The 85,014-nt window shown below is 40.8% G+C and carries 113 protein-coding genes, 1 tRNA gene, 2 pseudogenes and 1 riboswitch; of the genes and pseudogenes, 18 read left to right on the forward strand and 98 right to left on the reverse strand.

Annotated elements, in window-relative coordinates:
* Positions 1-129: 129 nt before the first annotated feature.
* The 14 genes from K1I43_RS11780 to tenA all read right to left on the reverse strand — a co-directional run bounded on the left by K1I43_RS11780 (position 130) and on the right by tenA (position 11,991).
* On the reverse strand, positions 130-864 hold the full coding sequence (locus K1I43_RS11780) for an amino acid ABC transporter ATP-binding protein (protein WP_009362019.1): 735 nt from the start codon (positions 862-864) through the stop codon (positions 130-132).
* Between the two features lie 19 nt (positions 865-883).
* A complete protein-coding gene (locus tag K1I43_RS11785) occupies positions 884-1,585 on the reverse strand; it encodes an amino acid ABC transporter permease (RefSeq protein ID WP_026011567.1) in 702 nt (233 codons plus the stop codon).
* On the reverse strand, positions 1,572-2,354 hold the full coding sequence (locus K1I43_RS11790) for an amino acid ABC transporter substrate-binding protein (RefSeq protein WP_026011568.1): 783 nt from the start codon (positions 2,352-2,354) through the stop codon (positions 1,572-1,574). Before K1I43_RS11790 ends, K1I43_RS11785 begins: the two co-directional genes overlap by 14 nt.
* Before the next feature lie 97 nt (positions 2,355-2,451).
* The gene (locus K1I43_RS11795; RefSeq protein ID WP_009362022.1) at positions 2,452-3,717 is read right to left on the reverse strand and encodes a hemolysin family protein; all 1,266 of its coding nucleotides are present in this window, start codon (positions 3,715-3,717) and stop codon (positions 2,452-2,454) included.
* 277 nt (positions 3,718-3,994) lie between these two features.
* Entirely contained in the window at positions 3,995-4,783 is a 789-nt protein-coding gene (gene thiD / locus K1I43_RS11800; RefSeq protein ID WP_019417071.1) for a bifunctional hydroxymethylpyrimidine kinase/phosphomethylpyrimidine kinase, read from the reverse strand.
* A gap of 4 nt (positions 4,784-4,787) precedes the next feature.
* Complete coding sequence (locus K1I43_RS11805) at positions 4,788-5,804, reverse strand: MoeB/ThiF family adenylyltransferase (protein ID WP_019417072.1); 1,017 nt, start codon at positions 5,802-5,804, stop codon at positions 4,788-4,790.
* Positions 5,804-6,571, reverse strand: a complete 768-nt coding sequence (locus K1I43_RS11810) for a thiazole synthase (protein ID WP_009362025.1) — start codon at positions 6,569-6,571, stop codon at positions 5,804-5,806. The genes K1I43_RS11805 and K1I43_RS11810 overlap by 1 nt, the downstream gene beginning before the upstream one ends.
* A 1-nt stretch (position 6,572) precedes the next feature.
* Complete coding sequence (thiS, locus tag K1I43_RS11815) at positions 6,573-6,776, reverse strand: sulfur carrier protein ThiS (RefSeq protein WP_009362026.1); 204 nt, start codon at positions 6,774-6,776, stop codon at positions 6,573-6,575.
* Complete coding sequence (gene thiO, locus K1I43_RS11820; protein ID WP_019417073.1) at positions 6,760-7,881, reverse strand: glycine oxidase ThiO; 1,122 nt, start codon at positions 7,879-7,881, stop codon at positions 6,760-6,762. The genes thiS and thiO overlap by 17 nt, the downstream gene beginning before the upstream one ends.
* On the reverse strand, positions 7,869-8,483 hold the full coding sequence (tenI, locus tag K1I43_RS11825; protein WP_019417074.1) for a thiazole tautomerase TenI: 615 nt from the start codon (positions 8,481-8,483) through the stop codon (positions 7,869-7,871). Before tenI ends, thiO begins: the two co-directional genes overlap by 13 nt.
* A 1-nt stretch (position 8,484) precedes the next feature.
* Positions 8,485-9,279 carry an energy-coupling factor transporter transmembrane component T family protein gene (locus K1I43_RS11830; protein ID WP_009362029.1) on the reverse strand — a complete coding sequence of 265 codons (795 nt, stop codon included), beginning with the start codon at positions 9,277-9,279 and terminating at the stop codon, positions 8,485-8,487.
* A complete protein-coding gene (locus tag K1I43_RS11835; protein WP_019417076.1) occupies positions 9,276-10,727 on the reverse strand; it encodes an ABC transporter ATP-binding protein in 1,452 nt (483 codons plus the stop codon). Before K1I43_RS11835 ends, K1I43_RS11830 begins: the two co-directional genes overlap by 4 nt.
* A gap of 3 nt (positions 10,728-10,730) precedes the next feature.
* Positions 10,731-11,321, reverse strand: coding sequence for an ECF transporter S component (locus tag K1I43_RS11840; protein ID WP_019417077.1), 591 nt, complete (start codon positions 11,319-11,321; stop codon positions 10,731-10,733).
* Positions 11,296-11,991, reverse strand: a complete 696-nt coding sequence (gene tenA / locus K1I43_RS11845) for a thiaminase II (protein WP_009362032.1) — start codon at positions 11,989-11,991, stop codon at positions 11,296-11,298. The genes K1I43_RS11840 and tenA overlap by 26 nt, the downstream gene beginning before the upstream one ends.
* A 91-nt stretch (positions 11,992-12,082) precedes the next feature.
* Positions 12,083-12,190, reverse strand: a riboswitch (TPP riboswitch).
* Between the two features lie 133 nt (positions 12,191-12,323).
* Between tenA and K1I43_RS11850 the strand changes: the two genes are divergently transcribed.
* A complete protein-coding gene (locus K1I43_RS11850) occupies positions 12,324-13,508 on the forward strand; it encodes a class I SAM-dependent rRNA methyltransferase (RefSeq protein ID WP_026011569.1) in 1,185 nt (394 codons plus the stop codon).
* A gap of 290 nt (positions 13,509-13,798) precedes the next feature.
* On the opposite strand, the gene K1I43_RS11855 is transcribed toward K1I43_RS11850, so the two are convergent.
* The 4 genes from K1I43_RS11855 to K1I43_RS11870 all read right to left on the reverse strand — a co-directional run bounded on the left by K1I43_RS11855 (position 13,799) and on the right by K1I43_RS11870 (position 18,355).
* On the reverse strand, positions 13,799-14,311 hold the full coding sequence (locus tag K1I43_RS11855) for a PepSY-associated TM helix domain-containing protein (RefSeq protein ID WP_019417080.1): 513 nt from the start codon (positions 14,309-14,311) through the stop codon (positions 13,799-13,801).
* 126 nt (positions 14,312-14,437) lie between these two features.
* The gene (locus K1I43_RS11860) at positions 14,438-16,102 is read right to left on the reverse strand and encodes a glycoside hydrolase family 13 protein (RefSeq protein ID WP_019417081.1); all 1,665 of its coding nucleotides are present in this window, start codon (positions 16,100-16,102) and stop codon (positions 14,438-14,440) included.
* Between the two features lie 196 nt (positions 16,103-16,298).
* Positions 16,299-17,906 (reverse strand): MDR family MFS transporter, encoded by a 1,608-nt coding sequence (locus K1I43_RS11865; RefSeq protein WP_019417082.1) that lies wholly within the window; start codon positions 17,904-17,906, stop codon positions 16,299-16,301.
* A gap of 5 nt (positions 17,907-17,911) precedes the next feature.
* Positions 17,912-18,355: a MarR family winged helix-turn-helix transcriptional regulator gene (locus K1I43_RS11870; protein ID WP_009362037.1), complete on the reverse strand. Its 444-nt coding sequence runs from the start codon at positions 18,353-18,355 to the stop codon at positions 17,912-17,914.
* Between the two features lie 134 nt (positions 18,356-18,489).
* On the opposite strand from K1I43_RS11870, the gene K1I43_RS11875 reads away from it, so the two are divergent.
* Positions 18,490-19,908: a SpoVR family protein gene (locus tag K1I43_RS11875; protein WP_019417084.1), complete on the forward strand. Its 1,419-nt coding sequence runs from the start codon at positions 18,490-18,492 to the stop codon at positions 19,906-19,908.
* Positions 19,909-20,003: 95 nt separating this feature from the next.
* Here K1I43_RS11875 and K1I43_RS15705 read toward each other — a convergent pair whose 3' ends face one another.
* Positions 20,004-20,348, reverse strand: a complete 345-nt coding sequence (locus tag K1I43_RS15705; protein ID WP_238148421.1) for a hypothetical protein — start codon at positions 20,346-20,348, stop codon at positions 20,004-20,006.
* Between the two features lie 528 nt (positions 20,349-20,876).
* Here K1I43_RS15705 and hflK point away from each other — a divergent pair.
* Both hflK and hflC read left to right on the forward strand, forming a co-directional pair.
* Positions 20,877-21,842 (forward strand): FtsH protease activity modulator HflK, encoded by a 966-nt coding sequence (gene hflK / locus K1I43_RS11885; RefSeq protein WP_019417086.1) that lies wholly within the window; start codon positions 20,877-20,879, stop codon positions 21,840-21,842.
* Complete coding sequence (gene hflC / locus K1I43_RS11890) at positions 21,839-22,771, forward strand: protease modulator HflC (protein ID WP_019417087.1); 933 nt, start codon at positions 21,839-21,841, stop codon at positions 22,769-22,771. Before hflK ends, hflC begins: the two co-directional genes overlap by 4 nt.
* 4 nt (positions 22,772-22,775) lie before the next feature.
* On the opposite strand, the gene K1I43_RS11895 is transcribed toward hflC, so the two are convergent.
* On the reverse strand, positions 22,776-23,228 hold the full coding sequence (locus K1I43_RS11895; RefSeq protein ID WP_026011570.1) for a methylated-DNA--[protein]-cysteine S-methyltransferase: 453 nt from the start codon (positions 23,226-23,228) through the stop codon (positions 22,776-22,778).
* A gap of 100 nt (positions 23,229-23,328) precedes the next feature.
* Here K1I43_RS11895 and K1I43_RS11900 point away from each other — a divergent pair, with 100 nt between their 5' ends.
* Positions 23,329-23,580, forward strand: a complete 252-nt coding sequence (locus K1I43_RS11900) for a YhdB family protein (RefSeq protein WP_004892205.1) — start codon at positions 23,329-23,331, stop codon at positions 23,578-23,580.
* 25 nt (positions 23,581-23,605) lie between these two features.
* On the opposite strand, the gene K1I43_RS11905 is transcribed toward K1I43_RS11900, so the two are convergent.
* The 3 genes from K1I43_RS11905 to K1I43_RS11915 form a co-directional block, all read right to left on the reverse strand.
* Entirely contained in the window at positions 23,606-24,313 is a 708-nt protein-coding gene (locus K1I43_RS11905; protein WP_009362042.1) for an SDR family oxidoreductase, read from the reverse strand.
* 72 nt (positions 24,314-24,385) lie between these two features.
* The gene (locus tag K1I43_RS11910) at positions 24,386-26,125 is read right to left on the reverse strand and encodes a phospho-sugar mutase (protein ID WP_026011571.1); all 1,740 of its coding nucleotides are present in this window, start codon (positions 26,123-26,125) and stop codon (positions 24,386-24,388) included.
* A 260-nt stretch (positions 26,126-26,385) separates the two neighbouring features.
* Positions 26,386-26,787, reverse strand: a complete 402-nt coding sequence (locus K1I43_RS11915; RefSeq protein ID WP_083842719.1) for a CBS domain-containing protein — start codon at positions 26,785-26,787, stop codon at positions 26,386-26,388.
* A gap of 157 nt (positions 26,788-26,944) precedes the next feature.
* On the opposite strand from K1I43_RS11915, the gene K1I43_RS11920 reads away from it, so the two are divergent.
* Entirely contained in the window at positions 26,945-27,373 is a 429-nt protein-coding gene (locus tag K1I43_RS11920; protein WP_019417091.1) for a disulfide formation protein C, read from the forward strand.
* Positions 27,370-27,834, forward strand: coding sequence for a thioredoxin family protein (locus tag K1I43_RS11925; RefSeq protein WP_019417092.1), 465 nt, complete (start codon positions 27,370-27,372; stop codon positions 27,832-27,834). The genes K1I43_RS11920 and K1I43_RS11925 overlap by 4 nt, the downstream gene beginning before the upstream one ends.
* Positions 27,835-27,857: 23 nt before the next feature.
* On the opposite strand, the gene K1I43_RS11930 is transcribed toward K1I43_RS11925, so the two are convergent.
* Positions 27,858-28,247 (reverse strand): DUF5365 family protein, encoded by a 390-nt coding sequence (locus tag K1I43_RS11930; protein ID WP_009362047.1) that lies wholly within the window; start codon positions 28,245-28,247, stop codon positions 27,858-27,860.
* A 105-nt stretch (positions 28,248-28,352) separates the two neighbouring features.
* On the opposite strand from K1I43_RS11930, the gene K1I43_RS11935 reads away from it, so the two are divergent.
* Entirely contained in the window at positions 28,353-29,264 is a 912-nt protein-coding gene (locus K1I43_RS11935; protein WP_026011573.1) for an RluA family pseudouridine synthase, read from the forward strand.
* Here the strand turns inward: K1I43_RS11935 and K1I43_RS11940 are convergent.
* The 10 genes and pseudogenes from K1I43_RS11940 to K1I43_RS11985 form a co-directional block, all read right to left on the reverse strand.
* Entirely contained in the window at positions 29,259-30,596 is a 1,338-nt protein-coding gene (locus tag K1I43_RS11940) for a hemolysin family protein (protein ID WP_033383292.1), read from the reverse strand. The two genes, K1I43_RS11935 and K1I43_RS11940, sit on opposite strands and share 6 nt — an antisense overlap.
* A gap of 46 nt (positions 30,597-30,642) precedes the next feature.
* Entirely contained in the window at positions 30,643-31,329 is a 687-nt protein-coding gene (locus tag K1I43_RS11945) for a zinc metallopeptidase (protein WP_009362050.1), read from the reverse strand.
* Positions 31,330-31,484: 155 nt separating this feature from the next.
* Entirely contained in the window at positions 31,485-32,618 is a 1,134-nt protein-coding gene (locus K1I43_RS11950; RefSeq protein ID WP_019417095.1) for an MBL fold metallo-hydrolase, read from the reverse strand.
* 52 nt (positions 32,619-32,670) lie between these two features.
* A complete protein-coding gene (locus tag K1I43_RS11955; RefSeq protein ID WP_019417096.1) occupies positions 32,671-32,904 on the reverse strand; it encodes a glutaredoxin family protein in 234 nt (77 codons plus the stop codon).
* A gap of 82 nt (positions 32,905-32,986) precedes the next feature.
* Positions 32,987-33,763 carry a sulfite exporter TauE/SafE family protein gene (locus K1I43_RS11960; RefSeq protein ID WP_019417097.1) on the reverse strand — a complete coding sequence of 259 codons (777 nt, stop codon included), beginning with the start codon at positions 33,761-33,763 and terminating at the stop codon, positions 32,987-32,989.
* Between the two features lie 48 nt (positions 33,764-33,811).
* Positions 33,812-34,039, reverse strand: coding sequence for a sulfurtransferase TusA family protein (locus tag K1I43_RS11965; RefSeq protein WP_009362054.1), 228 nt, complete (start codon positions 34,037-34,039; stop codon positions 33,812-33,814).
* A gap of 11 nt (positions 34,040-34,050) precedes the next feature.
* Positions 34,051-34,446 (reverse strand): DsrE/DsrF/DrsH-like family protein, encoded by a 396-nt coding sequence (locus K1I43_RS11970; RefSeq protein ID WP_019417098.1) that lies wholly within the window; start codon positions 34,444-34,446, stop codon positions 34,051-34,053.
* The gene (locus K1I43_RS11975) at positions 34,443-35,018 is read right to left on the reverse strand and encodes a sulfurtransferase TusA family protein (protein WP_009362056.1); all 576 of its coding nucleotides are present in this window, start codon (positions 35,016-35,018) and stop codon (positions 34,443-34,445) included. The genes K1I43_RS11970 and K1I43_RS11975 overlap by 4 nt, the downstream gene beginning before the upstream one ends.
* 11 nt (positions 35,019-35,029) lie before the next feature.
* Positions 35,030-35,329: a rhodanese-like domain-containing protein gene (locus tag K1I43_RS11980; protein WP_009362057.1), complete on the reverse strand. Its 300-nt coding sequence runs from the start codon at positions 35,327-35,329 to the stop codon at positions 35,030-35,032.
* Positions 35,330-35,472: 143 nt separating this feature from the next.
* Positions 35,473-35,628: pseudogene (locus tag K1I43_RS11985) on the reverse strand (sporulation protein YhbH); the annotation flags it as partial.
* Between the two features lie 156 nt (positions 35,629-35,784).
* Here K1I43_RS11985 and K1I43_RS11990 point away from each other — a divergent pair.
* Positions 35,785-37,683, forward strand: a complete 1,899-nt coding sequence (locus K1I43_RS11990) for a Dam family site-specific DNA-(adenine-N6)-methyltransferase (RefSeq protein ID WP_136260427.1) — start codon at positions 35,785-35,787, stop codon at positions 37,681-37,683.
* Between the two features lie 20 nt (positions 37,684-37,703).
* A complete protein-coding gene (locus K1I43_RS11995; protein ID WP_136260426.1) occupies positions 37,704-39,401 on the forward strand; it encodes an AlwI family type II restriction endonuclease in 1,698 nt (565 codons plus the stop codon).
* Between the two features lie 355 nt (positions 39,402-39,756).
* Here the strand turns inward: K1I43_RS11995 and K1I43_RS12000 are convergent, their stop codons facing one another.
* The 54 genes from K1I43_RS12000 to K1I43_RS12260 form a co-directional block, all read right to left on the reverse strand.
* The gene (locus K1I43_RS12000) at positions 39,757-40,428 is read right to left on the reverse strand and encodes an N-acetylmuramoyl-L-alanine amidase (RefSeq protein WP_075039219.1); all 672 of its coding nucleotides are present in this window, start codon (positions 40,426-40,428) and stop codon (positions 39,757-39,759) included.
* A complete protein-coding gene (locus K1I43_RS12005) occupies positions 40,425-40,838 on the reverse strand; it encodes a phage holin family protein (protein WP_220382664.1) in 414 nt (137 codons plus the stop codon). Before K1I43_RS12005 ends, K1I43_RS12000 begins: the two co-directional genes overlap by 4 nt.
* A gap of 10 nt (positions 40,839-40,848) precedes the next feature.
* The gene (locus K1I43_RS12010) at positions 40,849-42,255 is read right to left on the reverse strand and encodes a hypothetical protein (RefSeq protein WP_220382665.1); all 1,407 of its coding nucleotides are present in this window, start codon (positions 42,253-42,255) and stop codon (positions 40,849-40,851) included.
* Between the two features lie 13 nt (positions 42,256-42,268).
* A complete protein-coding gene (locus tag K1I43_RS12015) occupies positions 42,269-43,957 on the reverse strand; it encodes a phage tail protein (protein WP_220382666.1) in 1,689 nt (562 codons plus the stop codon).
* Between the two features lie 9 nt (positions 43,958-43,966).
* Complete coding sequence (locus K1I43_RS12020; protein WP_220382667.1) at positions 43,967-44,698, reverse strand: distal tail protein Dit; 732 nt, start codon at positions 44,696-44,698, stop codon at positions 43,967-43,969.
* The gene (locus K1I43_RS12025) at positions 44,698-46,470 is read right to left on the reverse strand and encodes a phage tail tape measure protein (RefSeq protein WP_220382668.1); all 1,773 of its coding nucleotides are present in this window, start codon (positions 46,468-46,470) and stop codon (positions 44,698-44,700) included. Before K1I43_RS12025 ends, K1I43_RS12020 begins: the two co-directional genes overlap by 1 nt.
* A 190-nt stretch (positions 46,471-46,660) precedes the next feature.
* On the reverse strand, positions 46,661-47,638 hold the full coding sequence (locus tag K1I43_RS12030) for a DUF2726 domain-containing protein (RefSeq protein WP_220382669.1): 978 nt from the start codon (positions 47,636-47,638) through the stop codon (positions 46,661-46,663).
* A gap of 96 nt (positions 47,639-47,734) precedes the next feature.
* Positions 47,735-49,096, reverse strand: coding sequence for a phage tail tape measure protein (locus tag K1I43_RS12035; protein ID WP_220382670.1), 1,362 nt, complete (start codon positions 49,094-49,096; stop codon positions 47,735-47,737).
* Positions 49,097-49,109: 13 nt separating this feature from the next.
* Complete coding sequence (locus K1I43_RS12040; protein ID WP_178378755.1) at positions 49,110-49,277, reverse strand: hypothetical protein; 168 nt, start codon at positions 49,275-49,277, stop codon at positions 49,110-49,112.
* A gap of 11 nt (positions 49,278-49,288) precedes the next feature.
* The gene (gene gpG, locus K1I43_RS12045) at positions 49,289-49,576 is read right to left on the reverse strand and encodes a phage tail assembly chaperone G (RefSeq protein WP_075039216.1); all 288 of its coding nucleotides are present in this window, start codon (positions 49,574-49,576) and stop codon (positions 49,289-49,291) included.
* A 54-nt stretch (positions 49,577-49,630) separates the two neighbouring features.
* Positions 49,631-50,200: a major tail protein gene (locus K1I43_RS12050; RefSeq protein ID WP_075039215.1), complete on the reverse strand. Its 570-nt coding sequence runs from the start codon at positions 50,198-50,200 to the stop codon at positions 49,631-49,633.
* A gap of 11 nt (positions 50,201-50,211) precedes the next feature.
* A complete protein-coding gene (gp17, locus tag K1I43_RS12055; RefSeq protein ID WP_075039214.1) occupies positions 50,212-50,535 on the reverse strand; it encodes a tail completion protein gp17 in 324 nt (107 codons plus the stop codon).
* The gene (locus tag K1I43_RS12060; protein WP_075039213.1) at positions 50,532-50,921 is read right to left on the reverse strand and encodes an HK97-gp10 family putative phage morphogenesis protein; all 390 of its coding nucleotides are present in this window, start codon (positions 50,919-50,921) and stop codon (positions 50,532-50,534) included. The genes gp17 and K1I43_RS12060 overlap by 4 nt, the downstream gene beginning before the upstream one ends.
* Entirely contained in the window at positions 50,921-51,250 is a 330-nt protein-coding gene (locus K1I43_RS12065; RefSeq protein WP_019417117.1) for a phage head closure protein, read from the reverse strand. Before K1I43_RS12065 ends, K1I43_RS12060 begins: the two co-directional genes overlap by 1 nt.
* The gene (locus K1I43_RS12070; RefSeq protein WP_019417118.1) at positions 51,247-51,540 is read right to left on the reverse strand and encodes a head-tail connector protein; all 294 of its coding nucleotides are present in this window, start codon (positions 51,538-51,540) and stop codon (positions 51,247-51,249) included. The genes K1I43_RS12065 and K1I43_RS12070 overlap by 4 nt, the downstream gene beginning before the upstream one ends.
* A gap of 31 nt (positions 51,541-51,571) precedes the next feature.
* Positions 51,572-51,862, reverse strand: a complete 291-nt coding sequence (locus K1I43_RS12075; RefSeq protein ID WP_009362088.1) for a hypothetical protein — start codon at positions 51,860-51,862, stop codon at positions 51,572-51,574.
* A gap of 18 nt (positions 51,863-51,880) precedes the next feature.
* The gene (locus K1I43_RS12080) at positions 51,881-53,083 is read right to left on the reverse strand and encodes a phage major capsid protein (protein WP_019417119.1); all 1,203 of its coding nucleotides are present in this window, start codon (positions 53,081-53,083) and stop codon (positions 51,881-51,883) included.
* Between the two features lie 37 nt (positions 53,084-53,120).
* Complete coding sequence (locus K1I43_RS12085; RefSeq protein WP_019417120.1) at positions 53,121-53,741, reverse strand: HK97 family phage prohead protease; 621 nt, start codon at positions 53,739-53,741, stop codon at positions 53,121-53,123.
* Complete coding sequence (locus K1I43_RS12090) at positions 53,683-54,972, reverse strand: phage portal protein (protein ID WP_019417121.1); 1,290 nt, start codon at positions 54,970-54,972, stop codon at positions 53,683-53,685. The genes K1I43_RS12085 and K1I43_RS12090 overlap by 59 nt, the downstream gene beginning before the upstream one ends.
* A 16-nt stretch (positions 54,973-54,988) precedes the next feature.
* Positions 54,989-55,174, reverse strand: coding sequence for a hypothetical protein (locus tag K1I43_RS12095; RefSeq protein WP_019417122.1), 186 nt, complete (start codon positions 55,172-55,174; stop codon positions 54,989-54,991).
* A 4-nt stretch (positions 55,175-55,178) separates the two neighbouring features.
* A complete protein-coding gene (locus K1I43_RS12100) occupies positions 55,179-56,906 on the reverse strand; it encodes a terminase large subunit (protein WP_019417123.1) in 1,728 nt (575 codons plus the stop codon).
* Entirely contained in the window at positions 56,903-57,397 is a 495-nt protein-coding gene (locus K1I43_RS12105) for a phage terminase small subunit P27 family (protein WP_009362093.1), read from the reverse strand. The genes K1I43_RS12100 and K1I43_RS12105 overlap by 4 nt, the downstream gene beginning before the upstream one ends.
* Before the next feature lie 111 nt (positions 57,398-57,508).
* On the reverse strand, positions 57,509-57,916 hold the full coding sequence (locus K1I43_RS12110; RefSeq protein WP_019417124.1) for an HNH endonuclease: 408 nt from the start codon (positions 57,914-57,916) through the stop codon (positions 57,509-57,511).
* Positions 57,917-57,957: 41 nt separating this feature from the next.
* Complete coding sequence (locus K1I43_RS12115) at positions 57,958-58,188, reverse strand: hypothetical protein (protein WP_020424521.1); 231 nt, start codon at positions 58,186-58,188, stop codon at positions 57,958-57,960.
* Between the two features lie 274 nt (positions 58,189-58,462).
* Positions 58,463-58,633, reverse strand: a complete 171-nt coding sequence (locus K1I43_RS12120; protein ID WP_019417127.1) for a hypothetical protein — start codon at positions 58,631-58,633, stop codon at positions 58,463-58,465.
* A 37-nt stretch (positions 58,634-58,670) separates the two neighbouring features.
* Complete coding sequence (locus K1I43_RS12125) at positions 58,671-58,913, reverse strand: hypothetical protein (RefSeq protein WP_019417128.1); 243 nt, start codon at positions 58,911-58,913, stop codon at positions 58,671-58,673.
* Between the two features lie 229 nt (positions 58,914-59,142).
* Positions 59,143-59,499, reverse strand: coding sequence for a hypothetical protein (locus K1I43_RS12130; RefSeq protein WP_050982322.1), 357 nt, complete (start codon positions 59,497-59,499; stop codon positions 59,143-59,145).
* A gap of 32 nt (positions 59,500-59,531) precedes the next feature.
* Positions 59,532-59,921: a hypothetical protein gene (locus tag K1I43_RS12135; protein WP_019417130.1), complete on the reverse strand. Its 390-nt coding sequence runs from the start codon at positions 59,919-59,921 to the stop codon at positions 59,532-59,534.
* A 23-nt stretch (positions 59,922-59,944) separates the two neighbouring features.
* Positions 59,945-60,904, reverse strand: a complete 960-nt coding sequence (locus tag K1I43_RS12140; RefSeq protein ID WP_019417131.1) for a hypothetical protein — start codon at positions 60,902-60,904, stop codon at positions 59,945-59,947.
* 258 nt (positions 60,905-61,162) lie between these two features.
* Positions 61,163-61,690, reverse strand: a complete 528-nt coding sequence (locus tag K1I43_RS12145; RefSeq protein ID WP_019417132.1) for a GNAT family N-acetyltransferase — start codon at positions 61,688-61,690, stop codon at positions 61,163-61,165.
* Positions 61,691-61,916: 226 nt separating this feature from the next.
* Entirely contained in the window at positions 61,917-62,459 is a 543-nt protein-coding gene (locus K1I43_RS12150) for a site-specific integrase (RefSeq protein ID WP_019417133.1), read from the reverse strand.
* Positions 62,456-62,893 (reverse strand): ArpU family phage packaging/lysis transcriptional regulator, encoded by a 438-nt coding sequence (locus K1I43_RS12155; protein ID WP_019417134.1) that lies wholly within the window; start codon positions 62,891-62,893, stop codon positions 62,456-62,458. The genes K1I43_RS12150 and K1I43_RS12155 overlap by 4 nt, the downstream gene beginning before the upstream one ends.
* A 14-nt stretch (positions 62,894-62,907) precedes the next feature.
* Positions 62,908-63,093 carry a hypothetical protein gene (locus tag K1I43_RS12160; RefSeq protein ID WP_019417135.1) on the reverse strand — a complete coding sequence of 62 codons (186 nt, stop codon included), beginning with the start codon at positions 63,091-63,093 and terminating at the stop codon, positions 62,908-62,910.
* Positions 63,094-63,220: 127 nt separating this feature from the next.
* Entirely contained in the window at positions 63,221-63,961 is a 741-nt protein-coding gene (locus tag K1I43_RS12165) for a phage antirepressor Ant (protein WP_019417136.1), read from the reverse strand.
* 15 nt (positions 63,962-63,976) lie between these two features.
* Complete coding sequence (locus K1I43_RS12170) at positions 63,977-64,240, reverse strand: hypothetical protein (RefSeq protein ID WP_019417137.1); 264 nt, start codon at positions 64,238-64,240, stop codon at positions 63,977-63,979.
* A gap of 33 nt (positions 64,241-64,273) precedes the next feature.
* The gene (locus K1I43_RS12175; protein ID WP_143249235.1) at positions 64,274-64,474 is read right to left on the reverse strand and encodes a hypothetical protein; all 201 of its coding nucleotides are present in this window, start codon (positions 64,472-64,474) and stop codon (positions 64,274-64,276) included.
* A 203-nt stretch (positions 64,475-64,677) separates the two neighbouring features.
* Positions 64,678-64,902, reverse strand: a complete 225-nt coding sequence (locus tag K1I43_RS12180) for a hypothetical protein (RefSeq protein WP_019417140.1) — start codon at positions 64,900-64,902, stop codon at positions 64,678-64,680.
* 9 nt (positions 64,903-64,911) lie between these two features.
* Positions 64,912-65,100 carry an FmdB family zinc ribbon protein gene (locus tag K1I43_RS12185; protein WP_019417141.1) on the reverse strand — a complete coding sequence of 63 codons (189 nt, stop codon included), beginning with the start codon at positions 65,098-65,100 and terminating at the stop codon, positions 64,912-64,914.
* 1 nt (position 65,101) lies between these two features.
* Entirely contained in the window at positions 65,102-65,311 is a 210-nt protein-coding gene (locus K1I43_RS12190) for an XtrA/YqaO family protein (protein WP_019417142.1), read from the reverse strand.
* Positions 65,312-65,374: 63 nt separating this feature from the next.
* Positions 65,375-65,512 (reverse strand): hypothetical protein, encoded by a 138-nt coding sequence (locus K1I43_RS12195; RefSeq protein WP_019417143.1) that lies wholly within the window; start codon positions 65,510-65,512, stop codon positions 65,375-65,377.
* Positions 65,509-65,769, reverse strand: a complete 261-nt coding sequence (locus tag K1I43_RS12200; RefSeq protein WP_075039656.1) for a hypothetical protein — start codon at positions 65,767-65,769, stop codon at positions 65,509-65,511. Before K1I43_RS12200 ends, K1I43_RS12195 begins: the two co-directional genes overlap by 4 nt.
* Before the next feature lies 1 nt (position 65,770).
* On the reverse strand, positions 65,771-66,253 hold the full coding sequence (locus K1I43_RS12205) for a dUTP diphosphatase (RefSeq protein ID WP_253263366.1): 483 nt from the start codon (positions 66,251-66,253) through the stop codon (positions 65,771-65,773).
* Entirely contained in the window at positions 66,250-66,414 is a 165-nt protein-coding gene (locus tag K1I43_RS12210; protein WP_167333728.1) for a hypothetical protein, read from the reverse strand. Before K1I43_RS12210 ends, K1I43_RS12205 begins: the two co-directional genes overlap by 4 nt.
* On the reverse strand, positions 66,411-66,533 hold the full coding sequence (locus tag K1I43_RS15710; RefSeq protein ID WP_255572213.1) for a hypothetical protein: 123 nt from the start codon (positions 66,531-66,533) through the stop codon (positions 66,411-66,413). Before K1I43_RS15710 ends, K1I43_RS12210 begins: the two co-directional genes overlap by 4 nt.
* The gene (locus K1I43_RS12215; protein ID WP_305956517.1) at positions 66,508-66,678 is read right to left on the reverse strand and encodes a Fur-regulated basic protein FbpA; all 171 of its coding nucleotides are present in this window, start codon (positions 66,676-66,678) and stop codon (positions 66,508-66,510) included. The genes K1I43_RS15710 and K1I43_RS12215 overlap by 26 nt, the downstream gene beginning before the upstream one ends.
* Positions 66,675-66,875, reverse strand: coding sequence for a hypothetical protein (locus tag K1I43_RS12220; protein WP_075039659.1), 201 nt, complete (start codon positions 66,873-66,875; stop codon positions 66,675-66,677). The genes K1I43_RS12215 and K1I43_RS12220 overlap by 4 nt, the downstream gene beginning before the upstream one ends.
* A 9-nt stretch (positions 66,876-66,884) precedes the next feature.
* On the reverse strand, positions 66,885-67,859 hold the full coding sequence (locus K1I43_RS12225; RefSeq protein WP_220382671.1) for a DnaD domain-containing protein: 975 nt from the start codon (positions 67,857-67,859) through the stop codon (positions 66,885-66,887).
* 51 nt (positions 67,860-67,910) lie between these two features.
* A complete protein-coding gene (locus tag K1I43_RS12230; protein WP_075039661.1) occupies positions 67,911-68,114 on the reverse strand; it encodes a hypothetical protein in 204 nt (67 codons plus the stop codon).
* A 10-nt stretch (positions 68,115-68,124) separates the two neighbouring features.
* Positions 68,125-68,454 carry a hypothetical protein gene (locus K1I43_RS12235; protein WP_075039662.1) on the reverse strand — a complete coding sequence of 110 codons (330 nt, stop codon included), beginning with the start codon at positions 68,452-68,454 and terminating at the stop codon, positions 68,125-68,127.
* Between the two features lie 4 nt (positions 68,455-68,458).
* Positions 68,459-68,713 (reverse strand): hypothetical protein, encoded by a 255-nt coding sequence (locus K1I43_RS12240; RefSeq protein WP_042535117.1) that lies wholly within the window; start codon positions 68,711-68,713, stop codon positions 68,459-68,461.
* 268 nt (positions 68,714-68,981) lie between these two features.
* The gene (locus K1I43_RS12245) at positions 68,982-69,152 is read right to left on the reverse strand and encodes a hypothetical protein (protein WP_178378771.1); all 171 of its coding nucleotides are present in this window, start codon (positions 69,150-69,152) and stop codon (positions 68,982-68,984) included.
* Positions 69,152-69,331, reverse strand: coding sequence for a hypothetical protein (locus K1I43_RS12250; RefSeq protein WP_143249236.1), 180 nt, complete (start codon positions 69,329-69,331; stop codon positions 69,152-69,154). The genes K1I43_RS12245 and K1I43_RS12250 overlap by 1 nt, the downstream gene beginning before the upstream one ends.
* Before the next feature lie 17 nt (positions 69,332-69,348).
* On the reverse strand, positions 69,349-69,870 hold the full coding sequence (locus K1I43_RS12255) for a helix-turn-helix domain-containing protein (RefSeq protein WP_042535113.1): 522 nt from the start codon (positions 69,868-69,870) through the stop codon (positions 69,349-69,351).
* A 54-nt stretch (positions 69,871-69,924) separates the two neighbouring features.
* The gene (locus tag K1I43_RS12260; protein ID WP_178378772.1) at positions 69,925-70,101 is read right to left on the reverse strand and encodes a hypothetical protein; all 177 of its coding nucleotides are present in this window, start codon (positions 70,099-70,101) and stop codon (positions 69,925-69,927) included.
* Positions 70,102-70,230: 129 nt separating this feature from the next.
* Between K1I43_RS12260 and K1I43_RS12265 the strand changes: the two genes are divergently transcribed.
* On the forward strand, positions 70,231-70,449 hold the full coding sequence (locus tag K1I43_RS12265; RefSeq protein ID WP_075039664.1) for a hypothetical protein: 219 nt from the start codon (positions 70,231-70,233) through the stop codon (positions 70,447-70,449).
* Positions 70,450-70,457: 8 nt separating this feature from the next.
* Here the strand turns inward: K1I43_RS12265 and K1I43_RS12270 are convergent, their stop codons facing one another.
* Both K1I43_RS12270 and K1I43_RS12275 read right to left on the reverse strand, forming a co-directional pair.
* Positions 70,458-70,736 carry a hypothetical protein gene (locus K1I43_RS12270; protein WP_075039665.1) on the reverse strand — a complete coding sequence of 93 codons (279 nt, stop codon included), beginning with the start codon at positions 70,734-70,736 and terminating at the stop codon, positions 70,458-70,460.
* A gap of 52 nt (positions 70,737-70,788) precedes the next feature.
* Positions 70,789-71,034 (reverse strand): helix-turn-helix transcriptional regulator, encoded by a 246-nt coding sequence (locus tag K1I43_RS12275; RefSeq protein ID WP_019417157.1) that lies wholly within the window; start codon positions 71,032-71,034, stop codon positions 70,789-70,791.
* A gap of 173 nt (positions 71,035-71,207) precedes the next feature.
* Between K1I43_RS12275 and K1I43_RS12280 the strand changes: the two genes are divergently transcribed.
* The 4 genes from K1I43_RS12280 (at position 71,208) to K1I43_RS12295 (ending at position 74,992) form a co-directional block, all read left to right on the forward strand.
* Positions 71,208-71,612, forward strand: a complete 405-nt coding sequence (locus K1I43_RS12280) for a helix-turn-helix domain-containing protein (protein WP_019417158.1) — start codon at positions 71,208-71,210, stop codon at positions 71,610-71,612.
* A 148-nt stretch (positions 71,613-71,760) separates the two neighbouring features.
* Positions 71,761-72,918 (forward strand): 3'-5' exonuclease, encoded by a 1,158-nt coding sequence (locus tag K1I43_RS12285; RefSeq protein ID WP_019417159.1) that lies wholly within the window; start codon positions 71,761-71,763, stop codon positions 72,916-72,918.
* Between the two features lie 85 nt (positions 72,919-73,003).
* Entirely contained in the window at positions 73,004-73,918 is a 915-nt protein-coding gene (locus K1I43_RS12290; protein ID WP_019417160.1) for a BRCT domain-containing protein, read from the forward strand.
* Positions 73,919-74,038: 120 nt separating this feature from the next.
* Positions 74,039-74,992, forward strand: a complete 954-nt coding sequence (locus tag K1I43_RS12295) for a DUF6414 family protein (protein WP_019417161.1) — start codon at positions 74,039-74,041, stop codon at positions 74,990-74,992.
* Here K1I43_RS12295 and K1I43_RS12300 read toward each other — a convergent pair.
* Complete coding sequence (locus K1I43_RS12300) at positions 74,976-75,179, reverse strand: hypothetical protein (protein WP_019417162.1); 204 nt, start codon at positions 75,177-75,179, stop codon at positions 74,976-74,978. The two genes, K1I43_RS12295 and K1I43_RS12300, sit on opposite strands and share 17 nt — an antisense overlap.
* A 192-nt stretch (positions 75,180-75,371) precedes the next feature.
* On the opposite strand from K1I43_RS12300, the gene K1I43_RS12305 reads away from it, so the two are divergent.
* Both K1I43_RS12305 and K1I43_RS12310 read left to right on the forward strand, forming a co-directional pair.
* Complete coding sequence (locus tag K1I43_RS12305) at positions 75,372-75,851, forward strand: ImmA/IrrE family metallo-endopeptidase (protein ID WP_019417163.1); 480 nt, start codon at positions 75,372-75,374, stop codon at positions 75,849-75,851.
* A gap of 61 nt (positions 75,852-75,912) precedes the next feature.
* Positions 75,913-77,466 (forward strand): recombinase family protein, encoded by a 1,554-nt coding sequence (locus K1I43_RS12310; RefSeq protein ID WP_220382672.1) that lies wholly within the window; start codon positions 75,913-75,915, stop codon positions 77,464-77,466.
* Here the strand turns inward: K1I43_RS12310 and yhbH are convergent.
* The 5 genes from yhbH to queG all read right to left on the reverse strand — a co-directional run bounded on the left by yhbH (position 77,463) and on the right by queG (position 83,566).
* On the reverse strand, positions 77,463-78,632 hold the full coding sequence (gene yhbH / locus K1I43_RS12315; RefSeq protein WP_035064553.1) for a sporulation protein YhbH: 1,170 nt from the start codon (positions 78,630-78,632) through the stop codon (positions 77,463-77,465). The genes K1I43_RS12310 and yhbH overlap by 4 nt on opposite strands.
* A gap of 220 nt (positions 78,633-78,852) precedes the next feature.
* Positions 78,853-80,748 (reverse strand): PrkA family serine protein kinase, encoded by a 1,896-nt coding sequence (locus tag K1I43_RS12320; RefSeq protein WP_009373577.1) that lies wholly within the window; start codon positions 80,746-80,748, stop codon positions 78,853-78,855.
* Positions 80,749-81,029: 281 nt separating this feature from the next.
* Positions 81,030-81,503 (reverse strand): tRNA (uridine(34)/cytosine(34)/5-carboxymethylaminomethyluridine(34)-2'-O)-methyltransferase TrmL, encoded by a 474-nt coding sequence (trmL, locus tag K1I43_RS12325; protein ID WP_009373579.1) that lies wholly within the window; start codon positions 81,501-81,503, stop codon positions 81,030-81,032.
* Between the two features lie 11 nt (positions 81,504-81,514).
* Positions 81,515-82,372, reverse strand: a complete 858-nt coding sequence (locus K1I43_RS12330; RefSeq protein WP_021095672.1) for an amidase domain-containing protein — start codon at positions 82,370-82,372, stop codon at positions 81,515-81,517.
* A 57-nt stretch (positions 82,373-82,429) separates the two neighbouring features.
* Positions 82,430-83,566 (reverse strand): tRNA epoxyqueuosine(34) reductase QueG, encoded by a 1,137-nt coding sequence (queG, locus tag K1I43_RS12335; protein WP_136260386.1) that lies wholly within the window; start codon positions 83,564-83,566, stop codon positions 82,430-82,432.
* 60 nt (positions 83,567-83,626) lie between these two features.
* On the opposite strand from queG, the gene K1I43_RS12340 reads away from it, so the two are divergent.
* Positions 83,627-84,289: a B3/B4 domain-containing protein gene (locus tag K1I43_RS12340; RefSeq protein WP_205597798.1), complete on the forward strand. Its 663-nt coding sequence runs from the start codon at positions 83,627-83,629 to the stop codon at positions 84,287-84,289.
* A gap of 80 nt (positions 84,290-84,369) precedes the next feature.
* Here K1I43_RS12340 and K1I43_RS12345 read toward each other — a convergent pair.
* Both K1I43_RS12345 and K1I43_RS12350 read right to left on the reverse strand, forming a co-directional pair.
* Positions 84,370-84,443 (reverse strand) — tRNA-Gly (locus K1I43_RS12345).
* 300 nt (positions 84,444-84,743) lie between these two features.
* A pseudogene (locus K1I43_RS12350) lies at positions 84,744-85,014 on the reverse strand (IS4 family transposase); the annotation flags it as partial.

An 85,014-nucleotide genomic window follows, 5' to 3' on the forward strand; every position in this document is an offset into this window, starting at 1 on the left:
AGGACAAACAACGATCCTTAGAGGCTTAAGAAATAGAAAAATGAGAGGTAAATCCCTCTCTTATTTTACAAAATATGAAAACCAACTCCCAAAAGTCCGCTTTTTAGCGGACTTTTGGGTCAGCCCCTTTTACTGAATACGTTGTAAAAACTGACGTGTTCGTTCATGTGTTGGATTTGTAAAAAGTTGCTCCGGATGACCACGTTCAATGATCATTCCTTCATCAAAAAAGATCACTTCATCAGCAACTTCACGCGCAAAGCGCATTTCATGAGTTACAACGACCATCGTCATTCCTTCATTCGCTAAATCTTTCATCACTTTCAACACTTCACCAACAAGTTCCGGATCTAATGCTGACGTCGGTTCATCAAATAACAATACTTTCGGCTCCATCGCAAGCGCCCGTGCGATGCCGACACGTTGTTGTTGCCCTCCGGATAATTGAAATGGGTACATATGCATATGATCTTTTAATCCGACTTTCATAAGCAATTGTTCCGCTTTTTCTTTTGCTTCATGTTTGCTTAGTCGTTTAACGGTCATCGGCCCTTCCATAACATTTTCAAGCGCTGTCATATGTGGAAATAAGTTGTATGCTTGAAACACCATTCCTGTCAATCGACGAAAATGTATGATTTCTTTTTTTGATAACTTGTTTATAAATTGAAGTTGCTCACCATCGATCGTTACTGTTCCACGATCAGGCATTTCCAATACGTTTAAACAACGCAATAACGTCGTTTTTCCTGATCCCGATGGGCCGATAATGACAACAACTTCTCCCTTTTTCACCGTTAAATGAACGTCTTTTAACACGTCATGATTTCCAAACGTTTTACGCAATCCTTCAACAACTAACATCGTAGCTCTCCTTATTCGTTTATCGAACAACATAACGACTGAATCGTTTTTCAATGATCGCTTGGACAATTGAAAGGACAAAGCAAATGATCCAATAAATCAGTGCCGCTTCGGTATAAAGCAATAAAAACTCATAATTGGTCGCCGCAATTTCTTGTGCCTTTCGAAACATTTCAGCAACAAGAATGAGCGAAGCGAGAGATGTATCTTTCACTAAGCTAATAAACGTATTCGATAACGGAGGAATACATACGCGTGCAGCTTGTGGCAAAATAATACGGCGTAACGTCTGCACATCGTCCATTCCGAGAGAATATGCCGCCTCCCATTGACCTTTTGGAATCGATAAAATGGCGGCACGAATAATTTCGGATGCGTATGCTCCGACATTGAGTGAAAAACCAATGATTGCAGCTGGAAACGGATCGATTGTTATCCCGACAGTTGGAAAACCATAAAAAATAATGAACAATTGCACAAGCAATGGTGTGCCGCGAATGGCCGACACATACGCACGCGCCACCCATTGCAACGTTTTTATGGTGGATAGCCGAGCTAAAGCAGTGAAAAGTGCAATAGCCAAGCCGATAATAAACGTTATCATCGCTAACGGAATCGTATATAACAAAGCTCCCTTCACCAAAGGGAGAAGGGAACTTTCTGCTATATTCATCAATCTTTCTAATCGTTCTGGATCAATCCACATATTACTTAGATACATCTTCACCAAACCACTTTTCTGAAATTTTTGCATACGTGCCGTCTTCCATCATCTCTTTTAGCGCTTTGTTTACAGCTTCAACAAGCGTGTCGCTCCCCTTTCGGAACATAAGTCCGCTTTGGGAAGCATCATCGTGTGTAGCCACAATTTGAATGGGAGCGTCTGGTTTTTGTTTAAGAAAATCAAGGACAGATAATTTATCGTTAATCGTTGCATCGACTCGTTTCGAATTTAACAGTTCAATCGCTTGATTAAACCCTTCTACTCCTACCACTTCAGCCCCGTATGAACGAGCTAAATCAGCATAGTTGCTCGTCATCGATTGTGCTGCTTTTTTCCCTTTTAGGTCGTCAAACGATTTCAACTGTTGGTTTTCTTTATGAACGACGAGAACAGCTGCTGACGTAATATACGGATCAGAAAAGTCGTATTTTTCTTGACGATCTGGACGAATACCGACTTGGTTCGCAATCATATCAAAACGTTTCGCATCTAAGCCAGCAAACATTGCATCCCACTGTGTTTCTACAAATACAGGTTTCACACCGAGACGTTTTGCTACTTCTTTAGCAATTTCAACGTCAAATCCTGTTAACTCTCCTGTTTCGTCATGAAACGTAAACGGCGGATATGTTCCTTCCGTTCCGATTTTTAATTCCCCTTTTTCTTTTATTTGAGCAAATAAGTCGTTTTCTTTTTCATTTTGACCGCAACCCGTCAGCAATACCCCAATTACGAACAATGCGATCATTAATAACCACTTTTTCATCATATAACCCCCATTAATCTTATCGGTTTTTACGCTTATTCATCGTAATGGAAGTTGACAAAGATGTCAACAAAAAAAGGAGCGAATCGCTCCCTTTTTACACATTTTCCATAATCGGTTCACGAATGCGAACGAGCACTTTGCGAATACGACGGTTTTCCACTTGGCGAACGGTGACGGTTAATGATTCGTATTCAAACGATTCCCCAACGGTGGGGATGCGTTCAAACATTTCAAACACCCATCCTCCAAGCGTATGAGAAGAACTTTCTAATTCATCAATTCCTAAAATGTCACAAAACTCATCAAGCGGTAATTCGGCATTAAATTCATATTCGTAATCGTTAATTTTTTGGAACGTTTTCACCGCTTCATCATGTTCATCCCATATTTCGCCGACAATTTGCTCTAAAATATCTTCTAACGTAATCAATCCCGATGTGCCGCCAAACTCATCGATAACGATCGCCATATGTACTTTACTTTTTTGCAATTCAGGCAACAATGTAGAGATGCGCATCGATTCAACAACAAATAGCGGCGTACGCAACAACTCGCGAACGTTGACTTCTTTCCCTTGTACGAGTTGACTAAAAAAGTCGCTTTCCGATAAAATGCCGATGACGTTATCAATATCTCCTTCATATACCGGCACGCGCGAATATCGTTCACGTAAAAAAATGTCGCGAATTTCTTCAACGGGCTGATTCACTTCTACTGCAACCATATCGATACGGGGTGTAAAAATTTCACCAACTAAAATATCATTAAAATCGAGCGAACGATGGACGAGCTCTTTCTCTTTATTATCAATCACTCCCTCTTCCTCACTTAAATTGACCATGACTTTAATTTCTTCTTCTGTTACAGAAGGAATATCTGCTTGATGGCCAACGAATTTCGATACAAGTTTTTTTAACATGACGAGCAATGCTGTAACGGGAGTAAATAGTTGAATAAGCATATATAGTACATCGGAAATAAGAAGTGAAAACGACTCCGCATGTTCTTTCGCCAATGACTTTGGCAATACTTCACCAAAAATTAAAATTAAAATCGTCATGCCAACGGTGCTAATGACAAGACCTGTACTGCCACCAAACAAATCTGTCGCCACTTTGGCAGAAATGGACGCTGCGGCAATGTTCACGATGTTATTCCCAACTAAAATGGTAGAGAGGGCTTCATCGAAGTTTTCTGCAATATATAGTGCTTTTTTACTGCCACGTCGCTTTTCATCGACATAGTTTTTTAAGCGAATCTTATTGACGCTCGAAAACGCTGTTTCTGAAGCTGAAAAAAAGGCGGATAATAAAATTAAAGCAATGAGTAAAAAAATTAAACTCAGAGGTAAATCTCCCAATGAACATTCACACTCCTAATAAAAAGTATTGGTTATCATAAATATATACATTAATCATACCAAATTTAACTGAAAAAGAAAACGACTGTACATATGCACAGCCGTTCTTATGACTCGATTAGCGTTGTACCGATAAAAAACGTTAAAAGCAACACGTACGTAATATTTAGCGTAATTGAAAGTTCTTCCACTCGTTCGTCCCCTCCATCAATATATTCCCCATTTTCATTTTAACAATGGTGGGAACGAATGTGTTTGTCAATGATGTGAACATTTTTTATTCATGAAATGCCCAATGGTTTGTCGGCCCATGCCCGCCGCCAATGTGCAGCGTTTGTTCAATCGCCGCTTGAATAAATCGTTTCGCCACATCTACTGCTTCGTATATTGTTTTTTCTTTTGCAAGTTGTGCTGTAATAGCGGCAGCAAACGTACATCCTGTACCGTGCGTATGTTTCGTATGAACGCGTTTACTTTTCCATTCGTAAAATTGTTCCCCATCGTATAAAAGATCGACAAGTTCATTTCCTTCCCCGTGTCCACCTTTCATAACGACATACTTTACACCCATGTCATGAAGTTTTTTCGCTGCTTCTTTTCGTTGTTCTAACGTTTCAATTCGCATATTTGTCAACACTTCCGCTTCCGGAATGTTCGGTGTTAACACGTAAGCGAGCGGCAACATATGGCGTTGCAGCGCTTCGACTGCCTCTTGTTTCAATAGCCGCGAACCACCTTTGGCGACCATAACCGGATCGACGACTACTCGCGTCCACCGATGTTGTTTTATTTTATAAGCAACACATTCAATCATATCTTCACTAAATAACATCCCTGTTTTTATTGCATCTGGCGACAAATCAACGGCAATCGAATCCATTTGCTTTTCAACCGCTTCAACAGGGAGCGGATATATCCCTTGTACACCGAGCGTATTTTGCGCAGTAACTGCAGTAATGGCTGACATGCCAAACACATGGAATTGATGAAACGTTTTTAAATCCGCTTGAATACCCGCTCCCCCGCCGCTATCTGAACCGGCAATCGTCAACGCTTTATATACCATGCTTTCACCCCAAATATTGATAATATAGCCGCTTTGCTTCTTGAACATCATTTGTGCCATGAATGAATACACGCCCATCGGAAAAAACAACGAAGCGATAGCGATGAATCGTAAACGAAAACAAGTAGTCGTTTTGTTCCACTTGAATTCCACGTTTTGTTAAAAATGAAAGAAGCGTTGTCCACTCTCGCTCTCCTCGATGTGCAGGACGAATTTGTACAGTTTCCCGCCCACACAACACCGCAAATTTCGTTTCATTTTCATATTGAAGGGCTGGATACGTTCGTTTTTCACTACACGATGGACAATCGTCTTTTTTTAACTTATGCACATCGATCATGCGATATTGTCCGTGCCATATATCAAATGAAACAAGTTTCCGATTCACTTGAGCATGCACGCATATTTTTAACGCTTCAGCCGTTTGATGCGCAACAACCATATGAGCGACAGGACTAATGATCCCAACGGTATCGCATGTCGCGTTGCCAAGCGGAACTTCTTCAAGTAAACAACGCAAACATGGCGTTTCATTCGGAACGATCACATAACTTAAACCGTAACTTCCTACGCACGCCCCATAAATCCACGGCACATCATACTTTTGCGACACATCGTTGATGATCATACGCACGTCAAAATTATCCGTACTATCGATCATAACGTGGGGACGTTCACGGGCGACAACATGTTCAAGCAAGCGAGCGTCCGCATCAGCTACAATCGGTTCAACGACCACATCGCGATTGATGGCTCGCAAATGCACAGCAGCAGCAATGGCTTTCGGCAATCGATTTGTTGCATCTTCTTCCGTATATAGCTGTTGGCGTTGCAAATTGCTCCATTCAACATAATCGCGATCAATGATTGTTATTTTCCCAATCCCTGCACGTACAAGCGTCTCTGCATTTGCCGCTCCAAGCGCTCCTGCGCCAATAAGGAGCACATGTTTTTCACGAATGGATTGCTGCCCTCTTTCTCCAATTGGCGCAAACAATTGTTGGCGTGAATAACGGTCCATTAGATGACGCTCATCCCTTCGCTCGGGCTACTCGCTGTTGCATATTTCTTTTTCGGAATACGTCCCGCTTCATACCCAAGTCTCCCCGCTTCAATCGCAAGCTTCATCGCTTTCGCCATTTTTACAGGATCTTTCGCAGAAGCAACAGCTGTATTTAACAATACTCCATCCGCACCTAATTCCATTGCCAATGCCGCATCAGCTGGACCGCCAATGCCTGCATCGATAATGACGGGAACAGTGGCTTGTTCAATAATGAATTGAATGTTTAATGGATTCATAATTCCTTGTCCTGAACCGATCGGTGATGCGCCAGGCATGATCGCATGGCAACCGAGTTGTTGCAGTCGCTTCGCTAGCACAACATCATCTGACGTGTACGGTAAAACGATAAATCCTTCTTCTAATAACATTTCTGTTGCTTTCAACGTCTCGATCGGATCAGGTAATAACGTTTGATCGCACCCAATCACTTCTACTTTCACCATATCACAAAGCCCAGAAGCTTTTGCTAAACGGGCGATGCGCACCGCTTCTTCCGCTGTTTTCGCCCCGGCTGTATTCGGTAGCAGTTTATATTTTGTTATATTTATTTTTTCTAAAAAATTCGGTTGATCGGGTGCAAAAATGTTCATTCGTCGCACCGCAAACGTTAAAATTTCTGCTCCCGACGCTTCAACCGCTTCTTTTTGAATATCGATGTTCGGAAATTTCCCTGTCCCAAGCAATAAACGAGATTGAAATGTATACGGACCGATTTGTAACATATTATCCTCCCCCTACAAAATGAACGATTTCAATGCGATCACCGTCAGCGATGGCTGTATGCTCATATTTCTCTTTCATAATAATGTTCGCATTGATTTCAACGATCGCGATCTTTTCATGAATGCGAAAATGTTGTAACAGTTGAGCGACAGTACGAATGTGAGCTGGCAAGTCAATCATCTCACCGTTAATGATGCAACGCATTCCCCTCCCCCTTTCTTGTTAGCGAAAACGGCATCATATCAAATGGCACATCTTTTCTTTCAAGCATATCGCTTACAATTGTTCCTGTGATGGCGCTTAACAAAATGCCGTTTCGATAATGCCCTGTTACAACGAATACGTTCTCATATTGTGGATGCGCTCCGATATAAGGCATGCCATCTTTTGTTTGCGGCCGAATGCCTGCCCACACTTTTTCAAATGTGGAATGAGCGATAGCCGGAACGATTTGCATCGCACGCGCTAGCAAATGTTGTACGCTACATGTTTGCACCGTTTTGGCAAACGAATGCGCGATGGCGCTAGCCCCGATGATCAAGCGATTGTTCGCTTTCGGCACAATATAACAGCCGTTTTTCGCAAATACAGTCGTTTGTAAAAGCGGTGTTTCTGTCGTAACCGAAACACATTCTCCTTTGACCGGATACATATGTAGCGATAACCGCAACTTTTCAGCTAACATTGGCGTCCATGCACCACACGCGATGACGATACGTTCAGCATATAACGTTCCGCTCGTCGTTTTCACTCCTACAACACGTTCCCGTTCGAAAATAAAATCGTACACTTCCGTATACGGTAAAACACGGGCTCCTTTCGCCATTGCTCCATGAGCAAAAGCGACTGATAGTTGTTTCGCGTTCACTTGTTGATCAATCGTGTACATCGCACCATATTCATTTCGTACATTTCGTTCCATGTCCGCCACTTCTTTCGGTGTTAACCAGCGGACGTGCTGTGGTTGTATGCGCCCCCAAAATTCATAATGTTCCGTTAATTTTTCGTACTCTTCCATCGTTGTCGCCAACTTTAACATTCCTGCTTCATTCCACTCGACTTCAATATTTGTCAATTCTCGCAATTCGGCAATAACGGCTGGAAATGCCGCTTGGCTCGCCAAAGCAAGCGGAATGAGCGGGTGGTCTGTCGAAAACTCAGAATGCGCACCGAGCATCCCAGCTGCTGCCGATGATGCTTCTTGCGCTAACTCTCCCCGTTCAATGACAACGACTGATGCTCCTCTTTTCGCTAACTCAAAAGCGATGCTACTGCCGATAATGCCTCCCCCAACAATTAAAACGTCCATGTATTCGCCCCCATTTGTTTCCTATATCGTTGAACCATATGTAGCGGATCATCCGCCTCAAACACCGTCGACATAACGGCAATTCCTTTCACTCCCGTCATGAACACATCACGAACATGGAAAGGTTTAACGCCTCCAATGGCCACGACAGGAATGCGTACGTGACTTATCAACTGACGCAACGATGAAAGCCCGCGCGGCTTTCGTCCTTCTTTACAATTCGTTTCGTATATATGTCCGAAAATGACGTAGTCCGCTCCTTCTTTTTCCGCCCGTTTCGCTTCTTCAAACGTGTGCACGGAGCAACCGACGCGCAAAAAAGGAAACTTCCCTTTTATTTGTTTGGGAGGCAAGCTATGATGGGCGAGCTGAACGCCGCCAACGCCATAAACGACAGCGACGTCCACCCGATCATTAATGACTATTTTTTGTGCTGGGACATTTGCTTCAAGCAACTGTTCCACAATTATCCCAATCTCTTTTGCCGAACGATGTTTTTCACGAATATGAATAAAGTCAGCATATGCATGTACGAACGACGAAATATGAACAAACGTTTCAATGGACTGCTTTCCCGTCGAGATGAGATGAAGCTCTTTCATCTTAACGCACATCCTTAATCGCAACGTATGGAAACGCATGAGCAGCGTAATATCCGACCGCAACAATGACGCATATGACAACGAATAAATAGACGTCATATTTTCCGAGCGTCAGTTCATAATAAAACGTTCTCGCTCGTTCATTTGTAAATCCTTTCGCTTCCATCGCTACGGCAATGCGTTGAGCGCGGCGAATGCTTTGTGATAAAAGCGGAATCGCGTATCGTTTCATCAGTTCAAGCTTCCCGCGAAACCCTTTCGCTTTGGCGGCTCGACGTACTTTTAATGCTTGGTGCACCGTTTGAAACTCTTCTACCATCATTGGCAATAAACGTATGGCTGCTAAAAAACTATACGCATATTTTGGTTTCAATTTCGCTTGTTGCATCAGTGAATAAAATAAAAACACCGGCTTTGTCGTAAGCGCAAACATTAACCCGAAAATCGCAAACAAAAGCGTACGAAATCCGAGATGAACGCCGCGATAAAAGCTTTCTTCCGTCACATGAATAAGACCGAAGCGAAACCACGTCGTCTCTCCCTTTCCAAATAAAATCATGGAAGACGACGTAGAAATGAAAATGAAGAAAAACGGAACGAAAAACAAAAGCATATGCTTTATTCGATAACCGCTAAACAACATAAATAACGCCGTAAAGCCGATCGTCCAATTGATGAGCACGTTCGGGTTATGGACAAAAACAATAACGATAAACATCGGCAAAAATAACAATAATTTTACGGTTGGGTTCGTTTGGTGCAACCATGTCTCTTTATGTTCGATGCTCCATCTCACCATATCCCACCTCGCACAACCGTCCGCGGCACGATCGTTTCATCGGCGACAAGCTTTCCTTTTTCAATGACCCATCGTCTCGTCGCAAATTGAGACACGATGCGCTCATCGTGCGTCACCATGACAATCGCCTTTCCTTGTTGCCGATACGCTTCAAGCCATTCGAGCAACGCAAACGTATTTTTTGCATCTTGCCCGAACGTCGGTTCATCAAGAAGCAATATGCGATGGCGATCCGTCACTGAAGCGGCAACACTTAACCGCCGCTTTTGTCCCATCGACAATTGGTACGGATGCAAATGCCGTTGCGCACTTAAATGAAAACGCCTAAGCAACCTCTCTACTTCCTCTTCTATTTCATATTCCAGGCGTTGTTCAAGACGTAAACAATAAGCGAGCTCATCATCTACACGATTTGTAACAAATTGAAACTCTGGGTTTTGAAATACAAAAGCGATGTGATCGTATAATACCCCATCATTTTTTACTAGCTCTCCTTGCCAATACATATCGCCTTCTGTTCGAATTAACTTCATGAAGCTTTGCAGCAACGTACTTTTTCCTGCGCCATTTTCCCCTGTAATCGCAATCCATTCACCTGCACGAATGACGACATCATCGACTGCGATTTTTTCTTCTTTTTGTCGAAAACCGCGGAGCGACTGTACATGTAAAAGCACGTCTGACTCATGATACGGCTGCTGCGCTGTTTTTGGCTTTTCATACGTCTCCCACACTTGTGGATACCAAATGCCTTGTTCGGCAATAAACGAACGATACGTCGAAAATATATGGTCCGTTGGGCCATCAGCAATGATTTCACCACATGCGTTAAACAAAATGATGCGCTCAACAAAATCGAGAATATGATCAATTTTATGCTCAACGATAACAACTGTTCGGTCGTCCGCTACTTCTTTTAACGTTTCCCATACGGCTTTTGTTCCTTCTTCATCGAGAAGCGCTGTCGGCTCATCTAAAAATAACACATGCGGGTCAAGCGCCAAGACAGAGGCAATCGCTAACCGCTGCTTCATTCCTCCCGATAACGTTTGAATCGGCACGTGAACGTGCGGAAGACGAAGGTGCATGCGTTGAAGAACACGCTCGATTTTTTCTTTCATCTCCGCACGTGGCACACCGAGATTCTCAAGAACAAACGCAATTTCTTCATCGACGTACGGCATGCAAAACTGCGCATCCGGATCTTGAAACACATAGCCGACTTGCTTTGGAATGTGAAGCGCTTTTGCTTTCATCGGCACATCGATCGAGCGCGGAATAATGCCTGCCATCACTTGTAATAACGTCGATTTTCCACACCCTGATGGACCTAAAAGCAACACTTTTTCTCCTTTTTTAATCGAAAGCGATACATCGGTAAATAACCGTTTTTCCGCCCCCGGAAACTTTAAGCGCAATTGCTCAATGTGTATCAACGATGTCACCTTCTATTGATCAAGCGAGTCGTAATCTTCTTTTGTCGTCGGGCGCAACAGTTGCGTCACACCTGTCGCTTCGAGCGCTTTGACAAGCGAATAGGCAAATACCCCAGCAATGATGATCGCTCCAACGAAACGCGCACCGATAAATAATGTTAAATTCCACCACGCTAATTGATCAATATATCCTTTGTAAAAATCAAGCACTAATGAAGCGATTGTTGAACCGACGGCAGCAAGCGACACAACCGCCACGTCGAAACGTTTATAACGGAAAGCAGCGAAAACAAGCTCAGCCAGCAATCCTTGCACAAAACCGTAAAATAACACTTCTAGTCCCCACTCAGATCCAGCTAAAAACTCCCCTGAGGCAGCAGCGACTTCCGCAAGCAACGCCACTCCTGGCTTACGAATCAACAAATATGCCACTGTCGCAGCAATAAACCACATGCCATAAATGAGTTGATCGAGATGAAGTCCAAGCGGTTTCACCGCATAGTAAAGCGGTCCCCACACTTTATACACAATCCCAAACACAATCGCTACAACAACGGTCGTTAATACGTCTGTTAATTTAAGCCCTTTCGTTTGCATAAACATCCTCCTCTTCCATTGGCCAACGTTCTAATTTGTACGCCATATCCCAAAATAAATATTCATACTGACTGCTGATCCAAAAGTGTTGCTTCATTCGCTCTAAATCTTTTTCACTTACTGTTTTCGCTATGTCATTTAAGCGCGCAATTTGTTGTTCGACAAGCTGTCTAAACCAATCGGAGCCGTACGCTTCAATCCATTTCGCATAAATCGGATGATTCGGCTTACAATGCTTTAATCTCTCGCCAATTTCGTAATATAACCAATAGCACGGTAAAATGGCCGCTAATACATCACCGAAGTGTCCTGCAAACGCTGCCCGATACATATGTGACGTGTATGCATACGCGGTTGGTGCAGGAACAAATGATGCCTTTTCTTCTTCTGTAATGCCGAGCTCTTTCATAAACGTTTCATGTAAACGAAGCTCAGCTTCATACGTATTTTGCGCATGATTCGCCATGCTTGCAGTCGTTTGTAAATCGTCAGCCATCGCCCCGCCAAGCGCTTGCACTTTCGCGAAGTGTGTCAAATAATATGAATCTTGTAATACATAATACCGAAAACAACGTAAATCTAGCGTCCCTTCTCCTAGTTGTTTGACAAACGGATGATGAAAACTCGCTTCCCAAATCGGATCGACAGCTTTGCGCAACTGTTCTGAAAACAACATCTCCTCTCCCCCTTATGAAAAAATAAAAAACCACTTTCTTTGCGCAAAGAAAGTGGTTTTGTAAACGATGGAAATTGGCATATAGACACACTTCGCACCGTCTCCACTTCCCTACGCTGGTATGATCCAGATCAGGTTCTAAGGGTCTCAAAGGCACACTTTGATCTCAGCCTATCTAAAGGCCCCCCTAGTGGAATGCATTTGCATCATTCACTTTGTCACTAATATTAGCATATTTCATTGTTTTGTCAAATATTTTTCTCCATTATTTGCGCACATCGTGTTCTTCCTGTATGCTAAAGTAGCGAATATATAGTTCAGGAGTGGAATGTATGGCGAATGTATTTTTAAAACGAAAAAGAAAAAAGCGGCTTGAGCTTGGACATCCGTGGGTGTTTCAAAGCGAAGTTGACTATATTGAGGGAGACGTTGAGCCAGGTGATTTCGTCAACGTATATAACCATCAACGTCATTTTTTAGCGAAAGGGTACATTAACCCGAAATCACAAATGATCGTGCGCGTGTTAACGCAAAATCCAAATGATGAATTAAATGCTCAATTTTTTATGAATCGCATTCGGCAAGCGTGGGCGCATCGTGAGCGCATGATTCCGGGCGTTCGTTCATGTCGCGCCATTTATGGAGAAGCGGATTTTTTACCTGGGCTCATTGTCGATAAATACGAAGATGTGCTCGTTGTGCAAATTTTATCGCTCGGCATGGAGAAAAGAAAAGAATGGATTTTACAAGCGCTTCTCGACGTCTTTCAACCGAAAGCCATTTATTTGCGCAACGACGTCCACGTGCGTGAATTAGAAGGGCTGAAACAAGAAAAAGGATTTTGGTACGGCACGTGCGATACGAACGTACAAATTGAAGAAAATGGCGTCAAATATATTGTCGACATTGAAAACGGGCAAAAAACAGGGTTTTTCTTCGATCAGCGCCAAAATCGCGCCGCGATCAAGCCGCTCATTACAAGCGAATCGACTGTGCTCGATTGTTTTACGCATACAGGCTCATTTATGTTAAACGCCTGCTTATACGGAGCAAAACATGTGACCGCTGTCGACATTTCTGAACATGCGATTGAAACGGCAAAAAGAAACGCTGAGCTAAACGGATTTACAAACGTGGATTTCGTCGTTGCGAACGCGTTTGATTATTTAAGAGAATGTGTACAAAAGGGGGAAAAATGGGATGTCGTCATTATTGATCCTCCAGCGTTTGCTAAGTCCGCTCATGCGGTACCAAAAGCGCTTGCCGGCTATAAGGATATTAATTTAAACGGCTTAAAACTCGTCAAAGACGGCGGCTTTTTCGTAACAGCGAGTTGTTCGTATCATGTGCATCCTGATATGTTCCAAGCGATGGTCGCAGAAGCAGCGTTTGATGCAAAGAAAATTTTACGTCAAATTCATTGGAGTGGCGCAGGATATGATCATCCGAAACTGCTTGCCGCCGATGAAGGGGATTATTTGAAGTTTGCGATTTACGAAGTACATTCACGCAAATAAAACAGGTTGGCGCACGCCAACCTGTTTAAAAATGGACAAAATTGTTGTGCACACATGGCATAAAAACGGGGTATACTATAATTGAAAACGCTTACTTTTGTGAGGTGATCGATATGGCATTAAAAACGATTTGTCCAAAGTGCTTTGGAAAAAAGAAAATGAAAATTTGTTTGTCGCTTTATAAAACATGTTCGTTTTGCAACGGAACAGGGAAAATTCAACAAACACCTACGAAACGAATTAGTTAAAAAGCGCTTCGCACCAACGGTTGTTGCGAAGTGCTTTTTCGTTTATGCAGCTATGTTTCTTCGTTTCGCCTTCGTTTGCGCCCGCAAAATTTTCACAGATAAATAAATCCCTGTGACCGTTAAAATGATAATCGCAATCGCAGCCACATCGATCATGAGACGGTTCCAAATCCCAAGTTTCCCAACATGAATGGCACGTACAAACGATGCGAATGTATTCACTTCTTTTTTTACAACTGTACCATCTGGTGCAATCGTCACTAACGTTCCATCTTTATCGTTTAACCTTACCATATACATCCCATGATTCATCACAACACCAACTTCGTCCATTGAAAACGCTCCAGACTCGCTTGCTTTTTTCACCGCATCAATCATGTTTAACTTCGCATGTCCATGGCCATCTCCATGCGCATGTTCATGATTATCATGCGAATGACCGCTCATTCCCATTAACCAGCGCTCTGTTAACAACAACCCTGTGACCGCTTCTAAAAGTAAAAATACAGAACAAATGAGCCCGATCCATAAATGTAAATGGCGCGTTTTTTTCACAAAAATCCCTCCGTTTAAAAAGATGTGCTTGCCATGAATGTACAAAAAAGAGATGTGAAAAGTATGAAATGATTACGAAAAAAATGTGAAATCCCCTCTTCCATATCGGAAAAGGGGATTTCATCATCATTTCATGACATATACGCGCGCTTCGTATGGGCGCAATGTAAAACGTGTCACATGTTTATGTTGTTTGACATCATAGTTTGTTAACACAAGTTGTTCACTATTCAATTTTAACGAGTCATAGCGATACATCGTTTTTCGGTCTGTTAAGTTCACGATGACGACTGCTTTTTCATCACCTAATGTGCGCGTATACGCATAAATTGCTTTATGGTTTTCTAATATTAAATCATATGTTCCATAAACGAATACGTCATGTTGTTTACGAAGTTGAATCATACGTTTATAAAAGTTTAAAACAGAATTTGGATCATTTAGCTGCTTTTGAACGTTAATTTGCTTATAGTTTTCATTCACACCAATCCAAGGCGTTCCTGTCGTAAAGCCGGCATTTTTTTCATCGGACCATTGCATCGGTGTGCGCGAATTGTCGCGGCCATTTTTCCAAATCCAGCGCATCACTTCTTCATGAGAACGGCCTTTGGCGCGCTCAATGCGATAATAATTTTTAATAGCGACATCGTCATATTCATCAATTGTTTCAAACTGTACGTTCGTCATACCAATTTCTTGTCCTTGATAAATAAACGGCGTCCCTTGCATAAGGAAATATAGTGCTCCTAACGCTTTTGCACTTTCAACAAGATATTGCTCATCATTTCCCCACGTCGACACCGAACGCGGTTGGTCATGGTTTTCAAGAAATAGCGCATTCCATCCAATGCCTTCTAACCCTTTTTGCCATTTCGTTAATACACGTTTTAATTTCCGAACATCGACACCGCCATCTGTTCCTTTTTGCCAAAGTCCGAGATGCTCGAACTGAAAAATCATATTAAAAATACCGTTTTCTTCACCGACCCAATCTTCCGCTTCCTCTACAGTCACTCCGTTTGCTTCGCCAACCGTCATAATGTCGTAACGCGCAAACGTTTGCGCTTTGAGTTCACGAAGATACTCCATAATTCCTTCTTGATTCATATGTCCATCAAACGAAGGAACGTAATCAAGACCTTTTGGATTCGGTAAATCAGGAAGACCTTCTTTTTTCTTAATGTGTGAAATCGCATCGACACGGAAGCCATCAATTCCTTTGTCAAGCCACCAGTTGATCATATCATATAGCGCGCGACGAACATCTTCATTTTCCCAGTTTAAATCGGGCTGCTTCGTCGCAAACACGTGCAAATAATATTGGTCCGTCGTCTCGTCATATTCCCAAGCAGAACCGCCAAAAATACTTTCCCAGTTGTTTGGCTCTTTGCCGTTTTTTCCATCGCGCCAAATGTACCAATCGCGTTTCGGATTGTCCCGTGATGAGCGCGATTCAATAAACCACGGATGCTCATCGCTCGTATGGTTAATGACGAGATCTAAAATGACTTTCATGTCGCGCTTATGAATTTCTTCAAGCAATTGATCGAAATCTTCCATCGTGCCAAACTGCTCCATAATGTCTTGATAGTCACTAATGTCATAGCCGTTATCTGCGTTTGGCGATTTATAAATCGGGCAAATCCATATGACATCGATTCCAAGGTCTTTTAAATAGTCAAGCTTTTGGATAATCCCTTGTAAATCACCGATGCCGTCTCCATTTGAATCCATAAAGCTTCTTGGATATATTTGATATGCAACCGCTTCTTTCCACCAAGCTTTTTTCACGTCAAATCCTCCTCGATTCATTCAACATAAATCGCTTTCAATATTGTTTACTCTTTCATGTTAATATACAAACCGCTTTGTTGAAAGAGGAAGTTGCACTTTTTCATAAAAAATTTCGTTTTTGTTGTGCAAACGGTTTAAATACGAACAAAATTAGACAACGATTCCTTATCGTTGTCTATTTTATACTTATAATTTATTCCATTTCATTCATTTTATTCGTTCGATTTGAAATGGTAATGCGACCGATAAACATCGCAAAAATAAAGCCGATGCCAACAAAAATCAATCCGTACAAAAACACATCGCTTAACGCATCCACAAGGGTTTGTTTTAATACAGGCACAAACATTTGTTGCATTTGTTCAGGGATTTTTTTCAACGTCTCTGGATTTAAAATGACCGAATATACGCTTTGCGGATTCGATTCAACGAGTTGTTTAAACGAGTCCATCATCGCATGCGCTTGTTCCGGTAATTGTTGTAATAACGGAAGAAACTTCGCTTCCAATAAATCTTTCGAACGATGGTTCATAATTGCCCCTAACAATGTTGCCCCAAACGTCCCACCGATTTGACGGAAAAACTGGCTCGATGATGTCACGATGCCAAGCTGCGATTTTGGAAATACTTCTTGCAACGCAAGCGTAATGACTGGATTGACGAATCCTAGCCCAAAACCGAGCGTCGCCATAAATGACATCGCCGTCCATTTATTTGTATGGACATCCATCGTTGACAATAAGAAAAAGCCAAGCGCTACAAGCACCATTCCACCAATGACTTGCGGACGTACGCCAATTTTTTGCACAAGCCGTCCACCGATCATGCTTGCGATAATAAGGGCAAACATCATTGGAAACATCATCGTTCCCGATTCTGACGGACTCATCCCGATAATGCCTTGCATAAAGAGCGGCACGAACATAATCGCTCCAAACATACCAACAGACATAAAAAAGCCGACACTATTGAGCACAACAAACGTCTTATTTTTTAATAAATGAATCGGCATAATTGGCTCCTCGGCTTTCCGTTCAACAAACACAAATAAACTGAAGAACACGACCGAGCTAGCTAGTAAAGAAATGATTTGCCATGACAGCCAATCGTATTTGTCGCCACCAAACGTTAACGCTAACAACAACGAAACAACGGCCACAACCATTGTAAACATGCCGGCCAAATCAAGCTTTACACGCTCAGCCATACGATGATTATGCAAACCGAGGGAAATGAGAACAATAGCTAATATGCCGACGGGAAGGTTAATATAAAACACCCAACGCCAATTTAACGAATCAACAATCCATCCACCGACTTGTGGACCAAGAATAGACGCTAATCCGAATACGCCACCAAATACACCTTGCCATTTCGCACGCTCTGCCCCCGTAAATAAATCACCAATGACAATCATCGCCATCGGCATCATAATGCCGCCGCCAATTCCTTGAATGGCTCGGAAAATAATAAGCTGCGTCATCGTATCTGCAATGCCACATAGCGCTGAACCAATAATAAAAATCGCTAATCCTGTAACATAAATCGACTTTCTTCCAAACAAATCAGCAAGCTTCCCGGCAATCGGAACAATCGTTGTTGATGTAAGCATGTACGCTGTTGTAAGCCATGCCATCATACTTAGTCCACCAAGTTCTCCAACGATGCGCGGCAACGCTGTGCCAACAATCGTTCCATCGAGCGCCCCAAACAACATCGCAACAAGTAATCCAGTAATTAAAATGCCTCGCTTTTGTTGTATATCGGCCATGCTCGCTTGTATTGCTGCCTGTTCTTTCATGTGTATCACTTCTCCTCTTTTTCATTTGTCTCAACAATTTTTTCGATGATACGGACAAACTGTTCAAGCTCATCGGGTTGCAATTGTTTTAAATAACGTTCAATAATTTTTCTTCGCTCCGCCCGCGCATGTTCAAGCATTTCTTTCCCCTTTTCAGACAACTGTACATACACAACGCGACGATCTTCCTCATCCCGTTCGCGCAATACAAATCCGCTTTTATATAAGCGATCGATCATCGTTGTAATCGCGCTCGGTTTGACAAACATTTCATCCGCCAATTCGCTCACGGTACATTTTTCACGTTTTGACAACAAATTTAAAATAAAAAACTGCGGTTTCGTTAAGCCAATCTCTTCTTTCGCTAAATCAGCTGCCAATTTGCGAACGGCTAACGAAAACGCATGCTCTAATCGCTCAACAAGCGTAGAAAACGACGTTTCTCCCATATACATCCCACCTTTTTTAACGACATAAATATTTAACATAGTTAAATATATACGAAAGAAAATATAAAGTCAATCCATATCGTGACGTATCAAATGATGCGCTCGTTCATACATTGTCATAAGGAGGGAGCGCGATGAAACGAGATGAACAAAAAGCATTAGAAAAAGCGATTGCCGAAATTACAGAAATTGCTGAAGGGTTTGGACTCGATTTTTATGAAATGCGTTATGAAATTTGTCCAGCTGATATTATTTACACGTTTGGGGCATACGGTATGCCGACACGTTTTTCCCATTGGAGCTTCGGAAAACAATTTCATAAAATGAAACTTCATTACGATCTCGGATTAAGTAAAATTTACGAACTTGTCATTAACTCTGATCCGTGCTACGCATTTTTATTAAATACAAATACGCTCATTCAAAATAAATTAATTGTCGCACACGTACTTGCCCATAGCGACTTTTTTAAAAATAACGTTCGCTTTAGCAACACAAAACGAGATATGGTCGAAAGCATGGCGGCAACGGCTGAACGCATTAAACATTACGAACACGAATACGGGAAGCAAGAAGTCGAAAAGTTTTTAGACGCTGTATTAGCCATTCAAGAACATATTGATCCTTCCCTTCTGCGCCCAAAACTTTCATGGACGATTGCGGATACGGAAGTATACGAAGACAATCATGAAACACCAAAACCTTCTCCATATGACGACTTATGGTCTCTTGATGAAAAGAAAAAAACAACGCCTGCTCGAAAAAAACGAAGAAAATTTCCTCCCCATCCTGAGAAAGATTTATTGCTGTTTATTGAGGAATATAGTCGTGAACTCGACGAGTGGCAGCGCGACATTTTAACGATGATGCGAGAAGAAATGCTTTATTTTTGGCCTCAGCTCGAAACGAAAATTATGAACGAAGGATGGGCGACGTACTGGCATCAACGTATTTTACGCGAAATGGATTTAACGAGCGATGAAGCGATTGAATTTGCGAAATTAAATGCAAGTGTTGTGCAACCTTCACGTACAGGCATTAATCCGTACTATTTAGGACTGAAAATTTTTGAAGATATTGAAAAACGGTGGGACAATCCGACAGAAGAAATGAAAAAGCTCGGAGTTAAACCTGGTTCAGGACGCGCAAAAATATTTGAAGTACGCGAATTAGAATCCGACATTTCTTTTTTGCGCAACTATTTAACGAAAGAACTCGTCATGCGTGAAGATATGTACTTATTCCAAAAACAAGGAAAAGACTACAAAATTGTTGATAAACATTGGGAACATGTACGCGATCAACTTGTAAACATTCGCGTAAACGGCGGCTTCCCATACATTACAGTCAACGATGGCGACTACATGCGCAACGGAGAACTATATTTAAAACATTGGTATGAAGGCATTGAACTAGACGTGAAATATTTAGAAAAAGTGCTTCCTTACATTTATCAACTTTGGGGCCGTGCGGTTCATATCGAAACAATGATCGAAAACAAACCGACACTATTCACATACGACGGAAGAAACGTTCAACGAAAATATATGTAAGCTACTGAATGCGCAACTAACAAAAAGTTTACATTTCATGTAAACTTTTTTCTTTTTCTCTGCTCAGTAATTACATAAAACTTGTGTCACATCACTTATTTAATTAAAATTTTACCTGTGTTCTTAAACCGTTCTATAATAACAAATAGTCGAGAATAGCAGTCTTGGATAGTTTTCTCATTCCTAATGTTATTGTAAAGTCCTATACCAAAGTACGTATCTTTATAAAATCCTACTACATAGTCCCCTGATTTTATGATGTGAGCGTCTTCATAACTTAATTGATCATCAAGAAACGCCAAATAGACCTTTTCAGAATCAATAAAAACAAACGGAATAGGGGATTCCCAATAAATTTTAGCATACTGTGGCTCAGCTGCCTCTTTTAAGTGCTTTTTAGTAATAAATACACTATCCACGTTTGCAAATTTTTTTTGCAAAACGTCTTCCATCGACATTTGAATGAAAGAAACATTTTTTCCCTAATCTTAGGAATATCCCCAACAATCCCGATTTTTAGTTCATTTCCTGAATAAACTGGAGAATGAAAATTTGCTCCCTCATTTGTTTTGTGGGTCAAGTACGCAATAAAGAATACTAATATCATCATTATGAATAGTTTCCTCATAATTCCCTCCTAATGAATGATAATTAAAACAACTACACTATACCAAAAACCATAATTATAAAAAATAGTTTTTTTTGTATTTTGTTTGTTAGTATTATATAAGTTGCAATTTTGTTTTAGATGGTATTATTTGCTCTGCTTGTCATCGTGCCAGTTTGTCTGGTGATAAGAACGAGGCATAGAGATCAAAAATCTTTATATTATAACCTATACAACAAAGTATCTCTCTCATATATATTTTTGAAACTGTCTGAATTCACTGAACCAATCAGCATTTTTATTGAAACTTTTTTCTGTTTTTTCCGTACATACATATAAATAACAAGAAAGGTGGGTTTATATGAAAAATCGTTCCTTTACCGGCATCATCATCGGTACTATTTTGGGCATTTTTCTTCTCGTCGTTGCCTTAACGTCATGGTACACCGTTGATGAATCGGAACAAGCCATTATTTTAACATTTGGGAAAATTGATGAGGAAGTGACAACACCAGGACTACATTTTAAGCTTCCTTGGCCGATTCAAACGGTCGAAACGTTATCGCGAGAAACGTTTAGTTTACAATTCGGATACAAAGAAGAAAACGGAAAAGTTGTCGCCTCAAATCAAGGGGATACAAAAATGATTACGGGCGATGAAAATATTGTGCTCGCCGATATGGTCGTCCAATGGAAAATTACCGATCCTGCGAAATTTCTTTATCGTTCATACGAACCAGAACAAATTTTATACAATGCGACATCTGCCTCCTTGCGCAGCGTCATCGGTAGTTCAAAAATCGACGATGCCTTAACGTCAGGAAAAGCAAAAATCGAAGCGGATGTGCGCGAATCGCTCACCGCATTAATGAAAAAATACGATATCGGCATTTCTATTTTAGCTGTGAAGTTACAAGATGTGGATTTGCCAAATGACGAAGTGCGCAAAGCATTTACAAACGTCACAGATGCACGCGAAACGATGAACACGAAAATTAACGAAGCGAATAAATACCGAAATAAACGAACGAAAGAAGCCGAAGGGGAAAAAGACGCATTAATTTCTCAAGCGGAAGCGGATAAAGTAGCACGCATTGAAAAAGCATATGGAGATGTCGCAAAATTTAACGCCTTGTATGAAGAATATAAAAACGCAAAAGACATTACAAAGCAACGACTAATGATCGAAACGCTTGAACAAGTGTTGCCATACACGCGCATTTACATTATGAATGACGATGGGAATACACTAAAATATTTACCAATTCAACCGATCGAAAAACAAACGACAGAGAAAAAGACAGAGAAAGGAAGTGGTAACGAATGACAAACTTCCAAGACGATCAAAATATCCTTTCATTTAAAGATAAGCTTCCAACGAAATGGTTTCGTTTTATCATTAGTGGCGGCATCGGACTTGTTTTACTTATTATTGCTTTAACAAACATATATATCGTTCATGAAAATGAGTATAAAGTTGTCCGCCAATTTGGTGAAATTGTTCGCATCGATCAAACGCCGGGATTACGTTTTAAAATTCCGTTTATTCAAACTGTCACATCGTTGCCAAAAGCACAAATTTTTTACGACGTAGCCGAAGCGGAAATTAATACAAAAGATAAAAAGCGGATTCTCGTCAACCATTACGCCATTTGGGAAATTACCAATCCGAAAGAAATGATTCAAAATGCTCGCACACTAGAAAATGCAGAATCAAAAATGGATGAATTTATTTTCTCCATTGTCCGCACCGAGCTTGGACGGTTAAACTATGATGAAATTATTAACGATGAAAAGTCATCGCGCGGCAGTTTAAACGATGAAGTAACAGCGAAAGTAAACGAGTTGTTACAACAAGACCGTTACGGCATTCGTGTCGTTGATGTGCGCATGAAGCGCATTGACTTACCGAAAGAAAACGAACAGTCTGTTTACAAACGAATGATTTCCGAACGCGAATCAAAAGCACAAGAATATTTGTCGATGGGAGATGCCCAAAAGCAGCGCATTATCGCACAAACAGACCGCGAAGTGAAAGAAATGCTCGCCAAAGCACAAGCAGATGCGGAACGCATTCGTGCCGCAGGTGAACAAGAAGCTGCGCGCATTTATAACGAAACATTCGCAAAAGATCCTGAATTTTATTCGTTTTATCGTACGCTCGAGTCGTATAAAACGACCATTGGCGAAGATACGGTCGTCATTTTACCAGCCGATTCACCGTATGCCAAATGGCTGCTCGGCCAAACGCGCTGATCATTCAGCGCGTTTCATGCTCAAGCAACCACTTTTTTCTTTCTATCCCCCACGCATAACCGCCAATTCCACCGTCTGTACGCACGACGCGATGACAAGGGATAACGATCGTGAATGGGTTGCTACCGACAGCATTTCCAACTGCTCGCACTGCCTTCGGACGTCCAATTTGTTTTGCAATATGGGCATACGAAACCGTTTGTCCGTAAGGAATCGTTTGCAACGCTTCCCATACGCGAACTTGAAACGGTGTACCTATGAGCTTTAGTGGAATCGAAAACGATGTCCGTTTCTTTTGAAAGTATTGTTCAAGCTCCTCCATCCATGGCATAAAGCTAGTTGGAATATTCCGCCCTCCATGTTGCTCCACAACATCTATGCGCTCTATACTTTCATCTGTGCCAATGATTTGTAACCAACCAATTGGCGATTCATAATACGCAATATGCTTCTCCATGCCCAACTCTCCTCTGCCAAATCGCACAACATTTACAGCGAAAAAAACGGCCGCTTTTTCATAAACTATATATAGCTCCTCACGATAAGGAGGGTTTGCGTTGCATACAGCTGATTACGATAAAGCGCTTTATTATACGTACCGGTCGGAATGGGATCATTTACTCATTCTTATGGTGCGCACAAAAGACGATTTACTTTCAAAAAAAATTGAACAGTTTCTTCATGCATATAACTTCGAAAAAGATTACACAGTCGTTCAAAAGCGGCTAAATGCATTGTTACGTTACATCGATCATGCGTTAGATGTGTATGAACAAGAGCCAACATTGACGATGCAATATGATTATTAAAGCGGAAGGAATTCCTTTCGCTTTTTTATACGACCGGATACGTTTGAATGAGTGGATGCAACACAATTTCATCCACTAACATATGTTTTGGTGCACTCGCCATATAAACGACAGCTTCTGCGACGTCTTCTGCTTTTAACCATGCCGCTTTTTCAGGCGATCCTTGCGTAGAGTTAGCGAAATATGTATCAACCATCCCCGGATTAATTGTACCGACACGAATACCGTATGAACGCACTTCTTGAGCTACACTTCCTGAAAATCCTTGAACAGCATATTTTGTTGCTGTATATGCAGAACCGTTTGCAATCGTGTATCGGCCAACATCAGATGAAATGGTAATAATCGTACCGGAACGTTGCTTTTTCATTTGTGGAAGGACGGCTTTTGTCCCAATAAACACTCCCTGTACATTCACTTCAAATAGTCGTTTCCACTCCTCAACTGTCGTTTCTTCAACGGACTTGAATACCCCAATACCTGCGTTGTTTACGAGTAAATCAATACGACCAAACGTATCAATTGTTGTTTCAACCACTTCATTCATTTGTTGTTCATTGGATACATCCGCTTGAAACGTTTTCACATCTTTTAATTGTTCACCGACACGATGAATGTCTGAAGAACTTCCGATTAACACAAGCTTCATTCCTTGTTGCGACAATTTATGTGCAATCGCTAAACCGATGCCACGAGATGCCCCCGTCACAATCGCTACTTGTCCTTGTAACATGCTGATCTCATCCTTTCTACATAGTCGCCTTTATATTACTTGTTCTGTATTCAAAAAACAACTGATAAGGCATTACGCCTTATCAGTTGTTAACATATATACTCGCTCCATGACCGCTGTTTCTAATTGCTCTAGTTGTTGTTTTGCTTCCGTCAACGTTCGCCCTTTCACTCCAAAATAAAATTTCATTTTCGGCTCTGTGCCAGATGGACGCGCGCAAAACCAAGATCCATCTTCAAGTACATATTTTAATACGTTCGACTTCGGCAAATGAATCGTTTCTTTTTTCTCTGTATCCACATATACTCGTTCGCTCGCTTTATAGTCTTCGCGAATAACGACACGTTGCTTTCCGACAACTGTTGGCGGCTCATGACGAAACGTCGCTAATAACGCTTCGATCCGCTCCGCCCCTTCTTTTCCTTTTAATGTAAGTGAACGTAATCCTTCTTGATAATATCCATATTGCTCAAACAATTGCATAAGCGCTTCATATAAAGATACGCCTTGTTTTTTATAAAACGCGCACACTTCAACAGCTAAAACGGCTGCTTGAATCGCATCTTTATCACGCGCAAAATCACCGATTAAATAGCCGTAACTTTCTTCGTAGCCGAACTGGAATACGTACTCCCCTGTTTGTTCATATTGTTTAATTTTTTCACCGATAAACTTAAATCCTGTTAACGTATCCATCGTTTTTATATTGAACGACTCAGCAATGGCACGACCAAATTCAGACGTTACGATCGTTTTAAATACAATCCCGTTTGGCAGCAATATCCCTTTTTCTTTCTTTTGTGAAAGAATGTAATGAAGCAATAATCCACCTGTTTGATTGCCCGTTAAAACGACGTATTCCCCTTTTTCATTTTTTACCGCAATCCCTAAACGATCGGCATCAGGATCTGTTGCAATTAACACGTCCGCATCCACTTGTTTTCCAAGCTGAATCGCTAATTCAAACGCGGCATGTTCTTCTGGGTTCGGTGATTTTACCGTTGAAAAGTTCGGATCAGGTTGCTCTTGTTCTTTTACTACAAACACATGTTTATAACCAAATTCCTTCAATCCTCGTTGAACGAGCTTATTTGCTGTGCCGTGAAGCGGTGTAAATACAACTTTTACATCGACTTCATGAGCCAGTTGTGGGGAAAGAGAAATCGTCTTTAATTTTTGTATGTATGCCTCATCAATATCCGCTCCGATGATTTGAATGAGCCCTTTTTCTTTTAATACGTCTTCTTGCTCAATCTCAAGCTCCCATTCATTTTCAATCGCATCGACGTGCTCAATGACTACATCGGCGATATGTGGCGGCAACTGTGCCCCATCTTCCCCGTATACTTTATACCCGTTATACTCCGGTGGATTGTGGCTTGCGGTAATAACAATACCCGAAAAGGCACGTAAATGTCGTACAGCAAATGAAAGTTCTGGCGTCGGGCGAAGCTCATCAAACACGTACGTTTGAATCCCGTAGGTCGCAAGCGTCTTGGCGGCTTCCATCGCAAACTGTTGCGATTTGTGGCGCGAGTCGTATGCGATAACCACCCCGCGCTTTTTTGCTTCCTCACCGAACGACGCAATGTATCGGGCGAGTCCTGCGGATGCTTTCCGTACAGTATATATGTTCATTCGATTCGTCCCCGGTCCAATTTCCCCTCGCATTCCTCCTGTACCGAACTCTAACGTCTTATAAAAGCAGTCTTCTAACAGCTTTTCATCTTGCTCTAGTTGCTCCAAATGCGCACGAAGTTCTTCATCTAATTGCGCTTCTTTCCAACGTTCATATATTATTTTCCAAGTCACGTTTATCCCTCCATATCCGTTGCTCATTGTAACTTATTCTCGTTTTTTTATACAAATTCCTTTTTTAATACGAAAAGCGCAAAGCGCCCGCCTATCGGCGAAGAGCGCACAAGCCTCACCGAGGAGGCTGTCGCCGCCGCAGTGTGGGGCGGAGCGACTCGAGCCGATGGCGCTTGGAGCTAGACAGCTCCCTAAATCCGAAATTTTATACTTTAATTAATTATAAAAAGGAGCTTCTTGTAAAGAAGCCCCTTTCTTGTTTAATGATATGAAGGTTCAGAAATCTCGGATAACGCTTGTTCTGCCGCTTCATCATATGCTTGGTTTGTGGCGATATCGCCGAGAGCAACAATGCCACAAAGCTCGTTATTTTGTACGATTGGCAAGCGGCGGATTTGGTTTTTTGCCATTACTTTCGCTGCTTCATCAACGCTCATGTTTGGCGTCCCTGTGACGACATCACTTGTCATCACTTGTGAAACAGGTGTCGAAGGGGTTAACCCTTGCGCCGTCGTACGAAGAGCAATGTCACGGTCGGTAATCATCCCTTTTACTTTTCCATTTTCAACAACAGGAATGGCACCAACATTATGTTCATTCATTAATTGTGCTACCTCTTGAACAGATTGATCTGGTGTGACCGTTGCTACTTGGCGCGTCATAATCGATTCAACTGTATGATTCAATATGATCCTCCCCTTTCGCTTTTTATTGTGCACGTTCACTTGTTCATTATGTAAGTAAAATATCGTCGCAATTTACATCATTTCTTTCGATGTACTATAATGAACAAAGAGTAAAAAATAAGAAGGTGGAATTATGGCTCAGAGAGAAAATCATTTGTTAGCCGCTTGGATCGTTGCACTCATCGCTACGCTTGGCAGCCTTTATTTTTCTGAGGTATTGAAGTTTATCCCATGTGAACTTTGTTGGTATCAGCGCATTTTCATGTATCCGCAAGTATTTTTGCTCGGCATGGCTTTTGTGCGCAAAGAATTTAACATCGCTCGTTATACGTTTATGTTATCCGTCATCGGTGGGACGATTTCTGCTTATCATTATCTCATTCAAAAAGTGACATTTTTCCGAAATACTGCTCCATCATGTGGCGTTGTCCCATGTACAGGACAGTATATTAACTGGCTCGGGTTTATTACGATTCCCTTTTTAGCACTTATTGCTTTTATTTTCATTAGCGTCATAAGCTATCGTCTTATAAAAATGGGGAAAGAAGGGAAAGGCGAATGAAAAAATTACTTATTTTCGGCGGTATCATTATCGTTTTATTCGGAGCACTGGCTTGGATTACATCATATACGCAAAAACAAAAAGCGGAAGGAAATCCGTTCGGGAAGGAAGAACTACACCCAGCTACGATCGACCTTCTTGATGATCCGAATTATCAAAACATTATTTTACCTGACGAATTAAGAGAAGCATTAAACAATAAAGAAACGATGACCGTTTATTTTTACAGCTCAACGTGTGAATTTTGCAAAAAAACAACGCCAATCGTTGTGCCGTTAGCGAAAGAAATGGGCATCGACTTAAAGCAATTTAACCTTCTTGAATTTGAAGAAGGATGGGATGAATATCACATTGAAGCGACACCAACCATTGTCCGCTTTAAAAATGGAAAAGAAGTCGCACGCATTGAAGGATATTATGAAGAAGACGTATTTCGAAAATGGTTTGAACAAACAAAATAAAAGCCTTCGTTGTGAAGGCTTTTTTACATCACCCAAGAATGAGTAGGTTTCATATATACGCTCACATAATGATCTTTTTCATGTAAAAAATGTTCAGGTGTAAGCGGGAAACTTATTCCATGTCGCGCTAATTGCTCTACATTGCGTTGAAACAAATGATTGTAGTAAGAAACGCGATGGAACGAAGCAAATTCAATAATCGCTTGCAACGATTGTAATGCAGAAATAATCTCAAACGCCTCTTTTAACGTTCCATCGTATGTGGAAGATTGAAACTGTAATATACCAAGCGATTCAAATGTTTCAATTTCATGATCTGTGAAATATTTTGGAAAAATACATGTATAAAATTGCTCAATAAGCGATTGAATATATTGCTTTTGCTCTTCCGTAGCAACATAGACGGTTTTCAATTGACCTCACCTTTTTCCATTTCATTTCCTAATCTATAACGAAATTGTAACATACCAACTCACTTTATGGTGTTGGTAATTTATTGTATAGAAAGAGTGAGACGAATGAATGTACAGAAAAAAGGAAATTGGCTCATGTTTGAAGCGCCATCATCATGGGTTGGCCTATCGCTTGAACAAGCATTCCAAACAAAATGGTTCGTTCCTAAAAAAATGTTGCATGAATGGCGAATGACAAAAGGAGTCACAGTAAATAAGAAAACTGTTCCTTTACACACAATCATTTCACTAAACGATCATATTGGAGTACATATAAAAGACGAAACGATTGAACCGATTCCAACATACTTTCCGCTTCATATTGTATTTGAAGACGATCATGTGCTTGTTATTAACAAACCTGCACATATGGACGTCCATCCGAAGCAGCCAACCCAAACAAATACGTTAGCAAATGCGGTCGCATTTCACTTTCAATGTGAAGGAATTTATAGCAAAGTTCGGCATATTCATCGCCTTGATTGCGATACGAGCGGCGTCATTTTATTTGCTAAACATGCGCTTGCTGGCGCTGTGCTCGATAAATATTTAGCGGAACGAACGATTCATCGCACATACGTTGCGCTTGTTCATGGATATGTGAAACAAAAAAAAGGAACGATTAAAGCTCCAATCGGTCGCGATCGTCATCATCCAACGAGACGGCGCGTATCGAAAACAGGAGATACGGCGATCACGCACTATGAACGTCTCCAATATGACAATCAAAAAAATGTGTCGCTCGTTCGCTTGACGCTTGATACAGGAAAAACGCATCAAATTCGCGTCCATATGAGCTATATCGGACATCCATTAGTTGGAGATACGTTATATGGGGGAAAACCGTGGATCGATCGCCAAGCGTTACACGCGATCTCGCTTTCGTTCCCACATCCGTTGACAAACGAGTGGATCACCTGTTCTGCCCTACCTGATGAAACGATTTTCGGCAATATAAAAAGAGGCGCGTTACTATAACGCAGCCTCTTCGTTCATGTCCGTCACTACATCTACTGCTGGAGGGCGACGTGTCACTTCAATTTTTTTCACATGATGACCGTCTAATTGGATGACTGTAAATATATAGTCACCAAACTCAATTTGCTCTCCTGGACGAATGTTGTAACGTTCGGTTAACATCCATCCCCCGATTGTATCAACGTCTGTATCATCAATTTCTAAGCCGAATAAATCATTAATTTCACTAATGAGCACTTTTCCATCTACGATCGTTCGGTTTTCATCAATGACTTGAATAAGCGGAGTTTCATCTGTATCAAACTCATCTCGAATTTCTCCAACAATTTCTTCTAAAATATCTTCAACTGTGACTAAACCTGACGTGCCACCGTACTCATCAACTAAAATCGCCATATGAATGCGCTCTTTTTGCATTTTCACAAGTAAATCTTGAATAGGAATCGTTTCAATCACTTGAATAATCGGGCGTATATATTCACGCAGTTCTCTTCGCTGTTGACAGTTTACAACAAGGTCCGTAAACAACTCTTTTACATTTATTAATCCAAGAATATGATCTTTATCGCCATCAATGACTGGATAACGTGTATATTTTTCTTCACGGATTGTTTGCAATACATGTTCCATCGAATCATTGACATCTAACGCCACAATTTCTTTGCGCGGAACCATAATTTCTTTTGCGACACGATCGTCAAAACGGAAAATGTTATTCACATACTTATATTCCGTATGATTAATTTCTCCGTTTTTATAACTGGCCGATAACAGAAGACGCAACTCTTCCTCAGAATGAGCCAATTCTTGTTCGTTAGATAACTGAAAACCAAATAAACGAACGACGAAACGCGCAGACCCATTTAACAACCAAATAAACGGATACATGACGCGATAAAACAACATGAGCGGGCGCGCCGTCCATAACGTAATCGTTTCGGCTTTTTGAATCGCAATCGTCTTCGGTGCTAATTCACCAACAACGACATGAATAAACGTAATCATCGCAAATGCGACAATAAAAGAAGCACCATGGGCAAATGATGGCGAGACATGAAACTCGTCAAAAAGCGGACGAAGCGCTCGTTCTACCGTCGGTTCTCCGAGCCAACCAAGACCGAGCGAGGTCATCGTAATTCCAAGTTGATTTGCAGATAAATACTCATCTAAATGCGTAATAACATGCTTTGCTGCTGCCGCTTTTTTGTTCCCTTCCTCAATCAGTTGATCAATGCGCGATGGGCGCACTTTTACAATCGCAAATTCTGAAGCGACAAAAAAACCGGTAAGCGCAATAAGAAAAACAATCATCCATAAACTAAATATGTCCAACGAACGTCCGCACGCATACATGCGTGCGGATGCCACCTCCTATTTATTAATCTTCATTATTTCCTTGCACAAAAATAAGTACATACTTGATTAATTCTAACACCGAAATAAGCGCTGCAGCAACATACGTTAATGCCGCGGCATTTAATACTTTATTTACTCCACGTTCTTCTTCGTTGCGAATAATGCCTTCTGCAATCATAAAATCTTTTGCACGTGAACTTGCGTTAAACTCAACAGGTAGCGTAATGACTTGAAACGCGACGGCAAATGAGAATAAAATAATCCCTAAACCAATTAACGAAAACTGTTGCAATAAAAACCCGCCAAGAAGAAGAAATGGAGCTATTCCAGATGTAAAATTAACGATTGGAAACATACGATGGCGCAAAACGAGCGCACCATATGCTTGTTGATGTTGCACCGCATGACCCACTTCATGGGCAGCTACCGATACCGCTGCAATCGAGCGGCCATAGTAAACCGGCTCTGATAAACGAACGGCTCGAGCAATTGGATCGTAATGGTCTGTCAACGTACCTGGGACAAGTTCTACCGGCACATCGTATAGCCCATTGCGATCTAAAATGAGACGTGCCACTTCTGCTCCCGTTAACCCAGAGGAAGCAGGTACATCTGACCACTTACTAAAGTTTCCTTTGACTTTAAATTGTGCCCAAATCGACACAGCAAAAGCAATTAAAATGAGAAAATCCATTGGATGAAAAAACATCACATCATCCCTCCGTTATTTTATATTTTAATGAAAAATGACCGAAAATGAAAGAGAGTATCTCTACATACGTTATATACGACTATTGTGTCCAAAAAGTTTCACAAAATCGAAAAAAAAACCTCGCACATAGCGAGGTTGAATAAAATTCCTTTTTAATGTGTATGATGAACAGCACAACGGTTCGGACCGATTTCGAGTTCTTGTTGTTGTTCTGGCGTTGCATCTTTCACACCACGATTGATGGCAATAATGTCTTCAAAGTTCGGTGGTGTTTCAGAAGAAGCGGATTGCGCCACATGTTCAACGAACTCCTCTTCCGTTTTGCCTTGCATGATTTCATTCATTTGACGAATGTTTCCTAACGTATTCCCGATATATCCTTGCTCATTTACTTCTTGATCAAAGTTTGCATAGTGTGCAGGAAGGACAATCACATCATCTGCAATTTGTGCTACTTTGTTATACACTGTGTCGTATAAATCTTTTGCCCACTCACGCGCTTTTCCGCCAAGATCTGGTCGGCCAAGACCACTGACGAAAATCGTATCCCCAGAGAACAACAATTTATTGTTTACGAAAAATGATACACTACCTGGAGTATGACCTGGCGTTTTAATCGCTAATACTTCTAAGCTTACTTTTTCAAATTCGATGCGATCATGATTTTCTAGCGGTTCAAATTCAAATACCGCTCCTTCACTCTTCATTAAATAATATTTCGCTCCTGTTTGTTTTGCTAATTCGTATCCACCAGAAATGTGATCGGCATGTAGATGAGAATCAACAATATGTGTAATTGTTACGTTTTCTTTTTGCACTACTTCTTTATATACATCAATAAATCGGGATGGGTCAACGATGAGCGCTTCTTTGCCTGATACGACCATGTAAGAAAGGCACCCTTTACCGACACGAATAAATTGATATACTTTCATATTTTCATCTTCGTACACAACAACTGGATACAAATATTCACTCCATGCTTTCATGCCGCCTTTTAAATAAAATACTTCTAACCCTTTTTCAGCAAGCATGTCAGCGACCATCATCGAAGACCCTTCTTTTGCACAAACAACGACGATTTTTTTATCTTTCGGTAAACGTTCTAACACAGGCTCAACGCCATCGATTAATTCAAAATAAGGGATGTTTAAATATTCAATGTGCTCTCCTTCAATTTTCCAATCTGCAAAATCTGATTCATTACGAACATCGAATAAGAAAAACGGTTCTTTACGAACAATCATCTCATTGATTTGTTGTGCTGTTAACGCATATACTGCCATGTAATATCCACCTCTCCTTATACCTTATAGGGTATTTATATAAGTAAAAAAATTATTGTTGTAACAATTGCATAATTCGTTGCGGATCAAATCCAACGACCCACTGTCCGTTAATTTCTGTTTGTGGCACGCCCATTTGTCCAGTCGAGCGAACAACGTAATCAACAGCTTCAGGATGTTGATGCAAGTTCACTTCTCTAAAAGGAATGCCACGTTCAGCTAAAAAGTTTTTTAGCAATGTACAATATGGACATGTCGTTGTCGTATATACCGTTACTTGTTTCATGTTACCATTCCTCCTTTATGTTCCACTATTTTATATACCCCTAATGGTATTATAACATAAAGGATGAATTTTTCAACATCTTTTACAAAATGTCCAACCAAATTTTAATAGCTGTTGCTACAATGAGGACCGCTAAAATAAACTGCAATATTTTTGTATTGACTTTTTTACCAACGTTTGCTCCAATCGGGGAAGCAATTAAACTTGCAACAACCATAATCAACGCCGTCCAAAACTCGAACTGTCCTGTTGTAATTTTTCCTACTGTTGCCCCAATTGATGAAATAAACGTAATCGCTAATGATGTAGCAATCGTCATACGTGTTGGAATTTTTAATACAACGAGCATAATTGGTACAAGAATAAATGCACCAGCGGCTCCGACAATTCCCGCACTCACTCCGACAATAAATGCTAATGCAGCAGCGAGCCACTTATTAAATGTCACTTGATCGAACGGAATATTGTCAATTTCTTTTTTCGGAACAAACATCAAAACGGCCGCAATCGTTGCCAACACCGCATAAACGATATTAATGCCGCCTTCACTCATTAATTTTGAACCATAACCACCGATGAAACTACCGAGCAAAATGCTCGTTCCCATGTAAATAATTAACGTTTTATTTAAATATCCACCTTTCCGGTACGCCCAAACGCCGCCAATTGTTGCGAAAAATACTTGAATGGCGCTAATGCCGGATACTTCATGAGCACTAAATGCAGCGTAGCCAAGCAACGGTGGAATGTAGAGCAGCATCGGATACTTAATAATCGATCCGCCAATCCCAACCATTCCTGAAATAAACGAACCGATAAACCCAATGAGAAAAATCGTCACAATAAAGCCAATATCCATGCTAGTTCACTCCTTGTATGAAGCATCGGGACATACGCCCGATGCTTCTCACGCTTTACGAATCCAAAATTTTAGTACGTCGCCTTCTTCGGCCATGTCAATCATTTCATGCCCCGCTGATTTTGCCCATGCGGACAAATCGTTTTTAGCTCCTTTATCTGTCACATGAATTTCTAACACTTGACCTGACTGTAGTGTATCCATTCCTTTTTTTGTACGAACGATTGGCATTGGACACGCCAACCCTTTTGCATCAACGACAAGATCTGCTTTCATGCTTTTCCTCCTTAGAACGTTAACGTAATGTCAGCATCTTTCGCAAAATCGAGGAATGTAACAGCGCCACCAACATCAATACCATCTACAAAATGTTCTTTTGTTAATCTCATCACATCCATTGTCATTTGGCAAGCAATAAATTTCACACCCATTTCTTGAGCCATGCTTACAAGTTCAGGGATCGATGGAACGTTCGCTTGAGCAAATCCTTGTTGAATTTGTTCTTTTCCTTCTGGAAGTGGCAATTGCTTATACGCTTCTTTATGAATTAAATTTAATCCTTCGAATGTAAAGAAAATCGCTACTTCTGCTTCTGTTGCTGCCGCTGCTGTCGCAATGTTAAATACTTTGTACGCATCGAATAATCCACCATTTGCTGCAATAATTGCTACACGTTTGTTCATTGTTCATTTCCTCCTTTAATGATTGTTCCTTTCCATTCTGTCATGCCTGGAATGACGTTAAATACATGTGTGAATCCTTTTTCAGCTAATTGTTGCGCAGCGAGATCGCTACGATTGCCTGTTCGGCAAATGACGTAAATCGTCTCATCTTTATTTAATTCATTCATTCGCTCGGACAACTGTCCAAGCGGAATATGATACGCTCCTGGAATATGCCCAAACACATACTCCGCTTCTTCGCGCACGTCTAAAATAAATACTTGTTCATTGTTTTCTACTTTCTTTTGCAATTCGTCTAATGCGACAACATGAGGATATTTCGTTTCCTCTTTGCTTTCTGTAGGATTCGCTTTGCGAAGGTAATGTTTAAGTACATCTCCTTCTTCAATCGTGCCGATATATTGATGCCCTGTGTTTTTTGCCCAACCTTGAATATCGGCAAGCGATCCTTTGTCTGTTGCTTGCACTTCCAGCACTTGGCCAGGTTGCAGCTGTTCCATTGCTTTTTTCGTGCGAACAATCGGCATTGGACAAGATAGCCCACGCGCATCAACGACAAGATCTACATTCATTCGATTCCCCCCTATCGTTCAATCTCACCTGTCCACTCAAGCATACCGCCTGTCATATTCACGACGTCATATCCGTAACTTTCTAACAACTGACAAGCCATACCGCTTCGGTTTCCTGAGCGACAAACGAGAATATGCTCTTCATTTTTATTAATTTCATTCATTCGCTCAAGCAACTGACCGAGCGGAATGTGACGTGCACCTGGAATTTTCCCTTGTGCTACTTCTTCATATTCGCGCACATCAATAATGCTCAGTGCACGCCCCTCTTTTAATTGTTGTTCGACTTCTTGCGGGGATATATGCTTCATTTTCCTCACCTCTCTATACTCATAAGGGTATATTTGATTGTAAAAAATAAGTAATTACCATTACCTCTATGAGTATATTACAAAACCCCCCCGTTTGTCAACTATTTTTTCGCAAAAAAAAAAACCTTGTATGATACAAGGATTTAAACAAACGTTTTCTGTTCTTCTTTGCGGAAAAAGTTTCTCATCGCCTGCAACACATCCGATTTTTGTTTTAAAATGTAATAGCGAAATTTTTCATCTTTAATATGTTTGTACGCTGACATGAGCGTAGAATGACGATTGTACTGATTCAACTGTATACCCTATACACATGTAATTACGTTTATAATTACTCTCTTCTTAATTGTAACTATATAGCTTCAAGAGTAATCAATCCCAAACAAGCAAATCCCCCTGATAATATGTTATTATTTTATCATGAAGATGAAAAATAATTTGGCAGGGGAATTAGAATGAAACAACAAGTTTCTGAAAAACTTCAATCTTTGATAAAACCAAAACCTATACTGAAATGGGCGGGCGGAAAACAACAAATGTTAGATGTATTGTTGCCCCAAGTTCCCAAGCAATTCAATCGATATATAGAGCCTTTTTTTGGTGGAGGCGCTTTGTTCTTTGCGCTCGAGCCCAAAAATGCAATTATTTCCGATTCGAATCCTGAGTTAATTAATCTGTATCAAGTAGTTGCTGATAATGTAGAGGAACTTATTTCATTGCTAAAGGAAATGAAGAATGATGAATCATTCTATTATGAGATTCGTGCTCTTAACCCGGAATCATTAACAAGGGTTGAAAGAGCAGCCCGAACTATCTATTTAAATCGAACCTGTTATAACGGATTGTATCGAGTAAATCGAAAAGGACAATTCAATGTTCCATATGGAAAATACAAAAACCCAAAAATTTGCGATGAAGAAAACCTTCGTGCAACTAGCCTTTTACTTCAAAATACTGTAATCGTTGAAGGGGATTATAAAGATGTGTTAAAGGACCATGCAAAACCAGGTGATTTTATTTTTCTTGACCCACCGTACTTGCCTGTTGGAAAGTACTCTGACTTCAAAAGATATACAAAGGAACAGTTTTACGAAGAAGACCATATTGAGTTAGCTCAAGAAGTAGATAGACTCCATGAATTAGGGTGCTACGTTATATTGACAAATTCTAATCATCCCTTGGTTCATGAATTATACGGAAAATATAATATTAGAGTTTATAAAACTCGAAGAAACATTAATAGTGATGCTTCTAAAAGGACAGGAGAAGATGTAATGGTAAAAATTGAACCTAAACGCCGTGTTTTTGTTGTCCCTGAGCCTGTAAAATTACCGAATCAGCTAGAGAAATACCCTACAACTCGTTTTATGGGCAGCAAACAAAATCTTTTAGAATATATCTGGTCTATCGCTTCCCAATTCCAATTCGAAAGCGTACTCGACCTGTTCAGCGGAAGTGGTATAGTCAGCTATATGTTTAAAAGTCAAGGTAAACAAGTGATGAGTAACGATTATATGGCTTTTTCCTACTACTTCACTAAAGCAATGGTAGAAAATAACTCCATTTCTTTAACCGATCAAGATTTATGCCTTTTATTTGATCAGTCTACCAAGCATGATAATTTTGTTTCCGAGACGTTCAAAAACTTATATTTCGATGATAAAGACAATGAATTTATTGACACCATTCGCGCAAATTTAGATCGATTAAAAAATGAATATAAACGTGCTATTGCTATATCAGCATTAGTTAGAGCATGTCTTAAAAAGCGCCCTCGCGGTATTTTCACATACACAGGATATCGTTATGATGATGGAAGACGTGATTTAACACTAACCTTGCAAGAACATTTTCTTGAGGCGGTACGGCAAATAAACAATGCCGTCTTTGATAATGAGAAAATGAATAAGTCTCGTCATGGCGATGCAATGGATTGCCGTTACAAAGCCGATTTAGTTTATATTGATCCACCGTACTATAGTCCATTATCAGACAATGACTATGTTCGGCGTTATCATTTTGTCGAAGGAATTGCACGGGACTGGAAAGGAGTTGAGATGCAATGGAACACAAAAACAAAGAAATTCAAAAGCTATCCAACTCCATTCAGTTCCATAAAAGGGGCACATGACGCTTTTGATCTTTTGTTCAAACGTCACCAAGACAGTATCTTGATCGTATCCTATTCTTCTAACTCGTTGCCGACCAAAGACGAAATGCTGACTCTAATGGCTAAATATAAAAAACAAGTCGAAGTATTTTCCGTAGATCACAGATATTCTTTTGGTAACCAAGGTCATAAAGTTGGGAACAACAACAATCAAGTTCAAGAATATCTCTTTGTTGGATTTTAAGTTGGCTGGAGGGACTTCGTATGTCGAAGAAGGCTTGGTATATTGGTAATACTACTGTACGTAACGCTAAACGTTTAAAAGATGGATTGAGAGTTTTGCTAAACTCCCACCTTCATGGCAATCTCAAAGGAAAAAAAAATGAGCAGGAATTTGCCAAACTCCTTCACGAAAAAGGTGTGGTCTTTGTGAAAAGGATCAACGATTCTCCTGATAATGATGCCAGCGATGTAGGGAGAAAATGGCGTGCTGCTCTAATGCAACTTGGTTTTATCAAACCACCATTTTCAGATACTCCCTTCACAATCACACCGAATGGAATGAGGCTTGTGAAATCAAAAACTATGCCAAGCGAACAAGAATGTTTTTTAAGAGCTCTATTGGCATATCAAGTTCCTTCGATCATTGAGGATTCTTTTAGTGTGCCGGTTTTCAGCCCGCTTCGCATAGTCTTGGAAGTGTTATACATGTTAGAATGTCGAGATTTAGATGCAACAATTGATAAAATCGAGATGGCTTCAATCGTTCAACTAACAACATCTTTGGAAGAAGTTAACGATGTGGTTGACCGTATAGCGCAATATCGCCACATACTTAATGATATTACTGATTCACGTGAGAAAAAAAGGTTCATTCAAGAGTATTTACAATCAATGGAAACTCATAGTCAAAGCGCAAATACGCTTGTTGATTATGCCGACTCAAACTTCCGATATTTGAAGTTGACAGGCCTTTTTGTTGAAAAGGGGAATAAACTGTGTTTTGCCGATCATAAAAGAACTATTATAGAGCAAATTCTGTCAGAGTCTTATTCTCCAATACCAGAGAGCGAATATCTCGAAACCCTTTGGAATGGCGCCAAGTTGCCTACTGATAATGCTCCTAAAGCTATCGAAGTAATTCAGACAACAGCGCAACTTCTAAAAGAAAACGGACAGACAGTACAACTTCCTAACCTTGAAAAAATGAACATTCCTGATCTGTCCAGCTTGCGTCTCGAATTAGAAGATGATTGGCTGAAAGTTCTCGAAAAGAAATATGCGCAAGAGCAAGTTAATCAATGGCAGGATATATTGCAATATCTACAGGCCTTAACTCATCCAAACCGTCGAAACAGCATCATTCCACAAGGAGAAGGAGCCGCATATTTCGAATGGGCCATTTGGAGAGCCTTTTTAGCCATCAATTCACTCTGTAATGAACCGTGGGAGGCTAGGAGATTTAAAATTGATCAGGACTTTCTCCCGCTACATCCGGCTCCGGGAAACGGTCCGGATATGATTTTTGAATTTAAGGACTTTGTTATAGTCGTTGAGGTCACTTTAACACAATCATCTCGCCAAGAGGCCGCAGAAGGAGAACCAGTTCGCAGACATGTGGCGGAAGTAGTAGATCACTATGAGCAGAAAGGAAAACGAGTATATGGATTATTTCTCGCAAATAAAATCGATACCAATACAGCAGAAACTTTTCGGATTGGTGTATGGTATCGAACGGATGATTCTCGAATGGCCTTGAGAATCGTTCCTTTAACATTAGAACAATTTATTCATTTGTTTGAGGTTGGCTTTAAATCTAAAGGGCGATTAGATCATCAACTGGTAGAACAAGTAATTCGTGACTGTTTAGTTGAGAGTAATAATGATGCCCCTGAATGGAAACGTAGAATACAGCAACAAATCGATCGAACCATAATACAACTCTCAAACAAAACCGTATAACCTAGATGATACACAAATATTAAAGAAAAGTTTTAAAAAAAGCTGTATAAAGAGCACGACTTTGCTTTTGTACATTCGTTCGAAACAAATAGTTAATTCGTTAACGGTATGCGTGGGTATAATGGATGAAGCGAAGCGAATTCGAAGCGATTTCTCGAAATTCGAGCCCACCTTATTTCTAAATTTAAAACAGTGCTTGATAATTTTCACTTGCTTATTCACTTGTTGTTCTGGTGCTAGTTGAGCCTAACCCCCAACTAGCACCATTATATAAACAAAAAGTATCATACGATATAGATAAAGAAAATTATCCGTGTATCGTAAAAACAAAAAATCCCCTGCCGAGTAGCAGGAGTTAAACAATGATAGCCTGATATCCTTTTTTCTTTAATTCTTCTGCCAGTCGTTCTGCATTTTTCCTATCGCTGAACGCCCCGACTTGGACGCGATACAATTTTTTGTCTGACGCTTTTTGTTGCGGCTGCGCTTTTTTCTTTAGCCCGAATGCCTTTTCAAGGCCAATGACGTGACCATAAGCGATTTGGTGCAGGAACTGCTCTGATTTCAGTTTGGCAGCGTCGTTGGTATTATCGATGAACAAGTTTTCGGTTAAAATGGCCGGCATATTCGTTAAACGAAGCACGGCATAATTCGCGCGTTTCTTGCCGCGATCCGTGAAGTTGCCAATCGCACGAACAATTTCACCATGAATGACATTCTGATATGCGATTGTGTTTGCGTCTTTCGTATTGTTAAAAATGTACGATTCAAAACCAGTGCCGCCCCCGGCGTTGATGTGAACGGAAATGAAGTAGTCAGCTTTTAACTTGTTTGCGATTGCTGCACGCTCTGAAAGTTCAAGAAAACGGTCATCCGTCCGTGTGTAAAGTATTTCAACGCCTTCATACTCTTCAAGCATCTTACCGATATGTTTTACAATAGCAAGCGTCAGGTCTTTTTCCCTCAACCCATTCGCAATAGCACCGGGATCGTGTCCGCCATGGCCAGCATCCAGAACGATCTTCATTTCTTCTCCGCCTCCTTGCTTTTCCCTTTCAACACTTCCACCGCCTGTGTCAGCCGCTCTGGCACGGGTACTCCCATACGTCCAGCGTTTTCAAAAATACTCAACAATTCATTTGCCATATAAAAAACGATAGTCGCATCGCGGAACATATTTTTGGTTCCAAGTGCGCTATCGACCAAATGAGCCAGTGCAACCATGACAAAAATCATGACCTTCTTAATAATTCCTTTGAATCCGATTTTGCTTGATAACGTTTTTTCTGTGTATCCCGCCACCATTCCAGTTCCGTAATCAACGACCACCATCCAAAATAATACGAGTAGCAACCCTGTTGACTCGCCAAATAAATACCCAACCACAGCCCCCAGCGTGACCGCGACGGTCTTGTAAATGATATCGAATCGTTCCATATGCGACCTCCTATACAAACATAAAATCATACGTCACTTTCATTGTGTTTGTGCTTGTCTTTGTCACAGGTGTTGGAAGAAGGTTTCTTGCTCCTAACGAGCCTAATTCAGTCATAAAGAAAGAGTATTCATCACGCAAAAAATATTCTCCGTCTTTGACAGCTATTCCAGGATAGGAACTCGATGAACTTGGTTGTGAAATCGCGTATGATAGCCTGTTCATTTGCAAATCAAAAATAAGCAAACCGATGCTTGTACGAACTGCTATTTCGCTTTTCTGTTGGTTATACGCCATTCCATACGCTACGACGCTAGTGTCAAAAATATTTTTTGCTTCAATGATGTTGAAACTACTGTCATACTTAGCCCAACGCAAAGGGTATTTTCCATCTACTTGTGCGGCTGATCGTCCTAATACATAGAAATGTGCTCCTACTCTCTCAATTCCATATAAATACCCAAATCCCGAAAGCGTGATAGTGCTTCTTGTTCCATCTGACTTTTTAATCCTATATATTGTATTAAAATCCACTCTGCTCCCCATCACATAATAGATAAAATCAGAATCGTATGTCATATCATAAGCTACATCAGTTGAATCTGAGAAATGTGAATCCCAAACACGCCCAATAGTAAAAGTGGCTGTTTTTCCGTTCGTGCCAGGAGTAACTAATATTTCAACTATCTTTCTCGCTCCAGTACCAAATGATTCATATGTCCAAAAGCTAGAGCCATCAAAGCAGAGACCACCTCTATTGTGCGAGTTATCCGCTATCCCGTTATTCCCTTTCAAAGCTACATACCACTCATAATTTTTCTGATAGTATCGTTGAGTTGATATTGACGAAGGGCTACCTGTGTCTGAATACCATACAACTGAAGAAAACGTTCCATTTGCTGCTTGCGTCGAGAAATCGAAAACAAAATGTGCGATCCCTCTATCTGTATAACTTTCCGCGGCATTAATTGTCCCGCGTCTTGTATCCGTTCCTACATATTCATTTTTAAAAGCATATCCAACAATATCTCCCATCACAACACGCTCATTTTGCGGATTTTCCGGTCGTGAATCTGTCGTGAGAGCGATAGTATCAAAAGGGAAAGATTTACTTGTAATTGGTCGCATATGCCACTCTGTAAAAGACTTACTACTTACTGACCACGCGCCAATTTTTGCATATTCACTCATTAAAATGAATTCTAAGTAATCCTTCATATTAATCGAAATGAAGTTTTCTGCCGTAACTTCTTCAACTTTTTTCCCAAATCGCTTTTCGTCAAAGAGCTCCACTTTCGTAAAGCCGCGAATTGGAATCGAGCTCACTTTATGTTTCAACATCTCGATAACTTCACCAGTCACGAAATTTTCCTTTCTAGCCAATGAATGATACGCTCGTTCCATATCAAACTCCAACATTTCTCACCTCACCTCAATTCAATGTGATTTGTACCGTACTTGCCACTGCCGGAAATGGACGAATTTGTTCATGTGTTCGCCATTGCGATATAGACTCAACGATGCTTGAAGATATAGGAACAACGACTTGCGTGCTGACAATTTGGCCATTAACAATAGATTGAAAACGACTAACATGTGGTTGTATAGCCTTCTTCCATTCAATTTCTTCTGTTGCATTCGCACGTGGTAGACGGTCAGAAATGCCGCCGAGCAAGTTTGCTGCATATACAAACACTTGTAGTCCGCGTGGGTCAATCGTTAGCGTTCCGGTGCTTGTTTTCATTTGTACGTCTAAAAACGCCGAACCAGGCGGCATTTGCAACAGCAAGAAAGGGACGCCAATTGTTACAAATCCAGCTTGGCACGTTTGTTTAATCGTATTAAATGTCGGCTTTCCGCCATACATAAATGAAATTTCAACCGTCATCGCCGTTGACGCTTGACCAATCAACGACAAACCGACTTGCGCGTTTGATGAACTAAAGTTTGTAATGACAAGTGAGAGAGCCGTTTGGACAGATGTTCCAACGGAAAGTGTTTTTTCATTCGTCCCGACAATGAAAGACGGTTGGGACAACGAAACATCCGATGAAGTGAGCTGATCTTGTTCTTGCGTATGAATGCCTGGAATAATATACGACAACTCCACTTCATTTCGATACGGCTCATCGGGGAAACGTCGCATACGAACAATGCGTGTTCGAACGTTGATTCCAAGTTCATCGTCGAACACATTCACATAATCTCCGACAGAAAACTCATATTGTGAATTTCCTGTCAATGCAGATAAGTCGATGACTTTGCATTGATATGAAATGACAGGCTGTGATAATACTTTCAACTTTTCTTGTGCCGCACGCAGCAAGTCTCCTGCAAGTAAAAAACGCTCATCTTCCCACACGTACTCTTTGCGATACTTTTGCTTTGCCTCAATCAACGGGATTCCTAAACTCGTGTACCAAGAGTAATCCTCGACATATGGCTTATTGTCATTGACGCTTTCGATAGACAATCCGTTTTTTCCATATGGATAGAGGACGGTCGCCTCTGGCGCGCGAATCGTTCGTTTGATTTCTTTCAAGTTTTTCCGATATCGAAAACCATAGCCGCGATTCGTTCCAATCTGTTTGACAAGATTAATCTCTTTTTTAACCGTATCAAATTGAATTTCATGCCCAGTGATTTTTGCCCACTGCCGAATCGTCCAAAGTGCTGACTTCCTCTTTTCACTCATTGAATGCTGCGTTTCTTGCGACGACAACGCTTCTACACGCCCGACTACCCAACCTGTACGCGAAATAATTTGCTCTAGTCCTGCTTTCGGTGTCTTTCTATCAATCGTTATCTCGATTAAAAACGTATCGAGCAATTTCACGAAATACGATGGACAGACAACATCGAAAATCGGTTTGCCGTTCGCATCGCGCCCATCGTTCATTTCGGAAATAAAAAAACGCTTGCCCATATAGATGATTTCCATGTCATTCATCATCACTCGAGCATGGCGATCATCGCGTGGAAGGGAGAATGTGAGTATTTCTGCGTCATTCAATGTTTCTTCGTGTTCAATATTGTACGCATTTTTCAGAACACCAAGTGGCTTCCCAGTTAGGTCATACAGCACCATCTGATGTTCAATTTTTCTTGAAAAGCTCAACATTCTCACCTCCTACAAAAATCGTTCGCGCCATTCCACCGATACGTTTAGCGTATTCTGTGCCTCGACGGTCATTACATTTGTGCCTGGTCGCAACGCCAAAAACGTGCCCGTCGTTTTGTCTAAAATGTTCGTATCGTTTAACAAAACGGTCATTTCATCACAATCAATCGTTAGTGCATCGCTTGTTTGAAGTGTGTTTGAAATGGTTAGTTTGTCATTATCAATCGCCAAAGACAATGAATTTGTGTTTGCATTCGATATTTTTATGACTGGAAGCACATCGTATGTTCCGTTATTGACGAGAGTGATTTGTTTGTCGCTTGCAGTTATTTGCTTCGATACGCTCGTCTTATTGACTTTATATGCGAATGGATCGGCTTGAAACGCCACTTTCACAAGTGATATGCCTTGCAAATGCTCAACGTCCACTTGTCCTGTTACCTTCGCCATATAATACACATCCGGCGACGTGTCAAAAATAAGTTGCTTCCGCTCTCGCGTATAGAGCCATTGTGCCACTTCACGTAGTTTAGTGATTCGTTCAGATCGTGTGCAACGAACACCGAGTGTACATTCGATTCGCTTATCTTCCAACCATCCCGGAAAAAGAATATTCCCGTCACGCCCTGGAACAGATTCATAGGTGTCTTTCATATTTGATACGAGTGGCATCCTTAAATCTGTGACAAGAATGTCTATTTCCCGTGTGTGTTTCCCATTGAAAGAAAACCCCTTGGACATTATCTCATCCCCCTTGCTTTGCGGGATGATTGTGATAACGAGTATAACTCGCGTGAAACACGATATATGTCCTCGTCGTTTCTAACAACCATATTTTCGATGATGATGGTCGGTCCTGCACTCGAAGCACCCGACATCACGTTACCAACGACGTTCGTTTCAACAACGTGTTGAATCGCTGCTGGCTTTATACTTGGTAGAGCGATGTTGCCGATTTGTTGACCAGCTTTTGCTACCCGCTTCGCCATATCGGCAACGCTGTTTTCGGCTAGCTTTGCATCGTCTGTAATCCCAATCGCCAAACCTTGTGACAAATATCCTCCGTATTCCGCAAATAAACGGCTCGGGCTACGAATACCGAAAAAGTCTTTAATTTTATTGGTTAATCCAGAAAGCATCGACTTAACCTTTTCCCATAGCCAATCTGCCATGTTGCTCATACCGTTCCATATGCCACGAAGCAAGTCTTTCCCGATTTCTACAAAGCTACTTGCCCAACTTCTCGCGGTGTTTTTGATACCTTCCCATATGTTGACTAACGTATCTCTTACACCGCCAAAGATATTAGAAATTGCGCTTCTTAAACTGTTGAATGTGTTTTGTACAGCAGAAGATAAACTGCTAACGATATTGCTAACGCTCGTTTTAACACCATTCCACACATTCGATAAAAATGACGCGATTGCATTAAAAATAGTCGTTGCTGCTGTTTTCAACCCGTTCCATACTTCAACAACAACCGTTTTAATTGTGTTCCAAATAGTCGTAAAAATCGTTTTGTATATGTTGAGTACAGTCGTAAAATACGCTTTTATCCCCTCAAAAATGGCTGTGGCCGCCGTTTTTAGTCCTTCCCAAACCGTTGTAATTACCGTTTTAATACCTTCCCATACGGTTGTAAAAATCGTTTTATAAATGTTGAAAATCGTCGTAAAATACGTTTTCAGCCCATCCCAAACTACCACAGCTACTGCCTTTATCCCTTCCCATGTTGCCGATAGAAACGCTTTGATTTCGTCCCAGTTTTTATACAGCACAACACCGATAGCTACTAATCCAGCAATTGCCCCAATCGCAATGCCGACCGGACCGGTGATGACAGCTATCGCACTTGAAAAGACTCCTGCCATTCCACCAGCGCTAGCCAACACGCTTGCCAATGCCCCAAACCCTTGCGCCGCTGCTCCTATGATCGACAATACAATACCAATCGATGCGACAATCCCAAGTAAAACAGCTGAAATAGCCGTTCCGATTGCTATGAATTGCTTCATTCCGTCTGGAAGGTTATTAAAAGCATTGAATAAACCTTGTAGTGCCTCTGCAACTACACGAATAGCTGGGGCTAATGCATCACCAATAGAAATTTGTGCCGTTTCAATAGCGCCCCCTAGTTCCTCAAGCGCACCTTTTAAATTGTTCTTCATTTTTTCTGCTGCTTCTTTCGATGCTCCGCTTGAGTTCTGAAGTGATTTTGTCAAGGAGTCTAATTTTTGTGGTCCAGCTTCAATCACGGTGAGCATTCCACTTGCTGCTTCCGTCCCGAAAATAGTGGAAAGCGCTGCAAGTTTTTGTGCATTGCTCATATTTTTTGTTTTCTCAGAAAGTTGGCCAATAATATCCCCGAAAGGTAGCATACAACCTTGTGCATCAGTCACTTGGATGCCTAGTGAAGCTAATGCCTCTCGCGCCTCTTTTGGTGGATCAGATAATCGAATGAGAGCCCCACGCAATGTTGTACCAGCCTGTTCTCCACGGATACCGTTATTCAAATTGTTATCGTCAGGCTCTTTATCCTGACCTCTGGGGCTTTCGCCGCATTACGGGATGTCGATTCATCCCCAGTTCAGACTATATCTTCACCCTCGACTTTACGTTAGGGTGGCGGGCGCTCATGGATATTTCACCATACAAAAAAGACCGCTCTTACAAGTGCGGTCTTTTTTGGTTAGGTTACTCTATCTAGTCGTTACACCTTCCTGCCGTTTCCGGACAGGCTTGGCTCGGTATTTTCATAGACTGAATTTTCATAGACTGAAGCGCTTTGGCTAAATCAGCTTTTATGTCGGTGGAAATATAGGGAATTCTAATCAAAGGGATATTATTTTTCGCGCAAAACTCATTTTTTATTTTATCATTGGCGATGGTTCTCTCGAATTCTTTGCGACCGAATTTAGGGTAAAAATGTTGTTCCCCATCAAATTCAATCAAGCAAGCAAGGGTATCACCGTTAAATATCGCAAAATCAAAAGGTAATGCCCTAATATTTCGGCATTCCTTTACACGATACTGGCTTTTGAAAGTATATCCGTTTTCGATCAAAAATTTTCTTATAACTTCTTCGCCTTTAGATGTTTTACAGTACGGACACCTCGAATTCATCGAAGATAAGAAATGGTTTGGTGTTACCTCGAAGGTGTTGCCGCATTTTCGATGAAGCATCTTAACATTAACATCCTTGCCTTTGTAATCACTCAAAACAATGTATTCATCACCAACTTTTTCATAAACTTCTTTTTTGAATTGTTCAGTGGTTTTTCTGAATCTTTGGCTCATTTTCTTCAATCTACACTTTGGGCATCTCTGACCTAACAAAAAAGCTTTAGCAACCATATCGAAAACATGGCCACATTCATTATGAATAAATCTTATTTTCGCGTGTGTGTTTTTATATTCCCCTAATACTGAGTATTCATCGCCAACGAGACTTTTAACTTCCTCTTTGTACATCTCGGTTGTTTTTTTGTTGACGCCAAAACATTTTGGACATCCATGACCTTTAGTAAAAGGCCAAGGGGAAACGTCCCATATAGTGCCACATTTATTATGTCTGACAGTGATTTTAGTTCTTCTGTTCACGTATCTACCTAAAACACCGTATTCGTCACCATGAACCTCTTTAACCCTTTGACAAAATTCCTCATGGCTTAATTTACGCATAATAGAACCTCCGTTAACATTTGATTCTATTATACCATAAATCCCAGCATTATCCAAAGCTTCAACCCTTAGAATCTACCGAATTCACCCGCTGTTTTATGCTGCAAGTTTCCTTGCAACCGGCCAAATATCTTCAGCCATTATCTCCGTGGCGGCCGCAAGTTCTTCAAGCGAAATTCCTAATGTTTTTGCGATTGGGGCAGCATACTTGAACGTGTACTGCATATCTTGCACACCAGCTGCTGAATCATTTGCCGCTTGTGCTAGAACATCTGCTACTCTTGAAGCCTCGCCCGCTTCAAGACCAAATGCATTGAGTGCTGATGATACTGTGTCAGCAACTAAAGCCATATCTTCTCCCGACGCCTCTGCCGCTGCGATAATCCCTGGCATCGCCGCAAGAATTTGATTTGTGTTGTATCCCATAGCACCCATAATCTCCATACCTTGTGCAACCTCGGTAGCTGACTTGGACGTCGATGAACCAAGATCAAGGGCAGCCTGTTTGAGCTTCTCTAATTCATTCGGCGTTGCCCCTGCAATCGCTCCAACTCGAGAAAGCTGTGCCTCAAAATCCATCGATTTTTTGACAGAAACACCTAATGCACCACTAATTGCTGCACTTGCTACACCGAACGAGGCAGCAATTTGCGCTCCAGACGATTGAAGGTTATTACCCACGTCTTGCAAGCGTTGGCCGGTCTCATTCAACTTGGTTTGTAGTTGTCCCCATGCTGTCGCTTGCTGTTCAATCGTTTGATTTAACTGTCGCAACTGCGCTTCGGTTTCTTTCATTTCCGCGGTCGCTTTGTTGTAGGCGATTAAGAGATCATTCGTTTCCTTCGCATCCGCACCTTTTGCCTTTACGCTTTCATCATATAGTCGCTTTAATTCTGACACTTTCGTTTTCTGTAATTCGAGCGTTTGCGCTAAACTGTTGGCTTTTGTACGCAATTGTTCAGACGTTGAACCAAAATTCTCGATACCAGCTGTTGCAGCACGAAATTCGGAATCAATCACTTTCAACTGCTGGTCAATTTTTTGCAAACTTTGCGTTACAGCTTGCTCTAACTTGTTAAAGCCGTCCGATTGCTTTTCAATCTCTTTATTTGTTTGTTGTAACTGTGCCTCTGTCTTTTTCATTTCTGCAACAGCTTTGTTGTAGGCAATAAGCAATTTCTCGGTTTCGGCTGCGTCTTTTCCTTTCGTTTGCGCACTTTCTTCATATCTGCGCTTTAGCTCAGCGACTTTCGCCTCGTGTAACTGTAGCTTTTGCGTGAGGGATTCCGCTTTAATTTGCAATCCTTCCAAACTGTTCTCGAAATCCTTTACACCACCAGTAGCCGCTTTAAACTCCGCGTCAACGAGCCGTATTTTGCGATTGACAGCCTCAATGCTCGTCGTGAAATTTGCACTGTCTAAGCCAAGCGACACTCGCAACGTACCAACTTCCGCCATCGTTTCACCACCTTTACAACAACTGCTCAATCATCAGCCGTTCTTTTCGCGCCTCTTTTTCTTCTGCGTAGTCCAAAATTTCAAAATAAAAACCGATGTCCATCTCATCCACGAGGTACATCGGTATGCCGTTCTTAATATGCGTGAGGTAAAACTCTTTCACTGCGTCATATGGGTCCATTTCAGACCCCGTTACACGTTTGGGTCGCTCGTTTTCGCCACCCCAATAACTTTATTCATGCAATCCGAAATTGTTGGAATGAGGCGATCCGCCGCAACACCATCGTAAAATTCATCGACCGTAAATTGTCCGTTAAACAGTTCGACAATAAAAGCAATAATGGAATCTAGTGCCTCTACATCAATATTGTTAAAGTCATATTTTTTGCGCAGTTCTAACGCTCGACGAAACATACGTGCTTTGACAAACGGAACAGTAAATGTTTTCTCCTGACCATTTACAAACAATGTAATTTGCATGTTTATCCCTCCATGTTATGAAATTGAAAAAGAGAAAGGGCTTCCCCTTTCCCTTTATGGTGTTGTTGTTTCCTGATACACGGCGCTAAACCAATTTTGAATGACTGTTTGATCTACACCTTGGTCTTTTGTATTCACCGATGCTTTCCATGCTTCATCAAATTCCCGCTTTACAAATTTCCCTTTTAGTGTAGGCGTTTGAAATTCGACCTTATCCCCTTTTGTTTTATATTGCTCTTCCGGTAATTCGAATTTCCCTTTGTATAGCCACACATATTTCTGTCCCCCATTCGAAAGAGGAAGAGCGAACCCAAGCGCAACATATGGGGCTGTATCACCACTTTTTTGAATAACGACACCATCATCATTAATCGTTGCGCCTAACAAAAACGCCTGCATCTCTGTTGAAATGTCATCTACTCCAAATTCCACTTCAATTTCGCCAAGAGACGAAGCAACTTCAGCTGGTCCGTCATCCGCATACAACGTTTCTGTGTTTACCTTCGGGCTAATTTTTGCTTCAATGGCTTTCGCCAATCGCTTCGGCGTATCGTACTGAACACCAGTGAAATCGTCTTTAATCAACTTAGCCACATATGGATGCTTTAAACCGATTACTGCCATCGTATTCCCTCCTAACAAATATAAGAAAATCGAATTGCTTTATGGTACGTTTTTGTTTCTTGCTCAAATAAATCCACTTCAGATGTGCGACGAAATCCTGCTGCTATCATTCGCTCTTTCACTTGCTGAACTATTGATGTGTAGTCGCCTTTTGACCACACATCGACTTGTATTAAATGAGCTGTTTGCTGTTCTTCATCGTCTGCATTTAGTGCTGAAAACTGGTTGTATTCAAAAAAGGTGATATAAGTCGTTGCTGTACCGCTGTACGTTTGAAACGCAACAGGAACACCAACATGTTTCAGTGTCTCGATAATCATCTTGTTTAAGCTCATAACCCCAACTCCCGCCGAATGACATCGGCCATTTCATCTTGCACACGATCAATGTTCTCCTCAAAAGCTGGTTGCAAAAAAGGATGAGGGTCTGCTTTCGGATATTTTCGCCCTTTTTTCTCTCCCGCTTTTCGACCAAATTCGACAAACAATCCATAAAAACGATCGCGATCTGGTCCGATATCTACTGTTCCATCTTCTTTGATATCAGAAATGACAATGTTTTCGGCTAGCTTTCCCGTATCGCGTGGCGCTTTCTCCGATGCCGCCTGTTGAATCACTTCAGCGCCAGCAAGCAGAGCATCCTTTTTGACTTGTTCGGCTTCCGTTCCAATCTGTTCAAGCTGACGTAATAGTTCTTGCATTCCGTGAAGTTCGAGTCCCATCACATCACCTCTTTCGCGATGATGGTCAGAATAATGTTTCGCTCATCATCATTGATGACAGAAAGAATTTCAAATGCCCTGTCCTTGTATTTGATACGCATATCCGGAGTGATACCAGACGTATATCGAATTACAAAACGGACTGTATTCTCGTTCTGTGTTGCTGCAGCTTCGTAGTATTCGCGACCTTGAAGCGTCTTTATCATCGCCCATACAGTTTTTACGTCAGTCCATCGCTGGCTGTCTTCAAGAGGAAATCCATTTTCATTTACTGCGTTCTCGTCGTATTGCTGAAAGGTGATGCGGTGACGGAATAGCCCTGGATTCATGATGTGTCACCTTCCTGCGGAGCATAGCAGTGAGAAAGCTGTGCCACCATACTTTCTACTGTCTGCCTTACTTTTTCGCTCGCTTTACCGACCATTTCTCGGTTTTCGTACCAATCGGTAACAAGAACAAGACAAAATAGTTTGGCAAGGTCATTAGTATTGTCAAATGTATTACCGGTAGCATTTTGTAAATATGTTTCGGCTGCTTTAATTAGCATTTGTAATGTGTTGTCTTCATCATTATGTTCAATGCGTAACCACTCTTTTACTTCTTCTAAAGAAATAATCAAGTCTTACCACCCCATTAAGGGGATGGGGATCTTATTCCCCATCTTTTAATTTTTCTAACTCAGCAATCGCATTCTGTTTCCCTTTGACTTTTTCGCCGTTCGGTAATTCGTAATAACCGCCACCGACGTGTTTAATGCCGTCTTCATCATCTTCATTTTCGATTTCTTCGTCGTTTTCGTGTTCTATTTCTTTTCCGATGTACCCCCATTCTTGAAGGTATTTTGCTCTTTTTTCATCTTCCGTGAAGTATTCATCACCTTTACCAAAGAGATCGCCGGTATACTTATCACGGAAAGGTTTAATCACTTCATAACTCGGCAATTTCAACTCCACCTTTCATTAAACAGTGTCAGTAACGTCTAATTGCCCAAATACCGCAGCTCCTGTATCCCAGAATTTATAATCATCGCGCATAATTGTACGAAGGTTCGTTGTATCACGAAGAAAAGCATCTCCGCCTTCTTTTGTGCTTGCTAGCTCAAAGAAACGACGGTTAAATACAACAATTAACTGTTTCAAATCACCGATAATGATTGGCGCTAATGAGGTAGTTGTTCCTTCTGTTTTCAAGAAACGATTCGAAACAACTACAACAGGACGTCCTTTGAACAATTTACGTCCTGGCTGAGTCGGGTCATCCTGCAGTAAGTAGCGCCCGTTTGCGTCTTTCTGCTCGTCCAGCCAGTGATAACCGTCTTGGTTCGTTAAGATGATGCTGTTTGCGCTAATAGCTGGATCCAATAGTACGTTAAGAACCTTTTTGATATTGTCGAAGTTGGCTAATGATTGTTTTGGCATTGTTTTCAATAAATTCGTGATGTGATAATTTCGTGTAACGACAGCTTTTTTGCTAATCCAATTCGTAACGTATTGCTCAATGTTTTGGTCTGTATCAGCAATTAATTCGTTCGTTAGAGGTAAAATGCCAGCGCGTTTTTTGAGAGAGTACGAGATTGGTACAAACTTAGGATTGTCCGTTTCTCCAATCAATCCATACTCATCGACATCCTGGAAAGGCACCATGTCCTCATCTTTTTCGAGTACACGAGAGCCACTAAGCGCTGTAACATTTTGTACATTCACATATTGAGAAAGGTCATTAAAATCTCGCATAAGCGTATAAATCTTTGTTTGAATGTCTTGAGGTAAAATCAGCCCAGAATCTCCATCTGCTTGTCCAACGACACCACCAGTATGCATCACCGCACGTTTTTCATATTCCACAATGATGCTTCGTTCGTCAGATGACACTGGACGGCGACGAATTGCCTTCATGAACACTTGACGATATTCACCTTCTAACTCGGCATCTTCTTTCGTTACTGTACGAGCTTCTCCGCTAGCTAAATGAGCTCCGCCAAGACCAAGTCCACCACGCTCTTCTTGCTCCAATTGCCGCTGCACTTCAATTTTCTTTTGCAATGCTCGCACATCCTCCATGCGCTTTTCAGCTTCTTCCACTTTATCCTCTCCCAAAAGAGAGCGAACTTCTGCTTTCATTTGCTCTAATTTCTGTAACATTTCGCGTAATTCTTTTCCCATATCATTCAACCTCCTGTAAAAAGTTAAAAAGAGCCGATTACATCAGCTCTAATTCCATTGTTAATTTTCTTTTTTTGTACTCGTTTGAAGCTCGCTTTTGTTGTTCGCGATATTCATTAAGAGATCGGACAGATACCTCGTTTGCTGGGTACGCTGGAAAAGCGACAGGAGAAATTTCATACAGTTCCGCATCCAAAATGGAACGCTTGTAAATTTTTTTGCCGTCGCGATCGACCTGTGACCATTTGTCTTTCGTGACTCGCATGCCAAACGATACACCATCGACATCCCCTCGTTTAATCACTTCCCAAGCGTCATTGCCGACAGTCGTATTCGGTAAGTCTAATTCAAAACGTAGTTCCTTTTCCGTACTTTCCAGGCGCAACGTTCCGCTTTTCGTGCTTCCAAGCACTTTAGATGCATCATGCGACCATAGACCAACAACCCCACGTGTTTTTAAGCTTTCATCAAATGCACCGGAAGCAATCTCCTCGACAAACGTGTCGCCCCACCAGTCCCGCATTTCAGCACTTTCAGTGTTGTACTTAATAGAACCTGATATTGTCCGTTGCTCTTCCCCTTCCGCTGATTTGCGAACTTCAATTTTCACTGGCAACGCCCGAATTTCCTTTGTTTCCATCGTCGCCTTCTTGTCCATTTTCTCCACCTCCTTTCACGTACTGTTGACCTGCCATTGTCAATGGAATGACGTTACCATTAAATACAAGCTGGTCACCGCCAGGCAAAGGTGGCTTCTCTTCTAATGCCCTCGCCTCGTTCGGCGTAATAAAACCTTTCTCAATCCCGATGCCATACGCTTCATAGCGTGTTTTAATGTCGCTTCTAAGCATGCTGTCAACGTTGAATTTCACGTAATATCCAGCGTCAATTTCACTATCGAGGAACAGTTTATACGTCATTTCCTGTTCATACATCGTCAAAATCGGCAGCAACGTATCAACATAGAACTGTCGCTGTTGCTCCGCCACATTCGTATGAGTCGCTCGGCTTAAATCGTTCAGCTGGTGCATTTTGATACCAAATGCCGTTGCGATCTGTCGGATCGTAAGCTGTGTATTTTCGAGAAATTGAGCATCGGACATCGATAAGCTTATCGGCTTAAATTCATATCCGATCGGCATAAGCGCAATTCGATGGCTATTTTTTAATCCTGCCGACATTTCCTCGAATTTTTCTCGGAATTTCTTCTGCGCCTCTTGGTTTAAATCACCGACATACTGAACAATCCCCTTTACCTGTAGCCCTTGCTTATAAAAATTATTGATAAATCTCCCTGCCGCAGCCGCATTTTCCACGGTTGCTCGTAAATATTCAAGTGGAGGCACTCCAACTATCCCATCTAGCGTCACGCCGCTCTTAAAATGCAAAATTTCGTCTGGCATCAGCTTTCGTCGCTCTGTTCCGACATCAACTTCATACCAAATGCGATTTTTACTGTTGAAAAGTCCAACATCGTCAATCCAAATGCGTACTTTACTTGCGTCAATCGGCCAAAACGCCACTATTCTGCCTTTTTGGTCAGTCTCAATATTGACGTATGCATTCCCATACGTGTTCCGCTGCGTTTCATTACACTTGGCGAAGTCAGATGCCGACATATATGGGTTTGGACGAAGTTTTAGTAGCCGATATAAGTAATGCTTTGTGGCTTTAATAACGCCATTTTCATCCTCTTTGTAAATTTTTAATGGCAATTTTGAGATTGACTCAGCTAATATTTTGATGCACGCAAAAACTGTTGCTTCTTTTAAAGCGTTTTTTCCATAAACGTTAACCTCACCAGGAGAAATACCAAGAAAATCTAAAAGTGCTGGGTCATTTAAGCTATATTCCATACCCCGGCGCTCAAAAGCACGTCTGAAAAACATTTATTCCTCACCTCCTTCATGGCGGATAACGTTTAGGTGGCTGTATTGCAATAAAAACACCTACAGCTAAAAAAGAACAGCCGAGCACATACAAGCCAGCCGTAGCACTTAATCGGAAAGTTGCCACGTTAATGAGCGTCAAACCAATCAAAATAAAAAAATCTTCCGCATAATCACGAAAGATTCTCCCTAATTTCTTCACTTTATCAACCCCACAGTCTATCTAAAAAATCATCAGTCGCAAATTCCGATACATCAACCGACTCGGCATTCGCAAACATCGCCCGAGCATGCGCGTTAATGAGTGCTGCTAGTGGGTCAATTCGGTCTGTACTTTTCGATTTATCGAGCATAATGTTTTCTTGGGCGTCTTTTCGTGTTACCGCGTTGCCGACCGCCCAAGACAAAACGGGATTATTGTTATGAATGATCTTCTTTTCGAACACTTTCGTTCGAAAATTCTTTGTCGGCTCCGATAAATAGCGAATCCCTTGTGGAATTTCTACTGTCACGAACCCATCTGCCTCAAGTTCCTGCATCAAATGACGTGCATTATATTTGTCATAGCAAATTTCTTTCACCGAAACGCCATGTGTTTCTGCAATCGCCTTGATATACTCACGAACAAACGTGTAATCAACGACCGCGCCTGGCGTTGTGGTAATCCATCCTTGACGAGCCCATTGATCGAATGGCATTTTGTCGGTTTTCACTCGCTCGTCTAGCTTTTCTTCAGGTATGAATGAGTGGGACAGCACGACAAATCGTCCATCACTCAATGGAATTTCGATAGAAACGCTCGTTAAGTCGGTCGTTGCCGACAAGTCAACGCCTACATACGCATCCAATCCACTGATATCCGGCACGTTTTCCGCGCCGCAGGCCGCCCAGCGATCAGATGATATATACCCTTGCGCCCGCTTATTAATCCATATGTTCATGTTTTTGGTGAGAAAATCATCCATTTTGTCCGGTTTTTCCAGAGCTTCTTGCAATTTTGCTCTGATATTCTCGATTCCTTCTGGATACGACGCTGCAATTGGATTAGCTTTTAGCCATGCCTTTTCATCTCGAATATCATCAATTAAATTTCCGTCCTCGTCTTTATCTAATTCGTTGACCATTGCGAAGTATCGTTCGTTTTCAACAGGACTATTCGGATCTAAAAGCTTCGAAACGTATTGATATTCACTCCGATAGCATGGGTTATTTAAGTTTACACCAGCTGTTGTAATGATCATTAGCAATGGCTGCGCACGTGCAATCATACCAGAATCAATAATGTTATAAATTTCATCTGTTTCATGCGCGTGATACTCGTCAATAATGCCGCATTGTGGGTTTAGTCCATCGCCCGTTTTCCTGTCCTCTTTAGAAAGTGGTCGAATGATTGAACGACTTTTAGGATGATGAATGGCACCGTATTTTACTTCATACTTTCCTTTCAACTCATGACAGCCCGCCAGCATTGCTTCAGTTTCATTCCAGACGATTCTTGCCTGTTCTGTCTTAGTAGCCCCTATATATACTTCGGACATGTTTTCACCGAAAGCCATTGCTTCATATGACGCTACACAAGCAAGGCTTTGCGATTTGGCATTCTTCCTTCCAACCTGCCAATATGCCTTTTTAAAACGTCGATAATCCGTTTCTTTATGCACCCAGCCATAAATGTTACCAAACACAAACACTTGAATTTCATGTGGACGAATGTGTTGCCCCTTAAGTACACCTTTCGTATGTTTAAAAAGCGTCATCCACTTGAGGAAGCGCATCGCTTTCGTTTCACTAAAAATGTAAGGGAAGTCTTCTGTTCCCTCTCGTTCAATATCCCTCAAAAACCGCATGCACGCCCATTTATGTTTCTGACAGGCAATCACACGACCATCAATGACGTCATGTGAGTAATCAATAAGCCATTGCTTCAGACTCATACTTCACCAAACTCCTGTTCAAACGGCGTCGGCTGCTTTGGTTCTTCCTTTGGCAAAGCAAGTTTTGCACGAGAGCTTGGCGTCAATCCAAATTCGACGGCCAGCGATTTCATTTGCTCATGTAATTGCTTTTTCTTTGTGAGCAATGGATGAGGCACTTTGTTTGTTTCCGCCGCCTTATTTGTGTATTCGACCATAAGCCCTTCTTCCTCAATGATCTGCGAGCACTTTACATAGTTAGAATACGCATCGCAGTACAAGGCAAGAGCATTTACATCTACATTTGTGACTAGCCCCACTTCTTTCAATTCCTTGACAAGCCGCTTAAATTCTTTTCTTGCTACATCATCTAACCAGTTCGGCGGTCTGACCTTATCGTCGTTCGGGCGTAACTTTGCTTCCGCTTCTTGTCGTGCTTCAATTTCCTTCTTCGTTAAATGCTTCGTACCTTGAATAAGAATTAAATCTACCGGTTTCGCACGCCGACCCATTTTCAACACCACCTTTCGTTTTGATTTTCTCCAAAAACTGTTATCCCCCTTTTACGTCAAAAAGGGAACTTTGTTCACGCTGAGGGGGGCGCGCGGTCTTGGGCGAGTCGGCTAAAACTTTTTGACCCGCCCCTCCCCGTATTTTTTCTTATCTTCGGCCGTTTTCTTGTTGTGACAAGCATTGCACAACGACTGTAGATTGCATAATGACAAGCGTAGCGACCAATCAACTTTAACAGGAACTATATGGTCAACAACATCTGCTGGTGTGATGCGCTTCTTAGCGAAGCAATGCTGACAAAGATGTTTGTCTCGATCCAACGCTGCGCGCCGAATACGCTGCCATTCTTTACTGTGGTAAAAGTCGCGAGTATTTTTATCGCGTACATATTCGTCATAGTAGCGATGGCGATCGTATTTTTTTTGTTGTTCTTTTTGCTGGTGCTCGTGGCAGTATCGTCCTTGTGTTAAATTCGAACATCCAGGAACGGCGCAAGGTTTCAACGGTCTACTCGGCATAAAATCACTCCAAATAAAAAAGCACCATGACAGGTGCTTCTTCAATAATTAAAATCGTAAGCTGATGTTGGTTTTGCTAATAGTTTTGACAGGCATTCCTCAAGTGTTTTACCTTCAACCATCTGTTCTATTTGCGTTTTACAATCTCCCGAAGGTGTTCCAAAGCATGCTCTCCAATTACCAGTAAATTTCATTAACACAAAATGCCCATCGTAAAACATATTTGCATGGTCTTTAACCATTTCTAGTAACTTGATTTCTTTTTCAGTCATACGCATTCTCCTCCTCCCACCTACTCAATTCGACAAAAGGAGGGATTTTCCTATATCAAAATTTCGTCAAGTTTCGACATCATTTCCTCCTAATTAGGCAATGATATTATTTAGAATGCGATTAGGGAGGAATAAATAATGCAAGATGAAATCATTTGGATTTTGACGATAATAAGTTTGTGTTTAAACATTCTGAACAACTTATTAAATTCGCTGCCTAAACTGCCTAAAAAAAGAAAAAATGATAAGCAAATTATAATAATAGAAAAATCATTCACTTCCTCCTAATCGCCCCACGCACTCTCTTGTACGTATCCCGACGAACGCCCATCAAATCAAGAAGTTCCCGACGGCTCAATTTCTCTTTTCGTTTTTTCTTCGGCTTTTTCTTGATGCTCTTTAGCTTCTTAATTTCTTTATCTGACAAACGCTCATACAATTTCATTCTCATCACTCCAAACAGAGCAAAATAAAAACGCCTGTCATTTAGACAGACGCTTCCTCTTTTCGATTTCCTCTTCTAATTCCTCAGTCGTAAATACACTAATCAATTTCTTCGCTACATCTTCATTCTCGTCTAGAAATTTAGCTAACTGCTGCAAAACCTTCAATGCTTCGTTAGCTTCTCGTTTCAAAGCCTTTAACCCTTTGAGTGCTTCGGACACATCAACATCCACTGTCAAAGTTCCCACACTTCTTTTGTTCGACTCGCGCATTTCTGCCATGTCGCAACACTCCTTTTATAATTTTTAAAATAAAAAACGCCACCCTGATCGGAGTGACGCAAGAAGAGAAACGTACCCTACTTCAAAATATCCACGATACAATCATAACACGCCTAAACAGAAATAATCTGTCGTCTTTCTGTCATTTTTCCCTCATTTTTCTTCCAGTTTTCTGTCATTCCGTTTTGAATTCTTATCAAAAAATAATCCCCACCAATTGTGATGGGGATTATTTCGAGTTAATCAATTTTAAAATTTCAACACCTACACTTGAAGCTTGTACCACTGTAGGTAACCAACTGAAAATTCTCTGCGCCCTGGTTTTGTCATTTTTGTTAATGGCCTCTTGAAGTTTTGCGGCATTTTCTAATGCATCTGCTTTTTCGTCCTCAGGACTTTCTTTTTTTATTACATCTAGTAACTGTTTAAATAGATCTTCAGCAACTGGATTGTTTATAATAACAGACTGAGTATTGCCGTCACCAGAACTTAAGTTAGTATTATTGAGTTGGCTATTGCTAATAATTATATTTCTGTTATCCACGTATACAAACGCTCCTTTCGGTAACTCATTAAACAATCCCATCCTCACCAAATCTGCTAAAGTCTTTTCAGGAACTAAACTAGCTGCAGGTGCTTCTGTTCTTGGGCTTTCATCGTCTTTTTTTTTAAGGCATCTTGTTTAAATTCATCTGTAAATGAAAATACCAAGATAAAATTATCTGCTTCAAAATCACTTTCTCCACAGAAGCAATCAAACAGTTCCCCTTCAAGCTCCTCATCCAGATCAAACGCTTGTATTTTATGATTTGATGGACACACAAGCATTTTTTTAGGTATTAATTCGAATCCCGTTTTTGCCATAAGGTAACGTAATACCGTTTCATAATGACTGCTATCTAACCCAGCAGCATATAGTACATTTTCAACTGTAAAATCCTCAATTGGAGGGTCATTTGCGGCCCAATTTAGCAAAATATCACTTATTTTTGAATAAGAAATAGCCATATTATGATCCCTCCAATCTCAGATTACTCTTTACCAGCCGCCGTCATTTGTTGTTGTCTACTCGATCCATTAACCGCAACAAGCGCGTCCAAAACATGATCTATAACCGCTTCTGGAACAGCTGTTGTAAATTTGAAGTATCCTTTTTGAATATTCACTTCAAATGTTACTTCAACTACAATAGATGTTTTCTGATCAGTAAATGAAAAAAAACATGTCTCATCCATTGTATGATCTGTCGGGAGTCGCAATCCCTCAAATGCACTAGCGATTCGTTGATAAGTATGATCCGTATCTAAATTAACTCCTTTTTTACCGTTAAAACGAATACTTCCAACACTAGTAGGTAATGCAATATGTTTAGAAGCAACCCCTGCCGACAGTAAAGCGCACAGTTGCTTAGCATTTTCCCTTGTTAACTTCGGAACTGTAAAGTATGTGTAAGGTTTTGCAAATCCCATCAAATTCATTACATAATCTGCATATTTTTTTACATCTTTAAACGGGCAGCGTAGTTGTATCAATTCTTCTTCACCAAAATGAATGACAACAGACGTAAAACTCGCATAAGATGCCGACACCGTTGTATATCCGTTTTTACGTAAGGTGAACTTTTCTTCAACAAGTTTTAAATATACTGCTGCCCCGTCATGTTTAACTGCGCAAATTTGAATAGCTGGTTTCAAAGGTGGTTCCCACTCATTATTAATGCCTTTTTGAGTTATATGTCCTTCACTAACAAGAGTTTCCAAAAACTTTTCGGGCGTATTCGACTTATCTGGAAAGTTAGATTCCGGTTGACATATAGTCATATGCAAACTACTAAATTTAAATTGCTCATTTAAATAAAGTAACCTTTCCTTATGCCCAGCTTGTATTAAATCACCGATAACCTCTTCTTCAGTTCGACCTAAATACTTTATTTTATGAATCCTTGCTAATTGATTAATATACTTCTTAGGTATATTTCGATACTCAAACATCAAAATCCTGCCCTTCCTCAAAAGTTAGAAAGGACACAAATCTGTACAAATGTTTAAGAGCATGTTATTATGTTTTTAGCAAAGCAGATTGTGTCCTAACGCGCCCTATTTAGGGCGCGTTTTTCTTTTTCTGGTACATAATTTTAGCAACTTTTGTACTATTTTTCTACAATTTCATACAAAAAAATATATGTAATGTAAAAAAGACACCTACACAGGTGCCTCTTCTTTTTTGTATAATTCAATGCATGCAATTTATCATTCCATTTGTGTAGATAGCAACATTTCAAACTCTATTCCATTTTCTAACAAGATAAAACCGTTCTTTTCATAAAAAGCCTTCTGTCTTTTGTAATGACTTTCATCCTCACTTACAATTCTTCCGTATATTCTTTTATAGCCTAAAGTTGCAGAAAATTTTATTGCTTCTTGAATCAAAAGAGATCCGTAGCCTTTATTAAAGTTCTCTTCTCCAAGCACTTGCACATCAGCTATTTCTACATAATCATCCCAGAAAATCAAATTTATCTGATGTCTTTTAGGACCGTATTGATTAATTACCATAATAAATAATATAGCTACCACATCATAAGGAGGAAAAGATTTAAAGAACAGAACTGGCTCTCCTTTATGTGTGGTCTTAAACTCAAAATCTCTAAACTCGTCCTTTTCTAATCGTTGCTTTACTCTTTTTAAATGCGCAATTTTTTGTTCATATGTAGGTTCCTCTGTATACATCTTGGTCCTTTTAAATCCAAACATTTCTTCAATAAAGTCCTTAAGCATATAACATCCCCCATATACAAATTATTTGGTATTGTGAGATTCTAAAGAACAATATCTTATTCTTGAATTACCCATATCTTATATTGTGTGTAATTCGACATTTCGACAAATTCATTGATATTCCTGCCACCTACAGACGTGAAAAAATAAATTACACAACCAAAAATTTATGTGTAATTCATAAAAACAAACAAAAATGCTCACCCATGTTCATAAGTGAGCTCGTTCAAATTTTAAATTTTGTCATAGCTCGATCCATTGAGTCTTGATTGACTCCGATGTACGTAAGCGTGATTTCTGGTGATGAGTGATTAAATATCTCTTGTAGCATGGCCACATCTTTCGTCTGCTGATAAAAATGATAGCCGAATGTTTTACGAAGTGTGTGCGTGCCAATTTCACTTAATCGGAAGTGTTCAGCTGCTTTGCGCAATATTTTGTATGCCATGCTACGACCAATAGGTTTATTTCTTCCGTTGCGACTTTTGATTAAATACTCATCATCATTTTTCCCTACAATATACCGATTCAATTCTCTTTTTAAAGCTGGCGTAATACGAATACGCTTTTGTTTTCCGGTCTTCTTCTCACGGATATTAATATGTGTGCCCTTTACATCTCCAACTTTCAACTTTAGAATATCCGAAATGCGTAAACCGGTATTGATACCAAGCAAAAATAACAAATAATTACGTTCGTTCTGCTCTTTTAAATACTCCTTAATCGCTTGAATCTTTTCTTGATCGCGAATTGGCTGTACAAAATTCATTTTTTATACACCTCGATTCTAAGCGCAAAAGCAAGTTTGTAAAACGCTCGTGATTTCAACCGATAATATTTCCGCTCGCTCATCCCAAGTTCATTATACACTTCGTAATCGTAAACATCTTCTTCAGACATATACCGTTGAATAATGATTGCCCTTTCCCATTTGCTTAGTCGATTAACAACATTAATAACTCGCCTAATATATTCTTCCCTCTCCCACTCATAATCAACATTTCGTATTGCAATATTTTCCGTGGAGGAATGAATTTGATTAGTTGCTGCTGAAACGAGAGAGTAGCTCTGCGTGACTTTCGGAAGTTGATCCAATCGTAAAGTCAGCAAATATATACGATATTTTTCTAATGCCGCTTCAACTGCTTTTTTCGTCGCAACACGATCAATCTCTGGAAGCATGAATTCTAACTTCTTTTCCATTGCGCCATCCCTCCTTATCGCTGTCGAAATGCCCCGCCCTTACCGCGTCTATACACTGGGCGACCGACTCCCATTAATTCTTTAAGATCACGCTCCGTCAGCCGTTCCTTCCCTCGTTTCTTTTTACGCGCTTTCTTCTGACGTTGCTGAACTTTATTGACTTTCATCCATTTTTTTAATTCCTGCTGGATTGTTCGCATTGTACCTCTCCCTTTCGTTTTTCTGATAAAACAAAAGAGGACACCAATCATACAGAGATAACTTTGCTATCCTGTACAATCAGTGTCCTCACGCTCTCGGTCTTGGACATATTTGGTTTTAATTCCATTATATCAAAACAGCTGTCTTTTGTAACAAGATTCGGAACGTTTCTCTTCCTTTCGGAGTAACGAGCGTTTGCACGTCAGCTCGTCCATTTCGTTCCCATTCTTTCAATTCAAACAAAGACGGAACATATTGAGCATACGGTTTCAGCTTTCCTTTCTGATCACGATAAATGTATTTCTTATCAATAAGCCACTCAACAAAAGCTTTTGGCTTCACTTTTAACTCTTTTGCTGTGTCACGGAAGTTTGTCAGCAACCGCCGATCAACAAGTGCGTCAAAATAATCGGCTTTTGGTTGCATCATGGCAATCTGCTCATTTTGTTTTCTAACGGTTTCTAATGTAGCGCGAAATAATAGTTTCGTTTGTTCATCGGCGTGCTTGAGATACGTTTCTACAAATAAATCATCATTCGCTACATAGCCGCCGGTTTTTCTAATCGTTGGAATAACCTCATGCGTAATCCAGCGTTTAAATTGACGCGCTTCCTGTTTCCGGCTCCCTAAAATTAATGCATATAACCCTGGTTCGTTTACAATGAATGTTTCTTGCTTTCTTCCTAGCGAATCGATGACCGGAATTAAACTCCGCTCATCTTCATCAAGCCTTTGGACAGCCTTTCTGGCGTCAGCGATGTCCAGAATTTCACATACATCCTTTGCTACAAACCAAACTGCGTCATTTTTTATAATCGTTCTCACTTGATTGCCACTGTAAGTAAACACCTTTTGTAATTGGTTCATTCTTCTTCACCTCACTCAATCCTCAAAGAAATCAAAACCAACCATATCGTTAAATTCTTGTGTGAATCGCTTTGCATCATAAACGGCTTGAATCACTTCTTTTAATGCATTTTCGTACTTCTCGATTTTTGCTTGTTGTTTCTCAGCGATATTCATATATAAAATCAACCCGCCAACGATTTTATTTGCGATGTCTGGATCAATTTCTGGTGTTGCGTAATATTCGTTGATTAACACCTTGTCGTAATACTGTCTTAGCACTTTTAAATCATGTTCCATTTTAGGGGTCCTCCTGTTTGTATAATATTTGTACTACAAATCTTCTTTTAATGGAGAAATCCATACTCTACTATACTTTTCGATCAGCTGATGTTTCGTCATTTTATGCAACTGAAACGTTCCATCGCAATATTCATAAACAATGTTTCCGTCGAAGTCCTCCCCATGCACGTACAGAAGTTCCTGCTCTGCTTCATTCTCAAAAAGACAGTTATATACTTTTCGTAGTCTCACTTTTCCCACCACAATTTTTCTCCACAGTAAGGGCAATGAAGTAATCCAAATCCATTCGCTACTTGCTCCCATATCTCATTGCAATGATCTGCTACATAAAGTAAAACGAATTCTACATGACATTTACTACACACATTAATGGGAAGTTGAACATTGAAACTAACTTCAACTTTATCTCCGTGTTTCCTCATTAACTACGCCTCCTAAAACGGCAAATCATCTTCACGTGGCCATTTGCTGTATGTGCCCCAGTTTTGTGGATCATTACGCCATCGCTCGGCTTCGATTTCTTCGTATTTGTCGTATAGAAAGTCAAAAAGCTGACGTAAAAATTCGCTCTCCGGGGATCCAAATGCACTTTCGGAAAAGCTGATGTAATCCTTTAGCTCCAATACATCGTCTTCAGAAATTGGCGGCAATTTAATCACGCTATCACCTCATAAGGTTATAAATGCCCTCAACTGTTGCCCTCGTTTCATTCGTAATTCACCATCCGATAATCCTTTTAACGCTTTATCACTTTTACAAATTGGACATTGCACAAGATGCTGTTCTTCGAAGTCTTGCGAAACTGCAAACACCACTTCACAACCCTTGCATTCATACACATGAACCGCAATTTTCACTTCAAAACAACTCGCTTTCCTCGTATTTTATCCGCGCGGTTTTTCCTTTTGCTGTTTCAATAATCGTATATCCATGCTCAACCGCTTCCGCTACTTTCGCTTTCCCTTGCACGCCGTCAACGACAATCACAAGCACCTTCCCTGGCACGACGGGGTGTGAAACGATCATATTATCTGTATCAATCTGCAACTCTTGTGCTCTTTTACTCACCGGAATCCCTCCGTTGTGGTATAATGAAGTTAGGCTGTCGGGAGGAGTCCCGGCTTTTTTATTTTATCCAATCACTTTCCATCCGCGTCGAAGTCGGCTTTGTAGCTCATACTTGCGCAACGGCTCATATACATAAACCGCATCGCGATTTTCCTTTCGATATAGCAAATACCACTTGGCTTTCCGCTTACGACGTTTCATTCAGCATTCACGTCCGAATTTATCTTCTCAAGCGCAACTAAGTGCGCGTATTTAAATTTCAGCACTTCGCAATATACGATGGCATCGACCATTTCCTGTTGCAAGTGCTCTAACCATCCGACAAATGTGTAGTCACTTGGATTGACGGTTGTGCCGTATTTTTCAATCCCCTTTTCCGTTTGTGTTTCGAGCAATTTTTGCACGTTGCGAAGTATTTGGTTTTTGTTAAGCTCGTTCATCCAATGCTTCGCGTCCATCTCAATACCCACTTTCCTGGCGATGATGGTTGACTGCATTTTTGCGCATATACGCTGCCTCAACTTCATCCCAAGTAAATCCGAGCGTTTCCATTAATCCGACATAGAGATTGAACGTCCATTCCCATTGCTCTTTAATGTTCGCGAGCCTTGCTTGGTCGTATAGCGCTAAAAATTGTGCATCGAGCGATATTTTTTTGATTGGGATAATTTCAATTGACGGTTTAACATGAATCTCGTTGCCAATCGACAAGAGAAAATGCAATACATCTGCGCCTTCTTCAAGAATTTTTTCTTTCGATGAAGGTCCTTTGTTGCTCCAAAACTTAAAGCATCGAGTTTCGTTTGCCAGCTCCCCGATCTCTACGAGTAAGGCAAGTAACTTAGAGTAAATTCTTCTGTCATCAGGTTGCCTTGGATGATGCTTCTCAATCCGCTCATCCAGTTCCCGCTGCATGTCAAAAAGCTTGGATAAATCCATCATTTTGCTCCCCTTTTCTTTCTGTTTTGTGGCCAGCGCCAATCAATGATTCGACGGTTATCTTCGTCGTAATATTTTTTGCGTGGACGGCTTCGGTACGCCTCTAACTCTTCTGGCGTTAAGTAGCTAACCACAACTGGACCATGTAAAGACTTACGACTCATCGCAAATCCTCCAATCGTTTCTGTATTTCTTTTAGCGCCATTTGTTTATATTGAATCGGACAATGTTCATATCGCACGATAACGTATAACTGTCTAAGCGTTGCTTTTGACCAGTTCATCACGTTCCCCCTCCGCTCTTTCGTATTCCTGTTGAATTTCTTCTAACGTCAATTTCGATAGCGACCGTCCATCTGTTGCCACGAAAACACCTTTTCGCCTTAGACGTTGAATCAATACATGTTTGAGTAAAAGCACATGTTTCACCTCTGAAAAAAGCGATCAAGTTTTGACAGCGAATATGATTTGCCGTTGATTTCAAGCGACACAAGGCGTTCTCTAGTAATCTCGTATCGCTCTAATACGTCACGCAACGCTGTTTCGGATGGAATACTGCCAGTGAAACCAACGATTCGCCCAACGTCGTTTCGATACTCTAACCGAATCCAAATCGGGTACGGCATAGCGCTCACCTAGTCATTGCGATATTTTTTCAGTCGCTCTTCTAGCTCGCGCCGCTTGCGTTCGAGCGCTTCTTGATCTGCGTCAGCTTTGTGTTCATATTGCGAATAGTCGGTATTCAACCAGTCTGGAACACTCTCCGTCCGAATGGCTTTTTTTCCATTCGTGCTAGAGCCATTCCGTTTTTTGGCTTGTTGTTCTTTGAATGCCTTTTGCGCTGCATGCACTTGTTCAACGGTTTGATAACCCTTATCAGCCCAGTCACGCAAAATGGTTTCAACGTATTTCCACGTCTTGACGCCATTTTCTACTGCGATTTTCATTGCTTCTAAAACCAGTGTTTCAGATGTGTCATCGATCCAAGTTGAAATCTTTTCGCTTATGTAGCCACCAATCGTGCCAAATCCGTTTTGTTCAAAGAAAGCGAATGGATTCTCGCGCACGCGTGCTTCTTCTTCTACTTCTTCTTTTTTCTCTGTAGTATTCTCTGTAGTATTCTCTGGTATTGGTCTGTTCAAATTGAGCGCTTCGTCTGTCCATTTTGAACAGATGGACTGTTCATTTTGAGCAGATGGACTGTCAATTTCGTCAGTCGTCTGTTCATTTTGAGCAATCGAGGTGTCATTTTGAACAGTCGTATTCACTTCGTAAACTGGGTTTTCAATCTCAGTCAATTTGTCATAGTCGATTCGATACCATTTCGTCTTGTCGATCTTTGAGCGATTGAAATTCCCTGCAATAATAAGCCCTTGCTTTTCAAGTTTTGTGATGATACGGCGAATCGTGCTTTCCGACCAGAACGGAAATTGCTCTTGCCATTCCTCATATGTGTTGTATACCCACTTATGCCCTTCGTGTATGTGATTGCTGCGCTCAAGCCAGTAATGCAATTGCTGCAACACGATGCTTTCATTTAAGCCGATCGTAGCCGCTAGTGACGGTAAAATCACTAACGGCTCTTCGTCCATTAGAAGTCTTGTTGCCATGTATATCCCCTTCCTCCCTTGCTTTCCATATCATGTTCTGGCATAATGAACCTAGAAGTCTGAAATAAAAACCTGTATATCACCTTTTCCTAGTTGTTTGGCTATTTCTAACGCGATTTGGCGGCACTCGGACACAGTGAGCGCGTGAATGAGTGCCGTATGGATCGTTTCGAAATAGCCGTTTTTCTTGGTTGCAAATTCTACTTCAAATAGCATATTTACGTGCATGAAGCATACAATGTAGTGATGCTTCATAACCTCCCTTCTAGCAAGGCAAAACATTCTTTTTCTCAAGCTGGCGCAACTTTGAATACACAGATAATTCACTTCGCTCCAAGCGTGCAGCAAGCTCCGAAATATCGAAAATGTCTTTATGTTGCCATAGATAAAACTCTTCTTCTTCGGTCCACTTGCCTCTTTTTATGCGAGGGCTTTCTTTCGATAACAACACAGATAGCTGTTGCATTTGCTTGCCGATCGGACAACTTATGACGCATACGCTTTGTGTACCGTTATGACGTTCTTCGCATCCTGCACACTTATCGAGCAATTGCAAGATTTGCAAACGAATTTGCTTTTTCTCTTCTCGCGTCATACCATCACCCTAGCAATCGTGATACAAAATCAATTTGAATGCCGCGCTTGCGCATATCAGCAACGATTTCAAACAACTGAGCGCGACGTGCTTTCTTTTGCTCAATCACTTGCAGCTCATCTAACAAAAAACGCAACTCCGACATTTCGATTTTCGCTGTTTCATAGTCGCGGTTTTGAAGCGATTCTTGTATGTACTCGATGCACCGCGATGCTTTTTGCACTAAATCCGCTTCTTGCAAAAAGAGTGTATCTTGCATAGCTTCTTCCTCCTCTGAAATGAATGGCTAGACGTCTTCGCAATGACCATTCATGTATTTTGGCGCGGCTCCCCTTTCGGATCGTCGCCAGCTCTCGCTCGGTCTAGTGTGCATACGCACCGATTGAAGTACAAGCTGATGGGCTGGGGGACACACCCATTTGCAGGCTGGGGAGATACCTGTTGCTTGTACTCCAATCGGCAAGCATGCGCTTGCCCTTCCTTTCGCAAATCGTTTATGCTAGAATATAATTGCAACGGTTGATTATTTATTGAGCGATGGCTAGTGTTGGCGCACTGGCCATTTTTCGTTTGTACCACTCTTGTTTTACCGTGAGTTCCAGAGCGAGTAGCAATGCTGGATCATTACGAAACTCGGCACATAACTTTCTCACTTCACTTGCTTTCATTAAACGGCTTGCTGAAATGACAAAATACATTACCACCACTCCTTCCGTGATTGTTCCAAGCGTGCGTTCATCTGCTTTTTCCACTCGAGCAACGCTCTGCCATATTCACTATTGAGTTGCCCCTCACGTGAAAGACGCAAAAACTCATTTGTATAGAAATGAATCGCTTCGACGTCCGTCATTTCCGCTAAATTCGGTAACTGAATCATTTGATTTTCCCCCTTTGTCATTTTCGAATAAATCCTTTCGTCTGCAATTTCGTGCGATGCTTTTGCCACATTTTGAGCCACGAGAAGCCATAATCGACACATATAACCGCGACATATTGCGTGAGCGCTACAATCGCGTCAATCGCTTGCAAAATCGCTTCTTCCAAGTGCTGCTTGTCGTACTCCCTAATCGCTCGTGGATGATTCGCTACACATACACTTTCAATCGCTTGTAGCGCTTCGGTTAGTTCCTCTTTCGTTTTCATCGCCACACTTGCACGGTGTAGATCGACCACCTCACCGTCCAGCTTCACTGGTCCCCATCCTGTGTATTCCGCCGCTGCCTCTAATGCCACCCACGGATTGTTATGCTTTTCGGTGAAATATTTCGATATGTTCGGTTGTACCCGATACCGTCCGTTTTCTTGCTGTGAAACTGCTTCGCGAGATTCATAGATTTCAAATGAAAGCTGTTGTTGTGTCATCCCTGTCGCCTGCCGCGCCGCTTTCACCGCATCGGCCGCTCTACCACGTTTCATTGTTTGTTCTCCCCCTTCTACCATTTATCGCTAAACATTCGTGTTATGTTAGATTTAAGAGCCCGATTCTTTCGGAACATAGCAATCTATTACTGCTTTTGCGATCTGCTTCAAGACTGGATTGCCTTTTTCCCATTCTTTCTGAAACCATTCTTTTCGTTCGTCAGCACTCATAAGTACCAACGGGGAGTGAATAATAACAGTGGTGTTCCCGTATTTGAATTCCTTCATGCCCGCATTCCCCCTTTGTTCATGTGTATGCGGGTCATGGGGATGAATTGTTGACATTCTTTCACCTCAAATCTTGTAGGAATTTCCTCCTTCTTGTCGAATGACTACGGCAGGAAGGAGGTGATAGCATTGCGCGATATCGTGTTTGTCTGCGAATTAACAGAAGAAGATCAAGTCAATGACTATCTGCAAAACGGATGGCAACTATTGAATGTTTTGAACAAAACAGAAGACGGTGTGCAATGGATTGTTTACGTTCTCGGATTAGACCAAGCTGGTTATGATAATTATCAAAAAAGCCTTGAGCATGACGTTTTCTCTACGTTTGAAAATAAGTGGAATGAGTGAATGTAGACTTATAAAAACTCACCACGTCTTCTAAGTTCGTACCTAATGAAGTCCATAAAGTCACTGTCACTTATTTTTTCTTGTTTCTTTATCTCTAAGAGCGTCTGAACCGCTTCAGATGCTCTTATCTTTCGTAACTCATACGACAACCGATTGTAAACTTTAACACCATCGCCTTTTTGCAATTGATCTAAAACTTGTCGAATGCGATCTGTCTTGTCTTGCTTAACACATCGTTCGATGGTTTGAGAAATCTGCTTTTCATCCAAACATTGCTCGTTCGTCATTCGGTTACACCTCCTTTCATGTCATGGGGATTGAGTTGTCAAGTAATACTTGCTACACCGATGGTATACTACGTAACTTTTGGTTGCTATCAACTTCAAAAAAAATTGTCCAACTCACTCCGAGGACAGGAGCAATCTTTTTAGCAACATCTACGGAAGGTCTTCGATCGCCGTTTTCAATCATTCCGTAGTATTGTCGCGTAATACTTAACCCAGATAGTTCTACAACTTGTTCTTGGGTTAAATTTTTACTTTCTCTTGCTTGCACAAGGATTTTTCTAAGTTGCTCTTTAGTCATAAAAATTCACCTCCTAGCAACCAAAAGTTGCTTTGTTATCTTTAATTATACGCAACTAAAAGTTACTGTCAATACATAATAGCAATTTTTTGTTACCTTTAATCAATTTTTGTTTATAGCAACATTATGTTGCCTTATAATAAAAAACAGATGCATAAGAAAGGGGATTCTGCATGTTCCCTGTTAGACTCAAAGCACTAAGAATGCAAAAGAAACTAACACACCAAGATATGGCTGAATTTTTAGGGATAACTCGCCAAGGATATTCGAAGTACGAAAACGGTCAAAGTCAACCGGACATTGATACTATCAATAAGTTAGCGCAGTTTTTCAACGTCACCACCGACTACCTACTCGGTCGTACGGATGATCCGAATCCGCCAGAGAGCGACAATGAGGAATTAGGAACGCTGGCAAGGATTAATCAACTCATTAAAGAATATGGCATCGAGCAAATGGGGTTCTTTGATATTGAGAAGTGGAAACAGCTTTCTGAAGAAGAAATCGAAGAGATCGTGAAGCATTTTGAATGGGTAGTACATAAGGCGAGAGAAAAGAACAAAAGCAACAAAGAATAGCCACCTAAGACGTTCAAAAATGGACTTTAGGTGGTTTTTGTATTACCTCAACAGAAAAAATTAACCAAAATTGTAAGACTAAAATAAATGGATGTCTAAAAGACTTTACTATCAGCTGAATACACACGACCTTTAGAGGAGGGGGAAAATGGGGATTATACAACACTTTCTTCAGAAAATAATGAAAAAGGATACAAATATTAGTACAGCTAGTAAAGAAAATACCGTAAACACGTGCGACAAGATGTCTTCTTCTGACAATCATGAAGTTGTAGAAATACACTCTATACCGGTAACTGTAACTGTCGAATATGGCTGTTCTTCATCTCGCACAAACAAGAAAATAGATACACCTTCAGATAATCATTATACTTACCAAAAGGCGACATTCGCCCCTGACGACTACGTGGTTTTGGATTTTGAAACAACAGGATTAAGCCCAGAGAAAGATGCTATTATCCAAATTGCAGCAATACGTTTTCGTAATCATGAGCCAATCGAACAATTTGTTTCGTTCGTTAACCCTAAGAGGTCAATTCCACCTAAAATAACGGAAATTACTGGGATAACGGATGAAGACGTGAAAAATGCTCCTACAATCGAAGAGATCTTCCCGAACTTTATCCAATTTCTGAAGGATGATGTGCTAATCGCTCACAATGCTCCTTTTGATATGAAATTTTTATTAAGTAACGTTCAACGACTAGGAATGGAAAAACCAAAAAACCTCGTCATCGATACTCTAAGTCTGGCGAGAAAATACATATCCGAAACACCGAATCATCAACTAGAAACGCTAAAACAATGGTTACAATTAGATTTAAGCTCACATCATGCATTATACGACTGTTTGACTTGTGCCGCTGTTTATCAAACATGCAAAAAAAGGAGAGAGGAAAAATTTCGTCTTTCAGATGACGAGAAACGCGCTTACGATATTGTAATTCGCATATTAAATGATCATGATCGTGACACTAGTCTTGTTCGTTATTCCCGCACTTCGACTTACTTGGACATACAAGCGTTTTACTCCTTTGCCCGAATTAAATTAACAGGCAAGAAGAAATACTTACTCTCCAAACGCTTAGAGAAAGAAATCATCGAGATGTGCCCTAACGTTGTTTGTGAACCAGCTTCCAAAAACGAATCGGGACAAACGCGTATTTTAATTCAGACTCCTAGTGACTTGTTGCTAGTGTCTCCGCTGATTGTCAAAGATTTTGATAAGGCTTTAAGATCGATGGAAGACTATCGAAAGTACGTTGGCAAAGCCGAAAAAGTCATCGACGATTATTTAAATCTATAAACGACACGGATATACAGCAAGAAAAGACATCACCGCCATTTGACTTGATATCTTTTTTATTCTTGTATGAAATGGGGGAGAGAAAATGAGCAAGTTCAAAGAAATTGAAGATTATCGTAAATTCACCTCAAAAGCCGAATTGCACAAGTCCATTAACTCTCTGATTGGAATTATCCATGGGATTCGTTCCGATAACATCACTAACGAAAAAGAGATCACAGAGCTCATTCATTGGTGCAACCTACATAGACGATTTGCAAAAAAAGCGCCTTTTAACGAAATTATCCCGTTAATTGAACAAGCTTTACTGGATAACAAATTGGAAGAAGAGGAGATTGAAGATATTCTGTGGCTTTGCAACAACATTATTAATGAGAACGATTTTAACAGCTATTATGATGTTATCACATCATCTATACAGCAGCTACATGGGATTCTCCATGGCATCATGGCAGACAATGTTCTAAATGACATAGAAATTGAACAACTGTCCAGTTGGATCGATGACCATGACTTCTTGAGAGGAACGTACCCTTTTGATGAGATCCATAGCCTGCTCGTTAGCGTGAAGCAAGACGGAATTATCAGCGAGGATGAAAAAAACTTACTTAAAGCTTTCTTTGCAAATTTCGTTGACACAAGAGCCTCCTACAACATCCATGAATTTGAAATAAAATCGTTGCAAAGTCAATATTCAATAAGTGGCATATGCGCTGTTTGTCCAGAGATCATATTCGAAAACAAAGTTTTCTCTTTCACCGGTGCATCGACCAGGGCAACTCGCAGCGAAATCGCTAAAATCATTCAAAGCATGGGCGGAATCTTCAACAACAACGTCACAAAAAACACAAACTATCTGATTGTCGGCGGCGACGGAAACCCTTGCTGGGCATTTGCTTGTTATGGGAGAAAAGTCGAAAAAGCGATTGAGTTAAGGAAAAGAGGCATGCCAATTATTATAGTGCACGAAAGCGACTTTTGGGATGAGGTAGTTATTTAAGATGTTTTTGCTATGACCGAATCACATCTGCTTTACCATGAGATACGGTGATATGCTTTCAACATCCATTTTTCTTAAATGTCGTTGTAATATTAAAACATGTGACAGGAGTAGGAACATATGAAAGAGATCATCTATCTAAACACCGAAATTATGAATTCCTTAATAGCTCAACTAGATAAAGGAGTTACATTGCATTATTCATTAGAACAAACAACACAAGAAAGCAATACAGAAACGTCACAAACAACAAGGGGAAAAGTAGCTGGATTCAATGGTACTTTTCAAACAGATACGAGTAGTCTGTTATCCAGTATTAATTTGAGCTTTGGAGCCAATATTTCTAGAAACGGAAATGAAATTACTGGAGGTTCAAGAACTTTGTTAGAAGGTCAAAAAGACCTATTAAATAAAGCATTCCATGATTACGCTTTAGACATACTATTACAGCTTTTAGAAGATAATCAAAAGTTAAAAACAAGCTCTTCCCCTCTTGCCGAGGGAGATATCTGTTTATGGGAAACCGAATGGAAATATTATGACTTTGAATTTCTTGGAAGAATTGTGGATTTCGATAATGTATTGGAAGCCTTAGGTGTATATGTAACAGATGATGAATACAAACAAGCAGAAACAACTTTAAAAAAGCAAAGAAAACAACCTAAAAACCCAGAGTATCTTAAAGCTCAACAAATTATTGCACAGTACCAATCACAATCTGCACCAAGAAACATTCTAAAACAAGTTCAAGTGTTCTGCGCCTATGCGAATAAATTCCTTGGTAACTATTCGATAATTAAAGCAGCAAACACATTCCATTTGATAGAAAAAGAAATGTTACGCGAAGTTCCAACGGCCCTATCACTTAGGTCAGAATCGACACGCAAAGCAAAAATTCTCTTTAGGGTTATAGGTGAACGCGAAACTGTTTTCGACGAAAAGAATTTGAATTTTGAAGTATTACAAGACTTCACTCGAATCGGGAATATGATGTTTGATATCATTTTTGTTGCTCTCCAAATACTCAAAGATGGGGACTATATCGCTACACCAATTGCTATTTATTACGAATAAAACGAAAAGCCGCTGTCATTGCTTTTTTTTGCTCTTGGAACTCCGTTAATTTTTGATTAATCGCTTGTTTGGTTCCTGCAATACGTGTAGCATTATCAATACGCATATTTTCATACTCTTTGTCAAGGATTTTTGATGTTTCGATTGCATCTTTAAAAATTTTATCAATCAATTTTTTTCCAAACATCAGAATCACCTCTTTATATTTATAATATGCTCAATTTAAACAAAAAACAAACCATTTTCTTTCTCTTTCAGTTAACTAGCAACAAGAACTATATGTTATCTAACCTATGTATAGAAGCCTTTTTAGGGCTTTTTTCTTTTTCTTGTCAAAACAAACATTTGTTCGTATAATTTCCTCTAAGGAGGGGATTTTATGCAATTATGTCATTACTACACAACAGCGCTCGAAGATTGGGTAACAAACTTATACCAACGTCTCGGTATCTTCCATCCTTCACACATTGATATTGAATACATAGCGCGACGGATGAGTATTTTCTTACGTGAAAAGCCGTTTCCGTCCACACATCAAGTTTTTGGGCGATTCCGCTGCATCGTTGTCGATTCCCGATTGCCGGAAGAAGAGAAGCGCGAAGCTTTCTTTCATGAGCTTTGCCATATTCTCCGCCATGTCGGCGTGCAGAGCATGATGCCAGAGGCGTTCCGAGAACTGCAAGAACGTGATGCGAAGCTTTTCACGAAATACGCAGCCATTCCATATCATATGCTTGATTTCATCGACTGGAATGAACGATGCATAATCGAGCAAATGGCTCACATGTTTAAAGTGACACCAAAGTTATGCGAAGAACGTCTAACACAAATTCAAAATCGCATATTCGTTTATCAATAACATACATGATGTATTTGTATATGTGTACGGTTGGTTTTACAATAGTGTAGAGGTGATTTTTATGTACAGACCAACCAACCTCGATGTCTTTATTTATCTTCGTAAAAGCCGCAAAGATATTGAGGAAGAGAAAAAGGCAGCCGAAACAGGCGCATCATATGACACGCTACAACGCCATCGTGACACCCTACTTGCTGTTGTGCGAAAAGAAGGACATAACATCATCGACATCTTTGAAGAAGTCGTTTCTGGGGAGTCGATTGCTGAGCGACCGGAAATTCAAAAGTTGCTTCGGGAAGTCGAATCGGGCGTTGCCGATGCTGTGCTGGTCATGGACATTGACCGTCTTGGCCGCGGTGATATGCTCGATCAAGGGATTTTAGACCGCGCATTCCGCTACTCTGGTACAAAAATTATCACACCAACAGAGGTGTATGATCCCGAATCAGAAACATGGGAATTGGTGTTTGGAATTAAATCTCTTGTTGCTCGCGAGGAACTAAAAACAATCACCAAACGCATGCAGCGCGGTCGCCGTGCTTCCGCAGCTGAAGGAAAATCTATTTCAAAAAAACCGCCATATGGCTATCTTCGCGACGAAAATCTCAAGCTGTATCCTGATAAAGAAACCGCATGGGTAGTCGTGAAAATATTCGAGATGATGAGAGATGGACATGGTCGCCAAGCGATTGCTGCCGAGTTGGACAAACTTGGTGTAAAGCCGCCTGATGAAAAACGAGAATTTTGGTCTCCTTCGAGCATCACAGCAATCATAAAGAACGAAGCCTACATGGGACACATCATTTGGGGCAAGGTGAAGTACGTCAAACAAAACGGAAAGTATAAACGCAAAAAGATGCCACCAGAACGCTGGCATGTGAAAGAAAATGCTCATGATCCGCTCGTATCAAAAGAATTGTGGGAAGCAGCGAATAAAGCCCATACAGCGCGTTGGCGACCGTCTACGGTCGAAAGTAAGGTATTATCCAACCCTCTCGCTGGATTGCTTAAATGCGAGGTTTGTGGCTATACAATGTGGTATCAGCCGCGTAAAGATAGACCTAATGCTCTCATTCGTTGTGCAAACCCTAAATGTAAAGGAGTACAGAAAGGCGCTTTGCTCCCTCTTGTAGAAGAACGCATATTGCAATCACTCGCTGAATTCGTTGACCAGTTCGAAGTGCAGGAGCAAATGCTTGAGAAAAGGGAAAAACAATCTGTTATTCCACTCAGACAAAAAGCGCTTGAGAAAAAAGAAAAAGAACTGAGAGAACTGAATGTGCAGAAAAACAACCTCCACGACTTCTTGGAGCGAGGAATTTACACAATCGAGGTGTTCCTAGAACGACAGCAAAATATCGTAGCACGTATCAAACAGACACAAGAGGAAATCGAGCAGTTGAAACAGGAAATTGAAAAAGAACAGCTTAAAGAAAAGAACATCAACGAATACGTTCCTGCTGTAAAAAAAGTACTGGAGGCGTATCATCAAACAGATGACATCGAAAAGAAAAATCGCCTTCTCAAGTCGGTGCTTGAGAAAGCGACATACTTGCGGAAACCAGAATGGACGAAAAAAGATCAATTCATAATACAAATTTATCCTAAAATCTAGCGCGAGGCAACAGCCTCCTTTTTTTGTGACGAGAAGAAATGCTTCAACGCCTGGAACACATCAGATTTTTGCTTTAAAATGTAATAACTAAAGCGTTCGTCTTTAATATTTTGATACGCCCTCATAAGTGTAGAGGGTGTACGATTGTACTGATTCACTTCTCCATATCCAAACATATTCGATACTTTCATTAACTCTTGCACAAGTTTAACGCAGCGAGCGTTATCAGATGTTAAATTATCGCCATCGGAAAAATGGAACGGATAAATATTATATTTTGTCGGTGAGTATTTTGTTTCAATCACTTCTAGCGCTTTGCGATACGCTGATGAACAAATGGTTCCACCGCTTTCTCCTTTTGTGAAAAATTCTTCTTCCGTTACGATTTTTGCCTCGGTATGATGAGCGATAAAAACAATATCGACTGTTTCATATTTCGTGCGCAAAAATCTCGTCATCCAAAAGAAGAAACTTCTAGCCATATACTTTTCCCATACGCCCATCGATCCGCTCGTATCCATCATCGCAATAACAACCGCTTTCGAATCTGGCTTAATGACTTCATTCCACGTTTTAAATTTTAAATCTTCTGGATAAATTGGATAAAAGCTTGGATTACCACTTAATGCATTTCGTTTAAACGCAGCCATCATCGTTTTTTTCTTATCAATATTCCCCATTAATCCCGTTCGACGAATATCATTAAATTCGATATGTTGAACAACATGATCTGCGTGTTGCTTTTTCTTTAAATCCGGAAGCTCCAATTGACTAAACAAAGCTTCCTCTAGCTCCATTAAAGACACTTCCGCTTCGTAATAGTCTTGCCCAGCTAGATCACCTGCTCCTTGCCCTTTGCCTGGTCCTTTTTGACCGTCACCAGAACCGTCGCGCGCAATCACATCGCCAACTTGACTGTCCCCATCGCCTTGGCCGACATGTTTATTTTTGTCATAGTTATAACGAATTTTATATTCATCTAACGAACGAATCGGTATTTTTATGACATCGCGACCATTAGACATAATAATGCTTTCTTCTGTAATTAATTCACCAAGATTATTTTTAATCGCTTCTTTTACCTTTTCTTCGTGCCGTTTTTGATCATCGTGGCCTTTTCGATGGAGGGACCAATCTTCCTTTGACACAATGAAGTTTCTACTCATTTTTTCCCCTCCTACAATGTAAAATAATGATGCACACTTTCCTGTTTCCTCGCATACACTATGTTGGCTTTGAAAAATAATGAATGAATGGTTGGTTACTTTATCCTATGCAGCGATCGAAAAAAATTGACAAATGATTTCGAAAATTGCTCGAATCCTTTTCCATTGGACAAGCCTGTTTTCTAAGATGATGAAACAAAGCATGCCAAGTGCGGCATGCTTATCTGTTTAATAAACTTCCGACATAACGAAGCAGCTCATTTGCCGAAGTGGAATTATAACCGTACTCGTCAATTAAACGAGCGACAACTTCATTAATTTTCTTTAGTTGTTGTTCATCCGGTGTTTTTGTTGATGTCGTAATTTTGACGATGTCTTTTAAATCGGCAAATAGCTTTTTCTGAATCGCTTCGCGCAACCGTTCGTGTGAATTATAATCAAAACGCTGGCCTTTGCGCGCATATGCCGAAATACGAATTAAAATTTCTTCACGGAACGCTTTTTTCGCATTTTCCGAAATGCCAATTTGCTCTTCAATCGATCGCATTAACTTTTCATCTGGATTCATTTCTTCTCCCGTTAGCGGATCGCGAATTTTTGCTTTATTGCAGTATGCTTCCACATTATCTAAATAATTGTCCATCAACGTTTTCGCCGATTCTTCATACGAGTAAACGAACGCTTTTTGCACTTCACGCTTTGCAATTTCGTCATATTCTTTTCGTGCAATCGAAATGAAATTTAAATAACGTTCCCGATCTTCTTTTGAAATAGACGGGTGATGCTCTAATCCTTCCTTCAATGCTCGTAATACATCTAACGCATTAATGGACGGCACTTCTTTTCGAATAATACAAGACGAAATGCGATTAATGACATAGCGTGGATCAATACCGCTCATTCCTTCGTCTGGATGTTCTTTTTTCAATTCCTCTACATCGACTTCATTAAATCCTTCGACAAGCTCGCCGTCATACAAGCGCATTTTTTTCACAAGGTCAATATCGCCACGTTTCGGCTCTTTCAAACGCGTTAAAATTGTAAACATCGCGGCTACCCGTAACGTATGTGGGGCAATATGCACATCGGCCACATCGCTTTCACGAATCATTTTTTCATAAATACGTTCTTCTTCTGACACTTTTAAGTTATATGGAATTGGCATAACGATAATGCGCGAATGAAGCGCCTCGTTCTTTTTATTCGCAATAAATGAACGATACTCTGTTTCATTCGTATGCGCAACGATTAATTCATCGGCACTAATAAGCGCAAAACGTCCTGCCTTAAAGTTTCCTTCTTGCGTTAAAGAAAGCAAATGCCATAAAAACTTTTCATCGCACTTTAACATTTCTTGAAATTCCATAATGCCGCGGTTTGCTTTGTTTAACTCCCCATCAAAGCGATATGCGCGCGGATCCGATTCTGACCCATATTGAGCAATCGTAGAAAAATCAATGCTCCCTGTTAAATCAGCAATGTCTTGCGACTTCGGATCTGACGGGCTGAACGTCCCGATTCCAACACGCTTATCTTCTGAGAAAAAGATGCGTTCGACCATCACATCTTCAATGCGACCACCATATTCTTTTTCAAGCCGCATCATATTTAATGGCGACAAATTTCCTTCGATACGAATACCATACTCTTTATAAAACTCGTCGCGCAAATGGTGCGGGATTAAATGAAGCGGATCTTCGTGCATCGGACATCCTTTAATGGCATATACAGCGCCACGATCCGTATATGAGTACGCCTCAAGCCCTCTCTTTAACATCGTCACAAGCGTCGATTTTCCGCCGCTTACTGGTCCCATTAACAACAAAATACGCTTTCGAACATCTAAACGTTTAGCAGCTGGATGAAAATATTCTTCTACAAGCCGCTCTAGCGCTTCCTCAAGTCCAAACAATTGGCCGCTAAAAAAGTTATATTTTTTCTTTCCATCTATTTCTTCTATCCCTGCATCTTTAATCATATTGTAAACGCGAGAATGAGCAGACTGAGCTACCCACGGCTTTTCTTTTACGATTTCCAAGTACTCCGCAAATGTCCCTTCCCACTTCAATTTTTGTTCTTCTTCTCTATATTTTTGTATTTTTTTCAAAATGTCCATACACGGACCTCCTCCACCTTTGATGTCTAGCGTCATGATTAATACCATATGTATGCAAGGATGTCCGTAATCATTCGTGAAAGTATGACTTTCATCTCAATGTACAATTAAGCTATAATGAAAGCGTGGACATTTTATTGTCACTTCATAAGGGAGGAGATTTCATATGAAAACGCTTCTTGTTCTTGGCGTTATTTTCGCCTTCTTGGCTGCGATTTTTACAGCAGGATATAACGATAAGCCGGAAGTAAAAAATTAAGCGACTTTCATTCGAAAGTCGCTTAAAATACATTTGGAAAGTTTTGTTGTCTTAACGCCTCGTACACGAGAATGGCCGCTGTGTTCGATAAATTGAGTGAGCGAACGTATTCGTTCATCGGAATGCGTAAACAACGTTCCATATTGTTTTCGATTAAGTCTTTTGGCAAGCCGCTCGTCTCGCGACCGAAAACGAAAAAGTAATCTTTCGTTTGATCACTATAGTCAAACGATGTGTAATATGTTTGACCAAACTTTGTAATAAAGAAAAATTCTCCTTCTTTATATTTATCAAAAAGCTCTTGTAATGAATCGTAATAGTGAATATCTACATATTCCCAATAATCTAATCCGGCACGCTTCAACATTTTGTCATCTGTTGAAAATCCGAGTGGACGAATTAAATGTAACGACGTTCCTGTTGCTGCACATGTACGTGCAATATTGCCCGTATTCGCTGGAATTTCTGGTTGATATAAAACAACATGTAAAGCCACATTCTTCACTCCTATATATGATCAATAATATGAAAAAACTTATATTGAATATTCGGCGTATAAGCTGTGGAATCTTCATACGACCAATAACGCATGCGACTATTGGACGTATGGGCATTCACCAGCGGCATCCCTTGTTTATCTTTTGCGACGACGATCGTCGTATGATCAAATCGCCCGTCCCCTTGAAAATCATAACAAATGACATCACCAACAGACAACTGTTCCGGTGATTTTTTTTCAACAGCTTGAATGCCTGTTTTCGATCCGCTTAAATACCAACGAAACGCGTGTGCGACCGTCCACGTATAGCTCCAGTCGTTTTTGCGCGTCCACCATCCTTTTGTTTTATTTGGATAGCCCATCATCGGAATGCCGCCCGCATGCAAACATTGTGAAACAAAATTTGTACAATCAACAGGAAATGTATGAAACGCTGGATTATAATCGTTCCACCATATTTCAGCATACCGGACTGCTGCTAGTCGATCATACGTATAACGGATGCGTTCACCATCGTCTTGTTCATTTCTTTTCTCTATTTGTTCTGTTTCAATGATCGGCAAAACAAATTGATCGCTCACAAGCTCACGTTTCTCAAATATCGCTTCGCGCACCTCTTGTTGTTCCTCAACATACATCCATCCGCTTTGCCAAATGAAAAAACGAAAATGAACAACATAACGCACAAACGTATACGGAGCAAGGTGCTTTTTTTCGATGATTGTACCTTTTCCTTCACATTTCACAAGCTTTGCATTCCGCTTCGCCAACAACTTTCTTTTTCGTTCCATTTCTTCATCAGACACGTCGCTGACAAAAAAATGACGAATGCGTTCATAAAGGAGATCGTGCAGTTGTTTTCTCATTCCGTTCCCCACTTTTTCGTTTTTTATTACGTTATGTCATAAACGGACGAAAAACAACTACACGTTTTCAAGCATCGCTAACGCTTTGTCGATTTCGCGAATAACGTCTTCATCTTGTTCTCGTTGTTTCGCTTGTTGGAGCATCGGCACAACTTTACGATTTCCGATTTTTCCAAGCGCCCACGCGGCCGTTCCGCGAATGACTGGGCGTGAATCTTCTCGAAGCAACGTGAATAAATCATCAATTGCACTTTCATCTTTATAGTGGGCTAATGCAATGATCGCATTTCGTTGAATCGGTTTTTTTCCACGCCATGCGCCAGATATATGTCCAAATGTTTCTTTAAACTGACGATTGGTCATATGAAGAAGCGGTTTTAATAAAGGCTTCACAACCTCTGGATCCGGTTCCATCTCCGGATGAAAGTGAAAGTCTTTTCCTTTATTTTTCGGACAAACAAGTTGACACGTATCACATCCATACAGTCGGTTTCCGATTTTATCGCGGAATTCATCAGGGATAAACGTTTTCGTTTGCGTTAAAAAGGCAATGCACCGCTGGGCATTCAACTGTCCGCCTTGTACAAGCGCTCCTGTCGGGCAAGCATCAATGCAGCGCGTGCATGTCCCACATTCGTCTTCAATTGGCGTATCTGGAGGAAATGGGATATTCGTGATCATTTCACCTAAATAAACATACGAACCAAATTCATGCGTAATAATCGAGCAATTTTTTCCACTCCATCCGATCCCTGCCCTTTCCGCTACCGCCCGATCCGCCAATTCCCCTGTATCAACCATTGATTTCACTTTTGCATCTGGTACGCGTTCTAAAATAAATTGCTCTAATTTTTGCAGCCGCTCGCGCAAAATGACGTGATAATCTCGTCCCCAAGATGCTCGACAAAAAATTCCCCGACGCTCTTTTTTTGTACTTTGTGGAGCATTTTTTAATTTTGACGGATATGCAAGGGCGATAGCGATAATAGAACGTGCTTCTGGAAGCAATAAAGATGGGGTTGTCCGCTTTTCAATATCAGGTTCTTCAAATCCTGATTGATAGCCAAGTTGTTGCTGCTGACGCAACCTTTCTTTTAACTCAAAAAACGGATCAGCACTTGCAAAACCGATTTTATCAATGCCGATCGTTCGGCTATATTGAATGGTTTCTTCCTTTAGTGCTTCAACGTCCATCTCCCATCCCTCCTTTCCACTTTGTTTATGTTACAATGTAAAGAAAAAGGAGTGAACGATATGTTAACCATTTGTGACAACATTAAACAACATGTTTCTCATTTTAAAATTGGAGTGCTTACATATGAACACATCGTCGTCGGGCCATCTCCTAGCATGTTAAAAGGGAAACTTCGTCAATTTCAAGAACTGTTATATTTTGATATGGAACAAACTCCGTTAGCTGAATGGCCGGAAGTGAAAGAATGGCGGTCTGTATTTAAACAAATAGGCACAGATCCGAGCCGATACCGTCCATCATCGGAAAGTTTGCTTCGACGCGTGCAGAGACAAACATTTATTCCATCCATTCATTCAGCAGCTGATGTCAATAACTTTTTTTCCTTATATTATAAACTACCAATCGGTATTTATGACCGAGATCATCTCATAGGAGATATCGTGATCACGATCGGTACACAAGCAGATGAATATATCGGCATCAATGATCGCACAACGAATTTTGAACGAAAACTTGTCTCAAAAGATGCCAAAGGAGCATTCGGCAGTCCCATTGTCGACTCAAAGCGAACGATGGTTACGGAACAAACAACACATGCAATTCAAATCGTGTACTTTCTCCCATCATTTACAGAAACACAATGCGAACAAATGCTACAAGCGATGAAAGAGATGTTTATCCAAATTCACGGCGGTACAGCACATGCACAACTCGTTAAATAATGTATGCGGGGCAAGCGAAATAAAAAAACGCAATGCCCCGTTCATCTTCGAAACGAAACACTGCGTTGTCCCCGTATGTATGGAGCGGGTGATGGGAATCGAACCCACGACATCAGCTTGGAAGGCTGAGGTTTTACCACTAAACTACACCCGCATAGCAACTTACTTCTTCTCTATGACTTTTCCCACGCTCAACTATGCCTCTTCCTCTACTCGCTTATTCAACGATGATGGATGCGTCGAGGCAACTCGCTGATTACTCGACGATGTGCCGCTCGTGGCTGAGGTTTTACCACTAAACTATACCCACATGCAGAAAAAGTAGAAATTTGTCGAATAAGATGCAAAAATAAAAAACAGGAATCCCTGTTTCGTAATTACGTTTTACATTATATCGACTTCCGTAGGACAAGTCAATACTCTTTTTACAATTATAAATTTTCATGAGTGTTGATTATCCAAAATTATACATACGCCTTCCATAAATTTGGGCATACTCAAACAAAGCAGCGGCCATCCCGGATTTCCAATCGAGAGGAAGCTGCCCAGAGAAAAAACGGCGAACGAACGAAATGAAGGAAAGAGAGACGTTCGTCTGTTTTTTGGTTTGATCATACAGCCATCGCAGCAACACATACGCGATGAACGCCGCAAACAGTTGGTTGTATACCGCATTTTCCGTCGTGCCAAACAAGGTCGGGACATTCAGATATTGCTTCACCCAA

It is taken from the genome of Anoxybacillus sp. ST70, from assembly GCF_019553625.1.
In the GTDB taxonomy this organism is placed as follows: domain Bacteria; phylum Bacillota; class Bacilli; order Bacillales; family Anoxybacillaceae; genus Anoxybacillus; species Anoxybacillus gonensis.

What these genes read in the sequence shown, in the direction of transcription:
- K1I43_RS12240 (WP_042535117.1), bottom strand. Translation starts at nt 68,713, where the DNA reads ATGCAAGATACACTCTTTTTGCAAGAAGCGGATTTAGTGCAAAAAGCA.
- K1I43_RS12040 (WP_178378755.1), bottom strand. Translation starts at nt 49,277, where the DNA reads ATGGACCCATATGACGCAGTGAAAGAGTTTTACCTCACGCATATTAAG.
- K1I43_RS11995 (WP_136260426.1), top strand. Translation starts at nt 37,704, where the DNA reads ATGTCGAAGAAGGCTTGGTATATTGGTAATACTACTGTACGTAACGCT.
- K1I43_RS12145 (WP_019417132.1), bottom strand. Translation starts at nt 61,690, where the DNA reads ATGCTTAAGGACTTTATTGAAGAAATGTTTGGATTTAAAAGGACCAAG.
- K1I43_RS12230 (WP_075039661.1), bottom strand. Translation starts at nt 68,114, where the DNA reads ATGAAGCATCACTACATTGTATGCTTCATGCACGTAAATATGCTATTT.
- tenI (WP_019417074.1), bottom strand. Translation starts at nt 8,483, where the DNA reads ATGAAAGAGCTTCATCTCATCTCGACGGGAAAGCAGTCCATTGAAACG.
- K1I43_RS12015 (WP_220382666.1), bottom strand. Translation starts at nt 43,957, where the DNA reads ATGTTGAGCTTTTCAAGAAAAATTGAACATCAGATGGTGCTGTATGAC.
- K1I43_RS11945 (WP_009362050.1), bottom strand. Translation starts at nt 31,329, where the DNA reads ATGTTTTTTCATCCAATGGATTTTCTCATTTTAATTGCTTTTGCTGTG.
- K1I43_RS11905 (WP_009362042.1), bottom strand. Translation starts at nt 24,313, where the DNA reads ATGTTACAAGGACAAGTAGCGATTGTGACGGGGGCATCTCGTGGCATC.
- K1I43_RS11895 (WP_026011570.1), bottom strand. Translation starts at nt 23,228, where the DNA reads ATGGAGAAGCATATTGCGTATTATGAATCGCCAATTGGTTGGTTACAA.
- K1I43_RS12250 (WP_143249236.1), bottom strand. Translation starts at nt 69,331, where the DNA reads ATGATTCAGTTACCGAATTTAGCGGAAATGACGGACGTCGAAGCGATT.
- K1I43_RS12100 (WP_019417123.1), bottom strand. Translation starts at nt 56,906, where the DNA reads ATGAGTCTGAAGCAATGGCTTATTGATTACTCACATGACGTCATTGAT.
- K1I43_RS12210 (WP_167333728.1), bottom strand. Translation starts at nt 66,414, where the DNA reads ATGAGTCGTAAGTCTTTACATGGTCCAGTTGTGGTTAGCTACTTAACG.
- K1I43_RS12205 (WP_253263366.1), bottom strand. Translation starts at nt 66,253, where the DNA reads ATGATGGATTTATCCAAGCTTTTTGACATGCAGCGGGAACTGGATGAG.
- K1I43_RS11915 (WP_083842719.1), bottom strand. Translation starts at nt 26,787, where the DNA reads ATGACGCGCCAAGTAGCAACGGTCACACCAGATCAATCTGTTCAAGAG.
- K1I43_RS12320 (WP_009373577.1), bottom strand. Translation starts at nt 80,748, where the DNA reads ATGGACATTTTGAAAAAAATACAAAAATATAGAGAAGAAGAACAAAAA.
- K1I43_RS12270 (WP_075039665.1), bottom strand. Translation starts at nt 70,736, where the DNA reads ATGACGAACGAGCAATGTTTGGATGAAAAGCAGATTTCTCAAACCATC.
- K1I43_RS12165 (WP_019417136.1), bottom strand. Translation starts at nt 63,961, where the DNA reads ATGAACCAATTACAAAAGGTGTTTACTTACAGTGGCAATCAAGTGAGA.
- K1I43_RS12160 (WP_019417135.1), bottom strand. Translation starts at nt 63,093, where the DNA reads ATGCGAACAATCCAGCAGGAATTAAAAAAATGGATGAAAGTCAATAAA.
- K1I43_RS12300 (WP_019417162.1), bottom strand. Translation starts at nt 75,179, where the DNA reads ATGTTTGGAAAAAAATTGATTGATAAAATTTTTAAAGATGCAATCGAA.
- hflK (WP_019417086.1), top strand. Translation starts at nt 20,877, where the DNA reads ATGAAAAATCGTTCCTTTACCGGCATCATCATCGGTACTATTTTGGGC.
- K1I43_RS11970 (WP_019417098.1), bottom strand. Translation starts at nt 34,446, where the DNA reads ATGAACAAACGTGTAGCAATTATTGCAGCAAATGGTGGATTATTCGAT.
- K1I43_RS11920 (WP_019417091.1), top strand. Translation starts at nt 26,945, where the DNA reads ATGGCTCAGAGAGAAAATCATTTGTTAGCCGCTTGGATCGTTGCACTC.
- K1I43_RS12195 (WP_019417143.1), bottom strand. Translation starts at nt 65,512, where the DNA reads ATGAAACGTCGTAAGCGGAAAGCCAAGTGGTATTTGCTATATCGAAAG.
- K1I43_RS12005 (WP_220382664.1), bottom strand. Translation starts at nt 40,838, where the DNA reads ATGGAACGATTCGATATCATTTACAAGACCGTCGCGGTCACGCTGGGG.
- K1I43_RS12020 (WP_220382667.1), bottom strand. Translation starts at nt 44,698, where the DNA reads ATGTCCAAGGGGTTTTCTTTCAATGGGAAACACACACGGGAAATAGAC.
- thiD (WP_019417071.1), bottom strand. Translation starts at nt 4,783, where the DNA reads ATGGTATATAAAGCGTTGACGATTGCCGGTTCAGATAGCGGCGGGGGA.
- K1I43_RS11810 (WP_009362025.1), bottom strand. Translation starts at nt 6,571, where the DNA reads ATGTTACAAATCGGTCCGTATACATTTCAATCTCGTTTATTGCTTGGG.
- K1I43_RS12065 (WP_019417117.1), bottom strand. Translation starts at nt 51,250, where the DNA reads ATGAATCCAGGGCTATTCCGTCACCGCATCACCTTTCAGCAATACGAC.
- K1I43_RS11990 (WP_136260427.1), top strand. Translation starts at nt 35,785, where the DNA reads ATGAAACAACAAGTTTCTGAAAAACTTCAATCTTTGATAAAACCAAAA.
- K1I43_RS12280 (WP_019417158.1), top strand. Translation starts at nt 71,208, where the DNA reads ATGTTCCCTGTTAGACTCAAAGCACTAAGAATGCAAAAGAAACTAACA.
- K1I43_RS11950 (WP_019417095.1), bottom strand. Translation starts at nt 32,618, where the DNA reads ATGGCAGTATATGCGTTAACAGCACAACAAATCAATGAGATGATTGTT.
- thiO (WP_019417073.1), bottom strand. Translation starts at nt 7,881, where the DNA reads ATGGACGTTTTAATTGTTGGGGGAGGCATTATCGGCAGTAGCATCGCT.
- K1I43_RS11925 (WP_019417092.1), top strand. Translation starts at nt 27,370, where the DNA reads ATGAAAAAATTACTTATTTTCGGCGGTATCATTATCGTTTTATTCGGA.
- K1I43_RS12080 (WP_019417119.1), bottom strand. Translation starts at nt 53,083, where the DNA reads ATGGGAAAAGAATTACGCGAAATGTTACAGAAATTAGAGCAAATGAAA.
- K1I43_RS11935 (WP_026011573.1), top strand. Translation starts at nt 28,353, where the DNA reads ATGAATGTACAGAAAAAAGGAAATTGGCTCATGTTTGAAGCGCCATCA.
- K1I43_RS12060 (WP_075039213.1), bottom strand. Translation starts at nt 50,921, where the DNA reads ATGGGACTCGAACTTCACGGAATGCAAGAACTATTACGTCAGCTTGAA.
- gp17 (WP_075039214.1), bottom strand. Translation starts at nt 50,535, where the DNA reads ATGAGCTTAAACAAGATGATTATCGAGACACTGAAACATGTTGGTGTT.
- K1I43_RS12135 (WP_019417130.1), bottom strand. Translation starts at nt 59,921, where the DNA reads ATGGCTATTTCTTATTCAAAAATAAGTGATATTTTGCTAAATTGGGCC.
- K1I43_RS11805 (WP_019417072.1), bottom strand. Translation starts at nt 5,804, where the DNA reads ATGGACCGTTATTCACGCCAACAATTGTTTGCGCCAATTGGAGAAAGA.
- K1I43_RS12050 (WP_075039215.1), bottom strand. Translation starts at nt 50,200, where the DNA reads ATGGCAGTAATCGGTTTAAAGCATCCATATGTGGCTAAGTTGATTAAA.
- K1I43_RS11955 (WP_019417096.1), bottom strand. Translation starts at nt 32,904, where the DNA reads ATGAAACAAGTAACGGTATATACGACAACGACATGTCCATATTGTACA.
- K1I43_RS15710 (WP_255572213.1), bottom strand. Translation starts at nt 66,533, where the DNA reads ATGAACTGGTCAAAAGCAACGCTTAGACAGTTATACGTTATCGTGCGA.
- K1I43_RS12235 (WP_075039662.1), bottom strand. Translation starts at nt 68,454, where the DNA reads ATGACGCGAGAAGAGAAAAAGCAAATTCGTTTGCAAATCTTGCAATTG.
- K1I43_RS12310 (WP_220382672.1), top strand. Translation starts at nt 75,913, where the DNA reads ATGTACAGACCAACCAACCTCGATGTCTTTATTTATCTTCGTAAAAGC.
- K1I43_RS12130 (WP_050982322.1), bottom strand. Translation starts at nt 59,499, where the DNA reads ATGGGATTGTTTAATGAGTTACCGAAAGGAGCGTTTGTATACGTGGAT.
- K1I43_RS11975 (WP_009362056.1), bottom strand. Translation starts at nt 35,018, where the DNA reads ATGAATGTAGATCTTGTCGTTGATGCGCGTGGGCTATCTTGTCCAATG.
- K1I43_RS12225 (WP_220382671.1), bottom strand. Translation starts at nt 67,859, where the DNA reads ATGGCAACAAGACTTCTAATGGACGAAGAGCCGTTAGTGATTTTACCG.
- K1I43_RS11965 (WP_009362054.1), bottom strand. Translation starts at nt 34,039, where the DNA reads ATGAAAGCAGATCTTGTCGTTGATGCAAAAGGGTTGGCGTGTCCAATG.
- K1I43_RS12220 (WP_075039659.1), bottom strand. Translation starts at nt 66,875, where the DNA reads ATGCCGTACCCGATTTGGATTCGGTTAGAGTATCGAAACGACGTTGGG.
- hflC (WP_019417087.1), top strand. Translation starts at nt 21,839, where the DNA reads ATGACAAACTTCCAAGACGATCAAAATATCCTTTCATTTAAAGATAAG.
- K1I43_RS12290 (WP_019417160.1), top strand. Translation starts at nt 73,004, where the DNA reads ATGAGCAAGTTCAAAGAAATTGAAGATTATCGTAAATTCACCTCAAAA.
- K1I43_RS12000 (WP_075039219.1), bottom strand. Translation starts at nt 40,428, where the DNA reads ATGAAGATCGTTCTGGATGCTGGCCATGGCGGACACGATCCCGGTGCT.
- K1I43_RS12105 (WP_009362093.1), bottom strand. Translation starts at nt 57,397, where the DNA reads ATGGGTCGGCGTGCGAAACCGGTAGATTTAATTCTTATTCAAGGTACG.
- K1I43_RS11960 (WP_019417097.1), bottom strand. Translation starts at nt 33,763, where the DNA reads ATGGATATTGGCTTTATTGTGACGATTTTTCTCATTGGGTTTATCGGT.
- K1I43_RS12010 (WP_220382665.1), bottom strand. Translation starts at nt 42,255, where the DNA reads ATGTTGGAGTTTGATATGGAACGAGCGTATCATTCATTGGCTAGAAAG.
- K1I43_RS12295 (WP_019417161.1), top strand. Translation starts at nt 74,039, where the DNA reads ATGAAAGAGATCATCTATCTAAACACCGAAATTATGAATTCCTTAATA.
- K1I43_RS12140 (WP_019417131.1), bottom strand. Translation starts at nt 60,904, where the DNA reads ATGTTTGAGTATCGAAATATACCTAAGAAGTATATTAATCAATTAGCA.
- K1I43_RS11875 (WP_019417084.1), top strand. Translation starts at nt 18,490, where the DNA reads ATGAAACGAGATGAACAAAAAGCATTAGAAAAAGCGATTGCCGAAATT.
- K1I43_RS12125 (WP_019417128.1), bottom strand. Translation starts at nt 58,913, where the DNA reads ATGGCAGAAATGCGCGAGTCGAACAAAAGAAGTGTGGGAACTTTGACA.
- K1I43_RS12245 (WP_178378771.1), bottom strand. Translation starts at nt 69,152, where the DNA reads ATGTATTTTGTCATTTCAGCAAGCCGTTTAATGAAAGCAAGTGAAGTG.
- K1I43_RS12305 (WP_019417163.1), top strand. Translation starts at nt 75,372, where the DNA reads ATGCAATTATGTCATTACTACACAACAGCGCTCGAAGATTGGGTAACA.
- K1I43_RS12030 (WP_220382669.1), bottom strand. Translation starts at nt 47,638, where the DNA reads ATGCGTAAATTAAGCCATGAGGAATTTTGTCAAAGGGTTAAAGAGGTT.
- yhbH (WP_035064553.1), bottom strand. Translation starts at nt 78,632, where the DNA reads ATGAGTAGAAACTTCATTGTGTCAAAGGAAGATTGGTCCCTCCATCGA.
- queG (WP_136260386.1), bottom strand. Translation starts at nt 83,566, where the DNA reads ATGGACGTTGAAGCACTAAAGGAAGAAACCATTCAATATAGCCGAACG.
- K1I43_RS12170 (WP_019417137.1), bottom strand. Translation starts at nt 64,240, where the DNA reads ATGGAACATGATTTAAAAGTGCTAAGACAGTATTACGACAAGGTGTTA.
- K1I43_RS12255 (WP_042535113.1), bottom strand. Translation starts at nt 69,870, where the DNA reads ATGAAACGTGGTAGAGCGGCCGATGCGGTGAAAGCGGCGCGGCAGGCG.
- K1I43_RS12340 (WP_205597798.1), top strand. Translation starts at nt 83,627, where the DNA reads ATGTTAACCATTTGTGACAACATTAAACAACATGTTTCTCATTTTAAA.
- gpG (WP_075039216.1), bottom strand. Translation starts at nt 49,576, where the DNA reads ATGCAAATTACATTGTTTGTAAATGGTCAGGAGAAAACATTTACTGTT.
- K1I43_RS11785 (WP_026011567.1), bottom strand. Translation starts at nt 1,585, where the DNA reads ATGTATCTAAGTAATATGTGGATTGATCCAGAACGATTAGAAAGATTG.
- K1I43_RS12120 (WP_019417127.1), bottom strand. Translation starts at nt 58,633, where the DNA reads ATGAAATTGTATGAGCGTTTGTCAGATAAAGAAATTAAGAAGCTAAAG.
- K1I43_RS12200 (WP_075039656.1), bottom strand. Translation starts at nt 65,769, where the DNA reads ATGGACGCGAAGCATTGGATGAACGAGCTTAACAAAAACCAAATACTT.
- K1I43_RS12330 (WP_021095672.1), bottom strand. Translation starts at nt 82,372, where the DNA reads ATGAGAAAACAACTGCACGATCTCCTTTATGAACGCATTCGTCATTTT.
- K1I43_RS12115 (WP_020424521.1), bottom strand. Translation starts at nt 58,188, where the DNA reads ATGACTGAAAAAGAAATCAAGTTACTAGAAATGGTTAAAGACCATGCA.
- K1I43_RS11980 (WP_009362057.1), bottom strand. Translation starts at nt 35,329, where the DNA reads ATGAAGCATATATCCCCGCAAGAAGTCGAACAACAATTAAAAGAGGGG.
- K1I43_RS11865 (WP_019417082.1), bottom strand. Translation starts at nt 17,906, where the DNA reads ATGAAAGAACAGGCAGCAATACAAGCGAGCATGGCCGATATACAACAA.
- K1I43_RS12085 (WP_019417120.1), bottom strand. Translation starts at nt 53,741, where the DNA reads ATGGACAAGAAGGCGACGATGGAAACAAAGGAAATTCGGGCGTTGCCA.
- K1I43_RS12150 (WP_019417133.1), bottom strand. Translation starts at nt 62,459, where the DNA reads ATGAATTTTGTACAGCCAATTCGCGATCAAGAAAAGATTCAAGCGATT.
- K1I43_RS12110 (WP_019417124.1), bottom strand. Translation starts at nt 57,916, where the DNA reads ATGCCGAGTAGACCGTTGAAACCTTGCGCCGTTCCTGGATGTTCGAAT.
- K1I43_RS11780 (WP_009362019.1), bottom strand. Translation starts at nt 864, where the DNA reads ATGTTAGTTGTTGAAGGATTGCGTAAAACGTTTGGAAATCATGACGTG.
- thiS (WP_009362026.1), bottom strand. Translation starts at nt 6,776, where the DNA reads ATGCGTTGCATCATTAACGGTGAGATGATTGACTTGCCAGCTCACATT.
- K1I43_RS12090 (WP_019417121.1), bottom strand. Translation starts at nt 54,972, where the DNA reads ATGTTTTTCAGACGTGCTTTTGAGCGCCGGGGTATGGAATATAGCTTA.
- K1I43_RS12155 (WP_019417134.1), bottom strand. Translation starts at nt 62,893, where the DNA reads ATGGAAAAGAAGTTAGAATTCATGCTTCCAGAGATTGATCGTGTTGCG.
- K1I43_RS12035 (WP_220382670.1), bottom strand. Translation starts at nt 49,096, where the DNA reads ATGGCGGAAGTTGGTACGTTGCGAGTGTCGCTTGGCTTAGACAGTGCA.
- K1I43_RS11870 (WP_009362037.1), bottom strand. Translation starts at nt 18,355, where the DNA reads ATGGGAGAAACGTCGTTTTCTACGCTTGTTGAGCGATTAGAGCATGCG.
- K1I43_RS11850 (WP_026011569.1), top strand. Translation starts at nt 12,324, where the DNA reads ATGGCGAATGTATTTTTAAAACGAAAAAGAAAAAAGCGGCTTGAGCTT.
- K1I43_RS12260 (WP_178378772.1), bottom strand. Translation starts at nt 70,101, where the DNA reads ATGAAGGAATTCAAATACGGGAACACCACTGTTATTATTCACTCCCCG.
- tenA (WP_009362032.1), bottom strand. Translation starts at nt 11,991, where the DNA reads ATGTTGTTTTCAGAACAGTTGCGCAAAGCTGTCGATCCGATTTGGGAA.
- K1I43_RS12285 (WP_019417159.1), top strand. Translation starts at nt 71,761, where the DNA reads ATGGGGATTATACAACACTTTCTTCAGAAAATAATGAAAAAGGATACA.
- K1I43_RS12275 (WP_019417157.1), bottom strand. Translation starts at nt 71,034, where the DNA reads ATGACTAAAGAGCAACTTAGAAAAATCCTTGTGCAAGCAAGAGAAAGT.
- K1I43_RS11840 (WP_019417077.1), bottom strand. Translation starts at nt 11,321, where the DNA reads ATGTTTATGCAAACGAAAGGGCTTAAATTAACAGACGTATTAACGACC.
- K1I43_RS11790 (WP_026011568.1), bottom strand. Translation starts at nt 2,354, where the DNA reads ATGAAAAAGTGGTTATTAATGATCGCATTGTTCGTAATTGGGGTATTG.